99 protein-coding genes, 1 tRNA gene and 1 pseudogene (1 of these 101 cut by a window edge) are annotated in these 113,953 nt (G+C 67.0%); 43 read left to right on the top strand and 58 right to left on the bottom strand.

The window, feature by feature from the left end:
- Positions 1–31: 31 nt before the first annotated feature.
- From GJG85_RS22295 to GJG85_RS22285, 3 genes are all read right to left on the bottom strand, one after another.
- Positions 32–439, bottom strand: coding sequence for a DUF2000 domain-containing protein (locus tag GJG85_RS22295; protein WP_050012351.1), 408 nt, complete (start codon positions 437–439; stop codon positions 32–34).
- A gap of 44 nt (positions 440–483) precedes the next feature.
- Positions 484–1,341, bottom strand: coding sequence for an AraC family transcriptional regulator (locus GJG85_RS22290; protein WP_124631613.1), 858 nt, complete (start codon positions 1,339–1,341; stop codon positions 484–486).
- Positions 1,342–1,414: 73 nt separating this feature from the next.
- The gene (locus GJG85_RS22285) at positions 1,415–2,332 is read right to left on the bottom strand and encodes an AraC family transcriptional regulator (protein ID WP_050012353.1); all 918 of its coding nucleotides are present in this window, start codon (positions 2,330–2,332) and stop codon (positions 1,415–1,417) included.
- Positions 2,333–2,433: 101 nt separating this feature from the next.
- Here GJG85_RS22285 and GJG85_RS22280 point away from each other — a divergent pair, with 101 nt between their 5' ends.
- Entirely contained in the window at positions 2,434–3,183 is a 750-nt protein-coding gene (locus GJG85_RS22280) for an SDR family oxidoreductase (protein ID WP_050012354.1), read from the top strand.
- A 67-nt stretch (positions 3,184–3,250) separates the two neighbouring features.
- On the opposite strand, the gene GJG85_RS22275 is transcribed toward GJG85_RS22280, so the two are convergent.
- Positions 3,251–4,552 (bottom strand): aspartate aminotransferase family protein, encoded by a 1,302-nt coding sequence (locus GJG85_RS22275; protein WP_050012355.1) that lies wholly within the window; start codon positions 4,550–4,552, stop codon positions 3,251–3,253.
- 77 nt (positions 4,553–4,629) lie between these two features.
- On the opposite strand from GJG85_RS22275, the gene GJG85_RS22270 reads away from it, so the two are divergent.
- Positions 4,630–5,514 carry a LysR family transcriptional regulator gene (locus GJG85_RS22270; protein WP_204384420.1) on the top strand — a complete coding sequence of 295 codons (885 nt, stop codon included), beginning with the start codon at positions 4,630–4,632 and terminating at the stop codon, positions 5,512–5,514.
- 13 nt (positions 5,515–5,527) lie between these two features.
- Here GJG85_RS22270 and GJG85_RS22265 read toward each other — a convergent pair whose 3' ends face one another.
- From GJG85_RS22265 to GJG85_RS22250, 4 genes are read right to left on the bottom strand one after another with little or no spacing between them, the layout of a single operon-like run.
- Positions 5,528–6,961 (bottom strand): isochorismate synthase, encoded by a 1,434-nt coding sequence (locus tag GJG85_RS22265; RefSeq protein WP_050012357.1) that lies wholly within the window; start codon positions 6,959–6,961, stop codon positions 5,528–5,530.
- On the bottom strand, positions 6,958–7,263 hold the full coding sequence (locus GJG85_RS22260) for an isochorismate lyase (protein WP_050012358.1): 306 nt from the start codon (positions 7,261–7,263) through the stop codon (positions 6,958–6,960). Before GJG85_RS22260 ends, GJG85_RS22265 begins: the two co-directional genes overlap by 4 nt.
- The gene (locus GJG85_RS22255; RefSeq protein WP_050012359.1) at positions 7,260–8,033 is read right to left on the bottom strand and encodes an alpha/beta fold hydrolase; all 774 of its coding nucleotides are present in this window, start codon (positions 8,031–8,033) and stop codon (positions 7,260–7,262) included. The genes GJG85_RS22260 and GJG85_RS22255 overlap by 4 nt, the downstream gene beginning before the upstream one ends.
- Complete coding sequence (locus GJG85_RS22250) at positions 8,030–9,682, bottom strand: AMP-binding protein (RefSeq protein ID WP_204384419.1); 1,653 nt, start codon at positions 9,680–9,682, stop codon at positions 8,030–8,032. Before GJG85_RS22250 ends, GJG85_RS22255 begins: the two co-directional genes overlap by 4 nt.
- 217 nt (positions 9,683–9,899) lie before the next feature.
- Between GJG85_RS22250 and GJG85_RS22245 the strand changes: the two genes are divergently transcribed.
- The 10 genes from GJG85_RS22245 (at position 9,900) to GJG85_RS22200 (ending at position 30,727) form a co-directional block, all read left to right on the top strand.
- Positions 9,900–10,841 carry an AraC family transcriptional regulator gene (locus tag GJG85_RS22245; protein WP_204384418.1) on the top strand — a complete coding sequence of 314 codons (942 nt, stop codon included), beginning with the start codon at positions 9,900–9,902 and terminating at the stop codon, positions 10,839–10,841.
- Between the two features lie 123 nt (positions 10,842–10,964).
- Entirely contained in the window at positions 10,965–15,338 is a 4,374-nt protein-coding gene (locus GJG85_RS22240) for a non-ribosomal peptide synthetase (RefSeq protein ID WP_089489609.1), read from the top strand.
- Positions 15,335–20,812, top strand: a complete 5,478-nt coding sequence (locus tag GJG85_RS22235; RefSeq protein WP_204384417.1) for a non-ribosomal peptide synthetase — start codon at positions 15,335–15,337, stop codon at positions 20,810–20,812. The genes GJG85_RS22240 and GJG85_RS22235 overlap by 4 nt, the downstream gene beginning before the upstream one ends.
- Entirely contained in the window at positions 20,809–21,861 is a 1,053-nt protein-coding gene (locus GJG85_RS22230; protein ID WP_050012364.1) for a Gfo/Idh/MocA family oxidoreductase, read from the top strand. The genes GJG85_RS22235 and GJG85_RS22230 overlap by 4 nt, the downstream gene beginning before the upstream one ends.
- Positions 21,858–23,582, top strand: coding sequence for an ABC transporter ATP-binding protein (locus GJG85_RS22225; protein WP_204384416.1), 1,725 nt, complete (start codon positions 21,858–21,860; stop codon positions 23,580–23,582). Before GJG85_RS22230 ends, GJG85_RS22225 begins: the two co-directional genes overlap by 4 nt.
- Complete coding sequence (locus tag GJG85_RS22220) at positions 23,579–25,351, top strand: ABC transporter ATP-binding protein (protein ID WP_204384414.1); 1,773 nt, start codon at positions 23,579–23,581, stop codon at positions 25,349–25,351. Before GJG85_RS22225 ends, GJG85_RS22220 begins: the two co-directional genes overlap by 4 nt.
- A 113-nt stretch (positions 25,352–25,464) precedes the next feature.
- Complete coding sequence (locus GJG85_RS22215) at positions 25,465–27,681, top strand: TonB-dependent siderophore receptor (protein ID WP_089489604.1); 2,217 nt, start codon at positions 25,465–25,467, stop codon at positions 27,679–27,681.
- Positions 27,681–27,944 (top strand): hypothetical protein, encoded by a 264-nt coding sequence (locus GJG85_RS22210; RefSeq protein WP_050012368.1) that lies wholly within the window; start codon positions 27,681–27,683, stop codon positions 27,942–27,944. The genes GJG85_RS22215 and GJG85_RS22210 overlap by 1 nt, the downstream gene beginning before the upstream one ends.
- 1 nt (position 27,945) lies before the next feature.
- Positions 27,946–29,457, top strand: a complete 1,512-nt coding sequence (locus tag GJG85_RS22205; protein WP_050012369.1) for a PepSY-associated TM helix domain-containing protein — start codon at positions 27,946–27,948, stop codon at positions 29,455–29,457.
- A 22-nt stretch (positions 29,458–29,479) separates the two neighbouring features.
- Positions 29,480–30,727 (top strand): RhtX/FptX family siderophore transporter, encoded by a 1,248-nt coding sequence (locus tag GJG85_RS22200; RefSeq protein WP_050012370.1) that lies wholly within the window; start codon positions 29,480–29,482, stop codon positions 30,725–30,727.
- 84 nt (positions 30,728–30,811) lie between these two features.
- On the opposite strand, the gene GJG85_RS22195 is transcribed toward GJG85_RS22200, so the two are convergent.
- The gene (locus tag GJG85_RS22195; RefSeq protein ID WP_204384412.1) at positions 30,812–32,053 is read right to left on the bottom strand and encodes an MFS transporter; all 1,242 of its coding nucleotides are present in this window, start codon (positions 32,051–32,053) and stop codon (positions 30,812–30,814) included.
- A 141-nt stretch (positions 32,054–32,194) separates the two neighbouring features.
- On the opposite strand from GJG85_RS22195, the gene GJG85_RS22190 reads away from it, so the two are divergent.
- On the top strand, positions 32,195–33,067 hold the full coding sequence (locus GJG85_RS22190) for a LysR family transcriptional regulator (RefSeq protein WP_050012372.1): 873 nt from the start codon (positions 32,195–32,197) through the stop codon (positions 33,065–33,067).
- A gap of 74 nt (positions 33,068–33,141) precedes the next feature.
- Here GJG85_RS22190 and GJG85_RS22185 read toward each other — a convergent pair.
- Positions 33,142–33,226 (bottom strand) — tRNA-Leu (locus GJG85_RS22185).
- A gap of 143 nt (positions 33,227–33,369) precedes the next feature.
- Here GJG85_RS22185 and GJG85_RS22180 point away from each other — a divergent pair.
- Positions 33,370–34,683, top strand: coding sequence for a leucine-rich repeat-containing protein kinase family protein (locus GJG85_RS22180; protein ID WP_089489600.1), 1,314 nt, complete (start codon positions 33,370–33,372; stop codon positions 34,681–34,683).
- Between the two features lie 10 nt (positions 34,684–34,693).
- Here the strand turns inward: GJG85_RS22180 and GJG85_RS22175 are convergent, their stop codons facing one another.
- From GJG85_RS22175 to GJG85_RS22140, 8 genes are all read right to left on the bottom strand, one after another.
- On the bottom strand, positions 34,694–35,326 hold the full coding sequence (locus tag GJG85_RS22175) for a LysE family translocator (RefSeq protein WP_089489599.1): 633 nt from the start codon (positions 35,324–35,326) through the stop codon (positions 34,694–34,696).
- Between the two features lie 101 nt (positions 35,327–35,427).
- Entirely contained in the window at positions 35,428–35,601 is a 174-nt protein-coding gene (locus GJG85_RS22170; RefSeq protein WP_165948044.1) for a hypothetical protein, read from the bottom strand.
- A gap of 32 nt (positions 35,602–35,633) precedes the next feature.
- On the bottom strand, positions 35,634–36,077 hold the full coding sequence (locus tag GJG85_RS22165; RefSeq protein ID WP_050012450.1) for a copper chaperone PCu(A)C: 444 nt from the start codon (positions 36,075–36,077) through the stop codon (positions 35,634–35,636).
- 92 nt (positions 36,078–36,169) lie between these two features.
- Positions 36,170–36,535, bottom strand: coding sequence for a copper resistance CopC family protein (locus GJG85_RS22160; protein WP_050012375.1), 366 nt, complete (start codon positions 36,533–36,535; stop codon positions 36,170–36,172).
- Between the two features lie 291 nt (positions 36,536–36,826).
- Entirely contained in the window at positions 36,827–37,204 is a 378-nt protein-coding gene (locus GJG85_RS22155; RefSeq protein WP_050012451.1) for a DUF2946 domain-containing protein, read from the bottom strand.
- Between the two features lie 93 nt (positions 37,205–37,297).
- Positions 37,298–37,792 (bottom strand): SRPBCC family protein, encoded by a 495-nt coding sequence (locus GJG85_RS22150; protein WP_089489784.1) that lies wholly within the window; start codon positions 37,790–37,792, stop codon positions 37,298–37,300.
- Positions 37,793–37,850: 58 nt separating this feature from the next.
- Positions 37,851–38,153: a 2Fe-2S iron-sulfur cluster-binding protein gene (locus GJG85_RS22145; protein WP_050012376.1), complete on the bottom strand. Its 303-nt coding sequence runs from the start codon at positions 38,151–38,153 to the stop codon at positions 37,851–37,853.
- A gap of 82 nt (positions 38,154–38,235) precedes the next feature.
- Positions 38,236–40,149 carry a sigma-54-dependent Fis family transcriptional regulator gene (locus GJG85_RS22140; RefSeq protein WP_050012377.1) on the bottom strand — a complete coding sequence of 638 codons (1,914 nt, stop codon included), beginning with the start codon at positions 40,147–40,149 and terminating at the stop codon, positions 38,236–38,238.
- Positions 40,150–40,335: 186 nt separating this feature from the next.
- Between GJG85_RS22140 and GJG85_RS22135 the strand changes: the two genes are divergently transcribed.
- Positions 40,336–40,611: a DUF2964 family protein gene (locus tag GJG85_RS22135; RefSeq protein WP_235356163.1), complete on the top strand. Its 276-nt coding sequence runs from the start codon at positions 40,336–40,338 to the stop codon at positions 40,609–40,611.
- A gap of 240 nt (positions 40,612–40,851) precedes the next feature.
- Entirely contained in the window at positions 40,852–41,139 is a 288-nt protein-coding gene (locus GJG85_RS22130; protein ID WP_006486743.1) for a DUF1488 domain-containing protein, read from the top strand.
- 242 nt (positions 41,140–41,381) lie between these two features.
- On the opposite strand, the gene GJG85_RS22125 is transcribed toward GJG85_RS22130, so the two are convergent.
- Positions 41,382–42,683 (bottom strand): NCS2 family permease, encoded by a 1,302-nt coding sequence (locus GJG85_RS22125; RefSeq protein ID WP_050012378.1) that lies wholly within the window; start codon positions 42,681–42,683, stop codon positions 41,382–41,384.
- Between the two features lie 744 nt (positions 42,684–43,427).
- Between GJG85_RS22125 and GJG85_RS22120 the strand changes: the two genes are divergently transcribed.
- A complete protein-coding gene (locus GJG85_RS22120; protein ID WP_006480752.1) occupies positions 43,428–43,706 on the top strand; it encodes a hypothetical protein in 279 nt (92 codons plus the stop codon).
- Positions 43,707–43,866: 160 nt separating this feature from the next.
- Here GJG85_RS22120 and GJG85_RS22115 read toward each other — a convergent pair whose 3' ends face one another.
- A complete protein-coding gene (locus tag GJG85_RS22115; protein WP_050012379.1) occupies positions 43,867–44,241 on the bottom strand; it encodes a DUF2917 domain-containing protein in 375 nt (124 codons plus the stop codon).
- Positions 44,242–44,582: 341 nt separating this feature from the next.
- The gene (locus GJG85_RS22110; protein ID WP_089489783.1) at positions 44,583–44,951 is read right to left on the bottom strand and encodes a DUF2917 domain-containing protein; all 369 of its coding nucleotides are present in this window, start codon (positions 44,949–44,951) and stop codon (positions 44,583–44,585) included.
- Between the two features lie 239 nt (positions 44,952–45,190).
- On the opposite strand from GJG85_RS22110, the gene GJG85_RS35045 reads away from it, so the two are divergent.
- Complete coding sequence (locus GJG85_RS35045) at positions 45,191–45,421, top strand: hypothetical protein (RefSeq protein ID WP_239468996.1); 231 nt, start codon at positions 45,191–45,193, stop codon at positions 45,419–45,421.
- A gap of 23 nt (positions 45,422–45,444) precedes the next feature.
- On the opposite strand, the gene GJG85_RS22105 is transcribed toward GJG85_RS35045, so the two are convergent.
- The 7 genes from GJG85_RS22105 to GJG85_RS22075 form a co-directional block, all read right to left on the bottom strand.
- Positions 45,445–46,035 carry a DsbC family protein gene (locus GJG85_RS22105; RefSeq protein ID WP_089489597.1) on the bottom strand — a complete coding sequence of 197 codons (591 nt, stop codon included), beginning with the start codon at positions 46,033–46,035 and terminating at the stop codon, positions 45,445–45,447.
- 146 nt (positions 46,036–46,181) lie between these two features.
- The gene (locus GJG85_RS22100) at positions 46,182–46,331 is read right to left on the bottom strand and encodes a hypothetical protein (protein WP_160300503.1); all 150 of its coding nucleotides are present in this window, start codon (positions 46,329–46,331) and stop codon (positions 46,182–46,184) included.
- A gap of 112 nt (positions 46,332–46,443) precedes the next feature.
- The gene (locus GJG85_RS22095; RefSeq protein WP_050012382.1) at positions 46,444–46,680 is read right to left on the bottom strand and encodes a hypothetical protein; all 237 of its coding nucleotides are present in this window, start codon (positions 46,678–46,680) and stop codon (positions 46,444–46,446) included.
- Positions 46,681–46,705: 25 nt separating this feature from the next.
- On the bottom strand, positions 46,706–46,993 hold the full coding sequence (locus GJG85_RS22090) for a hypothetical protein (RefSeq protein WP_050012383.1): 288 nt from the start codon (positions 46,991–46,993) through the stop codon (positions 46,706–46,708).
- Between the two features lie 78 nt (positions 46,994–47,071).
- Entirely contained in the window at positions 47,072–47,977 is a 906-nt protein-coding gene (locus tag GJG85_RS22085) for a metal-dependent hydrolase (RefSeq protein ID WP_089489596.1), read from the bottom strand.
- Between the two features lie 35 nt (positions 47,978–48,012).
- Positions 48,013–49,800 carry an SDR family oxidoreductase gene (locus GJG85_RS22080; protein ID WP_050012385.1) on the bottom strand — a complete coding sequence of 596 codons (1,788 nt, stop codon included), beginning with the start codon at positions 49,798–49,800 and terminating at the stop codon, positions 48,013–48,015.
- Between the two features lie 44 nt (positions 49,801–49,844).
- Positions 49,845–50,744, bottom strand: coding sequence for a M24 family metallopeptidase (locus GJG85_RS22075; protein ID WP_204384410.1), 900 nt, complete (start codon positions 50,742–50,744; stop codon positions 49,845–49,847).
- 506 nt (positions 50,745–51,250) lie between these two features.
- Here GJG85_RS22075 and GJG85_RS22070 point away from each other — a divergent pair.
- Positions 51,251–52,528, top strand: a complete 1,278-nt coding sequence (locus GJG85_RS22070; RefSeq protein WP_050012387.1) for a haloacid dehalogenase-like hydrolase — start codon at positions 51,251–51,253, stop codon at positions 52,526–52,528.
- Positions 52,529–52,609: 81 nt separating this feature from the next.
- Here GJG85_RS22070 and GJG85_RS22065 read toward each other — a convergent pair whose 3' ends face one another.
- The 3 genes from GJG85_RS22065 to GJG85_RS22055 form a co-directional block, all read right to left on the bottom strand.
- The gene (locus tag GJG85_RS22065; protein WP_050012388.1) at positions 52,610–53,383 is read right to left on the bottom strand and encodes a slipin family protein; all 774 of its coding nucleotides are present in this window, start codon (positions 53,381–53,383) and stop codon (positions 52,610–52,612) included.
- Positions 53,380–54,930 (bottom strand): nodulation protein NfeD, encoded by a 1,551-nt coding sequence (locus GJG85_RS22060; RefSeq protein WP_050012389.1) that lies wholly within the window; start codon positions 54,928–54,930, stop codon positions 53,380–53,382. Before GJG85_RS22060 ends, GJG85_RS22065 begins: the two co-directional genes overlap by 4 nt.
- Positions 54,931–55,051: 121 nt before the next feature.
- Entirely contained in the window at positions 55,052–56,086 is a 1,035-nt protein-coding gene (locus tag GJG85_RS22055) for an AraC family transcriptional regulator (RefSeq protein WP_050012390.1), read from the bottom strand.
- Positions 56,087–56,223: 137 nt separating this feature from the next.
- Here GJG85_RS22055 and GJG85_RS22050 point away from each other — a divergent pair, with 137 nt between their 5' ends.
- From GJG85_RS22050 to GJG85_RS22025, 6 genes are all read left to right on the top strand, one after another.
- Positions 56,224–57,357 carry an acyl-CoA dehydrogenase family protein gene (locus GJG85_RS22050; protein WP_011547202.1) on the top strand — a complete coding sequence of 378 codons (1,134 nt, stop codon included), beginning with the start codon at positions 56,224–56,226 and terminating at the stop codon, positions 57,355–57,357.
- 184 nt (positions 57,358–57,541) lie between these two features.
- Entirely contained in the window at positions 57,542–59,248 is a 1,707-nt protein-coding gene (locus tag GJG85_RS22045; protein WP_089489594.1) for an AMP-binding protein, read from the top strand.
- Between the two features lie 114 nt (positions 59,249–59,362).
- Entirely contained in the window at positions 59,363–60,892 is a 1,530-nt protein-coding gene (locus tag GJG85_RS22040) for a CoA-acylating methylmalonate-semialdehyde dehydrogenase (RefSeq protein WP_124631604.1), read from the top strand.
- A gap of 18 nt (positions 60,893–60,910) precedes the next feature.
- The gene (mmsB, locus tag GJG85_RS22035; RefSeq protein ID WP_050012393.1) at positions 60,911–61,813 is read left to right on the top strand and encodes a 3-hydroxyisobutyrate dehydrogenase; all 903 of its coding nucleotides are present in this window, start codon (positions 60,911–60,913) and stop codon (positions 61,811–61,813) included.
- A complete protein-coding gene (locus GJG85_RS22030) occupies positions 61,810–62,601 on the top strand; it encodes an enoyl-CoA hydratase (protein ID WP_124555603.1) in 792 nt (263 codons plus the stop codon). Before mmsB ends, GJG85_RS22030 begins: the two co-directional genes overlap by 4 nt.
- On the top strand, positions 62,598–63,737 hold the full coding sequence (locus tag GJG85_RS22025; protein WP_050012395.1) for an enoyl-CoA hydratase/isomerase family protein: 1,140 nt from the start codon (positions 62,598–62,600) through the stop codon (positions 63,735–63,737). The genes GJG85_RS22030 and GJG85_RS22025 overlap by 4 nt, the downstream gene beginning before the upstream one ends.
- A gap of 51 nt (positions 63,738–63,788) precedes the next feature.
- On the opposite strand, the gene GJG85_RS22020 is transcribed toward GJG85_RS22025, so the two are convergent.
- Positions 63,789–64,709: a LysR family transcriptional regulator gene (locus GJG85_RS22020; protein WP_089489592.1), complete on the bottom strand. Its 921-nt coding sequence runs from the start codon at positions 64,707–64,709 to the stop codon at positions 63,789–63,791.
- A 185-nt stretch (positions 64,710–64,894) separates the two neighbouring features.
- On the opposite strand from GJG85_RS22020, the gene GJG85_RS22015 reads away from it, so the two are divergent.
- The gene (locus tag GJG85_RS22015; protein WP_050012397.1) at positions 64,895–66,433 is read left to right on the top strand and encodes an MFS transporter; all 1,539 of its coding nucleotides are present in this window, start codon (positions 64,895–64,897) and stop codon (positions 66,431–66,433) included.
- A gap of 51 nt (positions 66,434–66,484) precedes the next feature.
- Here the strand turns inward: GJG85_RS22015 and GJG85_RS22010 are convergent, their stop codons facing one another.
- The 8 genes from GJG85_RS22010 to GJG85_RS21975 form a co-directional block, all read right to left on the bottom strand.
- Positions 66,485–67,864: an efflux transporter outer membrane subunit gene (locus GJG85_RS22010; RefSeq protein WP_050012398.1), complete on the bottom strand. Its 1,380-nt coding sequence runs from the start codon at positions 67,862–67,864 to the stop codon at positions 66,485–66,487.
- A gap of 6 nt (positions 67,865–67,870) precedes the next feature.
- Positions 67,871–69,919 carry a MacB family efflux pump subunit gene (locus tag GJG85_RS22005; RefSeq protein ID WP_050012399.1) on the bottom strand — a complete coding sequence of 683 codons (2,049 nt, stop codon included), beginning with the start codon at positions 69,917–69,919 and terminating at the stop codon, positions 67,871–67,873.
- Between the two features lie 2 nt (positions 69,920–69,921).
- On the bottom strand, positions 69,922–71,103 hold the full coding sequence (gene macA / locus GJG85_RS22000) for a macrolide transporter subunit MacA (RefSeq protein WP_050012400.1): 1,182 nt from the start codon (positions 71,101–71,103) through the stop codon (positions 69,922–69,924).
- A gap of 331 nt (positions 71,104–71,434) precedes the next feature.
- Positions 71,435–72,193 (bottom strand): DsbC family protein, encoded by a 759-nt coding sequence (locus GJG85_RS21995; RefSeq protein WP_060734312.1) that lies wholly within the window; start codon positions 72,191–72,193, stop codon positions 71,435–71,437.
- Between the two features lie 43 nt (positions 72,194–72,236).
- On the bottom strand, positions 72,237–73,139 hold the full coding sequence (locus GJG85_RS21990; RefSeq protein WP_235356164.1) for a DUF3658 domain-containing protein: 903 nt from the start codon (positions 73,137–73,139) through the stop codon (positions 72,237–72,239).
- Between the two features lie 873 nt (positions 73,140–74,012).
- A complete protein-coding gene (locus tag GJG85_RS21985) occupies positions 74,013–74,594 on the bottom strand; it encodes an HD domain-containing protein (RefSeq protein ID WP_050012402.1) in 582 nt (193 codons plus the stop codon).
- A gap of 79 nt (positions 74,595–74,673) precedes the next feature.
- Positions 74,674–75,240 (bottom strand): helix-turn-helix transcriptional regulator, encoded by a 567-nt coding sequence (locus tag GJG85_RS21980; RefSeq protein WP_050012403.1) that lies wholly within the window; start codon positions 75,238–75,240, stop codon positions 74,674–74,676.
- A gap of 47 nt (positions 75,241–75,287) precedes the next feature.
- Positions 75,288–75,926 (bottom strand): hypothetical protein, encoded by a 639-nt coding sequence (locus tag GJG85_RS21975; protein ID WP_204384409.1) that lies wholly within the window; start codon positions 75,924–75,926, stop codon positions 75,288–75,290.
- Positions 75,927–76,264: 338 nt separating this feature from the next.
- Between GJG85_RS21975 and GJG85_RS21970 the strand changes: the two genes are divergently transcribed.
- The 3 genes from GJG85_RS21970 (at position 76,265) to GJG85_RS21960 (ending at position 79,211) form a co-directional block, all read left to right on the top strand.
- A complete protein-coding gene (locus tag GJG85_RS21970; RefSeq protein ID WP_050012405.1) occupies positions 76,265–77,668 on the top strand; it encodes a hypothetical protein in 1,404 nt (467 codons plus the stop codon).
- Positions 77,669–77,761: 93 nt separating this feature from the next.
- Positions 77,762–78,352, top strand: coding sequence for a hypothetical protein (locus GJG85_RS21965; RefSeq protein ID WP_050012406.1), 591 nt, complete (start codon positions 77,762–77,764; stop codon positions 78,350–78,352).
- 127 nt (positions 78,353–78,479) lie between these two features.
- Complete coding sequence (locus GJG85_RS21960) at positions 78,480–79,211, top strand: ribonuclease T2 (protein WP_050012407.1); 732 nt, start codon at positions 78,480–78,482, stop codon at positions 79,209–79,211.
- 138 nt (positions 79,212–79,349) lie between these two features.
- Here GJG85_RS21960 and GJG85_RS21955 read toward each other — a convergent pair whose 3' ends face one another.
- A complete protein-coding gene (locus tag GJG85_RS21955) occupies positions 79,350–80,879 on the bottom strand; it encodes an FAD-dependent monooxygenase (protein WP_124594994.1) in 1,530 nt (509 codons plus the stop codon).
- 146 nt (positions 80,880–81,025) lie between these two features.
- Here GJG85_RS21955 and GJG85_RS21950 point away from each other — a divergent pair, with 146 nt between their 5' ends.
- On the top strand, positions 81,026–81,703 hold the full coding sequence (locus tag GJG85_RS21950; RefSeq protein ID WP_050012408.1) for a TetR/AcrR family transcriptional regulator C-terminal domain-containing protein: 678 nt from the start codon (positions 81,026–81,028) through the stop codon (positions 81,701–81,703).
- Between the two features lie 49 nt (positions 81,704–81,752).
- Here GJG85_RS21950 and GJG85_RS21945 read toward each other — a convergent pair whose 3' ends face one another.
- From GJG85_RS21945 to glsA, 3 genes and pseudogenes are all read right to left on the bottom strand, one after another.
- Positions 81,753–82,388 (bottom strand): isochorismatase family cysteine hydrolase, encoded by a 636-nt coding sequence (locus GJG85_RS21945; protein WP_204384408.1) that lies wholly within the window; start codon positions 82,386–82,388, stop codon positions 81,753–81,755.
- 219 nt (positions 82,389–82,607) lie between these two features.
- Positions 82,608–83,309, bottom strand: a complete 702-nt coding sequence (locus GJG85_RS21940; protein ID WP_239468990.1) for a hypothetical protein — start codon at positions 83,307–83,309, stop codon at positions 82,608–82,610.
- Between the two features lie 39 nt (positions 83,310–83,348).
- Positions 83,349–83,969, bottom strand: a pseudogene (glsA, locus tag GJG85_RS21935) (glutaminase A); the annotation flags it as partial.
- Positions 83,970–84,208: 239 nt separating this feature from the next.
- On the opposite strand from glsA, the gene GJG85_RS21930 reads away from it, so the two are divergent.
- Positions 84,209–85,132, top strand: coding sequence for a glutaminase (locus GJG85_RS21930; RefSeq protein ID WP_060734314.1), 924 nt, complete (start codon positions 84,209–84,211; stop codon positions 85,130–85,132).
- A gap of 154 nt (positions 85,133–85,286) precedes the next feature.
- On the opposite strand, the gene GJG85_RS21925 is transcribed toward GJG85_RS21930, so the two are convergent.
- The gene (locus GJG85_RS21925) at positions 85,287–85,976 is read right to left on the bottom strand and encodes a hypothetical protein (RefSeq protein ID WP_204384407.1); all 690 of its coding nucleotides are present in this window, start codon (positions 85,974–85,976) and stop codon (positions 85,287–85,289) included.
- Between GJG85_RS21925 and GJG85_RS21920 the strand changes: the two genes are divergently transcribed.
- From GJG85_RS21920 to GJG85_RS21885, 8 genes are all read left to right on the top strand, one after another.
- On the top strand, positions 85,948–86,766 hold the full coding sequence (locus tag GJG85_RS21920) for a PIN domain-containing protein (RefSeq protein ID WP_204384406.1): 819 nt from the start codon (positions 85,948–85,950) through the stop codon (positions 86,764–86,766). The two genes, GJG85_RS21925 and GJG85_RS21920, sit on opposite strands and share 29 nt — an antisense overlap.
- A 10-nt stretch (positions 86,767–86,776) precedes the next feature.
- Positions 86,777–86,944: a hypothetical protein gene (locus tag GJG85_RS21915; RefSeq protein WP_162484452.1), complete on the top strand. Its 168-nt coding sequence runs from the start codon at positions 86,777–86,779 to the stop codon at positions 86,942–86,944.
- A gap of 22 nt (positions 86,945–86,966) precedes the next feature.
- A complete protein-coding gene (locus tag GJG85_RS21910) occupies positions 86,967–87,818 on the top strand; it encodes an FRG domain-containing protein (RefSeq protein WP_050012414.1) in 852 nt (283 codons plus the stop codon).
- 60 nt (positions 87,819–87,878) lie between these two features.
- Positions 87,879–92,249 (top strand): hypothetical protein, encoded by a 4,371-nt coding sequence (locus GJG85_RS21905; RefSeq protein WP_050012415.1) that lies wholly within the window; start codon positions 87,879–87,881, stop codon positions 92,247–92,249.
- Positions 92,250–92,646: 397 nt separating this feature from the next.
- Entirely contained in the window at positions 92,647–93,681 is a 1,035-nt protein-coding gene (locus tag GJG85_RS21900) for a LysR family transcriptional regulator (protein ID WP_050012416.1), read from the top strand.
- Positions 93,682–93,841: 160 nt separating this feature from the next.
- The gene (locus tag GJG85_RS21895; protein WP_050012417.1) at positions 93,842–94,222 is read left to right on the top strand and encodes a response regulator; all 381 of its coding nucleotides are present in this window, start codon (positions 93,842–93,844) and stop codon (positions 94,220–94,222) included.
- 30 nt (positions 94,223–94,252) lie between these two features.
- Positions 94,253–96,151, top strand: a complete 1,899-nt coding sequence (locus GJG85_RS21890) for a PAS domain-containing sensor histidine kinase (protein WP_050012418.1) — start codon at positions 94,253–94,255, stop codon at positions 96,149–96,151.
- Positions 96,148–96,792 carry a response regulator gene (locus tag GJG85_RS21885; RefSeq protein ID WP_050012419.1) on the top strand — a complete coding sequence of 215 codons (645 nt, stop codon included), beginning with the start codon at positions 96,148–96,150 and terminating at the stop codon, positions 96,790–96,792. Before GJG85_RS21890 ends, GJG85_RS21885 begins: the two co-directional genes overlap by 4 nt.
- Before the next feature lie 92 nt (positions 96,793–96,884).
- Here the strand turns inward: GJG85_RS21885 and GJG85_RS21880 are convergent, their stop codons facing one another.
- The 10 genes from GJG85_RS21880 to GJG85_RS21835 all read right to left on the bottom strand — a co-directional run bounded on the left by GJG85_RS21880 (position 96,885) and on the right by GJG85_RS21835 (position 108,390).
- Complete coding sequence (locus GJG85_RS21880) at positions 96,885–98,213, bottom strand: MFS transporter (RefSeq protein ID WP_050012420.1); 1,329 nt, start codon at positions 98,211–98,213, stop codon at positions 96,885–96,887.
- Between the two features lie 498 nt (positions 98,214–98,711).
- Positions 98,712–100,076, bottom strand: a complete 1,365-nt coding sequence (locus GJG85_RS21875) for an FAD-dependent oxidoreductase (protein ID WP_050012421.1) — start codon at positions 100,074–100,076, stop codon at positions 98,712–98,714.
- A 77-nt stretch (positions 100,077–100,153) separates the two neighbouring features.
- Complete coding sequence (locus GJG85_RS21870; RefSeq protein ID WP_050012422.1) at positions 100,154–101,587, bottom strand: catalase; 1,434 nt, start codon at positions 101,585–101,587, stop codon at positions 100,154–100,156.
- 102 nt (positions 101,588–101,689) lie between these two features.
- A complete protein-coding gene (locus GJG85_RS21865) occupies positions 101,690–102,451 on the bottom strand; it encodes an SDR family NAD(P)-dependent oxidoreductase (RefSeq protein WP_050012423.1) in 762 nt (253 codons plus the stop codon).
- A gap of 57 nt (positions 102,452–102,508) precedes the next feature.
- The gene (locus GJG85_RS21860; protein ID WP_050012424.1) at positions 102,509–103,309 is read right to left on the bottom strand and encodes an SDR family oxidoreductase; all 801 of its coding nucleotides are present in this window, start codon (positions 103,307–103,309) and stop codon (positions 102,509–102,511) included.
- Between the two features lie 295 nt (positions 103,310–103,604).
- On the bottom strand, positions 103,605–104,366 hold the full coding sequence (locus GJG85_RS21855; RefSeq protein WP_050012425.1) for a glycine betaine ABC transporter substrate-binding protein: 762 nt from the start codon (positions 104,364–104,366) through the stop codon (positions 103,605–103,607).
- 28 nt (positions 104,367–104,394) lie between these two features.
- Complete coding sequence (locus tag GJG85_RS21850) at positions 104,395–105,318, bottom strand: DMT family transporter (RefSeq protein ID WP_050012426.1); 924 nt, start codon at positions 105,316–105,318, stop codon at positions 104,395–104,397.
- 89 nt (positions 105,319–105,407) lie between these two features.
- Positions 105,408–106,061 carry an oxygen-insensitive NAD(P)H nitroreductase gene (gene nfsB / locus GJG85_RS21845; RefSeq protein WP_089489583.1) on the bottom strand — a complete coding sequence of 218 codons (654 nt, stop codon included), beginning with the start codon at positions 106,059–106,061 and terminating at the stop codon, positions 105,408–105,410.
- A gap of 36 nt (positions 106,062–106,097) precedes the next feature.
- Complete coding sequence (locus GJG85_RS21840) at positions 106,098–107,321, bottom strand: L-dopachrome tautomerase-related protein (protein WP_204384405.1); 1,224 nt, start codon at positions 107,319–107,321, stop codon at positions 106,098–106,100.
- 61 nt (positions 107,322–107,382) lie between these two features.
- Positions 107,383–108,390 carry a zinc-binding alcohol dehydrogenase family protein gene (locus GJG85_RS21835; RefSeq protein WP_050012429.1) on the bottom strand — a complete coding sequence of 336 codons (1,008 nt, stop codon included), beginning with the start codon at positions 108,388–108,390 and terminating at the stop codon, positions 107,383–107,385.
- Positions 108,391–108,530: 140 nt separating this feature from the next.
- On the opposite strand from GJG85_RS21835, the gene GJG85_RS21830 reads away from it, so the two are divergent.
- The 4 genes from GJG85_RS21830 (at position 108,531) to GJG85_RS21815 (ending at position 111,605) form a co-directional block, all read left to right on the top strand.
- Positions 108,531–109,463, top strand: coding sequence for a LysR family transcriptional regulator (locus GJG85_RS21830; protein WP_050012430.1), 933 nt, complete (start codon positions 108,531–108,533; stop codon positions 109,461–109,463).
- Between the two features lie 441 nt (positions 109,464–109,904).
- On the top strand, positions 109,905–110,276 hold the full coding sequence (locus tag GJG85_RS21825; protein ID WP_235356166.1) for a BON domain-containing protein: 372 nt from the start codon (positions 109,905–109,907) through the stop codon (positions 110,274–110,276).
- Between the two features lie 337 nt (positions 110,277–110,613).
- Positions 110,614–111,150, top strand: coding sequence for a carboxymuconolactone decarboxylase family protein (locus tag GJG85_RS21820; RefSeq protein WP_050012432.1), 537 nt, complete (start codon positions 110,614–110,616; stop codon positions 111,148–111,150).
- A 161-nt stretch (positions 111,151–111,311) separates the two neighbouring features.
- Positions 111,312–111,605 carry a putative quinol monooxygenase gene (locus GJG85_RS21815; RefSeq protein ID WP_235590083.1) on the top strand — a complete coding sequence of 98 codons (294 nt, stop codon included), beginning with the start codon at positions 111,312–111,314 and terminating at the stop codon, positions 111,603–111,605.
- Positions 111,606–111,698: 93 nt separating this feature from the next.
- On the opposite strand, the gene GJG85_RS21810 is transcribed toward GJG85_RS21815, so the two are convergent.
- From GJG85_RS21810 to GJG85_RS21800, 3 genes are all read right to left on the bottom strand, one after another.
- Positions 111,699–112,418: an LrgB family protein gene (locus tag GJG85_RS21810; protein ID WP_050012434.1), complete on the bottom strand. Its 720-nt coding sequence runs from the start codon at positions 112,416–112,418 to the stop codon at positions 111,699–111,701.
- A complete protein-coding gene (locus GJG85_RS21805) occupies positions 112,408–112,776 on the bottom strand; it encodes a CidA/LrgA family protein (RefSeq protein ID WP_050012435.1) in 369 nt (122 codons plus the stop codon). Before GJG85_RS21805 ends, GJG85_RS21810 begins: the two co-directional genes overlap by 11 nt.
- A 221-nt stretch (positions 112,777–112,997) precedes the next feature.
- Positions 112,998–113,953, bottom strand: partial view of an MFS transporter gene (locus GJG85_RS21800; protein WP_204384404.1) — the 3' portion only. The gene runs 250 nt beyond the window's last position; only the last 956 of its 1,206 coding nucleotides appear in the window; its start codon lies beyond the right edge, outside the window; its stop codon occupies positions 112,998–113,000.

Genomic DNA, 113,953 nt, shown 5'->3' with positions numbered 1-113,953 from the left:
CGAACGAAAGCGGCGGGGTTGCCCGACCCGCTTACGCATGCAACGCCAGCCCTTTCACCGCCTTGTCGACGGCCTTCTTCGGCCCGTGCAACGCCAGGCCGACCAGATCGGGATTGTCCGCATCCTCGGCGCGAAACGCTTCGCGGTTGGCCGTATCGTGCCCGGTCGAGAACATCGCGCGCACGTAGGGCACGATCATTAGCTCGCGCGACAGCGCCTGCCGGTGCGCGGCCTGCAACCCGTTCAGGTCCGCCGCGAACACCATCATCGGCTGGCCGAGCATCCGGCCATAGCGGCGCCCCGCGGCATCCTCGTAAGGCTCGCCGAGTGCGTCCGGCGCACCGGCCGCGACACCCGTCGCGAGAAACGCGACCACGTTGAGTTTCTGCCACGCGGCGAGATCGTCGCGCACGATCAGCGCTACTTTGGTATCGAACATGCTTGCTCCTGGTTGGAGCGCTCATGATCGGACGTCGTGCGCGATCAGTCTGGAACGTTTGTGCAGAGTTGCCGGTATGCGGCCGGCGTGATCCGGTACGCGCGGCGGAACCAGCGGCCGAGGTGGCTCTGGTCCGCGAAACCGACGTCGGCGGCCGCCTGCGCGGGCGTGCGGCCGGCGGCCAGCAGCCTGCGCGCGGCGCGCAGCCGCAAGCGCACGAGGTACGCGTGCGGCGACGTGCCGAACGCGCGCTGGAACATCCGCGTGAGCCGGAACCGGTCGACGCCGGCGACGCTCGCGAGTTCGTCGAGGCCGATGTTGTCGTCCATGTGTTCGTGCAGCAGGTCGCGCACGCGGACGATCGCGGGCGGCACGACGCCGCTTTCCAGCGCGGGCGGGCGGCCTAGCTGGCTGCCGAGCCGCATCAGCAGGCGGTCGAGCGTCTGGTCGCGCGCGAGCCGGCCTTCGTTGTCGTGGAGCGCGAAGAACGCATTCCGGATCGCGTCGACGAGGCCGCGATCGTCGACGAGCGTATGGCCGAACGTGGCTTCGACGCTGCCCAGGCCCGGCAGGTCGAGCCGGCGCGCGGCGCGCTCGACCCACGCTTGCGGCAGGTACAGCATCCCGTACGTGAAGCCGCCGGCTTCGGGCGCGTGGCCGTCGTGCATCGCGCCCGGCTCGATCAGGATCGCGCGGCCCGGCACGCTCGTATGCAGCGAACGATGGCACTGGAAGCGCTGCACGCCCTGTTCGGTGAAGCCGACGAGCATGTCGTCGTGATCGTGCGCATCGTACGCATGGCCGTTGAAATGCGCGTGCAGGCTTTCGATGCCGGTCTCCGCGTCGCGACGCGCGACGAGCCAGTGGTCGGTCGTGCCGGCGGCCTTGGCGTCTGTCGTCATCGGGGGCCTCGACCGTCGTCGCGGCGTGACGCAACGGGGTTGCAGGTGGCGGAACAGAGAGGGCGGGTGCGGTTCATGATTCGCTCACCGTCGCCTGTTCGTCGCGCGCATATTGCGCGGGCGGCCGGCCGACGTGCCGCGCGAACGCGACGCTGAAGGTGCTTGCCGAGCTGTAGCCGACGCGCGCCGCGATTTCGGCGATGCGGCCTTCGTTGCGGCGGAGCAGATCCTTCGCGAGCGCCATGCGCCACGTCAGCAGGTATTCCATCGGCGCGACGCCGACCGCGCGGCTGAAGCGTTCGAAGAACGTGGAGCGCGACAGCGCGGCTTCCTTCGCGAGTTCGACGATCGTCCACGGGTGCGCGGGGCATTCGTGCATCCGCCGGAGCGCGGCGGCGAGGCGACTGTCGGCGAGCCCGCGCACGAGCCCGGGCGACGCGTGCGTGCCGGTCGTGAACCGCATCGCCTCGATCAGCAGCACTTCCAGCAGACGCGCCAGCACGATCTCGCGGGCCGGCCGTTGCGCGCGCGATTCGTCGCGCACCAGTTGCACGAGGGTAGTCAGCCGCGGCTCGCCGCGTACGTGCACGAAGCGCGGCAGCAGCGACACCAGCAGTGCCGCATCGGGCGAACCGAAGCTGCAGTTGCCGGCCATCATCCGCGTGTCGACCGGGTTCGCGGGGTCGCCGATCCGGTATTCGCCGGGCTCGATCATGACGGGCGGCGCGGTCTCGACACCCGGCGGCGGCGGTTCGAGGCTCGACATCGCGACGCCGTAGGCGGCCGGAATCAGCATGAAATCGCCGGCCAGCAACTCGATCGGCGCGTGCCCGTCGATCGCGATCCGGCAGCCGCCGTCGAGGACCGCGCAATAGAACGGCTCGCCGGCGACCGTGCGGTTGATCGCCCACGGGCTCGCGCCGCGCACGTACTTCGCGTACCGCGCGCCCGGTTGCAGCAGCGTCACGACTTCGGTCAGCGGGTCGATCATCGCCGGACTCTCGCAAAAGAAAAGCGGATTGTCGATTGTAGCGAATACGGCGCCGGCCCTCTATCGTACGAACACATGCTCAACACACCCGAGGAGTTCGCATGAAAACTGTATTGATTACCGGCTGTTCTTCCGGCTTCGGCCTCGAAATCGCCCGCTATTTTCTCGCGCGCGACTGGCAGGTCGTCGCGACGATGCGCACGCCGAGCGACGACGTGCTGCCGCCGGCGGAGCGCCTGCGCGTGCTGCCGCTCGACGTGACGAACGCGGACAGCATTCGCGCCGCGGTCGACGCCGCCGGCCCGATCGACGTGCTCGTCAACAACGCGGGCTTCGGCGCGGCCGCGCCGGCCGAACTCACGCCGCTTGACACGGTGCGCGCGCTGTTCGACACCAACACGATCGGCACGATCGCGGTGACGCAGGCCGTGCTGCCGCAGTTTCGCGCGCGCGGCGCCGGCGTGGTCGTGAACGTCACGTCGAGCGTGACGCTGAAGGCGCTGCCGCTGGTCAGCGCGTACCGGGCGAGCAAGGCGGCGGTCAACGCCTATACCGAATCGATGGCGGTCGAACTCGAGCCATTCGGCGTGCGCACGCATCTCGTGCTGCCGGGCCGCGCGCCCGATACGCGTTTCGCGGACAACGCACGGGGCAACATGCACGGCTTCGAGCACGAAGCGTATGCGGACTTCGTCGGCAAGGCCGTCGCGCGAATGCTCGATGCGTCGGGGCCGATCACCCATGCGCAGGACGTCGCCGAAGCCGTGTGGCGCGCGGCGACCGATCCGTCGAGCCCGATGCGCATTCCGGCTGGCGCCGACGCACAAGCGTGGGCGGCGGAAGCGGGTTGAACGATCGGAACCCGTCGCACCGGCAGGTTGAGCCGGTGCGACGGACCGAGTGAGGCGGTGAAGAACGTTAAAGCGCGCGCGTGATCGCCTGCTCCAGCAGCGACAGGCCGAGGTCGATCTCGTCTTCGCTGACGGTCAGCGGCGGTGCGATCCGGAACACGCCGCCCATGCCGGGCAACTGCACGATGTTCATGCTGAGCCCGAGCTTCATGCACTCGCGCGTGATCTTCGCGCCGAGGCCGTCCGCCGGCTCCTTCGTGCGGCGATCCTTGACGATCTCGACGCCGAGCAGCAGCCCGCGCCCGCGCACGTCGCCGATGCAGTCGAAGCGCTCCATCAGGTCGAGCAGCCCGCGCCGCAGCCGCTCGCCCATCGTGTTCGCGCGCGCGACGAGACCGTCGCGCTGCACGACGTCGAGCACGCGCAGGCCGACGGCGGCCGGCAGCGGGTCGGACACGTGCGTCGTGTAGAACAGGTAGCCGAGCTCGTGCGCGCGTTCCTCGATGGCCGCGGACGTGACCATCGCCGCGAGCGGCAGCCCGGCGCCGAGCGTCTTCGACAGCGTCAGGATGTCGGGTGTCACGCCGTCGCGCTGGCACGCGAACATCGTGCCGGTGCGGCCGACGCCCGTTTGTGCTTCGTCGAGGATCAGCAGCATCCCGCGTGCGTCGCACTTGCGCTTGAGCGCGGCCATATAGCCTTCCGGCAACTCGATGATCCCGCCCGAACTGAGAATCGGCTCCGCGATGAACGCGGCGAGGTTGCCGCTCGACTGACGGTCGATCAGGTCGAACGCGTAGTCGAGTTCGGCGAGCGGGTCGTACGCGCCGTTGCGCTCGAAGCGCGGCCGGTACGCGAACGGCGCCGGAATCGCGAACGAGCCGACCGACGCCGGTCCGACGCCCTTGCGGCCGGCGCTGTACGTGGCCGACGCGGCGGCGCCCGTCATCCCGTGCCACGACTGCGCGAAGCCGACGATCTCGTACTTGCCGGTGACGAGCTTCGCCATCCGGATCGCCGCCTCGTTCGATTCCGCGCCGGTGCTGAGCAGCAGCGCGCGGTCGAGTCCGGCGGGCGTGATATCGGCGAGGCGCGTCGCGAGATCGACGACCGGCCGCGACAGCATCCCGCTGAACAGGTGATCGAGCTTGCCCGCGTATTCGCCGATCACGGACACGATCTCCGGATGGCTGTGGCCGAGTACCGCGCTCATCTGGCCCGACGTGAAATCGAGGATCGCACGGCCGTCGGCGTCGTACACGAAGCTGCCTTTCGCGCGCTCGACGATCATCGGCTCGAACGTGCCGCCGTAGCGGACCAGATGCTGCCTGGCGTTTCGCCAGAAGGTTGCGTCGTCGTTCAGGGACATGGGCGTCTCCGGGCAAAAGGGCAGGGATCGCTTGCAGTCTAGGCGCGCGTCTGGTTTGATGGAAACGAATAGTTCTAATGCAAGCTAGAAAAGGGGCTAATACCTTGGCGCTTTCGCTCGAAATCGACCTGCTGCGCTCGTTCGTCGTGATCGCCGAGGTGCGCGCGTTGAGCCGCGCGGCCGCGCGCGTCGGCCGCACGCAATCCGCGCTCAGCCAGCAGATGAAGCGGCTCGAGGAAGTGGTCGACCAGCCGCTGTTCCAGCGCACCGGCCGCGGCGTGGTGCTCACGCATCCGGGCGAGCGGCTGCTCGTGCATGCGCAGCGCATCCTGCGGCTGCACGACGAGGCGATGGCCGATCTGTGCGGCACGGGGCTGTCGGGGACGATCCGGTTCGGCTGCCCGGACGATTACGCGCAAGTGTGGCTGCCGTCGCTGCTGCGGCAGTTTTCGAGCCAGCATCCGCAGGCGATCGTCGAAGTGGTCTGCGGGCCGACGCCGCGGCTCGTCGAACAGCTGGAGAAGCGCGCGGTCGATCTGGCGATGATTTCCGTGCCGGACGACGGTGCGACCGGCGACATCATTCGCCGCGAGCAACTGGTCTGGATCGGCTATCCGGGGCTCGATCCCGCGCATTTCGATCCGCTGCCGCTGGCGCTGTCCGATCGCGATACGCTCGATCACGTTGCCGCGTGCGACGCGTTGAACCGCGCCGGCCGCGACTATCGCGTCGCGTATGCGAGCAGCAGCCTCGCCGGGCTGATCGCGCTGGTGCGTTCGGGGCAGGCGTTCGCGGTGATGACACAGACGGCCGTGCCGGCCGACGTCGCGATCGTCAACGGCGATCCGCATTTGCCGCCGTTGCCGGCGGTGGGCATTACGCTGCGGTTCGACCGGAAGCGACCGTCGCACCTGACCGCCGCATTCGCCGACCATATCCGGCAAACGCTGCCATTGCTTTGACGGTCGACGCGGATCAGTCGACCATCGACGAGGCCGACATCTGCGTGCGGCCACGCGTCTGCGCGGCCGCATCGCGCACGCGGATTGCCGCCTGCATGCCCGATAGCTTCAGTTCGGTTTCCTGATATTCGTTGCCCGGCTCGGACTCGGCGACGATGCCGCAGCCCGCGAACAGCCGGCACGCGCCGCCCGCGACCAGCGCCGAGCGCAGCGCGACGATGAAATCGCCGTTGCCGTGCGCGTCGATCCAGCCGATCGGCGCCGCATACCAGCCGCGATCGAAGCCTTCGTGCGCACGGATGTGGTCGAGCGCCGGTGCGCGCGGATGGCCGGCCACCGCGGGCGTCGGATGCAGCGCGGCGACGACCTGCAACAGCGACGCATCCGCATTCAGCGCCGCGCGGATCGGCGTGCTCAGGTGCTGCAGCTTCGGCAGCCGGTGCAGCGACGGTTGATCGGGCACGTCGAGCGTGCGCGCCAGCGGCGCGAGCGCGGCACGGATCGCGTCGACGACGAGCGCGTGTTCGAGCCGTTCCTTCGCCGAAGCCATCAGCGCGGCGCCGAGCGCGCGATCGTCGTCGGGCGTCGCGCCGCGCCGGATCGTGCCGGCCAGCGCATGCGTGCGCACGTCGCCGGCCGCGACACGCGCGAGCCGTTCCGGCGTGGCGCCGACGAAGCACGCCCCGTCGCGACGGACGGCGAACAGGTGCGCATGCGCATCGCGCCGCCGCAGACGGCGCAGCAGCGGCGCGATCGCGACGGGCCGCGCGTACCGTTCGAGCACGTCGCGGGCGAGCACGACCTTGCCGAACGCGCCGTCGCGGATCGCGTCCACTGCGCGACGGACTTCGTGCTGCCATTCGCTCGCCCGCAGCGCCTGCGTGTGCAGCAGTTGCGGCGGATCGTCCTCCGCGGCCTCGGCAAGCGCACCGAGCGACTCGATCCGCGCGAGACACGCATGCGCGAGCGCGGCCGGATCGTCGTGGGCGGCGACGACCTGCTGGCAGACGGCCCAGTACGCGTCGCCTTCGCGCACGATCAGCAGCCGCGCCAGCGTCATGCTCGCATCGGGAAACGGCGCCCAGTGCGCGCTGCGCGGGCCCTGCGAATCGAACCGGAAGCCGCCGACCAGCCGCGGCGGCTGCGGGCCGGCCGTGACCGCGTCGCGCACGAGCGTGCGCCAGCGCGCGTCGATCTGCGCGAAGCGCGTGTCGCCGGTGGCGCGCAGTTCGACGGCGCAGTCCCAGCCGAACAGCGTGACGGACGCATCGCCGGCTTCGTGGAAGCACCACGGCGTGACGCCGTCGTCCCACGCGGCGATCAGGTCGAAGAAGTCGAGCGGGCGCAGCGGCACCGAGACCGACGCGAGCGTCGCCGTGCCGGTGGCGGCGGCGCGGCGGGCCGCCCGCGCGAACGTGTCGTGCAGCAGCGGAAGGCCGGCGTTCATGCGAGCCCCCGCTGTTGTCGCCAGTATTGCGTCTGCTGCGCGATGTACCACGCGATGAGCTGGACGAACAGCGTCTCGACGTAGTCGGCGTCGAGGCCAGCCTGTTCGGCCCAGCGGCGCCGGTCGGGCAGCATCGCGGCCACCCGCTCCGGCGCGGCGATGCTCGCTTCGTCCGGCTTGAAGCGCGACGCGGCCAACACGTACTGCATGCGCCGGCCGAGCGCGTCGATGATGTCGGCGTCCAGGCGATCGATCGCTTCGCGAATGTCGGGAAGCCCCATGCAGGCGTCCGGTGTTTTCATGTGTACTCCTTTCCGTAACGAAGGGACTGGTCGATCCGTTCGACCAGATGGGCGATCACCGCCGGGTATTGGTGCCGCAGATAGAAGTGGTCGCCGTTGAACGTCTGGACGCGGATCGGCCGCGTCGCGACGTCCTGCCACGCCTGCGCCTCGTCGTTGTCCAGCTCGGGATCGGCGAGCGGCAGCATCACGCCGAGCGGCGCATCGATGCGCGGCGGGCGGTCGCGCCGATACGTTTCGATCGCGCGGTAGTCGTGGCGGATCATCGGCAGGTAGATCGCGCGCATTTCAGGATCGGCGAGGAGCGCGGCGTGCTCGCCGGACAGCCGGGCGACATCGCCGACGAGCGCGTCGTCGGATTGCAGGTGCAGATCCGACGGGCGCTGGCGATGCGGCGGCGGCAGCGCGGAAACGGCCACGTAAAGCGGCGCGGCGCCGCGCGCTTCGAGCCGCACCGCGACCTCGTACGCGAGCGCCGCGCCGAGGCTGTGCCCGAACAGCACGAGCGGCGCGTGCGCATAGCGTTGCAGCGCGTCGGCGGCCGGGCCGGCGAGCGCGTCGATCGAGTGCAGGCACGGCTCGCCGAAGCGTTCCTCGCGGCCCGGATACTGCAGCGCGAGCAGATCGACGTCCCACGGCAGCGCACGGCGCCAGCCGCGAAAGAAATTCGCGGTGCCGCCTGCATGCGGAAAGCAGACGAGTTGCGCGCGCGGGCACGGCGACAGCCGCAGCTCGCGAATCCAGTGCGAATCGGTCGCGCGCGTGCTCATGCGGCCGCCGGCTGCAACTGGCGGCGCAACAGGTCGCGCAGCGATTTCTTGCTGGTCTTGCCGATGCCGGTTTCCGGAAAACGCGGCATGAATTCGATGCGGTCGGGGATCTTGAACGCCGCGAGCCCGCAGTCGCGCAGATAACGTTTCAGCACCAGTCTGGACGGGGCCGGCGTGCGTGCGACGACGAACGCGCAGGTCCGTTCGCCGAGCATCGGGTCGGGCATCGCGACGACCGCCGCGTCGTGCACCTGCGGATGCGCGAGCAACAGGTTTTCCACTTCCTCGGCGGAGATCTTCTCGCCGCCGCGGTTGATCTGATCCTTGTCGCGACCTTCGACGACGAGGTCGCCGTCGGCGGTGCGCCGCACGCGGTCGCCGCTGCGATAGAAGCCGTCGGCCGTGAATGCCGTCGCGTCGTGCTCCGCGAGCCGGTAGTAGCCGCGGATCGTGTACGGGCCGCGTACCTGCAGTTCGCCGATTTCGCCGGGCGCGACCGGTGCGCCGGTTTCATCGACGATGCGCACTTCGTCGCCGTCCGACACGGGGCGGCCCTGCGTGTGCGCGATGCGCTCGGGCGCATCGTCGAGCCGCGTGCAGCAGATGAGCCCTTCGGCCATGCCGAACACCTGCTGCAGCCGGCAGCCGAGCACAGGCGTCACGCGCGCGGCCGCGTGGTCCATCAGCCGTGCGCCGCCGACCTGCAGCACGCGCAGGCTCGACAGGTCGGCCTGTCGTTGCGGCTGCTCGTCGAGCCACAGCAACGCGAGCGGCGGCACGAGCGCGGTATGCGTGACGCGTTCCTGCGCGATCAGCGCGAAGCTTTGATCGGGCTCGGGCCGTACGGTCGTCACGACCCGGCCGCCCGCGAGCAATGCGCCGATCGTGCCGGGGCAGCACAGCGTGAAGTTGTGCGCCATCGGCAGCGCGGCGAGATAGACGGTGTCGGCGTCGAACCCGCTCGCGGCGCTGCACGCGCGCACGTTGTACAGATATTCGCGATGGCGGCGCGGAATCAGCTTCGGCGTGCCGGTTGTGCCCCCCGACAACTGGAAGCACGCGATGTCGTCGGCGCTTGCCGCGCAGGCGTGCACGGGCGGCGCGCCGTACAGCGTATCGAACGGCGTGAACGCGTGATCGTCGCCGGCCATCACGACGTGCTCGAGCGTCGGGCAGTCGGCTTGCAACGCGGCCGCGAGCGGCCGGCAGTCGAAATCGCCGAGTGGCGACGCGCCGAGGTACGCACGCGCGCCGGCGAAGCGGCAGAACGCGCCGATCTCGTAGTGACGGTGCGCGGGCAGCGCGAGCACCGGCCGCACGCCGAGCTGGAACAGCGCGAAGCACGTCTCGATGAAGCGCGCGTCGTTCGGCAACTGGACGACGACCGTATCGCCGCGCGTCAGGCCGAGCCGCGCGAGGCCGCCCGCGACGCGGCGAATGCGCGCCAGCAGATCGCGATAGCACAGCCGGAGCGTGCCGTCGACGATCGCGAGCGCGTCGGGATGGCGCTGCGCGCAGGCATCGAGCGCGTCGAAGAACGTCGTGTCCTGCCAGTAGCCGACGTCGCGGTAGCGGCGCACGAACGCGTCGGGCCAGTCGGGCGCGTCGGCCGGTACGGCCGCCGCCACGGAAGAAGGGGAGGATTGCATGCGCTGACCTCGAGCTCCGGCAAGTTGTCAAAAATTGTAAATGAGAGGTATTATCATTTAGAACAGGTGCTGCGATAGCGCCGTTTCTTTTGATATCGCGGCAATTTCGTTCGATCGGGCGTCGATCGCGCGGCGCCCGCCCGGTCCGGCCGGACAATCGGCCGGTTGCCGCCGGCGTGCGCCGGCCCGCGCGTGCCGCCTCACCAACGGACCTCCGATGAGATCGACTTCCTTCGCTTCGTCACGACGTCACCCGCCGGTGCTCGTGCCCGGCAATCATCCGGGCGTGGTGCACATCGACGCGGGCATGAAACTCATGAGCGGCACGCTGTGCTCGGACAGCCGCGACTGGTACGAGGAGCCGCTCGAAAAAGGGCTGAAGCTCGTCCTCGTGCAGAGCGGGCAGTTACGCTGCCGCGTGCCGGGCCAGCCCGAGCAATGCATCAAGGGGCCGGGCCTGTGCGTGATCGCCAACGACGGCGAATTCACGACGCACCAGATCTACGATCGCGACGTGCCGCTGCGCTACACGATCGTGCAGCTCGGCCTCGACGCGCTCGATCGCAACCTGAGCCTGCTGCCGGAGAAGATGCTCGCGCCGACGGGCGGCGATCCGCGCATCGTCAGTTGCCCGGCGTCGAAGGCGCTGCAGGCGCTCGCCGTGCAGATCGCCACCTGCCCGTTCGATGGCGCGGTGCGCGAGTACTACCTGAAGGCGAAGGCGTTCGAGCTGACCGCGCTGAGCGCGCAGTTGCTGGCCACGCAGCGGCAATCGGCGCCGGCCGACGTGCGCGTCACGTCGTCGGATGTCGAGCGCGTGTACGCGGCGAGCGACATCCTGACGCGCGAGCTTCAGCATCCGCCGACGCTCGACGCGCTCGCGAGCCGCGTCGGGATGAATTCGCGCAAGCTGACGGCCGGCTTCCGCAAGGTATTCGGCACGAGCGTGTACGCGTATCTGCAGGAATACCGGCTGCGGACCGCGCACGCGATGCTGTGCGCGGAGGATGCGAACGTGTCGACCGTCGCGTACCGCGTCGGCTACAGCCCCGCGCATTTTTCGATCGCGTTCCGCAAGCGCTACGGCATTTCGCCGAGCGATATCCGCGTGTCGTCGAACGCGATCGACGACCACGAACGGGTGGGCGCGGCGATCTAAAACAACTGACCGGCAGCCTAAAGGAATCGACCGGGCTCATGGGTGTTAATGAGATAGATTCTCATTCACGGGTGGCCGCCGCCGCGCGGACCCGCCGTCGAACGACCCATACAAGGCGTGCCCATGAGCCAGACCGTTGTCGATTCCATTACCGACCATTCCGATCCTTCCTGTTGTGCTCCCCCTGACTTTCGCGCACGGCTCGTCGCACTGATCGCCGAGCTGCTCGACGAATCCGTCGACGAGATCGCGTCGCTCGACGACGACGAGGACCTGCTGAGTTGCGGCCTCGATTCGATCCGGCTGATGTATCTGCAAACGCGCGTGAACCGGCTCGGCCACGCGCTGACGTTCGACGCGCTCGCACGCACGCCGACGCTCGGTGCGTGGACTGCGTTGCTTACGAACGCGCCGCGTATCGCGCGGGCGGAAGCCGCCGCTGCTTCCGAAGCAGTCGACGTGCATGCGCCGTTCGAGTTGTCCGCGGTGCAGCAGGCGTACTGGCTCGGCCGCGGCGACGGCGAGGTGCTCGGCAACGTGAGCTGCCACGCGTTCCTCGAATTCCGCAGCCGCGCGATCGATCCCGTTCGTCTCGACATCGCGTGCCGGCGCGTGCGCGAGCGTCATCCGATGCTGCGCGCGCGTTTCGACGGCGGCCGCCAGCAGATCCTCGCCGAGTCGGACGCACCGGTGTTCGCGCACGCCGACTGGCGCGACCGGACGGCGGCCGATGCGGAAACCGAATGGGCGTCGCTGCGCGCGTTCCGCTCGCACGAATGTCTGGACGTCGAGCACGCGCAAGTGTTCATGATCGGGCTCGTGCAGATGCCCGGCGGCGAGGATCGCGTGTGGCTCAGCGTCGACCTGCTCGCGGCCGATGTCGACAGCGTGCGGCTGCTGATGCACGAGATCGGCGTCGCGTATGCCGAGCCGTCGGCGCTGCCCGCTGCGCCGTCGACGTGGTTCCCGGCCTGGCTCGCGCGTCGCGCGGCCGAAACGCGCGATGCGCGGGCCGCGGCGCGCGACGCATGGCACGCGCGGCTCGCGACGCTGCCGGAAGGGCCGGCGCTGCCGCTCGCCCGTGCGCCGGACACGATTCGCGCGCCGCGTTTCAGCCGCGTCTCGCATACGCTGAGCACGGACGAGCTCGCGCGTCTGCAGGCGCGCGCCGCGCAGCATGGCGTCACGCTGTCGTCGGTGTTCGGCGCGGCGTTCGCGGCCGTGCTCGCGCGCTGGAGCGGCCGGCACGCATTCCTGCTCAACGTGCCGCTGTTCGACCGGCACGGCGATGCGCCCGATCTGGGCCGCGTGATCGCCGATTTCACGACGCTGTTGCTCGTCGAATGCGACGTGCACGCCGATGCGAGCACGGCCGACGCGGTGCGCGCGTTCCAGCAGCGGCTGCACGGTGCGATCGCGCACGCCGCGTATCCGGCGCTCGACGTGCTGCGCGATGCGCGTCGGCACGGCACGCCGCGCGCGGCGCCGATCGTGTTTTCGTGCAATCTCGGCGACGAATCGTTCGTGCCCGATGCGTTCGCGCGGGTGTTCGGCGATCTGCACGACATGATTTCGCAGACGCCGCAGGTGTGGCTCGACCATCAGCTCTATCGCGTGCCGGGCGGCGCGCTGCTCGCGTGGGACAGCGTCGACGGCCTGTTCCCGGACGGGATGATCGACGCGATGTTCGGCGCGTATGTGGCGTTCGTGCAGGCGCTGTGCGATCGCGACTGGCGGCTGCCGATCGCGGTCGGGCTGCCGTCCGCGCAGCGGCGCGTGCGCGATGCGCTCAACGCGTTGCCGGCCCCTGGCCGCGTGCGCACGCTGCATCACGATTTCTTCGCGCTGGCCGCACGCGAGCCGGCTGCCGTCGCAGTGCGATGCGGCGACCGCACGATGACGCGCGGCGAACTGGCCGCGCAGGCGCTCGCGATCGCGGGCGGGTTGCGGGTGGCCGGGATCGGCCACGGCGATGCGGTCGAGATCAGCCTGCCGCGCGGGCCCGCGCAGGTCGCGGCCGTGTTCGGCGTGCTGGCGGCCGGCGCGTGCTACGTGCCGCTCGACATCGCGCAGCCGGTCGCGCGCAAGGCGTTGATCGAGCGTGCGGCGGGCGTGAAGGCCGTGATCGGCGACACCGCGTGCGCGGACGGGCCGCTGCCGCACGTCGGCGTCGCCGCGCTGCTGCGACATGCGCCGCTGGCCGCGCCGCTTGCAGTCGCGCCGCAGGCGACGGCCTACGTGATCTACACGTCCGGGTCGACGGGCGTGCCGAAGGGTGTCGAGATGACGCACGCGGCGGCGCTCAACACGATCGACGCGATCGATGCGCTGCTCGGCGTGCGCGCGGACGATCGGCTGCTCGCGGTGTCGGCGCTCGATTTCGATCTGTCGGTGTACGACCTGTTCGGCGCGCTGGGCGCCGGCGCGGAACTCGTGCTGCCGACGCAGGACGAAGCGCGCGATGCGGCGCGCTGGATCGACCTGATCGCGCAGCACCGCGTGACGCTGTGGAACTCGGCGCCCGCGCTGCTGGAAATGGCGCTCGCCGTGCCGGCGCCGCGCGACGCGTGCCGCAGCGTGCGCGCGGCGCTGCTGTCCGGCGACTGGATCGCGCTCGACCTGCCGGCGCGCCTGCGCGAGCGCTGCGGCGACGCGTGTGCGTTCCACGCGCTCGGCGGCGCGACCGAGGCCGGCATCTGGTCGAACGTGCAGACGGTGCGCGACGTGCCGCCGCACTGGCGTTCGATTCCGTATGGGCGGCCGTTGCCGGGGCAGGCGTATCGCGTCGTCGATGCCGACGGGCGCGATGCGCCCGATTACGTGCCGGGCGAATTGCTGATCGGCGGCGACAGTCTTGCGCGCGGCTACCGGAACGATCCCGAGCTGACCGCGCAGCGTTTCGTGCAGCACGCGTCGGGCCGCTGGTATCGCACCGGTGACCGCGGCCGCTACTGGCCGGACGGGACGCTCGAATTCCTCGGGCGCGAGGATCGGCAAGTGAAGGTGCGCGGGCACCGGATCGAACTCGGCGAGATCGAGGCGGCGCTGGCCGCGCATCCGCGGATCGACGGCGCGTGCGCGAGCGTCGTCCACGGCGAGGCCGCGCGCATCGTCGCGGCGTTCGTGCCGGCCGATTGCGCAGCATCGGACCCCGCGCCGTCGTCGCTCGCGGAAGCCGGCACGGCCGACACGATGCCGGCGGAAGCGGCCGTCGCGCATGCCGTTGCCGGCCGGTTGCGCGACGGCGACGCGGGCTTGCCGCCGTCGCTGCGTGCGCACTGGCGCGCGAAGGGCGACGCATCGATTGCCATCGACGATGCGCTCGATCGACTCGACTGGCAGGCCCCCGATCTCGACGACCTGACGGCAGCGCTGCGCGCGCTCGCCGCCGAGCCCGACACCGCCGCGCAGCGCGTGCCGCTGGACCCGTGCGTGGCGCCGCTCGCGTTCGCGACGCGTTTGCCCGACGGCGCGCGCGCACTGCACGAATTTGCGGGCGCGCTGGACGCACAGGCCGCGGCAAACGAACGCGCATTGCGCGTCGCGGTGCTCGACGTCCGCGCTGGGCAGCCGCTCGATGCCGGGCTCGGCGTGCTTGACGATCCACGCTTCGACGTGACGCTGTTCGACGTGTCGCCGGGCCTGCTGCACACCGCCCGGGCCCGCTTCGCCCGAACGATGCCGGCGCTTCAGCCGATGCAGGACGGCTTGCTGCCCGCACGCCATCTCGGCGCATTCGATTGCGTGATCAGTTTCGCGGCCGCGCATCTGCGCGACGATCCGCGCGACACGTTCCGGATCGCGGCTGCGCTGCTTGCGCCCGACGGCCGCCTGCTGCTCGCCGACGTGCTGCGCGATTCGCCGCTGCGCGAACTCGTCGCGAGCGTCGCGGGCGATGCGTCGCCGCCGCGGCCGTTCGCCGGCGATGCGCTCGCGGCAGCCGCCCACGCCTGCGGTTTCGCGCTCGATGCGCGGAGCTGGCGCTCGGCGGCGTTCGTCTGCATCGCGGCGCGCCGGGTCGGCGAGCCGATCGCACCGGCGGCCCTGGCCGACTGGCTGCGCGACCGGTTGCCCGACGCAATGCGCCCCGATGCGCTGTGGTGCGTGCCTCGCTGGCCGCTCAACGCGAACGGCAAGATCGACCGCCGCGCAGTCGGGGATGCGCTCGCGCGCGCACTCGGCGACGCACCGGCCGCGCACGACGCGTTCGTGCCGACCGACGAACGGCACGCGATATTGCTGGCCTGCTGGGAACAGGCGCTCGGCCGCGCGGCGAACGCGCGCGACGCGACGTTCTTCGCGCTCGGCGGCGACAGCCTGCTCGCGACGCGCCTGCTTGCGCAACTGCGCGAGCGGCTCGGCGTGCGGATCGGGATGGCCGCGTTCTACCGGCAGCCGACGCTGGCCGGTCTCGCGGCGCAGCTCGACGAACTGACGTCGGCGGTGCCCGCCGACAGCGACGCATCGGTCGCGACGATCGAGGAGGGCGTGCTGTGAGCTTCGACGACGTGCTCGATCTCTGCCGCGAACGGCAGATCGAACTATGGTGCGACGACGGCGGCCAGTTGCGCTATCGCGCACCGGCCGGCGCGCTCGATGCGGATCTCGCCGCGCGCATCAAGGCCGAACGCGACGCGTTCGTCCGCTTCCTTCAGGACGGCGCATGGCGCAGCGATCCGGCGCGCCAGTACGAACGGTTCGCCCTGACGCCGGTGCAGGCCGCGTATGTGCTGGGCCGCCACGCATCGTTCGAGTTCGGCGGCAGCGCATGCCATCTATACGTCGAATACGACGAACCGAAGGATCTCGACTGCGTGCGCTTCGAAGCCGCTTGGAATGCATGCGTCGCGCGCCATCCGATGCTGCGCGCGATCGTCGAGGACAACGCATGGCAGCGCGTGCTGCCCGACGTGCCGTGGCAGCCGCTCACCGTGCACGACCTGCGCGACGCCGACGCGAACGCATTCGACGCACACCTGAACCGCGTGCGCGAGCGCCTCGATCATGCGGTGCATGCACTCGACCGCTGGCCGGTGCTGCAGCCGGAAGTGAGCGTCGGGCCGGACGTCGCGGTGCTGCACCTGTCCGTGGATTTCACGCTGATCGACTACGCGAGCCTGCAATTGCTGCTCGCCGAATGGCGGCGTCGTTACGACGATCCGCAATGGCGGCCCGCGCCGCTCGACGCGACGTTTCGCGACTATGTGATGCATGAAGCACAGGCCGGCACGCGGGCCGACCATGCGCGCGACAAGGCGTGGTGGCTCGCTCGCATCGACGCGCTGCCCGCGCGGCCCGATTTGCCGGTCGTGCCCGTGCTGCACACCGGCGCGCCGCCGCGCTTCACGCATCGGCATGCGCGGCTCGATCGCACGCAATGGGCCGCGCTGAGCGGCCATGCGAGCCGTTTCGGGCTGAGCGCGGCGAGCGTCGCGCTGGCCGCGTTCGCCGAGATCGTCGGCCGCTGGAGCCAGGCGCCGGCGTTCTGCCTGAACCTGACGGTGCTGAACCGTCCGCCCGTGCATCCGCGCATCGATGCGGTGCTCGGCGATTTCACCGCACTGAGTCTGCTCGCCGTCGATGCGACGCACGGGCGCGATTTCGTCGAGCGCGCCCGCACGATCGGCGCGCGGATGTTCGACGATCTCGACCATCGCGCGTTCACCGGCGTCGACGTGATGCGCGAACTCGCGCGGCGGCGCGGCAAGGAGGCGGCGCTGATGCCGGTGGTGTTCACGAGCGGGATCGGCAGCGTCGGGCGCCTGCTCGGCGAGCAGGCGACTCGCGCCGAACCGCCGCGCTACATGATCAGCCAGACGCCGCAGGTATGGCTCGACTGCCAGGTGACCGACCAGTTCGGCGGGCTGGAAATCGGCTGGGACGTACGCGACGACCTGTTTCCGGACGGCATGCCGGCCGCGATGTTCGATGCGTATGTCGCGCTGCTGGGCCGGCTGGCCGACGATGCCGCATGGTGGTCGCGTGCGGGCGACATCGTGCTGCCGTCCGCTGCGCCGGTCGCCGACGTGCATCCGGATGCGGATACGCATATCGCGGCCGGTTTCGCCGCGCAGGCGTTGCGCACGCCCGATGCGCCGGTCGTGATCGACGCACAGGGGGCGCGCACGTATCGCGACGTCGCGCAACACGCGGCGGCGCTGCGTACGGCGCTGGAGCACGCAGGCGTCGGCGTGGGCGACACCGTCGCGGTGCTGATGCCGAAGTGCGCGCACCAGCTCGCGGCCGTGCTCGCGATCGTTCAGACGGGCGCCGCGTACGTGCCGGTCGACAGCCGCCAGCCGGCGCTGCGGCAGCAGGCCATTCTGCGCAATGCGCGGGTACGTGCGGTCGTCAGCGTGCAGGCGCTCGCATTCGAACACGATGGTTGCATGCGCATCGATATCGATGCGTTGCCGATCGATCCGCAATGGCCGCCGCGCGCCGCGTGCGACGTCGCCCGCGATGCGTTGGCCTACGTGATCTACACGTCGGGTTCCACCGGCGAGCCGAAGGGCGTGATGCTGAGCCACGCGGCGGTGTGCAACACGCTCGCCGACATCAGCGCGCGGCATGCGGTCGGCCCGGGCGACGTGGTGCTGGGCCTGGCCGAACTGAGCTTCGACCTGTCCGTCTACGACTGCTTCGGTGCAACCGCGCGCGGCGCATGCATCGTGCTGCCCGATCCGGCGCGCGGCAACGATCCGTCGCACTGGGCCGAACTGATGGCGCGCCATCGCGTGACGCTATGGAACTCGGTGCCCGCGCAGGGGCAAATGCTGATCGACTACCTCGAAGGCGAACCGGCGCTCGACGTGCCGGGCCCGCGCCGCGTGCTGTGGTCGGGCGACTGGATTCCGGTGACGCTGCCGGCCCGCTGGTGGCGCCGCTGGCCCGACAGCGCGCTGTTCAGCCTGGGCGGCGCGACCGAAGCGTCGATCTGGTCGATCGAGCATCCGATCCGCCCCGAAGACACGCAGCTCGCGAGCATTCCGTACGGCCGCGCGCTGACAGGGCAGACGATGGAGGTGCTCGACGCACTCGGTCGGCCGTGCCCGCCCGGCGTGCGCGGCGAGATCCATATCGGCGGCGTCGGGCTCGCAACGGGCTATGCGAACGATCCCGTGCGGACGGCCGAACGCTTCATCCGTCATCCGGACGGGCGCAGGCTTTATCGCACCGGCGATCTCGGGCGCGTGCGCGCCGACGGCTCGCTCGAATTCCTCGGGCGGCAGGACGATCAGGTGAAGATCCGCGGCTACCGGATCGAACTGGCCGAGATCGACGCGGCGCTGACCGCGCATCCGCTCGTCGGCGCGGCCGCGACGATCGTGCTGGGCGACGGCGCGGAGCGCCGGCTCGCGAGCTTCGTGTCGCTGCAGGGCGCGGAAGCGCCGCCGTCGGCGCAGGACGATGCGCTGCATGACGTAGCGACGCAGGTGCGTGCGGCATTCGACGCCGCGCATTGGCCCACGCAGGCGGACGTGTCGCGTTCGGTCGCGCAGCTCGAAACGGCATGCGTGGCGTCGCTCGCCGCGTGGATCGTGCCGGCCGGCGGCTTGACGACGGACGGCTCGACCGGTTTCGCGACGCTGTGCGAGCGGCTGCGCGTGCCGGCGGCGCGACGGTATCTGCTGCGCCACTGGCTCGCGATGCTGGTCGCGCATCGCGTCCTGGATGCGGACGCCGAAGACGGTTGGCGCATGCGGCCTGACGCGCACATCGTCGACGCGCTTGCCTGCTGGGACGCATTCGCGCAACACGCGTCGCCCGAGCTGTGGCCGGCCGTGCTCGTCGACTACTTCCGCGATAGCGCCGGATGTCTCGACGCGCAGATCGACGGCAGCGTATCGCCGGCCGGCCTGATGTTCCCGGAAGGTGCTCCGCATATCGCCGAAGCGATGTACAGCGACGGCGAACATGCCCGCGCGCTGCATCGCGGGATGGCGCAGGCCGTGCGCGCGGTGATCGAGCGCGAGCCGCAGCGCGCGTGGCGCATCCTCGAGATCGGTGCGGGCACGGCCGCCGCGACGCGGGCGATCGTCGACGCGCTCGCGCCGCTGGTCGAAGCCGGGACGCGCATCGATTACCTGTTCAGCGACGTGTCGAGCTACTTCCTCGCGGCCGCGCGCGAGCGTTTCGCCGCGTATCCGTGGATGCGCTTCGTGCGCTTCGACATGAACGCGCGCTGCGACGCGCAGGGCATTGCGCCGCATTCGGTCGACCTGACGATCAGCTCCGGCGCGCTGAACAATGCGCGCGATACGGTCGCGCTGATCGCCGGATTGCGCGCGCTATCGGCCGCCGATGCGTGGTGGGTGATCCAGGAGCTGACGGCCGAGCATCCGGAAATCAGCATCAGTCAGGCGCTGATGATGGAGACGCCGGACGACGCGCGGGCCGCATCGGCACGGTTGTTCGTGCCGCACGCGCAGTGGCTCGACTGGCTGCAGGCGGAAGCGGGCGATCGCGCGCTCGGGTGCGTCGCGCCCGACACGCCGCTCGCCGCGCTCGGCTACGACATCCTGCTGGCCCACGTGAAGCGCGGCGCGGCGCGCATCGCGCCGGATGCGCTGCTGGCGTTCGTCGCCGAGCGCGTGCCGGGCTACATGGTGCCGTCGCAACTGCGCGTGCTCGAACGTTTGCCGGTGACCGCGAACGGCAAGATCGACCGCCGTATGCTGGCTGGCATCGCCGATATCCGCGAGCCGGCGCCGCCGGTGGTCCGACCGGTGGCGACGCCGGCCGCCGATCCGCTGCTGGCGAGGCTGATCGGCTTGTGGGAAACCGTGCTCGATACGCGCGACGTCTCGCCGGATCAGGACTTCTTCGCCGCGGGCGGCGATTCGCTGTTGATCGCGCAGCTCGTGTCGCGGCTGCGCGGCGAGGAACCGCTCGCACATGCACATCCGTTCGACCGGCTGCTGCGCTGGGTGCTCGCGCAGCCGACGCCGGCCGCGTTCGCGCAATGCCTGCGCGACGCAGGCGAACAGCCGGCGAGCGCGCCGCCGACGGCCGCGCCGGCCGCGTTGCGCACACCGCGTGCATCGACGGTCGTCCACGCGCCGGCGCCGCGCGTGCGCGCCGGCGTGCGGCCGATTCCGCTCGCGCCGGGCGACGGCGTGCCGCGCGTGATCGTGCACGAAGGGCTCGGCACCGTGCATGCGTATCGTCCGGTGCTTCCCGCGCTCGCGCGGCTCGGCCCGGTGCTCGGCTTCGCGGTGCGCGACGCGCAGGACTATCTCGACCTGCCGGCGCGGCACCTGAACGCGACGCTCGGCCGGCGTTATGCGGAGGCGCTGTGGCGCAGCGGCGCGCGCGAGGTCGACGTGCTCGGCTATTGCTCGGGCGGGCTGGTCGCGCTGGAAATGGCGAAGTCGCTGGTGCAGCTCGGCGTCGCGGTGCGCACGCTCGACATCGTGTCGAGCTACCGGATTCCTTACCTGATCGAGGACGAACGGCTCGTGCTGTTCAACTTCGCGGCGACGCTCGGACTGCCGCTCGACGCGCTCGGTTTTCCGGAGACGTACGTGCTGGCCGACGCGCTCGCCGACGCGTTGAAGGCGGCCCCCGCGCGGCTCGCGCCCGGCAGCTTGCAGGCGCAGCTCGAAATCTTCGGCGATCGCTGCGAGCCGCTCGACGTGCTGCGCGACCGTGTGTTGCGCGCGGCGGCCGGCCTGTCGATGCAGGACGCGCTCGCACATCCGCTGCTCGACGAGCGCGAGCGGCTCTACCGGCTCTTCATGCATTCGGTGCAGGCGTGCCATTGGGCCGGCGATGCGCCGTATGCGGGCGCGTTGCGGCTGTTCGTGCCGGAGCGCTGCAACCCGCTGATTCCGCAGCAGCGCGCGGCGCTCACCGACTACTGGACGGCGCAGGCGCTCGGCGGCATCACCGCCGTCGATATCCCCGGCGGTCATTTCGACTGCCTGAACGCCGCGTTCGTCGATACCCGCCTGAAGGAGGCACGATGAAGGTCCATCCGCTGCCGGTCGTCGTGGCCGGCTCCCGTTTCGGTCAGTTCTATGCGGCGGGCCTCGCGGCGTCCGGTTCGTATCGCGTCGCCGGCATCCTCGGGCAGGGCAGCGCGCGCACGGCGGCGTTGGCCGCGCGCGTCGGCGCGCCGGTGTTCGATTGCGTCGACGCGTTGCCGGACGACGTACGCGTCGCCTGCGTCGCCGTCGGCGGCGCGGCGCGTGGCGAGCAGGGCGCAGCGCTCGCGTGCCGGCTGCTCGAACGCGGGATCGACGTCGTGATCGAGCATCCGCTGCTGCCCGACGAATGGGACAGCGTGTTGCGCACCGCGTCGCGCGAGGGGCGCCGTTGCCTGCTCAACAGCTTCTATCCGAACCTGCCGGTCGTCGCGCGCTTCATCGCGGTCGCGCGACGGCTGCGCGAGACGAGCGCGCCGGTGCATGCGGATGTCGTGTGTTCGGTGCAGGCGAGCTACGCGGCGCTCGACGTGCTCGCGGCCGCGTTGCAGGGCGTCGGGCCGTGGTCGGTCGAACCGATCGGGCCGGCGCTGTCGTCGATGCGCGAATGCGCGATGGTGCTCGCCGAAACGCCGGTGTCGCTGCGCGTGCACAACGAGATGGCGGCGGCCGACGACGGCCGGATGAGCCTGCTGTTCGGCATCACGCTGACGACCGACGCCGGCACGTGGACGCTCGCGTCGCCGCACGGCCCGCTGTGGTGGGCGCCCGCGCTGCGCGAGCCGGCGATGGATGAAAACGGCCTGTTCCCGATTTTCGGCGAGCCGGCCGGCGATGCCATGCCGAGCATCCAGATCTGCGACGACGCACAGGACACGTGGGGCGACATTCATGCGCGCTGCTGGCCGCAGGCGGCCGTGCGCGCGGTCGACCGGCTCGTGGCCGGCGACGGGCTGCACGCGTGCAACCAGCGCAGCATCGACGTGGCGCGCGTCTGGCAGCAGTTGACCGCGCAGCTCGGTTTTCCGGAGCAGCCGCCGGGCGATGCGCGCGCCGCGACGCTCGGCATGCTGCTGGAGCTTGCCGCATGAAGGGGGCGTTGTTTGCAATGTTGCGGCCGTTCGCGGTGCCGCTCGTCACGGCGGTGGCGTTGCAGGCGTTGGCCGGCGTCGCGTCGCTCGTGCCCTGGCTTGCGCTCGCGCATCTCGCCGACGCATGGCGCGCGACGGCGCAGCTCGACGCGGCGGCGCGCGGCTGGCTCGTCGCGGCCGCGGCGGCCGGCGCGTGCTGGCTGGGCGGCCAGACGGTCGCGCTGCACCTGACGCACCGCGTCGACGCCGATCTCGGCGACCGCTTGCGCAAGCGCCTCGCCGATCATCTGCAGCGTTTGCCGCTCGGCTGGTTCGCGCGCGCGGGCAGCGACCGCGTCGCGCGCCATGTCGACCAGGACGTGCGCGCGCTGCACCAGCTCGTCGCGCATGCACCGGCCGATCTCACGCAGCTCGTCGTGGTGCCGTGCGCGGCGCTCGCGTGCCTGCTTTACCTGAATCCGGCGCTGCTCGCGTTCGCGCTCGTGCCGCTCGTCGCCGGTGCGGCGCTGTTCCGCTGGATGCGGTCGGCCCGATTCGCGCCGGCCTTCGCGGCGCGCAACGCGGCGCTCGAACGGCTGATGGGCGACTACGCGCAGCTCGCGCAGAATCCGGCGCTCGTGCGGCAATATCCGGGCGCCGGCATCGAGGCGGCCGCGCTGGCGTCGGCCGGGAATTTCTCGCACGCGTTCTCGGCGTGGGTCGGCCGCATCGGCGGCCTCGGCGCCTGCACGCAGGTGCTGCTCGGCACGCCGTTCCTGCTCGCGTGGGTCGTGTCCGGCGCGACGTGGCTGACGGCCGGGCAGTTGCCGGTCGGCACGCTGTGCGCGTTCGCGCTGCTGATCTGGGCGGTCGCGGCGCCGGTGCGCGCGCTCGGTCACGGCGCCGATGCGTTGCGCGAGGCACGCGCGGCCGCCGCGCGGCTCGATGCGTTGCTCGCGCAGCCGGGCTTGCAGGAACCCGTCGACGGCGCGGCACAGGCACCGCGCGATGCATCGATCGAACTGCGCGGCGTGCAGGTCGACATCGACGGCGAGCCGATCCTGCGCGACATCGACGCGACGATCGCGGCCGGCACGACCACCGCGATCGTCGGGCCGTCGGGCGCGGGCAAGAGCACGCTGCTGATGCTGCTCGCGCGCTTCATGGATCCGGATCGCGGCACGGTGCGGCTCGGCGGCGCCGATCTGCGGCTGCTCGCGTCGGCAACGCGCCGCGAACAGATCGCGATGGTGTTCCAGCAGGCGACCGCGCTCGACGATGTGTCGATTGCCGCGAACATCGCGCTGTACCGCCCCGATGCCGATCGCGACGCGATTTGCGCCGCCGCGCGCGCGGCCTGTCTCGACGCACGCATCGACGCATTGCCGGGCGGCTACGACTGCGTGTGCGGTCGCGACGTGCGGCTGTCCGGCGGCGAACTGCAGCGGCTGTCGATTGCACGTGCGCTGCTGTCGCGCGCGCCGGTGCTGCTGCTCGACGAACCGGCGTCGGCGCTCGATCCGCAAACCGGGCGCGCATTGCGCAACGCATTGCGCGCCGACATGCGAACGCGCGTGATCGTCAGTCACGATCTCGACGCGATCCGGCATGCGGACCAGATTCTCGTGATGGCACGCGGCCGCATCGTCGAGCGCGGCACGCATGCGGCGCTGCTGGCCGCGCACGGGCTGTATGCGCGGCTCTGGCACGAACGCGACGCAGCAGGCGGGGAGGCCGCATGATGACGCAATCGCTCAAACTCAAACGTTTGCAGTGCCTGCCGCGCGAAACGCGCCGCGCGCTATGGCGCGGCGTGAGTTGGGCCGTGGCCGCCGCGTTGCTTGACGGCGCGTGCGGGCTGCTGCTCGTGCCGCTGATCCGCGCCTGGTTCGCCGGCGCGCAGGCTGCCGCGCTGCACTGGACGGCCGTGCTAGGCGCGCTGACGCTGGGCCATGCGCTCGTGCTTTACGTCGCGCAACTTCGCGGTTATCGCGCGGGCGGTGCGCTGGCCGTCGGTCTCGTCGAACGCCTCGTGCAATACCTGCCGCGCATCGCATCGTGGCAGGCCTTGCGCGACAGTCATCCGGCCGGGTTGCTGCGCGGGCCGGTGATGCGGGCGATGGGCATTCCCGCGCACCTGCTCGGCCCGTTGATCGGCGCGGTCGTCACGCCGCTCGCGGTGGTCGCGGGGCTCGCATGGATCGACTGGCGCATCGCGTTGTGTCTCGCGGCGGCGGCCGTGCTGCTGTTCGCGCTGCTGGAGCGCGGCGGTGCGCGCACGCTCACGTTCGAACAGGCGCGCGCCGCCGGCGATCGCGACATGGCCGTGCAGCTTCAGACCTTCGCCGCGCATCAGGGGTTGCTGCGCTTCGCGGGCCGCGAAGGCGATGCGCGCGCGGCGCTGCAGCGCGCGTTCGACGAACAGCATCGTCGCACGCGGGCGCTGATGCGGCGCTCGCTGCCGATCGCGCTCGGGTTCGCGGGCGCGGTGCAGGGCGTGTTCGTCGCGATGCTGCTCGGCGGCGCATGGACGGTCGCGGCTGGCCGGCTCGACGCGGCGACGGCCGTGGCGGTACTCGTGCTGCTCGTGCGCTTCATCGAGCCGCTCGCGCAACTCACGCAGCTCGACCAGGCGTTGCGCGGCGGCTGGCGCGCGCTCGACACGGTGCTCGCCGTGCTGCACGCGCCGCGTTTCGACAGCCCCGAGCGCGGCACGCCGGTGCACGATGCGAGCGTCGACGCGGTACGCGTCGGCTATCGATCGGCCAGCGGCGCGACGCTGCTCGACGGGATCGACCTGCATTGCCCGGCGGGCGGCTTCGTCGCGATCGTCGGCCCCACGGGGGCGGGCAAGAGCACGCTGCTCGGCCTGCTCGCGCGACTCGACGATCCGTGCGCGGGGCGCGTGCTGCTCGGCCGTGCCGACGCGCGGCACCTGAGCGAGGCGACGCTTGCCGCGACGCGCAACCTCGTGTTCCAGGACAACGGGCTGTTTCGCGGCAGCCTCGCGTGGAACGTGCGGATGGGGCGACCCGACGCGACCGATGCCGAATTGCGCGCCGCGCTGGATGCCGTTGGTCTGCTGCACGACGCCGAGCGCCTGCCGGACGGCCTCGACACCGACGTGGGGCCGGGCGGCCAGTTGCTGTCGGGCGGGCAGCGCCAGCGGGCGTGCCTGGCGCGTGCGCTGCTGGCGCGGGCGCCGGTGCTGATGTTCGACGAACCGACCGCGAGCCTCGACGAGCTGAGCGCGCGGCGCGTGCGCGATGCCCTCGTCGCGCTGCGCGGGCAGCGCACGCGCATCGTCGTCACGCACCAGCCGGCGCTCGCGGCGGTCGCCGACACGATCGTCGTACTCGATGCGGGCCGTGTGCGGGCGACCGGCACGCATGCCCATCTGATCGAGACCGATGCGTGGTACGCGACGTTCGCTCGCGCCGGGCGGCCGCCCGACGGGGCGTTGCCCGCCGGCCGGGACGCGGAAACCCGGCCGGCCGAATCCGAGTACTGACGTGAACAATGCGGGCCGCCGTGCCCGGAATCGATAGGAAAAGCCCGTCGATCGAAAATTCGCCCGCCGATTCCAATTGATAATGAGAATGATTATCAAATACGGGGGCGGGAATGCGGTACGCGGTACGAGAACCAGAGAGATCGATGATGAGGGGCGCACGCGTCGTCCGTTTCGGGCGCTGGCGTCCGTCGCTGTATCTCGGCCTGCTGATTGCCGCGCATCCGGCGGCGGCGTTCGCCGATGCGGCGCGGGCGGGCGGCGCGGAAGTCCGGAAGGAAGAGGCGGCCGCCGCGCAGCCTGCCGAAGGCGAGTTGAAGGCGATTGCGGTGAATGCGTCGCGGGGTGTGGCCGACGATCCGTCGGTGGCGACGGTCGGCAAGATGCCGCTCGCGCTGCGCGAGATTCCGCAGTCGGTCAGCGTGACGACGCGCGAGCGGATCGACCAGCAGAACCTGTTCTCGCTCGACGAGGTGATGCAGCAGTCGGCCGGCGTGACCGTGCAGCCTTACGTGCTGCTCACCACCGCGTACTTCGTGCGCGGCTTCAAGGTCGATTCGTTCGAGTTCGACGGCGTGCCGGTCGTGATCGGCGACATGGCGAGCGCGCCGCAGGACATCTCGGTGTACGAACGCGTGGAAATCCTGCGCGGTGCGAACGGGCTGCTGCACGGCTCGGGCAATCCGGCCGCGACCGTCAACCTCGTGCGCAAGCGTCCGCAATACCAGTTCTCCGCGCATGCGACCGCAAGCGTGGGCAGCTGGGACCGCTATCGCGCGGAAGCCGACATCGGCGGCCCGCTCAATGCGGCCGGCACGGTGCGCAGCCGGCTCGTCGCCGCGTACGAGGATCGCCACTTCTTCTACGACCATGCGAAGCAGGACACGCGTTCGATCTACGGCGTCACGGAAGTCGACGTGACGCGCGACACGCTGCTCACGTTCGGCGCGCAGTACCAGACGACGTCGTCGGTGCCCGACATGTCCGGCGTGCCGATGGCGCGCGACGGATCGAGCCTCGGCCTGTCGCGCTCGACGTTCCTCGACACCGCGTGGGGCCGTTTCAACTGGGATACGACGCGCGCGTTCGCATCGGTCGAGCAGAAGCTCGGCGCCGGCTGGAAGGCGAAGGTCAGCGGCGAATACCAGAGCGTGCGCTCGGACCTGAAGTACGCGGGTTCGTTCGGCGCGATCGATCCGGCGACGGGCGCCGGCGGCCGACTGACCGGCGCCGCGTATCAGTTCAGCAGCTACAGCCGCAGCGTCGATGCGAACGTGCAGGGTCCGGTGCATGCGTTCGGGCTCACGCACGACCTGCTGTTCGGTCTCACCTACGCGAACAGCAGCAGCGGACAGCTGACCGCGCCGCTGCTCGGCGACGTGGCCGGCACGCCGGTGAACGTGTACCGCTGGAACCCGAGCAGCGTGCCCGAGCCCGGCGTCGGGCCGTACCAGCAGTCGCAGCAGAACGACATTTCGCAGAAGGGCGTATACGGGCTCGGCCGCATCAAGCTTGCGGAGCCGCTGACGCTCGTGCTCGGCGGCCGGATGAGCTGGTGGAACCAGGACAGCCTCGGCGCGCACTACAACACCGGCCACCAGTTCACGCCGTACGGCGGGCTGATCTGGGATTTCGCGCGCGACTGGTCGTGGTACGCGAGCTATGCGGAGGTGTTCCAGCCGCAGACCAAGTCGATGTGGGGCGGCGGCATCCTGACGCCGGTGAAGGGGCGCACCTATGAAACCGGCGTGAAGGGCGAACTGGCGGGCGGCAAGCTGAACGTGTCGCTCGCGGCGTTTCGCATCGATCTCGACAACAACCCGCAGGTCGATCTCGCGCATCCGTGCGCGGGGCCGAACTGCTACTACGTGAACGGCGGCAGCGTGCGCAGCCAGGGCTTCGAGTTCGAGGCGAACGGCCGCATCACGCCGTGGTGGAGCGTGTGGGCGAGCTACACGTACGACACGATGCGTTATGCGGACAATCTCGCCAACGCGGGCACGTTCGCGCCGCTGCTGAACCCGCGCCACCTGTTCCGGCTGTGGACCAACTACGACCTGCCGTGGCAGGCGCGGCGCTGGAGCATCGGCGGCGGCGTGCAGGTGCAGAGCAGCTACTCGGCGCAGGCGAACGGCGTCACGATGACTCAGGGCGGCTACGCGCTCGCGAGCGTGCGGCTCGGCTACCGCTACGACAAGCACTGGAGCGCCGCGCTCAACGTCAACAACCTGTTCGACCGCCATTACTACCTGAGCCTGGGCCAGCCGGGCTGGAACAACCGTTACGGGGAACCGCGCAACGTGATGCTGACCGTGCGCGGCCAATTCTGATGGCGTCCGGCTGGGGTGCGCGAGCGGCGATCGCGATCGGCGGCGTGCTGCCGGGGGCGGTCGCGCTCGCGATCACGCTGGCCCGTCATTACCCGGCCGACGGCCTGAACCGGCTCTATGCGGCCGTGCTGCTGACGCTCGCGGCGAGTGTCGCCGCGCTGCTGTGGGTGCTCGTCGCGCCCGGCCGTCGGCAGGCCGCCTGGCGCGCGGGTGCGTGGCTCGCGGTGCTCGTGCCGTGCGCGATGTTGTGGGGAGGGCGCTGACATGGACGCATCGTCGCGTTCGCGCTGGCGCGCGCTGCATCGCGGCGCCGGCGCGCTGTTCGGCGTGGTGCTGTTCGTCGTGCTGTTCAGCGGCGCGTGGAGTCTCGCGTTCGATTCGATGCAGGGCTGGTGGCGGCCGCCGGCGCTCGCCGTCGCGCGACCGACGTTGCCGCTCGATGCGCTCGTCGCGCGTGCGGCGTCGCTCGGGGTCGCGTTGCGCGATGCGCGCATCGTGCTGCCGAGGCCGGACGATCCGGCCATCCGTTTCTGCGATGCGCGCCAGACCTGCACGCTCGCGCTCGATCCGGCGACCGGCGCGCCGCTGCCCGATGCCGCGCGGGCGACGTCGATCGTCACGCTGCACAAGACGTTGTTCGCCGGCTTCCCCGGGCGCATCTTCGTCAGCCTGTGGGGCATCGTGCTGCTCGTGCTCATCGTCGCGGGCGTCGTCGTGCATCGCAAGCGCTGGCCCGACGCAGCGCGCATCCGGCGCGGCCACGGCTTGCGCATCGCGCTGTTCGACCTGCACGCGTGGATCGGCCTGTGGGGTACGCCGTGGCTCGTGCTGTTCGCGTTCACCGGCGCGTTGTCGGGGCTCGGTGCGCTCGGCACGGTGGCGCTCGCGGGCGTCGCGTATCCGGGGCAACCGCAGCGTGCGTTCGCCGAACTGCTCGGCGGGTCGCTGCCCGTCGAGGCCGGCGGTCCGTGGCGGCATGCGCCCGATCTCGATGCACTGCTGCGGCGCGATGCGGCGCGCAGGCCGGATTTCCGGCCCGAAGCCGTCGCGTTGCAGCGCTGGGGCGACGTGAACGCGCGCGTCGAGATTGCCGGCACGACCGCGGGCCTGCCGAGCACGGCCGTGTTCGAACGCCACCTGTATCGCGCGGCGGACGGGCAATGGCTCGCCGATGCGACGTCGCGCGGCCGCGGCTTCTGGCTGCGCGCGTTCATCGCGGTGCAGCCGCTGCATTTCGCGCAATACGGCTGGGTTGGCGCGGCCGGCGGCGTGCTGCGCGTGCTGCATTTCCTGATGGGGCTCGCCGCCTGTGCGTTGTGCGCGACGGGGCTGCATCTGTGGATCGAGCGGCGGCGCGCGCAGCGCGATCGTGCGGCGGACCTGCTGGCCGCCGCCGCGGTCGGCGTGTGCGGCGGGCTCGTGCTCGCGGGCGGCGTGCTGCTGTTCGCCGGTCGTGCGTTGCCCGATGGCGTGCACGTCGACCATGCGCTCGCGCTGCTGTTCTGGGTCGTGTGGGGCGGCGCGATTGCGCTCGCCGCCTGTGTCGCCGATCGCGCGGCATGGCTGCGCGTGCTGATGCGTGCGGCCGGCGTCGCGTACGCGCTGGCCGGCGCGACCCATTGCGCGATCGCGCTGCTGGGCGCGGGCAGACCCGTGTACTGGCCGATCGACGCGGCGCTCGTCGCCTTCGGCGCGTTGCTGCTGCGGGCAGCGCGCCGTCCGCGGCGCGACGCGATGCTGGCCGCGCGCGTGCCGGCCTGCGCCGAACCTTTTTAACCTCATTCAACTGGAGACTTCGATGCGCGATCTGTTCGAACATCGCCGCCTGGTCGTCACGATCACGCTGCTTTACCTGTCACAGGGCATCCCGATCGGCATCGCGATGGACGCGATGCCGACGCTGCTGCGCCACGACGGCGCGCCGCTTCATGCGCTCGCGTTCCTGCCGCTCGTCGGGTTGCCGTGGGTCGTGAAATTCCTGTGGGCGCCCGTCGTCGACAATCGCTGGTCGCCCCGCATCGGCCGGCGGCGCAGCTGGATGCTGCCGATGCAGACGATCGTCGTGCTGTGTCTCGTCTGCCTCGCGCAGATCGGGATGACGGTCGCGACGGCGAGCTGGGCGGTCGGGCTGCTGGCCGTCGCGTCGCTCGCGAGCGCGACGCAGGACATCGCGAACGACGGGATGGCCGCCGAGCATTTCAGCGGCGACACGCTCGCGAAGATCAACGCGATCCAGATCGCGGGCGTGATGATCGGCTTCTTCGGCGGCGGCGCCGGCACGTTGACGCTGATCGGCATGTTCGGCCAGCCCACCGCGTTTCTTGCGCTGGCGGCCGTGCCGCTCGCGAGCCTCGTCTGCGTGCTGGGGGTGTTGCCGCGCGACGCGGATCGCGCGCGCGCCCGGCCCGAACATGAGGCGAGCCTCGTGCGTTTCGCGAAGCGGCCGCGTTCGTGGTCGCTGCTGTCGCTCGCGCTGCTGTCGGCGATGACCGCCGTATCGGGCTTCGGCCTGTCGAAGCTGTTCCTCAACGACGCGGGCTGGTCGCTCGATGCGATCGGCACGCTCGGGATGGCGGGCGGCGTCGTGACGGTCGTGCTCGGGTGCGGCGGCGGCGCGTGGCTCGTGAGGGCGCTCGGCCTGTGGCGCGCGTTTACGGCCGGCGTGAGCTGCGCGGGCGCGGCGGCGCTGCTGTGGTTCGCGCAGGCGAGCGGGTGGCTGCCGGTGTCGCCGTCGTGGGCGTGGCTGTGCACGGTGCTCGGCTCGCTGGCGACCGGCATCACGTCGGTGTCGATCATGACGGCCGGCATGCGCTTCGCGGGCGGCAGCGATCAGGCCGGCACCGACGTGACGGCCGTGCAGAGCACGCGCGATCTCGGCGAGCTGATTGCGTCGTCGACGATTCTGTCGCTGACCGCGAAGGTGGGTTATACCGGCGGGTTTCTCACGGGCGTCGCGCTCGCGGTGCTGGCGGCGCTGATCGCGATGACGCTGCGGCGGCGCGAGGCGGCGTATGCGGTGAAGGGGGACGATGCGCTGGTGTCGTGATGGTTGCGCGGCCGGCGCGCGGTGCGTGGTGCGGGCCGCGCGTCGCGCCGAACCGCGTCGCATCATGCACGGTTCACGCGCCGCTCAAGCACGGCTCAACCGCCGCGCGGCCAGCAATGCGACGGCGAGCAGCACCGCGACATACGCGGCGACGCTCGTCCACGCGCCGCGTTGCCAGAATGTGCCGCCGACCGAGCCGAGCACGCTCGACCCGACATAGTAGGCGAGCAGATACAGCGACGCCGCATGCCCTTTCGCGGCGCCCGCGAGCGCGCCGACCCAGCCGCTCGCGACCGAGTGCGCGACGAAGAAGCCGATCGTCACGAGCACGATGCCGACGACGATCGCGACGAGCGAGTGCGACAGCGTCAGCGCGAGGCCCGCCGCGAACACGACGATGCCGCTGACGAGGACCGGCGCCCGCCCGAGACGATCGGCGAGCGCGCCGGCGCTCGACGACGACACCATCCCGAACAGATAGGCCCCGAAGATCAGCCCGCAGGCGGTCGGGCTCAGGTTGAACGGCGCCGCCATGAGCCGGAACCCGGCGTAGTTGTAGATCGTCACGAACGCGCCCATCACGAGGAAGCCGATCGCGAACACGAACGGCAGGCGTGCGTGACGCAATTGCGCGTGCCACAGCCGCAGGTGGTGACGCAGCGTCAGGTCGGTGCGCTTCACGAAGCGTCGCGACGCCGGCAGCAGCATCACGAACGCGAGCGCCGCGAGCAGATCGACGACGCCGATCGACAGCATCGCCGTGCGCCACGAGAAGTGCTCCTCGAGCGCGCTCATCCCGATCCGTCCGATCATGCCGCCGAACGCGGTGCCGCCGACATAGAGCCCCATCGAGAAGCCGAGCCCGTCCGCGGCGATTTCTTCCGCGAGATAGGCCATCGCCACCGCCGGCACGCCGCCCAGCGCGAAGCCTTCGAGCGCACGGCAGACGAGCAGCAGGTGCCAGTTCGGCGACAGCGCGGCGAGCAGATTGAACAGCGCGGCCAGCGTCATCGACACGAACATCAGCCCGCGCCGCCCGACCCGTTCGGATAGCGCGCCGGCGCACAGGATCGACACCGCGAGCATCCCGGTCGACAGCGATAGCGACAGCGAACTCGACGTCGCACCGACGTTGAATTCGCGGGCGAACGCGGGAAGCAGCGGCTGCACGCAGTACAGCAGCGAGAAGGTAGAAAAGCCGGCGAGGAACAGCGCGAACGCGATGCGCTTGTACGCGGCCGAGCGCGGGGACACGCCGGCCGGCAGCGCATCGGGCGCGGACGGTTGTGTACCGGGCATGGAGCGGGAAATCGAAGCGGAGGACATGAGGGCACTCGATGTGCGACGGAATACACGAATTCTTGCGCACGGTCATGTATATGTCCAATATATGAAATGAACCGCAGCAATATGTTTTAACACTGGCTCACGCGCCAACCCGACTCACCCCGCGAGGTCACGTCACGCATGGAACTCCGGCATCTCCGCTACTTTCTGGCCGTCGCGGCCGCATCGAATTTCACGAAGGCCGCCGAAACGCTCGGCATCGGCCAGCCGCCATTGAGCCAGCAGATCAAGGCGCTGGAGAACGAGCTCGGCGTGGAGCTGTTCAAGCGGACCGCGCGCGGCGCCGAGCTGACGCTGGCGGGCGAGGTTTTCGCGGAAGAGGCGCGACGCGTGCTCGACGATGCCGAGCGCGCGGCACGGGCGGCGAGACGCGCCGCGCGCGGGGAAACCGGCCATTTGCGGGTTGGCTTCACCGGGACGGCCGCGTTCAATCCGAAGGTGTCGGATCTGATTCGCCGCTTTCGCGAGGCGTTTCCGGATGCGGAACTGACGTTGCAGGAAGCGACGTCGGGTGTGCTGCTGGAGGCGCTGGAGGCCGGGCGCCTCGACGTCGCGATCGTGCGGCCCGAGCGCCGCGTGGCCGCGACGCTGCGGGTAGCCGACTGGGACGAGGAGCCGATGTTCGTCGCGCTGCCCGTCGCGCATCGGCTGGCGCAGCGCCGGCGCATCGAGCTGGCGGAGCTGGCCGACGAGTCGTTCGTGCAGGTGCCGCGCGCGGCCGGCGGCGCGCTGTTCGACGATATCGTCGCCGCGTGCAAGGCCGCCGGGTTCGAGCCGCGCATGGCGCAACCGGCGCCGCAGATCGCGTCCGCGGTGACGCTGGTGGCGGCGGGCCTCGGCGTGTCGGTCGTGCCGAAGGCAATTACGCAGGTGCAGGTTCCCGGGGTCGTATACCGGCCGTTCGCGGGCAACCGGTTTCGCGCGAGGCTGGCCATTGCGTCGCGCTGCGACGAGCCGTCCGCGGTGGTGCGGAATTTTCTGCTGCTCGCGTAGCGGGCAACAAAAAACCCGCGAAGCCATCTGCTGTCGCGGGTTTCTGAAATGCGGGAATGCGAGGAAAGCGCATCTGGTGCCGACGGCGAGACTCGAACTCGCACAGCTTTCGCCACTACCCCCTCAAGATAGCGTGTCTACCAATTTCACCACGTCGGCACTGCAAGGGGCGCAATTCTAACGTCACATTTCGCATTTGTGAAGGGGGGATGACAAGGTCGTGTACGGGCACCTCGTCGATCCCGGTAGAATTCGTCCGATCGACCCGACGGGTCCCCGCAACCGCCCCCCGTTTTCTCCCCGTGACCCACACCCTCGAACAACTGCAGGCCGGCCAACTGTCGGGCGCGCGGCAACTGAAGCTCGCGTGCGGACTGACCGAATTTCCGCGCGAGATCTTCGATCTGGCCGACACGCTCGAAGTGCTCGACCTGACCGGCAATGCGCTGTCCGCGTTGCCCGACGATCTGCCGCGGCTGCATCGCCTGCGCATCCTGTTCGCGTCGGGCAACCGCTTCACCGCGTTCCCCGACGTGCTCGGCGCGTGCGAACGACTCGACATGATCGGCTTCAAGGCGAACCGGATCCGCACGGTGCCGCGCGGCGCGCTGCCGCGTGCGCTGCGCTGGCTGATCCTGACCGACAATGCGATCGACGAACTGCCGGCCGACATCGGCGACTGCGCGCGGTTGCAGAAGCTCATGCTGGCCGGCAATCGGCTGCGGGCGCTGCCCGCGGAAATGGCCGCATGCCGCGCGCTGGAGCTGGTGCGCCTGTCGGCGAACCGGCTGCCCGCGTTGCCGGACTGGCTGCTGCGTCTGCCGCGTCTCGCGTGGCTCGCCGTGGCCGGCAATCCGTTCGGCGCGGCGCCGGAGGCCGCGGCGTCCGCCGGGTCGGACGTCGCGGAGATCGACTGGGCCGCGCTGTCATGTGAACGGAAACTGGGCGAGGGCGCGTCGGGTGTCATTTATCGCGCGCAATGGCGGGCGGACGGCCATCCGCCGCGGACGGTCGCGCTCAAGCTGTTCAAGGGCGCGGTGACGAGCGACGGCCTGCCCGATTGCGAAATGGCCGCATGCCTGCATGCCGGCCGCTACCCGTACCTGATCCCGGTGATCGGCAAGGTGCGCGGGCATCCGGACGGCACGCACGGCCTCGTGATGGAGCAGGTCGATCCTGCGCTGACGAACCTCGCCGGGCCACCGAGCTTCGCGTCCTGCACGCGCGACGTCTATGTCGCCGATACCAAATTCGATCCGGCGCACGCGTTGCGGATCGCGCACGGCATCGCGTCGGTCGCCGCCCATCTGCATGCGCGCGGCATCATGCATGGCGACCTGTATGCGCACAACATCCTGCACGACGGCGCAGGCGGCGCGTTGCTCGGCGATTTCGGGGCGGCGTCGCTGTACGACGTGAACGAGCGCACGCGCGGCGCGAGGTTCGAGCGGCTCGAAGTGCGCGCGTTCGGCTATCTGCTCGGCGAATTGCTCGAGCGCTGCGAACCGCACGCCGGCGCGCTCGATGCGCTGGCGGCGGCGTGCATGAACGAGGACGTCGACGCGCGGCCGTCGTTCGACGAGATCACGGCCGCGCTGGCCGCTCGCATGGGCTGATGGGGGCGGCTTACGCCTGCCGCGCGGTCAGCAGTTTGATACCGAGCCCGACGAACAGCAACCCGCTCGCACGCTTGAGCGCGCGCACCGCGCGGCTCATGCCGACGCCGCGATGCAGGCGGCGCACGCCGGCCGAATAGACGCTGTGAACGACCACGACCGTGCACGCGATCGTCGCGTACATCACGACGAACTGTAGCGCGAGCGGGCGATCGTGCACGACGAACTGCGGCATGAACGCGGACAGGAAGATCATCGTCTTCGGATTGCTGCCCGACACGAACAGCGCTTCGCGGAACAGCTTCCGGCGATCGGGCACGGCGAGTTCCACCGCGCCGCTCGATGCGACGCCGGCCTGGCGGTCGCCGCGCAACTGCCGGACCCCCAGAACCATCAGGTACGCTGCGCCGATCACCTTCATCGCGACGAACAGCGGCGGCATCGCCGCCAGCACCGCGCCGACGCCGAGCGCGACCAGCAGCACGACCACGCCCTGCGCGACGAGGTTGCCGGCGATCGTCGCGGCGGTGCCGTGCGCGCCGTAGCGCACCGTGTTGCGAATCACGAGCAGCACGTTGGGGCCCGGCGACAGCGTCGTGGCGAGATAGGCTGCGGCAAACAGCATCCAGGTCTGAATGGACATGCGGCGCTCCGAAAGGCGGTTCCGGCGGTCGGGATGAAGCGATGATCGCACGCCAATAATGGCGCGGACCGCTACCGCCGGAACCGTGCGGTAGCGGCGCGTCAGCGCGCGTCGCGCATGCAGTACGCGGGAATCGACGGCGGCGTGTCGATGGCGGCAGGCCGCGTCATCCACGCGATCCACGCGGCCCATAATCCGCAGGCGATCAGTACCGCGACGTTCAGCGGGGTCCGGTAGCGGACGATCAGGTCGGCCAGCGGCAGGCGGTTTTTCATGTGCCTCTCCTTCGGTCGTGAGGTCGGCGGCGTTACTGACCGGCGTAGGTCGGCGCCTTCGCGTCGCAGGTCACGGACACGGTCGAGCCGTCCGCGAAATGCAGCCGGAGCGGCACCTTCGTGCCGGGCGCGACGGCCTGGCGCGGTTCCTCCAGCATCACGTGATAGCTCTTCGGCTTGAACGTCAGCGTGCCGTGCGCCGGCACGACGACCGAGTCGACGTGCACCATCTTCGCGGTGCTGCCGCTCGTCTGCGTTTCATGCACCATCGCCATCCCGTAGGCGGGCGTGTCGATACCGGTCAGCGTCGCGGGCGCGTCGCCGCCGTTCTTCAGCGTGAAGTAGCCGGACGACGGCACCGTCGCCGGCATCGTGCGGATCCAGCACGCATCGGCCTGGATGGCCGGCGCGGCGAAGGTGGCGGACGCGTGCAGCGCCAGCGCGATGAGCAGGGCAGTCGGAAGAGGGCGTTTCATCATTTGTTCTCCTTATCGGGTGCGATGCCGACGGCATCGATGCGAATGCGGTCGGCACGGGGCGCCGATGCGCATTCCCGGCGTGACGTGCGTTACTTCAGCGTGAATGCATAGCGGCCGTGCGTGCGATGGCCGTCGCTGGCCACCGCGATCCACGCGACGGTATAGGCGCCGGGCTTCAGGCTCGCCAGTGCGACGTGCATCCGCTTCCGGTTGCCGGCGTCGACGGCCGACTTCCCGTCGACGACCGATTGCCCTTGGCTGTCGGTCACGGCGATCGAGCTGAACGCGGGCTCGAGCGCTTCGCCGAAATCGATCGTGACTGCGTGCGGCGCGCTCGACAGCGTGGCGTTGGGCGCCGGGTCCTGCATTTTCGGGAGCGCGTGCGCATGCGCGGCGTGGAGGGCGACGAAGCCGAGTGCGGCGAGTGCGCCGCGAACGAAAGTAGCGGTTTTCATGGCTGGGTGTGCGAGTAACGAATCGGATGGAAAAAGACGGATTCGACGGACGGCTGCGCGAGCGGCATCGATGTCGGCGGCGCTTAGCGCGGACGTGCGAGGGCGCGCATTCGCATGCGGGCGAATGCAGGCACGGCAATCCGAACCGGTGGCGGCCAACCGCGCACCCGGCACGACGCCGCGCGCAGCAGGGTGAGACATGATCGTCCTTCGAAACGTGACATGTCGCGCACGCGGGCGGCGTGCGCGGGCGACGCGATGCACGACGGCATCACGCGCAATGGCGACGGATCAGGACGTGAACGGCGGGGCGCGCGGTTGCGCGGCCGTGAGCGGCAGCGCGCGGCGCAGGCTTTCGAAGCGGGTTGCCGCGCGATGCTCGATCGCGTGCACGCGGGCCGCGAACGTCAGTTCGGGAGCGGGTAGCGCGGGCGTATGGGCAAGCAGGCTGCAGTAGCCGCATGCCTGCAGATGGGCCTGCAGGCTTTTCGTCGACGCATCGGCGGAGCGGTCGCCGGCGGCCGGCGCGGCCGAACAGTAGCCGGCCAGCAGCGCGTCGACGCGCCCCTGCGTGGTCAGCGCCTGCGAGATTGTCGGCGCGAGCGCCGTCATCAGGATGGCGAACATCCCGATCAGACTGCCGATCTTCCGGAGGCGACGACTCAGCATGCGATGCACGGCGGCGGGTGGACTGACGATGCGGGCGATTATGCCACGCACGTCGGTTCGCCGGTCGGCACCCACCTGCGGCATCGCGGCGCGCTATGCGTGCAGCGCCAGATACTTCGCGATCAGTGTCATCTGCGCGGCCCAGCCCTGGTCGTTCATGTCGCGCGCCGTCGCGCGACGCGCTTCGATCAACTGGTCGAAACCCGTTTCGGTGACCGTGAGCAGCGTGCCGCCGGCTTGTGCCGCGAGCGTGAACGTGACGAGCGTCATCGGTTCCGACGCGTAATCGACATTCGGATCGATCGCGAACGGATGCCAGCGAAACGAGAACAGTTGCTTGGGTTCGATACGGTCGACGACGATTTCGAACACGGTGCCCGCATAGGGCTCCTGCGCCTTGGCGACGTCGTCGTCGACGCGGGTCGGCGTGATGCGACCGAACAGCGACTGGCCGGCCTCGAACGGGCCGTCGAACGACACGCCGAACCACTGGCCGAATTCGCCGGAGTTGCTGACGGCTGCCCACACGCGGTCGGGCGACGCGGCGAGCATCGTCTGTTTTTCGATGCGATCGGTTTGCTGGACCATCATGTTCTCCATGCAGGATCGAGCGTTGCAGAACGACGCGCGCGGCCGCGCGCCGCGTCTAGTCGAGCATGGCTGCGTCGGGCACGTCGAGCACGAGGTCCGACGTCGCGACGGCCACGCACGGCAGCGTATAGCCGTCGGCTTTTTCGTCGCGGGAGAGCCCCGGCCATTCGATCGTGTAGCGTACGCTGCCGCTGACGATCCGGCAAAGGCAGCTTCGGCACGTGCCGTTGCGGCACGAGCGCGGCAGCGATACGCGTGCGAACGCGGCGGCTTCGAGCACGGTCAGCGTATCGGGTGCGTCGAAGCTTGCGCCGAGCGGCTCGATGCGCACGACGGGCGGGTGTTCTGGATCGGTCATGAGTGAAGCGGGCGGCGGTTCGGCGGCAACGCGCCAAGCATACCCGAAGCCGCCGGCGGCCGACGGCCGCCAGCCGCGTGCGTCAGTGCCGCCGCAGATACCGGTACACGGTGTTGCGGGCGAGGCCGAGCTCGCGCGCGGCCGCCGATACGTTGCCGCCATGCCGCGCGAGCACCGCATCGATCATCGCGGCCTGGTGGCTGTGCAACGTCGTGCCTTCGCGTTTGCCGGCCGATGGGATCGATGCGGCCGGTATGGCTGCCGCCGACGTAGTGGCCGCATCGTCGCAGTCGAGCCAGAAATCGTCGGGCAAATGCGCGAGCGTGATCTCGGCTTCGTCTTCGGCGAGCATGCCGGCCGTGCGCAGCACGTTGGTCATCTGCCGCAGGTTGCCGGGCCAGCGGTGGCGCGCGAACGCGTCGAGCACGTCGGCCGCGAGGCGGCGCGGCATCGGCTCGCTGCGCGCGAGCCGCGCGAGGATCCGCTCGACGAGCGCCGGCAGGTCGGTGCGTGCGGCGAGCGCCGGCAGCGTGACCGCGAGCCCGTTGATCCGGTAGAACAGATCCTCGCGGAACGTGCCGTCCGCGATCATCGCGCGCAGGTCGCGGTGGGTCGCGCATACCACGCGCACGTCGACCGGCACCGCGCGTGCGCCGCCGAGCGGCATCACCGCGCGTTCCTGCAGCACGCGCATCAGCCGAACCTGCTGCGCGAGCGGCATGTCGCCGATTTCGTCGAGAAACAGCGTGCCGCCGTCGGCCTGCGCGATCTTGCCGGGGCTGCCGCGCTTGCGCGCGCCGGTGAACGCGCCGTCCTCATAGCCGAACAGTTCGGCCTCGATCAGCGAATCGGGCAGCGCCGCGCAGTTGACCGCGACGAACGGGCCGTCCGCGCGCGGCGACGCCTGGTGCAGCGCGCGGGCGAGCCATTCCTTGCCGGTGCCGGTCTGGCCGAGGATCAGCAGCGGCAGGTCGCGCCCGCGGATCTTCGCGACGCGTTCGAGCACGGCGGCCATGCGCGCGTCGCCGGTGTCGAGCGTCGCGAACGTGATCGCATCGGGGTCCGGCGCCCGCACGCGTGCGGCCGGTGCCGGCGGGGTGACGGCGACGGTCGTTTTCTGCGCTTCAGGGAATTCGCAGCGGGCGAGCACGCGCACGCCGGTCGACAGCGTGAGACGGAACGTGGCGCCCGGCGCGCGCGCGGCCTGCTGCGCGAGCTGGGCGAAGCGCATGCCGAACAACGCGTCGCTGGCCTGATGCTGCAGCGCGTCGAACGACGCGCCGAGCTGGAATTGGGCGCTGCGGTTCGCGGCGATCAGCCCGCCGTCGGGGCCGAACGCGACGAGCCCGGCGAACAGCGAATCGACGCAATCCTCGTGGGCGTGAAAGCGCAGCCGCAGCGCTTCGCCGCACTGGTTCGCGAACAGGTGGTTCTCGATCAGCTGCGCGGACATCCGCACGAGCGCGAGCGTATGCGGGCTGGAGCCGCGCGGGTCGCCGCTCACGTCCAGCGTGCCGAGCGTGCGGCCGAACGGATCGACGATCGGCGCGCACGCGCAGGTGAGGATGTGGTTCGCGCGCAGGAAGTGTTCGGCACCGTGCACGACGACGGCCTGGCCCGACGCGAGCGCGGTGCCGATCGCGTTGGTGCCGCGTGCGCCTTCGGCCCACGACACGCCGTTGCACAGCGCGACGCGGTTGGCTTTCTCGATGAAGTCGGCATCGCCGATGCTGTGCAGGATCACGCCGTCGGCGTCGGTCAGCAGCACGAGGCTTTGGGTCTCGGCGATCTGCGCATGGAGATCCTCCATCACCGGGCGGGCGTGCGAGAACAGCGTGTGGTTCGTGTCGAGCAGTTCGCGCAGCGCGACGCGCGACAGCGGCGCGAAATCGGGACGCTCGTGCGCGCGCAGGCCGACCGCGGTCGAACGCGCATGCGCCTGCGCGAGCAGGTCGGTACGCCCCGCGGTGGCGGGCAGCACGAAGGGTTGCGGCATGATGTGTCTCCTGTTCCCCGGAGCCGCCGGGGCCGACCGGATCGGAAGCGGCGGCGGAGTGCGTCTCCGCTCGCGGCGCACCATGGGGCGCGACAGCCGTTCGTCCGGGTACGCATCATCATACAAGCGCCACGTGCGATGCGCGACTGCCGATAAAATCCCCTTGCTTTCAAGCGCCCGCCTGCAATGATGGAAATGGAGCACGCACGCGCCGTGTTCCGCACTGCAACATGCATGCGACGCGACATGCATCCGTTCGGGAGACGCATCATGGTTCGGACGGAACTGAGAGTCGTGCTGGCGGCCATCGCCACCTTCATCATGCTGGGCGGCATTGCCGTGGCGATCCACGGATTGCTGTTCGATCTGACCGATGCGGTGAGATACGGGGCGGCCGCGATTGCGGTGGGCGTCACGACCGCCGCGATCGCGCTCAACATCTGGCCGACCGATCCGCACTGACGCCGTTTTCCGAAACGGTGCCGGATGCCGCGCAGATCAGACGAAATGCGCGTCGGAACGACGCACACCGAAATTTTTGTGTCCCGCGCGAAACCGTCTAAAGTGGAATTCAACCGGCATGCAGCGACCGCGCCACACTCCGCGGTCGGGGCCTCCGCCGGCGAGCCCGCGTACATTTCGTCCGGCCGGTAGCGGACGACGGACGCGGTCATTCGTTTTCTACCGGTCGAGGCGGCTCCCATGCAGATCCATTTCACGAACGAGAAGCCGGAGTATTCGGGGCGTGACCTGATGCTGGGGTTCACGGCGCTGGTCAATGGCGAGCGGGTCCAATGCCAGATCACCGCCGAGGCGCTGGAAGACCACTTCGGCGCGGCATCGCCGCGCTTCGAGGACATGGTCGGCGCATTCGACCAGCACCGCGAGCGTATCGAGGCGGCCGCACGGCGCCTGCTGTCGGAAACGCGCGCGCAATGCGTGACGCTGCGCAGCGGCTACGTGCGTTTCTACGAGGCGAACTGGCGCTGACGGCACGACGCCCGTCTCGCGGCGCGCCCGGGCGCGGCGCACGCGAAGACGCCGCCTTTCACGCAATGCCGTTCGGTGGGGCCGGGCGGCATTTTCGTATGCGGGCGGCACCGGTCGACCGGGCGCACGCACGACGCAGCGCGGCGCGGCGATTCTCGGGATCGCAGAAAAAATCGCGAGGAAACAGAAACGCCACCCGGAGGTGGCGTTTTTTCATCATGCCGCGCTGCGATGCGCTTCGCTTACTCGCTGCCGAGATAGAAGAAGCGGAACAGGAACACGGCCGCGATGATCCACACGATCGGCTTGACCGTGCGCGCCTGGCCCGTCAGCAGCTTGAGGCCGCCGTATGCGATGAAGCCGAACGCGACGCCGTTCGCGATCGAGTACGTGAACGGCATCAGCAGCGCGGTCAGCGCGGCCGGCACGGCTTCCGTCGCATCGTCCCACGGTACTTCGACCATCTCGCGCAGCATCAGGCACGACACGTACAGCAGCGCCGGCGCCGTTGCGTAGGCCGGCACGACGCCGGCGAGCGGGGCGATGAACAGGCACGCGAGGAACAGCACCGCGACGGTGATCGCCGTCACGCCCGTGCGGCCGCCGGCCTGTACGCCCGACGCGCTTTCGATATACGCGGTGGTCGACGACGTGCCGAGCACCGAGCCCGCGACGATTGCCGTGCTGTCGGCGAGCAGCGCCTTGTTCAGGCGGTTCATCTTGCCCTCGACGAGCAGGCCCGCGCGGTTCGCGACGCCCATCAGCGTACCCGTCGCATCGAACAGCTCGACGAGGAAGAACACGAGGATCACGTTGATGATGCCGGTCGACAGCGCGGCGCCGATGTCGAGCTTGAACAGCGTTGCATCGATCGACGGCGGCGCGGAGAACACGCCGTGGAACTGGTTGTCGCCGAAGAAGAACGACAGCACCGTGACGCCGATGATGCCGATCAGGATCGCGCCGCGCACGCGCAGGTGGTCGAGCGTGACGATCGTGAAGAAGCCGACGATCGCGAGGATCGTCGTGGGCTTGTGCAGGTCGCCGAGCGTGACGAGCGTGGCCGGGTTGCCGACGATCACGCCCGACGTCTTCAGCGAGATGATGCCGAGGAACAGGCCGATACCGGCGGTGATCGAGATCCGCAGCGATTTCGGAATGCCGTTGACGATCGCCTCGCGCACGCGGAACAGCGTGACGAGCAGGAACAGGCAGCCGGAGATGAACACCGCGCCGAGCGCGGCCTGCCACGTGAAGCCCATCCCCTTGACGACCGTGTACGCGAAATACGCGTTCAGGCCCATGCCGGGCGCGCAGGCGATCGGGTAGTTCGCGTACAGCCCCATGATGATCGACGCCAGCGCCGCGACGAGGCAGGTCGCGACGAACACGGATTCCTTCGGCATGCCGGCATCGCCGAGGATCGCGGGGTTGACGAAGATGATGTAGGCCATCGTCAGGAACGTGGTGACGCCCGCGAGTATCTCGGTGCGGAAGTCGGTGCCGGCTTCAGCGAAGCCGAAATACCGCTTGATGGATTCCATGAAGGCGTTTCTCCGGTCGGATCGTGTTGATTGTTGTGCCGAATTGTTCTACAGGCAGCGCGCGGCGGGCTTAATGTAACCAGCCACTATTGCGCGGCTATCGGCGGATTGTAATAGCGCGGATAGCTCGGACGATATAGTTGGAGGGCACGATCGGTTGCCTGCGCGCGAACGGCCTGGCAGCCCGGCCGCGCGACGAAGGCGCGCATTTTACCGGTTCGCGCGGCGCGGACCGGCAGAAATGGCGGAAACGGGCGAAACGAAGGAAGCGGAAGCAGGAGGAATGCGGAAAACCGGCCGATGCGTGCGCAACGGCACGGCGGCCGCGTCGCGCATGGCGAGTGTGCGACGGCTTGCGACTGAAACCGCGCGCCCGCACGTGCGCGCGGCCGGTACGAATGCCCGGCAGCTGCCATTCATCAGCCCAGGCGGCTGCAGATATCGGGCTATCCTGCGCCGAAGCCGTCCCGTCCGCAACTGTCATTTCGCGATGCGGGCGCGACTGTGGTTTCTGTGTAAAAGATTGCAAGACCCCATCGCATAAACCGGCAAGTCTTTCTAGGATAGATACACCGCGCATGCACACGCCGGCCGGTAATTGCCGACGCGGGGGAGTCGCAGTCCGTGCAGGCCAGGCGGTGAATGGCGGTCAAGGCCGTTGCGCGTTTGGGCAGGCACGGCCGGTCAGGCGCGGCAGATTGCGATTGCCCGATGCGGGTTCGTCCGTAAATCACGGAGGTCAGCATGTTGAACTGGATCAGCCGTTGGGCGATGCGACACGCCCCCACGCCGGAAAAAACCGCTGCATCGATGCTCGTGACGGCGCGCATGGAACTGTTCGCAGCCGAACAGCGCGTCATCGATGCGAAATTACAAGCGGATTACTGGCGTACACGAGTGTCATTCCTCGAAGAGGTGCAGAAGCAGGGCATCGATCCGTGGGTGACCTCGCAGGCAGCGCAACGTCCCGACCTCGATTCCACTCCACGGAGCACGGGCCCGCGCCTCGCCGCCAGCACCTGATGCGCACACTGCATCCGGTCGTTGCGCACGGCGTGCGATCGCTCGCGGCACGCACTGGTGTGCCGCGGCATTCGATGCGCACCTGCGGCGTGCTGCGCCGCGGGTGCGTCCGTTTCCGGTCGCGGCCGTTCCGCGTCTCGCGTGCTTGACGGCACGTCGCTCATCCGCTGCTTCTCCCTATCCCGACGAGCAAACGTTGCACTTGCGCGAGCGCGCGCCTGAAGCGCTCGCCGCGGCGCACGTACGCGGTCGTGATCGTCGCTTCGGCCGATCGGTCGGCGTCGGTGCCGATCCAGATGCGCTCGCCGCGCGCGATGCGCAGCACGTCGCCGGGCCGCACCCAGTCGTCGTCGACGCTCGGCGGGCGCGTGACCCACAGCGCCGCGCCATGCGCGCGGAGCTCCGCATCCTGCGGCGCGCGCCAGGTCATCGTCGTGCGCGGCGCGATCGCGAAACGGATCACGACAGTCGGTAGTGCGATCGTGCCGGTGCGGCGCCGATCGGGACGATCAAACAGCTGGCTTGCCTGGTCCATCGTCTTCTCCATTCAGTGAGCCGGACGGATGACGCGCACCAGAACAAAAAGGCCTCATCCGTTTCCGGCGAGGCCTTGTGTGACATGCGGTACTGCTCGATTGCTAACGCACAAGCGCCTCCCGTGAATCATTCTTTCGAATGTTCATCGAGCAATGAATCGCGACGGCGATGAGCTTGAACGTAGGCATGCGATCGATTTTGTTGTCGGGCCGCAGTGTTGTCAACGACTATTTTCGGGAGAGGCGCGGGCGATACGTTGCCGCGCGCGTGCTGCGTTTCACGAGGTCGCTGCGCGCGCGGATCGAGCGCGCAGCGATGCACGATGCGTCGCTCGGGACATCATCGACATCGTTCGCCCAGCATGGTGCGCAACTGCGCGAGCGCGCGCGCAAGCCACGCGTCGCGCTTCATCACGTACACGGTCGTGATCGAGGCTGCGGCGGGCCGCTCGTCGTCGGTGCTGATCCAGATGCGATCGCCGCGCTGCACGCGCAGCACGTCGCCGGTTCGAATCCAGTAATCGTCGACGCTGCCCAGCCGCGTGATCCACAGCGTCGCATCGTGCACACGGATCTCGGCGTCGTGCCGGGCACGCCACGCCAGCGTCCTGCGCGGCGCGACCGTGAAATGCAGCTCGACGCTCGGCAATGCGATTGCGTCGGTGCGGCACCGATCGCGACAAACAACCAGCCGGCTTGCTTGGTCCATCGTCATCTCCATCCGTTGAGCCGGGCGGGATGACGCGCACCAAAACAAAAGGCCTCATCCGTTTCCGGCGAGGCCTCGTGACATGCGCAACCGAATCTCGATGCTAACGCACAAGCGCCCCCGGTGATCGCCACGCATGGGCGTTCACTCGTGTTTTATGCGCGATGGCGTTGGGCTTGAGCATAGGCATGGGAACGAGTGTGTCGTGGCAGCGCGGCGCTGTCAACGGCAATTTCGAGATACGTGGCGGTTACGCGTCGCGTTGTGCAAGGCCGTTCACGAGCAGCTCGGACAGCAGGCCCGTCATCGATGCGAAATTACAGGCGGATTACTGGCGCACACGGGTGTCATTTCCCGAGGAGGTGCAAAAGCAAGGCATCGACCCGTGGGCGATCTCGCGGGCGGCGCAACGCCCCGACCTCGATTCCACTCCTCGGAGCACCGGCCCGCGTCTCGCCGCCAGCACCTGATGCGCGCATTTCTTCGAGCAGGTTCAGTCGTTCAGCAACGTTTCGATGGCGGGTGCGGAAACCGCACCGGACATCATGCGGCCGTTCGCGTTGAACAGCGTCGGCGTGCCGCGCAGGCCCAACGCAAGGCCGAGCGAGCGGATCTGCGCGAGCGGTGCGGCACACGTGCCGGCGGCAGGTTGCGCGTTGTCGATCATCCACGCTTTCCACGCCGCATTCCGGTCATTCGCGCACCAGACGCCACGCGCATGCGCGGCGGCCTGCGGATGGAGTCCCTCGAGCGGATAGAGGAAGGTGTGAATGGTGACGTTGTCGATCCGTTCAAGCGTGCGCTCCAGTCTTTTGCAATGGGAACAATCCGGATCGGAGAAGACATAGAGCGTGCGCTTGCCGTTGCCGCGAACCGTCTTGATCGCGTGGTCGCGCGCCATCGACGCGAGAACCCGGCCGGTGTCGCGCTCCGCAATGCGGGTGCCGGAGGGCAGCGCGATCGCGCCGGAAGACGCCGCAGGCGCGCCGTGACTTGCCGGTGCGGGCGCCGCGTTCAGGATGGAGGGGAGGCTCGCGAGCAGGCTCGCAAGCACGGTCAACTGGAGCAGTGTTCGTTTGGTCATATTGATACGGTATGCGAATAATGTGGAAGGTCCGCACACCAGATGACAAACGAGTGCGAGCCCGGTTCAGTGCATGCCGTGAACGAGTCGGCGATGCCCGGGCGACCGGGCATCGTGCCGGCTTGCTCGGGCAACGCGCGCGGCGCTCAGCGGCTGGCTGCTTCCTCCGTGCTCGCCTGGTCGCTGGTCTGTTGCTGGGCAGCGGGCGCGTCGTGGTCAGGATCGTCGCAGGCCACGGCGTTGCCGCTGACGGCGAATGCTGCGGCGAGAGCAAGTATCACTCGGGATGCGTTCATCAGATAATCTCCGGTTTCGATGGGTGGGAACGCCTTTTGGGGTGACACAAGGCGTTCGGGATTCGTATTGTGTCCACGCGGCATCGATGCGACCAACTTCCTGAAAAGAATCTCAATACGCGAGTGCTTTCGGTCCCTTGTTCCCGCTGGCGCGCAAGCTCGAAAAAAAGGCCTCGACCGTTTCCGGCGAGGCCTTGTGTGAGGGGCGGCGGTACTGATCGGCGCGCTCACGCACCAGCGCCACCGATGACGCGCCGATTCGTGCATGTGCCCGGCGATGGAGCGCGATGGCGATGAGCGCGAACACCGGCACGCGAGCGAGCGCGTCGCCGCGCAGCGGCGGCGTCAACGACAGTTTTCGATGCGGGCGCGGGTTACGCGTCGCGTTGCGCGAGGCCGTTCACGAGCAGCTCGGACAGCAGGCCCGTCATCCCTGCCGGGTGCGTGGCCGCGCGGGCCTTCAGTTGTTCGACCAGCTCGGCGTTGAGCTTGCACGCGAACGGCACGAGGCCCTGTTCCTGGTCGAGCTTGCGCTGCGCGCGACGGTCCAGCTTGGCCGCTTCGTCGGCGCCCTTGCCGAAACGCGCGGAGCTCGACTGTTTCATCGCATGCGTCAGCTTGAGCGCCTTGTTCTTTTCGAGATCGGTTTTCTTCATGGCCATCGCGGCACCTCCGGGAAATTGAAGCCGCGATTGTACGCATTTCGGCGGGCGCCGCCCCCGAACCGGCCGGAAGCCCGCTTATGCGCCTTTCGTCGTGCCCCAGTTGCCGCCGTGCGCGGCCGCCTGCGCGGCCGGCGAGCGCGCGAGGTACGCGAGCGCCTGCTCGGTCGAGCCTTCGCGGTGCGGCGTATAGCCCGGCTTGAAATAGCGCAGCGCCGCGCCGATCACCTTCCAGAACGACGGCAGGTGCCCGCGCCGCGAACCCTGCCACCACGCGAGCACGAAGCCCGGGTAGCGGCCGGCGTCCGGGTCGCGCCGGTACATGAACTTCGCGCCGGTCGTGATGTAGTAGAGCAGCAGCAGGATCACGAACGCCATGTGCACGCAGCGCTCCGGATAGGTGCCGCCCAGGTGCCGGTAGATGTCGAACGCGACGGTGCGGTGCTCGACTTCCTCGGCGCCGTGCCAGCGCAGCAGGTCGACCATCGTCGGGTCCGCACGGCCTTCGTCGAGCCCGTGCGCGTTCAGCACCCAGTTGCCGAGATAGCCGAAGAAATGCTCGAGCGACGCGATCACCGCGAGTTGTTGCCGCAGCCAGAAGCGCGTATGGCCGATCTTCAGCCCGAGCGGGGCTTCGCCGAGCACGCGCGTGAACAGCCGGTTGAGCTTCTGCGTGAACGGCTTCGTGTCGATGCCGTGGCGGTCGTAGTAGTGCTTCAGTACGCCGCCGTGCGAGCGCGAATGCACGGCTTCCTGCCGCAGGAAGCCTTCGGCTTCGTCGCGCAGGCGTGCATCGGCGATCAGCGGCAGCGCCTTGTTGTACACGCGGCAGAACCACAGCTCGCCTTCCGGGAACAGCAGGTTCAGCGTGTTGATGATGTGCGTGCTGCCCGGATCGTTCGGCACCCAGGTGACCGGCGTGTCGCTGAAGTCGAACTTCACGTGCCGGGCCCTGATCTTGTGATAGTCGGCGGTATCGGTCATGTTGTCCCCCTGTCCTTGTGCGGCGTCGTGCGCCGTCAATGCGATGCCATGCTGATGCGCGCGATCATCCGGCCCAGCCACGGCATGAAGCGGCCGACGAAGCGCAGCGCGTGCGCTTCGCCGCCGACCGCGACGACGGGGCGGTTGCGCAGCACGCCGTCGACGATCGCCTGCGCGACGGTTTCGGGTTTCAGGCCGCGCATCTGGTACAGCCTGGTCGCGCGCTTGCGCAGCCGCGCTTCGTCCTGCGCGTCGGCGCCCGCGTAGTGCGTCGACGCCATGATTCCCGTCTCCGCGAAACCGGGGCACACGGCCGTCACGCCGATGCCTTTGTCCGCGAGCTCCGCGCGCATGCATTCGCTGAGCATCAGCACCGCGGCCTTCGTCGTCGCATACGCGGGCAGGTCGCGCGACGGCCCGAACGCGGCGGCCGATGCGGTATTGACGATGTGCCCGCCGGTGCCGCGCGCGGCCATCTGCTGCGCGAACAACCGCGAGCCGTGGATCACGCCCCACAGATTCACGTGCAGGATGCGCTCCCAGTGCCGCGTGCTCGTGTCGAGGATGCCGCCGGCCATGCCGATGCCCGCGTTGTTGATCACGACGTCCGCGCCGCCGAGTTCGCTGCCGACCCATGCCGCGAGCGTTTCCATTTCGTCGGCGGACCCGACGTCGACGCGCTTCGCATGCGCGTGCGCGCCGGTCAGCCCGATGAGCAGCGCGGTGCGTTCGGCGCTCGCGAAATCGATGTCGCATGCGACGACCGTCGCGCCTTCGCGGGCGAAGGCCAGCGCCGCGCAGCGGCCGATCCCGCTGCCCGCGCCGGTGACGACCGCGACCTTGCCGCCGAAGCGCCCGCTGGTGGCGCGGCGGCGCGCGTTCGCGAGCGCGGGCGGTTCGTTGCCGGATTCGACCGCGTCGATCAATTGCCCGGCGAGATCCGCGAAGCGCGCGGGATCGGCGAGCGGCAGCCAGTGGCCGGCCGCGACTTCGCGGCGGTAGTACTGCGGCACCCAGCGCGACAGGTTTTCGGACAGCGCGGGGCTCACGTATTTGTCGCCGAGCGGCACGATCGTCTGCACCGGTGCGTGCGCATAGCGTTCGCGCGGCGCGAACAGGCAGCGGATGAAGTTCGCGCGATACAGGCGCACGCCGCGCGCGCCGTCGTCGGCCTGGGTCGGGCGCGGCGCGACAGGCGTTTTCTCGAGCCGGCGCAGCAGGCCCGGCCACGCGCGGCCCAGCCACAGCCGCCAGCCGAGTTCGGGAAGAAACGGCAGGTGGAACAGATACACGTACCACGAGCGCACGAGCTGGCCGCCGAGCCTGGCGAGCGATGCGGGCGTCGGGTGCAGCACGCGTTCGCGCAGCCAGAAGCCGACGTGGTCGAGGCACGGCCCCGAGCACGACGTATACGACGCGATACGGCCGGCCAGGCGCGGATCGGTGACGAATTCCCAGCCCTGGATCGACCCCCAGTCGTGTGCGACCAGGTGCACGGCCCGGCCGGGGCAGAGCGCATCGATCACCGCGACGAAATCGTCGGTCAGCTTCGCGAGATGGTAGTCGGCCGTGCGTGTCGGCACGCCGGACAGGCCCGCGCCGCGCACGTCGTACGCGATCACGTAGTGTCGGCGCGCGAGCAGCGGCGCGACGTGCTGCCAGACGCTGCTGTCGTCGGGATAGCCGTGCACGAGCACGACCGGCGAGCGGGCCGGGTCGCCCCAGGTCCGGACCGCGAGCGTCAGGTCGCCGGAGGCGACCGCCGTTTCGCCGTGAACCGATTCGAACAGGGCCAGCGGCGCTTCGTCGGAAAGAGGCTGCATCGTGAGTCCGTCGTTCAGGGAGTCGAGGGAGAGGTGCGGGCGCGTCAGGCGGCGGCCGGAACGTTCGCCGCGGCCTGCGTGCGTTCAGCCTGGCGGCGCTGCCAGCGGCGCACGTGCGGCAGGTCGTCGTCGAGCCAGTACGCGTCGTCGTCGGTGATCACGAGCAGTTCCTCGAATTTCGCGCCGACGCCGGCGAAGCCGAGATGCGGCTCGACGGCCCACAGGCCCGGCACCGGCGCATGCTCGGAGCGGCGGTCGATCGACCACAGCGGCGACCAGCCCTGCCGTTTCGCCGCGCGGCCCTGGTCGAGCAGCAGGTTGCGCGTCGCATTCAGCCCGAAGCGCGCGACGAAGCGCGGCTTCGACAGCTTGTGGATCTTCGCGACGCGATGCGCGAGCACCTTGAACGGATACGCCTTGTGACGCGGCTCGACGCCCTGGCGGCGGCACAGCGCGTCGACTTCCTGCGCGACTTCCGCCATCGACCGGCGCGCCTTCACGAGCCGCACGATCAGGTCGCGATGGTCCATCAGGTCGTCCTGCAACTGCTCGAGGATCGGGTTGCGGCCGAGACAGTGCGCGTAGCCGATGTCGGCGACGATGCCGTCGAGCACCGGCGCGACGTCGAGGATTACCGGCATGTCGGTTTCGAGCTGGCGGTTGCTCGGGAAGAACGCGAGATTGAAGCCGCCCATGTGCTTGAGGCCGGAGAAGCCGTCGAACGCGGTGCGGTCGCCGAACCATGCGAACGGCTTGTGCAGCCAGTCGTGCACGCCGTGATCCTGCAGCCATTCGGTCAGCAGGCGCGCGGCTTCCTTTTCGGTGATGCCCGGATAGAGCATCGCGCCGACGGTCTCGACGCAGCGGTAGGCAAGCTGCTGAACCGCGCGGAATTGCGGCAGTTCGTCGAGGTGGACTTCCGGCAGCGGATGGTGGGCGGTCATGATGCGTCTCCATGTGTCGGCCCGCGTTTGCGTCTCGGCGCGACGCGGGTCCAGTGCGAGGCTGGGGCGCTGATCCGGAACGCCTCCGCCGATGATCCCGAGCGGATTATTCAGCCAGCATTTAATGTGCCATTGTTCGATGTAACAATCATAGCCGGTTTGGTCTCATACGCCAGCCCTTGGGGATGAGGGCTTCTCCTAATGAACGGTCGAAATGGAGGGGAAGCTCTAGGTTTGCGGCGGTCGGGGCCGGAGGGTTGGTGCGTGCTCACGCGTCCTAGGCGGGGGAGCCGGCCGGGAGCCCCCGCGAGGCTCCGGCGCCCGCCCGGCATGTCGCGCCGGATCAACTCCCCGTCGCGTCGCGGCACGACGCTGTCAAATTGCCGAAATAATTTCGTCACATCATCCGCCCCGATTCGAAGCCTTTTCGGCTTCGCGAGGCCGGTGTGCCGCGCGTCGCGCGGGGCAGCGACCGAGCCGATTCGACATTTCCACGGAGAGAGACCATGCAACGCCGCCGGTTCATGAACACCCTTGCCGCGGCGACCGCCGCGACGCCGCTGATGCTCAAGGCCGGCATCGCCGGCGCGAAGAGCGCCACCGCGCCGGATGCGCTGGACCCGGGCCGCTGGTCGCCGTTCAACGCCGCGCGCCTGCAGGCGGTGCTCGACCGGCATGGCGTCAAGAGCGCGCGCTACGACGCGAAGCGCCGCCCGTATGCGGTGTTCGACTGGGACAACACGTGCATCATGAACGACTGCGAAGAAGCGCTGCTGATGTACCAGATCAACCATCTGCAGTACAAGCTGACGCCAGACGAGTTCGTCGCCGTGATGTGGAAGGACGTGCCGAAGGGCGCGTTCATGAAGGACTACACGACCGTCGACGGCAAGCCGGTGACGATGGAGGACCTCGCCGCCGACGTGGAGTCCGACTACCGCTGGCTCCATGCGAATTACAAGGGCCTCGGCGGCGACAAGAGCCTCGACGAGATTCGCGAGACCGATCCGTTCAAGGATTTCCGCGCGAAGCTGTACTTCATGTACGACGCGATCTGCGACACGCACCCGCTCGAAGTCGGCTACAAGTGGATCATCTACTTCTACAAGAACATGACGACCGCTGAATTGCAGGCGATGGCGGAAGCGTCGAACAACCACGGGATCGGCGACGCGCTGCGCAAGGTCCGCTACGAAAGCCCGAAAGCGCTGCCGGGCAAGGCAGGCGTGGTGGCCGATACGCATTTCCACGGCATCCGCATTCACGAGGAAATCCGCGCGGTGATGCATACGCTGCGTGCGAACGGCATCGACGTGTACGTGAGCACCGCGTCGCTCGACGACGTCGTGCGCGTATTCGCCGGCAATCCGAACTACGGCTACGGCGTGCCGCCCGAGAACGTGATCGGCCTGCGTCTCGACATGCAGGACGGCAAGTACACGAGCACCTATCCGGCCGGCTGGCATTTCAACTGGGGGCCGGGCAAGACGGTGGGCATTCGCAACGTGCTCGCGTCGAAGAAGGGCTACGGCCCGCTGCTGGTGTTCGGCGACAGCGACGGCGACGCGTGGATGCTGCGCGATTTCAAGGACACCGCGGCCGGCGTGATCGTCAACCGGATGAAGAAGGGCGAGATCGGCGCGGACAGCAAGCTCGCGGCCGAACAGATCGGCAACCCGGACGCGCGCTTCCTGCTGCAGGGCCGCGACGAGCACACGGGGCTGATGATCCCGGACGAGAAGTCGATCAAGTACGGCAAGGCCGAACGCAAGCTGCTGGCCTGACGCGGGCGCGGCGGCGCAGCCCACGCGCCCGCGCTTATCGGTATCGGCCCGCGGCGCCGTGCGGGCCGGCCCACGCGCGTCTCAAGGCTCGCGCTTCGTCCCCAACCGATCCAGCAACGCGCCCAGCAGATCGACCGGCAGCGGAAACACGATCGTCGAATTCTTGTCCGCCGCGATCGTCGTCAGCGTCTGCAGATAGCGCAGCTGCATCGCCTGCGGCTGCAGCGCGAGCCGCTGCGCGGCCTGCAGCAGCTTCTCCGACGCCTGCAATTCGCCTTCCGCATGAATCACCTTCGCGCGCCGCTCGCGCTCGGCTTCGGCCTGCCGCGCGATCGCGCGGATCATCGTCTCGTTCAGGTCGACGTGCTTGATCTCCACCGTCGACACCTTGATCCCCCACGCATCGGTCTGCGCGTCGAGCGTCTTCTGGATGTCGGCGTTCAGTTGTTCGCGCTCGGCGAGCAGCGCGTCGAGTTCGTGCTTGCCGAGCACCGCGCGCAGCGTCGTCTGCGCGAGCTGGCTCGTCGCCTCGAAGAAGCGCGCGACCTGGATCACGGCCTTTTCGGGATCGACGACGCGGAAATACACGACCGCATTGACCTTCACCGACACGTTGTCGCGCGTGATCACGTCCTGCGCCGGCACGTCGAACACGACGGTGCGCAGGTCGATCCGCACGACCTGCTGGACGATCGGGATGATCAGCACGAGCCCCGGCCCCTTCACCTTCCAGAACCGGCCGAGCATGAACACGACACCGCGCTCGTACTCGCGAAAGATGCGGATCGACGACGCGACGAGCACCACGACGAAGACGACCAGGACGCTGCTGAAGCCGAACGTGTAACCGATCATGAAGGTTCTCCCTGGGGATGGGCGGGGCCGGGCACGTCGTAGAGCGGCGCGACCGTCAGCGTCAGCCCGTGGCGGCCGGTCACGCGCACGCGGCAGCCGGCTGCCAGCGGCGTGCTGCTCGCCACGCGCCAGCGCTCGCCGTGCACGCGCGCCCAGCCGGCGGCCGACGGTGGCGTGCCGGCCGCGCCCTGCGGCTGGTCCGGCTGCAGGCCGTCGTCGAGCACTTCGCCGATGCTGCCGAGCATCGCCTCGGCGCCGGTCACGACCGGGCGGCGCCGCGCGCGCAGCGCGACGCTCGACACGCCCGCGACGAGCAGCGCGCCGCCGAGCGCGAGGCTCGCGATCACGGGCCACGGAATCCCGTAGCCGGGCACGTCGGTATCGATCAGCATCAGCGCGCCGATCGTGAACGCGACGATTCCACCGAACCCGAGCACGCCGAAGGTCGGCAGGAACGCCTCGGCGACGAGGCAGCCGAGCCCGAGCAATACGAGGCCGAGGCCCGCATAGCTGACCGGCAGCAACTGCATCGCGAACAGGCCGACCAGCAGGCAGATCGTGCCGGCGACGCCCGGCAGCACGAAGCCCGGGTTCGCGAATTCGAAGAAGAGCCCGTAGATGCCGATCGTCAGCAGGATCAGCGCGACGTTCGGATCGGCGATGATCGCCAGGAAGCGGCTGCGCCAGTCGGGCGCGAGCACGACGAGCGGCGCGTGCGCGGTCGCGAGATGCAGCGTGCCGGCGGTCGTCGTCACCGTGCGGCCCTCGAGCTGGCGCGCGAGGTCGGCCGGGTCCTGCGCGATCAGGTCGACGACGTGCTGCGCGCGCGCTTCGTTCGCCGACAGGCTCACGGCCTCGCGCACCGCGCGCTCGGCCCATTCGGCATTGCGTCCGCGCAATTGCGCGAGGCCGCGGATGTATGCGGAAGCGTCCTGGATCGCCTTGCGGATCTCGGTCGATTGCGTATCGGTCGGCAGCACGGCAGCCGCGTCCGACACACCGGACGCGCCCGATGCACCGGTCGGTCGCGGCGCGGCGGGATTCGCACCCGGCGGCGCGGCGCCGCCGATGCCGATCTGCACGGGCGACGCCGCGCCGAGGTTGGTGCCCGGCGCCATCGCCGCGAAGTGGCTCGCATAGACGATGTAGGTGCCCGCGCTCGCCGCCCGCGCACCGCCCGGCGCGACGAACGCGGCGACCGGCACTGGCGAGCCGAGGATGGCCTTGATGATCTGCCGCATCGACGTATCGAGGCCGCCGGGCGTGTCGAGCTGGAGGATCGCGAGCGGCGCGCGCTCGCGGGCCGCGCGGTCGAGCGAACGCACGATGAAATCGGCGCTGGCCGGGCCGATCGCGCCGTTGACGGGAATCACGACGACCGGATGCGCGGCGGGCGCGTCGGCCGATGGCGGCGCGGCGACCGCGGCGCATACGACGAGCAGCGCCGCGAACAGCGCGGCGCGCGCGACCCGCGCGGACAGCGGGTGACGGGAGCGGCCGGCCGGCGCGGCAGGCGCCGGCGGCGGCTCATGACGGTGAAAACGCATCGGGGCGTCCGGGCGGCGCACGGCCGCGTGCCGTCCGGCTCGCGAAAAGGGCGTGGGCCCGATGCTTGAAGATTAGGCGGTTTCGGCCGAAAGCGCGAAGGTGCGGCCGCACCGGCCGGCGTCAGCTTGCGCCGCCGCCGCGCGCGAGCACTTCGTCGCGATAGTCGGCCGGGCTGCGCCCGCTCCATTTACGGAACGCGCGGTAGAACGCGCTCGGCTCCGCGAACCCGGTCGCGGCCGCGACGTCGGCAATCGTGCGGGCCGGGTCGGCCAGCGCCTCGAACGCGAGATCGCGCCGCAGCGTGTCCTTGATCGACTGGTACGCGTGGCCTTCCTGGTGCAGCTTGCGGCGCAGCGTGGCCTCGGCCACGTGCAGCCGCGCGGCCATCCCGCCCGCGCCGGGCCACGCGGCCGGCGGCATCCCGCGCAGCACCGCGCGCACGCGCTGCGCGAGCGCGTTCGGGTTGCGGTACTTGACGATGAAGCTGGCCGGCGCGTTGCGCAGAAACGTTTTCAGCGTCTTCGCGTTCTGCACGACCGGCAGCGTCGCGAATTCGGGATCGAAATCGACATACGAATCGGGCTCGTTGAACCGCATGTCGTCGCAGAACATCGACGGGTATTCGTGGTCGGCGGGCGGCGTGTCGCAGCGGAAGCTCGCGTGCAGCAGCGGAATGCGCCGCCCGATCAGCCAGCAGGTGAGTCCGTACACGATGATGAAATAGGTCGCATACGTGAACATCGCCGGCGTCGCGCCGTTGTTGCGGTGCACGAAGCGCAGCCGCACGCGCTGCGGGTTCGCGTCGAGTTCCGCATGCAGGTCGTCGAGCACGCAGTGCATGAAGTTCACCGCGCGCGCCATCGCGTGCAGCCCGTCGCGCGCGGACAGCGCGGCCTGGCTCATCGCGATGAAGCTGCCGCTGCGCATCGGGTGGCGATCCTGCCCGAAAAACTCGTCGTCGAGCGTGCGTGCGATCGCGTTCCACAGTGCGCCGTATTGCTGCGCGGACACGCGGGCGCGTGGCTGCGCGAGCAGCGCCGGCGCGATGCCGGCCTGCGCGAGCAGCGGCTCGGCCGCGACGCCGCGTCGCGTGGCGAGCGCGACGCTGTACGCGACGAGGCTGATCGCGACGGTTCCCTTGTCTTCCTGCTTCATCGGTGTCGCCGGTGTGGCAAAAACGCTCAGTGTAAATGAGCGACGCGAGCATCGAACAGTCGCGCGCGCTTGCCTACACTTGTTGCATCGAAACGCAAGGACGGTCGCGCCCGGCGGCCGCGGGAGACAGCAGCACCATGGACGAGCTTTACACCGAAGACCAGCGGATGATCCGCGACGCCGCGCGCGCTTTCGCCACCGAGATGCTTGCGCCGAACGCCGCGCAGTGGGACCACGACGCGCACCTGCCCGACGCGATCGTCGCGCAGCTCGGCGAGCTCGGCCTGCTCGGGATGATCGTGCCGCAGGAACTGGGCGGCTCGTATACGGACTACGTCGCCTACGCGCTCGCGATGGAGGAAGTCGCGGCCGGCGACGCCGCGTGCGCGACGATGATGAGCGTGCACAACTCGGTCGGCTGCGGGCCGATCCTCGGCTTCGGCACGCCCGCGCAGAAGGATCGCTGGCTGGCCGACATGGCGGCCGGCCGCGTGATCGGCGCATTCTGCCTCACCGAGCCGCATGCCGGTTCCGAGGCGAACAACCTGCGCACGCGCGCCGAATTGCGCGACGGCCAATGGGTGCTGAACGGCGCGAAGCAGTTCGTGACCAACGGCCAGCGCGCGGGTGTCGCGATCGTTTTTGCCATGACGGACCCGGAAGCCGGCAAGCGCGGCATTTCCGCATTCCTGGTGCCGACCGACACGCCGGGCTTCATCGTCGGCAAGCCCGAGAAGAAGATGGGCATCCGCGCGTCGGACACGTGCCCGATCACGTTCGAAAACTGCGCGATTCCGGAAGAAAACCTGCTCGGCAATCGCGGCGAAGGGCTGAAGATCGCGCTGTCGAACCTCGAAGGCGGGCGCATCGGCATCGCCGCGCAGGCGCTCGGCATCGCGCGCGCCGCATTCGACAAGGCGCGCCGCTATGCGGGCGAGCGCGTGCAGTTCGGCAAACCGATCGCCGAGCACCAGGCGATCCAGCAGAAGCTCGCCGACATGGCCGTGCAGATCAACGCCGCGCGCCTGCTCGTGCATCACGCGGCGAAACTGCGCACGGCCGGGCTGCCGTGCCTGTCGGAAGCGTCGCAGGCGAAGCTGTTCGCGTCCGAGATGGCCGAGCGCGTCTGCTCGGATGCGATCCAGATTCATGGCGGCTACGGCTACCTGGTCGATTACGAAGTCGAGCGTCACTATCGCGACGCACGTATCACGCAGATTTACGAAGGCACCAGCGAAGTGCAGCGGATGGTGATCGCGCGGCAGCTTTGAGCCGCGGCGCTCCGATCCGGCATCACGCAATCGAACGAGCAGGCGCACGACGCAGGCACGAGGGCAGCGCGGCGAACGCGGCACGCAACGACGTGACCGTGCGCCGTGCAACACGGAACGGTTCAGGTGCCGCGGCACCTGTGCCGGTTGACCGCTGGGCATGGAGACTGGACGGAGACGACACATGACGGTACAGGCATTCCTGGACGCACGCGACTTCCTGCTGCGCCATCGCACCGACTACGACACCGCGTACCGCGATTTCGCATGGCCGGTGCTCGATGCGTTCAACTGGGCGCTCGACTACTTCGACCCGATGGCGCGCGGCAACGACCAGCCCGCGCTGTGGATCGTCGACGCGGCGACCGGCACCGGCGATCCGTACTCGTTCGCGCAAATGTCCGAGCGTTCGTCGCGGATCGCGAACTGGCTGCGTTCGATCGGCGTCGTGCGCGGCGATCGCATTCTGCTGATGCTGCCGAACCGGGTCGAGCTGTGGGACGCGATGCTGGCCGCGATGAAGCTCGGCGCGATCGTGCTGCCCGCCACCACGCAACTGTCGCCCGACGACGTGCGCGATCGCGTGCAGATCGGCGGCGCGACCTACGCGATCGTCGACGAAAACGAAACCGCGAAGTTCGAGCAGGCCGGCCTCGGCCTGAAGCAGAAGATCGTCGCCGGCGCGCCGCGCGAAGGCTGGCTCGCGATGAACGACGGCTATGCGGCGAGCGCTGCGTTCGAGCCGGACGCCGTCACGCACGCGAACGATCCGATGCTGCTGTACTTCACGTCGGGCACGACGTCGAAGCCGAAGCTCGTCGAGCATACGCACCGCACCTATCCGGTCGGCCATCTGTCGACGATGTACTGGGTCGGCCTGCAGCCGGGCGACATCCACTGGAACATCAGCTCGCCGGGCTGGGCGAAGCACGCGTGGAGCTGCTTCTTCGCGCCGTGGAATGCGCAGGCGTGCGTGTTCGCGTTCAACTATGCGCGCTTCGAGCCGAAGGTCGTGCTCGATGCGCTCGTCAAATACCGGGTGACGACGCTATGCGCGCCGCCGACCGTGTGGCGCATGCTGGTGCAGCAGCCGCTCGCGTCGTTCGACGTGAAGCTGCGCGAGATCGTCGGTGCGGGCGAGCCGCTGAATCCCGAGATCATCGAGCGCGTGAAGAAGGCATGGAACATCTCGATTCGCGACGGCTACGGCCAGACCGAGACGACCTGCCTGATCGGCAATTCGCCGGGCCAGCCGGTGGTCGCGGGCTCGATGGGCCGGCCGCTGCCCGGCTACCGGATCGCGCTGCTCGACCCGGACGGCGCGCCGGTGACCGAAGGCGAAGTCGCGCTGCCGATCGGCGACGGCGTCACGCGCCCGGTCGGGCTGATGACTGGCTATGCGAACAATCCCGACGCGACGGCCCACGCGATGCGCGACGGCCACTACCGCACGTCGGACATCGCGATGCGTCGCGACGACGGCTATTACGTGTACATCGGCCGCGCGGACGACGTGTTCAAGTCGTCCGACTACCGGCTGAGCCCGTTCGAACTCGAAAGCGTGCTGATCGAGCACCCGGCGATCGCCGAGGCGGCCGTCGTGCCGAGCCCGGACCCGGTGCGGCTGTCGGTGCCGAAGACGTTCATCACGCTGCGCCAGGGCTATGAAGAAAGCCCCGCGCTCGCGCTGGAGATTTTCCGTTTCTCGCGCGAGAAGCTCGCGCCGTACAAGCGCATCCGCCGGCTGCAATTCGCGGAGCTGCCGAAGACGATCTCGGGGAAGATCCGCCGCGTCGAGCTGCGCCGCCGCGAGATCGAGCGCGGCGACGATGCAACCGCGCGCATGCCCGGCGAATACTGGGAAGAAGATTTCGCCAACGAACTGAAATGACCGGAAACGGGCCGAGCGCGTCGCATTTCACGGCGCGCCGCCCGCAGCCTGACTGAACCGAACCGGCCGCGTGTCGCCTGACGCCACGCGGCTCACTGCAAGGAGAGTGCACTGATGAACGCGAATCCGACGCCCCGTACGGGGCAAGACGTGCCGACGGTCAAGCTGCTGATCGACGGCGCTTTCGTCGAGTCCGCCACCCACGAGTGGCGCGACGTCGTCAACCCGGCGACGCAGCAGGTACTCGCGCGCGTGCCGTTCGCGACCGTCGCGGAAGTCGACGCGGCCGTGCGGGCCGCGCACGCCGCGTATGCGACGTGGAAGAACACGCCGATTTCCGCACGCATGCGCATCATGCTGAAGTTCCAGGATCGGGTGCGCGCGAACCAGCAGCGCATCGCGAAGACGCTGACGGCCGAGCAGGGCAAGACGCTTCCCGATGCCGAAGGCGACATCTTCCGCGGCCTCGAGGTGGTCGAGCACGCGTGTTCGATCGGCACGCTGCAGCTCGGCGAATTCGCGGAGAACGTCGCGGGCGGCGTCGACACCTACACGCTGCGCCAGCCCATCGGCGTGTGCGCCGGCATCACGCCGTTCAATTTCCCCGCGATGATTCCGCTGTGGATGTTCCCGATGGCGATCGTGTGCGGCAACACGTTCGTGCTGAAGCCGTCCGAGCAGGACCCGATGTCGACGATGGAACTCGTCGAGCTCGCGCTCGAGGCCGGCGTACCGAAGGGTGTGCTGAACGTCGTGCACGGCGGCAAGGAAGTCGTCGACGCGATCTGCACGCATCCGCTCGTGAAGGCGATCTCGTTCGTCGGATCGACGGCCGTCGGCACCCACGTGTACAACCTCGGCAGCCAGCACGGCAAGCGCGTGCAGTCGATGATGGGCGCGAAGAACCACGCGATCGTGCTGCCCGACGCGAACCGCGAGCAGGCGATCAACGCGCTGGTCGGCGCGGGCTTCGGCGCGGCCGGCCAGCGCTGCATGGCGACGTCCGTCGCGGTGCTCGTCGGCAGCGCGCGCGAATGGCTGCCCGATCTCGTCGCGAAGGCGAGGACGCTGAAGGTCAACGCGGGCTCGGAAGCGGGCACCGACGTCGGGCCGGTCGTATCGCGCGGCGCGAAGGCGCGGATTCTGTCGCTGATCGACATGGGTATCAAGGAAGGCGCGACGCTCGAACTCGACGGCCGCGACGTGAAGGTCGCGGGCTTCGAGGACGGCAACTTCATCGGCCCGACGATCTTCTCCGGCGTGAAAACCGACATGTCGATCTACACGCATGAAATCTTCGGGCCGGTGCTGGTCGTGATGGAGGTCGACACGCTCGACGACGCGATCGCGCTGGTCAACGCGAACCCGATGGGCAACGGCGTGGGCATCTTCACGCAGAGCGGCGCGGCCGCACGCAAGTTCCAGAGCGAGATCGACGTCGGCCAGGTCGGCATCAACATCCCGATCCCGGTGCCCGTGCCGTTCTTCAGCTTCACCGGTTCGCGCGGCTCGAAGCTCGGCGATCTCGGCCCGTACGGCAAGCAGGTCGTGCAGTTCTACACGCAGACGAAGACGGTCACCGCGCGCTGGTTCGACGACGACACGACGGCCGGCCCGGTGAACACGACGATCCGGCTGCATTGAGCGGCGAAGGAAACGAACATGAAAATCGGATTTATCGGCCTCGGCCACATGGGCGCGCCGATGGCGCTGAACCTGCTGAAAGCCGGCCATGACGTGCATGCGTTCGACCTGAGCGCCGACGCGTTGCGCGCATTGCAGGACGCCGGCGCGCAAGTGGCCGCGTCGCCGCGCGATGCGGCATCGGGCGCGACGTTCGTGATCACGATGCTGCCGGCCGCGCCGCACGTGCGCTCGGTGCTCGCCGGCGAGAACGGCGTGCTGGCCGGCCTCGGCGCGGGCGCGACCGTGATCGATTCGAGCACGATCGACCCGGCGAGCGCGCAGGCGTTCGGCGCGCTGGTGCGCGAGCACGGCGGCGCGTTCGTCGATGCGCCGGTGTCGGGCGGCACCGGCGGCGCGGCGGCCGGCACCTTGACCTTCATGGTCGGCGGCAGCGACGCGGACTTCGAGCGCGTGAAGCCGGTGCTCGCCGGGATGGGCAAGAACATCGTCCACTGCGGCGCGACGGGAATGGGGCAGGTCGCGAAGGTCTGCAACAACCTCGTGCTCGGCATCTCGATGGCGGCGGTGTCGGAGGCGATGTCGCTCGGCGTCGCGCTCGGCATCGACCCGAAGGTGCTGGCCGGCATCGTCAACACGTCGACGGGCCGCTGCTGGAGTTCGGATACCTACAACCCGTATCCGGGCGTGATCGACACCGCGCCGTCGTCGCGCGGCTACACGGGCGGCTTCGGCACCGACCTGATGCTGAAGGATCTCGGCCTCGCGAACGATGCGGCGAAGCAGGCGCGCCAGCCCGTCTATCTCGGTGCGCTCGCGCAGCAGCTGTACCAGACGATGAGCAGCCGCGGCGACGGCCAGCTCGATTTCTCGGCGGTGATCCGCCTGTACCAACCGGTCACGAAGAAGGACGCCTCATGATCGAACTCGACTTCGTCGACGACGGCGCGATCGCGTGCGCGACGCTCAAGCGTCCGCCCGCGAACGCCTTTACAGCCGACGGGCTGCAGCAATTGCAGCAAACCGTTGCCGAACTGAATGCGAACCCGCACGTGCGCGCGCTGGTGATCACCGGCGACGGCCCGAAGTTCTTCAGCGCGGGCGCCGACCTCAACACGTTCGCCGACGGCGATCGCGCGGTCGCGCGCGCGATGGCGGCGCGCTTCGGCGCGGCGTTCGAGGCACTGCACGACGCGCGCGTCGTGACGATCGCGGCGATCAACGGCTATGCGATGGGCGGCGGCCTCGAATGCGCGCTCGCGTGCGATCTGCGGATCGCCGAAACGCATGCGCAGATGGCGCTGCCCGAGCCGTCGGTTGGCCTGCTGCCGTGCGGGCTTGGCACGCAGACGCTGCCCTGGCTCGTCGGCGAAGGCTGGGCGAAGAAGATCATCCTGACCGGCGCGCGCGTCGATGCGGCCACCGCGCTGCGGATCGGCCTTGTCGAGGACGTGGTGGAAAGCGGCGCGGCGCGCGATGCGGCGCTCGCGCTGGCGCGCAACGTCGCGCGGCAAAGCCCGCATGCGGTCGCCTACAGCAAGGAGCTGATCGGCCTCGCGCGTCGCGGCGTGCCGCGCAGCGCGGCGCTCGCGGTCGAGCGCGAACGCTTCGTCGACCTGTTCGACACGGCCGATCCGCGCGAAGGCGTGGCGGCGTTCCTGGGCAAGCGCGCGCCGCAATGGCATACCGATGGAGAGCCGCAACGATGAGCACGCCGGTGACGAATCACGACGCATTCGCGGAGCATGCGCCCGAGGTGTTGTTTCGCGTGGTGAACCGCGTGGCGCTGATCACGCTGAACCGGCCGGCCGCGCTCAACGCGCTGTCGTACGCGATGATCGGCGAACTCGCGGCGCTGTTCGAGCGCTGCCGCCACGACGACCAGATCGTCGCGGTCGTGCTGCGCGGCGCGGGCGAGAAGGGCTTCTGCGCGGGCGGCGACGTGCGTGCGTTGTACAGGATGGTCGCGCAGCGCGAAACCTGGCTGCCGTTCTTCGTCGACGAATACCGGCTCGACTACGCGATCCACACGTTCCCGAAGCCGGTGGTCGCGCTGATGGACGGCGTGACGATGGGCGGCGGCATGGGCCTCGCGCAGGGCGCGGCGCTGCGCGTCGCGACCGAGCGCAGCAAGATCGCGATGCCGGAAACGCGCATCGGCCTCGTGCCCGACGTGGGCGCGACGCATTTCCTGTCGCGCATGCCGGTCGAACTCGAACTGTACGTGGGGCTGACCGGCGCGATGCTGTCGGGCGCCGACGCGCTGAGCGCGAAGCTCGCGGACCTGTGCGTGCCGTCCGCGTGGCTCGACACGTTCGAGACGCGGATCGAAAGCGTCAAGTGGGACGGCGACGCGCTGCCGTTGCTGCGCAAGGTGTTCGAGCCGCCGTGCAACGTGGTGCCGCATGCGGCGCTCGACAGCCAGATGCCATGGATCGTCCGCCACTTCGACAAGCGTTCGACCGTCGAGCGGATCGTCGCGACGCTCACGCAGGATCTGGCGCGCGACGAACTCGCGCGCGAGCACCGCCAATGGCTGCAGGCGACGCTCGATGCGCTCGCGAGCCATTCGCCGACGATGCTCGCCGTGACGCGCGAGGCATTGCTGCGCGGCCGGCAGATGACGCTCGCGGAATCGTTCCGGATGGAGCTCGGCATCGTCGCGCGCGCGATCGAGGAAGGCGATTTCTGCGAAGGCGTGCGCGCGCATCTCGTCGACAAGGATCGCAAGCCGCGCTGGGCGCCCGCGTCGCTCGTCGAGCTGCGCGCTGAGCGCGTGCGGCATTTCCTGACGTCGCCGTGGAAGCTGTTCGCGCATCCGCTCGCCGATCTCGGCGCGGCGTGATCGCTGCGTGAGGGCCCGACGCGCCGCACGGCGCGTCGGCTTCCACTCATCTCAGCGCGCGTCGTCCGGGCGCTCGATCATCGGCGGAATCGCCTGCGCGAGCGCGTCGATCACGCAGCGCGTCTTGCGCGGCAGGTAGCGCGTCTTCGGCCAGATCGCGTGAATGTCGCCTTCGCAGACGAAGCAGCGATCGAGCACGACCACCATCTCCCCGCGCTTCACGTAATGGTCGAGCAGCCAGCTCGGCACCCACGCGATCCCGAACCCCGACGCACCGGCCGCGGCGATCGCCTGCACGTCGTCGAAACTCAGTTGATGCGGCATGTCGATCCGCACTGTCGAGCCGTCCGGCGCGCGCAAATCCCACGGCTGCACCACGCCCGAACGCGAATACGCGATCGTCCGGTGGTGCTTCAGGTCGTCGAGCGTCTTCGGTGTCCCGTAGCGCGCGAGATACGACGGCGCCGCGCCGAGGCTGCCGTATTGCGTGCCGAGCCGCCGCACCGCGAGGCTCGTGCTGTCCGCGAGCGTGCCGATCCGGACCGCGAGATCGATTCCTTCCTCGACGAGATCGACGAAGCGGTCGGTGATCGACACGTCGATCCGCAGATGCGGATATTGGCGCGCGAGGTCGAGCACGATCGGCGTCACGCAGTGGTGCCCGAACGCGAGCGGCACGCTCAATCGTAGCTTGCCGCGCGCCTCGTGGCGGCCGCAGTCGAGATCGGCTTCCGCCGCTTCCAGCTCCGCCAGCGCGCGCACGCAGCGGTCGTAGTACGCCTGGCCGTCGTCGGTCAGGCTCTGGCTGCGCGTCGTGCGCTGCAGCAGCCGTGCGCCGAGCCGCTTCTCGAGCCGCGCGATCGCCTTGCCGACCGCCGAGCGCGTCATGTCGAGCCGCTCCGCGGCCAGCGCGAAGCTGCCCGATTCCACGACCTGGACGAAGGTCGTGACGCCGTCGAGTCTGTCGGTCATCGTGGGTGAGATGTTGCGTCGATTGGGTCCTGATATTCCCCAGTGCATGGAAATGCGTGCGTCAATGGGGAGATGAATTCTCACTATAGTACCGATTCCCGCTCAGCGTGCGTTGCCGGCCGCACGCGGCGAATCCTACTGACCTGGAGGCGCGCGGCCTGTCGCCGGGCCGCCGCGCAATACGCATGACGCTATCCGACTCCCGCAGGAATGCGGTCGCGCTCGCGGCCGTCTGTCTCACGTCGCTGATGTTCGGCCTCGAGATATCGAGCGTGCCGGTGATCCTGCCGACGCTCGAACACGTGCTGCATGGCGATTTCAACGGCATGCAGTGGATCATGAACGCGTACACGATCGCCTGTACGACGGTGCTGATGGCGGCCGGCACGCTCGCGGACCGGTTCGGCCGCAAGCGCGTGTACGTGATCGGCACCGTGCTGTTCGGCGCGACGTCACTGCTGTGCGGGCTCGCGCCGAACGTGCCGGTGCTCGTCGCGGGCCGGCTGCTGCAGGGCGCGAGCGGCGGCGCGATGCTGATCTGCCAGATCGCCGTGCTGTCGCACCAGTTTCGCGAAGGGCGCGAGCGTGGCCGCGCGTTCGGGATCTGGGGAATCGTGTTCGGCATCGGGCTCGGGTTCGGGCCGATCGTCGGCGGCGCGATCGTCGCGCTCGCGAGCTGGCCGTGGGTGTTCCTCGTCCATGCGCCGCTCGCGGCCGTCGCGCTCGTGCTGATCGGCGGCGCGGTGCGGGAATCGCGCGATCCGCATGCGGGCACGCTCGACGTCGCGGGCATCGTCACGCTGTCGCTCGCGGTGCTCGGGCTTGCGTTCTACATCACCCAAAGCGCCGAACTCGGGCTCACGAGCGCGGCCGGCCTCGGCGTGCTCGGTGCGACCGTGCTCGCGCTGGCCGGTTTCGTCATCGCGGAGCGCGCCAGCGCGCGGCCGATGTTCGACTTCTCGGTGTTCCGGATCCGCGCGTTCACCGGCGCAATCTTCGGCTCGATGGGGATGAACTTCAGCTTCTGGCCGTTCATGATCTACTTGCCGATCTGGTTCCAGGTCGCGCTCGGCTACGACAGCGTGACGGCCGGCCTCGCGTTGCTCGCGTACACGCTGCCGACGCTGATCGTGCCGCCGGTCGGGGAACGGCTCGCGCTGCGCTACGGGCCGGGCGTCGTGATTCCGGGCGGCCTGTTCACGATCGCGGCCGGCTTCGTGCTGATGCGCCTCGGCAGCGCGGCCGACCAGGCGAGCTGGCTGACGATGCTGCCGGGTTGCGCGATCGCCGGAATCGGGCTCGGCTTGACCAACACGCCGGTTACCAACACGACGACGGGCGCGGTGCCGAGTGCGCGGGCCGGGATGGCGTCGGGCATCGACATGAGCGCGCGGATGATCTCGCTCGCGCTGAACATCGCGACGATGGGCTTCGTGCTGGTGGCGGGGATCGTCGCGAGCCTGAAGGGCGGCCCGGCGGGCGCGATTGGCGACGCGGCGCTGCGCCGGCTCGCGCAGGAAATCGCGTCGGGTCGCACCGACGGGCTGCAGGCGATCGCGCCGGCGCTCGCGCAGGCCGACCCGAGCGGCGCGGCGTTGCACGCGGCGCTCGTGCATGGCTTCGGCTGGGTGATGGTGTATGGCGCGGCGGGCGTGGCCGTGCTCGCGACCGCGAGCGCGGTGGCGTTCGCGCCGGCGCGGCGCGGGGCGGCCGTGTGCGAGTGACGCGGCCGGCGTGTGGCGCGTGACGTGTGGCGTGTGGTGTGTGACGGCCGGTCAGGAAGTCCCGCCGCCGAGCGCGCGGTACAGCTTCATCTGGTTGTTGAGCCGGTTCAGGCGTGTCAGTTCGTCGGCGCTTTGCGCACTCCTCAGCACCTGCTGCTGGTCGAGCCACGGCTGCACGGCGGTCGCGCCGGCCACGAAGCGCGCGGCGGCCAGCCGTTCGGCGCGCTGCGCCTGCGCGAGCGACAGCGCGCGCTGTTCGGCTTCGCGTTCGAGCTGCACGCGCGCCGACAGCGCGTTCTCCACTTCCGCGAGCGCCGTGTAGAGCCGCTGGCGGAACCCGACCACCGCCTCCTCGTACTGCGTCTTCGACACCCTGATCTGCAACTGCATCGTGTTCCACTGGATGAACGGCAGCGCGAGGCCGAGCCCGAGCGTGCCGACCGGGTTCGTCAGCACGCGCTCGAGGCTCGTGCTCGTCGTGCCGGCGCTGCCGGTCAGCGTGAAGGTCGGATAGAAGCTCGTGCGCGTCGCATCGACCTGCGCGAGCGACTCGCGCAACCGGAATTCCGCCGCCCGCAGGTCGGGGCGCCGGCCGAGCAGGCTGGCCGGCAAGCCGGCCGCCACGTCGGGCGGTGCCGCGTCGGGCAGCGCCGCCGGTTCGGCCGCGCGCTGCTGCGGCGGCCGGTCGAACAGGATCGCGAGCGCGTGGCGGTTCTCGGTGCGCTGCTGGATCAGCTGCGTTTGCGCCGCGCGCTGCGCGGCGAGGCTCTGTTCGGCCTGCGCGAGGTCGAGCCCCGACACGGCGCCAGCCGTGTGCCGCGACCGGACCAGCGCGAGCGTACGCTCCGCATACGCGATGTTCGCGTCGCCGAGCGCGATCTGCCGGTTCAGATAGCCGATCTGCCAGTACAGCGCCGCGGTCGTGCCGATCAGCGACAGCCGCGCGGCCTCGAGATCGGCGGCCGTCGCGTCGGCTTCCCAGTGCGCGGCATCGCGCAGCGCGGCCAGCCGGCCCCACAGGTCGATTTCGTAGCTGAGCGAACCATTGACGCCGCTCGAGCGGCTCATCCGATGCGTATCGAGCGTACGCGACACGGCGCCGTTCGCGCCGAGCGTCACGTTGGGCGTCAGGTTCGTATCGGCGAGCCCGGCCTGCAACTGCGCGCGATACACGCGGATCGCCGCGATCGCGAGGTCGCTGTTGGCGCGCAGCGCGTCGTCGATCAACGCGTCGAGTTGCGGATCGCCGAAACTGCGCCACCAGTCGCGCGTGGCGGCCGGCGCGTCGGACGCGACCGGCGCGGCCCAGTTCGCCGGCATCGCGACGGCCGGCAGCGGATCGTGGCGCGCGCCCGCGCAGCCGGCGAGCAGCGCGGCCGCGCACGCGAATGCGCCGAGACGGTGAAGCGGGGAGGAATGCGTGAGGGCCATGTTTCGTCAGTCGCGCGCGAGCGCATCGATCGGATCGAGCCGCGACGCGTTGCGCGCGGGCATGAACCCGAAAATCACACCGGTGAGCGTCGAGCACACGAACGCGGTCACGATCGCGCCGACCGAGAACACCATCTTCCACTGCGCGACGAACATCGAGAACAGCGCGCCGAGCCCGAACGACAGCGCGATGCCGATCGTGCCGCCGAGCAGGCATACGAGCACGGCCTCGACGAGGAACTGCTGCAGGATGTCGGACTGGCGCGCGCCGACCGCCATCCGGATGCCGATCTCGCGCGTGCGCTCGGTGACCGACACCAGCATGATGTTCATCACGCCGATCCCGCCGACCACGAGCGAGATCACCGCGATCAGCGACAGCAGCAACGTCAGCGACTGGCCGGTTTTCTCGACGGTCTTGACCACGCTGTCCATGTTGTACGTGAAGAAATCCTTGCGGCCGTGGCGCTGGATCATCAGCTTCTCGAGGCTTTTCTCGGCCGCGGCGCTCGGCTGCCCGTCGCGCACGCGCACGGTGATGCTGTCGAGATGGCGCTGGCCGAACAGGCGCCCGCTCGCGGTCGTGTACGGCACCCATACGTTCAGGCTCTTCACGCTGCCGAATGCGCTTTTCTTGTCGGCGGTCACGCCGATCACCACGCACGGCACGTTGTCGACCAGGATCGCCTCGCCGACCGGATTGCGCGTCACGCCGAACAGCTTGCGGCGCGTGTTCTGGTCGATCACCGCGACCTGCGCCTGGCGGCGCACCGCATCGTCGTCGAACGGGACGCCGAGCGCGAAACGCATCCCGCGCGTCTGGAAGTAGCTGTCGCCGACGCCGCTCACGAGCGCGTGGACGTCGACGTTGCGGTAGCGCAGCAGCAGCGTGCGTGACGTTTCGGGCGTCGCGCTGTCGACGTACGGCTGCTCGGCGAGCGCGGCGACGTCGGCGGGCACGAGCGTCTGGATCGTGTCCGCGCGGCTGTCGCCCCAGTCGGTACCCGGATAGAGGCTGATCGTATTGGTGCCGATGCTGCCGATCTCTTCGAGCATGTAGCGCTTCGCGCCTTCGCCGACCGCGACGATCGACACGACCGACGTAATGCCGATGATGATGCCGAGCATCGTCAGCAGCGTGCGCAGCCGGTGCGATACGAGCGCGATCCACGCCATCCGGCACGCTTCGGCGAAGCGGCCGGTGCCGGCGGCGAAGCGGCGGGTGCGCGGGGCGATGTCGGTGTCAGCGCTGGCGGGCGGCGGTGCATCTTCGGAAGGCGGTGCGGGCGGCGTGTCGGTTACCGTTTCGGGCGTTGCTGGCGTTGCGTCCGCGCCGACGCTAGATTCCGCGAGCGCTTCCGCGTAGTGGCGGTTCGGCCGGTCGGCGACGATCTCGCCGTCGCTGATCTCGATGATGCGCCGCGCATGGCGCGCCACGGCCTTGTCGTGCGTGACGATCACGATCGTATGGCCGAGCGCGTTCAGCTCGTGCAGGATGCGGATCACGTCCTGGCCGCTTTTCGTGTCGAGCGCGCCGGTCGGTTCGTCCGCGAGGATCACCTGGCCGCCGTTCATCAGCGCGCGCGCGATGCTCACGCGCTGCTGCTGGCCGCCGGATAGTTGCCCGGGCCGGTGATGCGCGCGATCCGCGAGGCCGAGGCGCGCGAGCAGCGCGCGGGCGCGGGCGTGCCGCTCGGCGCGCGGGGTGCCCGCATAGATCGCCGGCATTTCGAGGTTCGCGACCGCGTCGACGTGCGGCAGCAGGTGATAGCGCTGGAACACGAAGCCGAAGTGCTCGCGGCGCAGCTGCGCGAGCTCGTCGCTGTCGAGCATGTGCGTGTCGCGTCCGCCGACCGTGTACGTGCCTTCGCTCGGATGATCGAGGCAGCCGAGGATGTTCATCAGCGTCGACTTGCCGGACCCCGACGCGCCGACGATCGCGACGATCTCGCCCGCATCGATCGACAGGTTGACGTTGTTCAGCACGACGACGTCCTTGTCGCCAGCCGGAAAGCGACGCGTGACGGCAGCGAGTTTGAGCAGGGGCTGGCGCATCGTTACACCACGTCCGACAGCGGTACGCGTTCGTCCGCCGATGCTTCGCCGATCACCACGCGCTCGCCGTCCTTCAGGCCGGCCAGCACTTCGACGCGCACGTTGTTGTTGATGCCGATGCGGACATGGCGCGTTTCCGTGCTGCCGTCGGCGCGCAGCACGCGTACCGCGACGGTGCCGTCCTTACGCTTCTCGCCGAGCGCGGCGGCCGGAATGATCAGCGCGTTGCGCGCGTCGCCGAGCACGATGTTGACCTGCGCGGTCATCGCGATGCGCAGCCGGTGCTCGGGATTCGGCACGTCGAACAGCGCGTTGTAGAACACCGCGGCGTTCGGCTTCGCGCCGCCGCCGCCGAGCGGGCTTTGCGCGTCGGCGTAGTTCTGCGGCGCCGGTTCGATCGCGCGCAGCTTGCCGTAGTGCCGCTTGTCCGGTTCGCCGAGGCTCGTGAAATACGCGGTCTGGCCGGCGCTCACGCGAATCACGTCGGCTTCCGACACCTGCGCCTTCACGGTCATCGTGTCGAGATTCGCGAGCTTCAGGATCACCGGCGCCTGCTGCTGCGCGATCACGGTCTGGCCTTCCTGCGTGACGATCGCGACGACCTGGCCGTCGATCGGCGCGACGATGCGCGTGTAGCCGAGGTTGGCCTGCGCGGTCTCGATCTGGATGCGCGCCGAACGGATCTGCGCGGCGAGCGACGCAACGGTGGCTCGCTGCACGTCGAGCGTCGCCTTCGCGGCCTCGAACGATTCGCGCGACGTCGCGTCGTCGGGCAGCATCGCCTGCTGGCGGCGGAATGCGAGTTCGGCCTGCGTCAGCTGCGCGGCCGCCGATTGCTGCTGCGCGCGCAGGCTTTCTTCGCTGGCGCGCGCCTGGCGCAGCGCGTTTTCCGAGATCACGGGATCGATCTCGGCAAGCCACTGGCCTTTCGTGACCTTGTCGCCGAGCTTGACCTTCAGCGTCTTCAACTGCCCCGACACCTGCGCGCCGACGTCGACCTGCCTGAACGCCTGCAGCGCGCCGGTCGCGAGCACCGCGTTTTCGAGATCGCCGCGCGTGACGGGCGCGGACAGGTATTGCGGGTGCTTGTTTGGTGTGGCTATCGTTATTGCTACAACAGCGGTGGCAATGGCGGCACCGCTGATGGCCAGCACGGTGAGCCGGCGGCGGATCTTCTTATTCATGAGAATACATACGGCATGGATGAGTCGGGCGTCGGCGGCGTGGGCGGCCAATCAGGGTGGTCCTGCAATCGTGGCATGCAGTGCAGATCGATACAGGAGTCGGATGGATACCGCGCGGCGGTGCAGGTTCGGGTCAGGCGGCCATGATAATTGAGGTAATTTCGTGAATTCGTGTAGGAATTGTGCTGAATTGTGCCGGCAGTTCTACGGGGGCTGCCGAGCTCTGTCGGTGTTTCAATTCATGGAATGGCAGGTCAATACAAGGGTACGGAGAGGATCGTCATCCGGGCTCAATCCACGCTACCGTGATCGCGGAATGACCCTTCAAACTTCAGGGGCGGGATGGGGTTCTAGGCTCAACGTGGTTATTGCGATCAATCTTGTCAGCCAAGTCTTTCCCGGAAATAAATCCCGTGACTCTTTCCCCGGAAGGCAGGAACGTGGTGGGTGTTCCCTTGATGTTGAGCTTCTTTCCCAGTGAAAGGAGTTCTTTCGTGATGATGGACTGGCAACGCTTGCGGGGGACGGTGGTTTTCCCTCTTTCGACCCATTGCTTCCATGCTTGGAGTCGGTTGTCGGCGCACAGAATGACTTCGGATTTGATGATGGAGTCGGTAGAAAGAATTGGATACAGAAAAATGTATACGGTTGCGTTGGGAACCTTGCCTAGCTCGGGACTCATTTTCTTGCAAAACGAGCAGTTCGGATCGAAGAATGTAGCAATCACGCGCTCTCCGGTTCCATTTTTCTGTTTGATGGCGTATTGAAATGGAAGGTCATTGATGTTTATGCTGTTAATCTTGTTGAGTTGTGTTTCTGTTATGTTTTCCTGGCTGTTGGTGTCGAACAGGCTGCCGATAATAATGTGCGATGCCGATGAATTGCTGTAGAAAATTTGGGAATTTGCAGTGACCTCATACAGTCCGTCGATTTTTGACGGGACAACGTGCTCTATCTTCAGTTCGGGGAGCTTGGCTTGCAATTTTCGTTGCAAGTTCGCTTCTACATCGGCGGCAGCTGCTTCGGTGTGCGCTGTTGCGAGCGCAATTGTAAATAGTGATGTCAGGAGGAGCTGTAGATTATTCGGCATGACGTGTGGAAGATGAAATTTTCACATCTGAGGAATGGCGATGTCAGGAACTTGCAATTCGTATCTGTGTTTGCGTGATGCTGACTTCAGCTTGTTTCTCGATGATGCCATTCAAGAAGAATTTCTCGAGTCGATGATAGAGAAAAATGTCTCCCGGAAAATCATGTCCTTCCGAGTGGATTGTTTCTATTATGCGCAATACTACTATCGGCGTGGGCTCCCACTTCCTGGTCATGGAATTGATGATGTATTCATCGAAATCTGTAGATCGGAATGATTGAATTTTTCCAATTTCGTTGATCATTCTGAAATCGGCATTTTCCTCAACCAGGGAACCCCATTCTGTGATATAGGGACTGACATCGTTCGATTTTATTTCAACTGCATTGCCGAGAAGCTCGGCGAGATCGAAGAAATTCTCCGCAGCCGAATGGATGCACTTTTCTGAGACCGAAATCAACAGGAAATCGTGTGGAGTATCATGACTTATCCAGTGTATGAAATTCGCGTATTCGATTGATGATAAGGGACTTACCCATGCGCATATTTTGATCGACTCGTGGGTGGGGATGATTGGGGTGTCGATAGTCAAGTCGTTTGGGATATATCCAAAAATATCGGAAAACCACGCCGACAGTGTCGAGATGTTGCGTTCTTTGAGAGGGCCGAGGTGCCAGTTTCCGCCAATAAGAACATGTGACCCCATCAACTGCCCTTCCGAAATTGCGGATGCGATGACGTTGGACGTGATGTCCGAGAATGATGCGTGGATCAAATTTTGGTAATCGTTGTTTCGGAGCATTGGTATGCCTTGATTTCGGGTAGAAATTTCAACCTCGTCGCGAGCGAACGGTGGATTTTGGCTCGGTTGACCGCCATCGACATAACTACTCGCGACGAAGCACATCACTGTCGTTATACGGCACAACCGCTGATCATCGGCCACCATCCATTCGAGCGATTGCAGTTATTCAAGCAATCTGCGCATCGTGTCATGCCAGCCGTGCCACCGGGTCTGCTGCCGTATCGCTGAATGCACATTGTGTAGAAAACAGAGCAACTTGTGAATGCTCGTTGATTGGAAGTGTTCGGGCCCTCGAGGATTTTGCTCGCAAGCCCATCGGCTGCAGCACTGCCAGGATGAAGCAAGGCAATGACGATGCCAAAGGTGACTGCAGCCGACCTGGTGGCCTTTCGAGTGAAGAAGCGTTGCTTGGAATGCATCGAAACCTCCTTTGTGGCGGGTTGAGGAAAGACAATGACTGCTTGATGCAACGGGTATGTTTTTGAGATTTATTTGCCGATTTCAATTTAGTATTCCTGTGTTTGATAGATTAATTTTTCGATCGGTGGTTTTTCAGGGATTTATTTTTTTGAGATAATCAAATTGTTGCCGATTGTCATTTTTGTTAAATTTGTCAAATCGGACTGGTTGGCGTTTGCCAATTGCAATCCGAGTTGACTCGGAATTCTCGCGAGCGGCAGGGCCAAGGGGTTTTGCTTATCCGGGGCAGGAAATTGGAGTGCCGTTGGGGAATGGCGTGGATGTTGTGTCCGGTCCGGTAAAAGCAGCGGGCGGACTGCCCGGAGGAGGCGAAGGCATCGAACAGATGGCGTTCGCGTAGGGGTGTATGGTAGGGAAGGCGGGCAGATATGTAGCCCGTCCGTGCTGGTGCCGAATGCGACGCGCGGCGGCTTTGCCAGTCGTGTCAGTCGAACATGGCTTCCGGGTGGAGGGGTTCGCGCGCCGCTAGTGACTACGGATGTACCGAACAGTCGGCGACGGGTACGACAACAGGATGCCTCGCGGGCCGCACGCTTACGCGCGGCGTCCGCCCGTGTCGATCCTGCGCTGCGTGTCGGCGTCGACGATCTCGCGGATCGCGCTGAACAGCGGTGTAGCGTCGGTGTAGCGCCGGCCGTAGCCGAGGTTGAACGCATAGTCGAAACCGGGCGGATTGCTGCCCTGGTTGTGCTGCAGGATCGTTTCGAGCTTGTCGAGCGCCTTCGCCGCGCGGGCCTCCGGCGACGCGGCCGCCTCGTATTCGTCCCACAGCGCGACGATCTCGTCGCGCAGCGTGCGGTCGAGCGACGCGGTCAGCGTCAGCAGATCGTCGCGTTCGTGTGCGCTCTTGTCGGGGTGCGCGGCCTGCTCGATCGCGGGGATGTCGCCGTGCAGCGCCTCGCCGAGGTCGTGGACGACGCACAGCTTCAGCAGCTTCAGCGTGTCGACGCCGGGCAACGCGTCGGCGAACACGAGCGCCATCAGGCCCAGCCGCCAGCTGTGCTCGGCCGTGCTTTCCGCGCGTCCGGCGGATGTGTAGCCGCTGCGCAGCACGTTCTTCAGGCGTTCGGCTTCGCGCAGGAAAGCGAGCCGCGCGTGGATCGTGTCGGGATTCATGGTCGGCGTCTTTGCGATGAGCCACCAAGCGTAAGCGGGCCGGCCACGCTGCGTCCACGCATGAAATATGCGCGGCGCGTCAGAGGGCGTCGAGCGTTTCCACGAGCCGCACGGCCGAGCCGTCCGACAGCGTCATCCGCGTCCACCGGCAGCGGCTGCCGCGAATCGGCACGACGCGCGACGCATTCGCGCCGGTATCGAACTCGACGCTCGGCGGCCCCGCGCGATCGTGCCAGCCGAGCGGGTCGAGCGCGGCTTCCATGCGGACGATTTCCGGCGTCGCGTAGCGCCACAGCGACGTGCCGAGCAGCATCGAAAGCGGCTGCGAGAATTCGGCCGCGCGCGCCGGCGAACTGGCCAGCAGCCGGTGCGTGAGATCGCAGACGAGATGCATGCGGCCCGCGCTGCCGGCGATCAGCCGCGCGAGCGCGCGGTCGCCCGCCGAATCGATGCGCGCGGCGAGCAGCCGTTCGGCCGTCGCGCGCTCGTCGGGCGACATCTGCTGGAGGCCCGCCTCCCAGCGCGAAATCGTCGATTGCGCGACGCCGAACAGTTCGGCCGCGTGACTTTGCTTCACGCGGTGCAGCGCGCGCCAGCGCTTCAGTGGCGGGCCGAGCGAGAACGAATGAAGCGGTGAGGCGGTCATGGCGATGCTCCTGTTGCGGTCGTGCCAGGCGCGTGGTTACCGCACCGTTACATGATCCGGATGCCGCCGCTTGCCTGGATCGCGATGGCCGCGAACGGCACGAGCACGATGCCGCCCAGCACGAGTACGCCGTCGGCGGCCACCGTGATCGGCGTCGCGAGAATCCGCAGACCCATGCCGACGACGGACGGCGATTCCACGATGTAGACCGAGTACGGGCGGTTGAAGGGTTGCGCGGCCGCGTTGTCCTTCTGGACGAAGCCTTCCGTCGAGTAGCGCTTGCCGTCGATGTCGCCTTCGAGCACGAGGCCGGTCGGCTCGCTCGCGAAGCCGTCGGCGGAGGCGGCTTGTCGATCGTCGTCCGAAGCGTCTTTCGGCAGCACGATCCGGTAATGCCCGGTGACGCTGCCGCCGCTCGCATGAAAGTCCGCGAACGTCGTGCGTACTGATTTCCGGTAGCCGGACAGCAGGACGGGCCGCAAGCGGGCCGGCAGATCGAAGATGTAATGGTAGCGCGTGCCGAGGACGACCAGTTTCTTGCCGTCTTCGGTCATCATGAACGCGGATACGTGTTCGCTGTACGCGTCGTTCTTGTACAGCTTCGGCGTGAAACACCCCGACAGCGCAACGCTGCTCGCGGCGACGCCGGCGGCCAGCAGGCGCCGGCGCGTGATGGATAGGCTCATTTCTTGTTGTCCCGTCTGGGCGGTTCGGTTGGGTGGCTTTCGCCCTCGGAAGCCGGATTCTCGCGTATCCGCCGCACGTTGTCGAACCGGAAATCCGCTGTGGCAGCGGGCCGCCGTGCGCATCCGCGCCATCGACAACGTTTCCGCGGCGCTTTCAACCTATCCCGCCATATCTTATTATTCGGCCAGAGCGGCGCGTGCCGGCCGCCATCGATCATGTCGACGACATGATGCGCCGGCAACGATGACCGTCTTCCGGCCGGCGCGTCGCCCGATGCGCGGTCGACACGACAGGGCGCGCGAGGCCGCGCGTGTCCCGAAAAAGATACGAGGGCGCGATGGTACGACTGGTGTTGCTGCTGCTGGGCATCGAATATCTGCGGACCCGCTGGCGCGGGCTGACCGTGCTCGGCTGGCTGTGGGTCGTCGCGGGCGTCGGCATTTTCGTCGACGCGCTCGACGGCGCGCTGCATTTCCCGATCGAGCTGTTCGCGTGGCTGTTCCTGATCGAAGGGCTCGCGACGCTCGCGGTGGCCGGCAGCGGGGTCGGCGGGCAGCGCATCCTGCGCTACGTGAAGGGCATCGCGGTCGTGGTGGCCGCGGGGCTCGTGTTTGCCGGCCATCATCACGGCCACTTCCTGCTGTCGATGATCTTCGGCACGCTGTTTCTCGTCGACGGGCTGCTGCAGTGCACATCCGCATGGATGGTGCGCTATCGCCGCTGGCACGTCGCGTTTTCGTGGGGCGTCGTCGAGATACTCCTGGCGATCTTCTTCTTCCAGCCGTACCCGACGCACTACGCGGGCACCGTGCCGTACTGCCTGGGCCTGCTGCTGATGTTCGGCGGCATGCACCTGCTGAGCCTCGCCGCACGCGTGCGGCGGCTGACGCGCAACCCGGCGTTCGCGACGTCGCCCGCGCCGGCGCTCGCGCCGGATCTCGACGATGCGCAGGGCCTGCCGCAGTTCGCGCAATCCGAATGGGACGGCCCGCCGGCCGACGGCGAGCGGGCGCTCACCGTGCACGTATGGACACCGACCGGCACGTCGAAGGCCGAGGCGCAGCGCTATCCGCTGATCGACCGCTATATCGCGGCGGTGGACGTCAACGGCGTGATCTCGACCGGGCATGCGGCGCTGGAATCGCCGGAGGGCATCTACATCAGCCTGTATCCGGGCGTCGAAATCGATCGCTCTCCGGACGAATTCACGCGCATCCTGCGCGCAACGCGCGAGAACGACGTGCCCGGCCTGTTCCAGCCCGACTACGCGACCGAGTCGAAAGCGTGGTGCCCGTCGACCGTGCGCGTGCGTATCCGCAACTACGATCCGGCCAAGCTCGATGCGTTCTGGTCGTCGTACCGGCAGAACACAACGTACAACCTCACGCACCGCAACTGCTCGAGCACCGTGTCGAATGCGCTCGAGGCCGCGCTCGACGGCGCCGTGTGGCGGCTGAAGGGCGCGCGGGCCGGGTGGGGCGCGTTCGTGCGGCTGCTGCTCACGCCCGAGCTGTGGGTGGCCGCCCAGATCCGCAAGCGCGCGGTGACGATGGCGTGGACGCCGGGGCTCACGCTCGACTATGCGCGCGCGCTCAGCATGCTCGCCGATCCGCGTCCGTTCGCGTGGTGGAAGGTCGCGCGCTCGGCGGTGAGCGCGATCATGGCGTCGCGCCGCGCGTGGCGCGAGCAGGACAGTGCGGCGCTGTCGCCCGGCGGATCGGAGGCGGCGTCGATGAAGTGAACGCGTGGCGCCGGATGAGGGCCCGGCATCACAAGGGGCGCCACCGTGCGGCCCGGCGAGATTGCCCGCGATAAAAACCCACGGACGACAACGATGAACGAGACGAGAGCGTTGCGCATCCAGACTCCCGCCGCGCTGACGCTGGTGCTAGGGCTGTCGCTGGCGAGTGCCGGCCTCGCGCAGGCAGACACGGACGAAGTGCCGCGCATGAGCAACGACGTGTACCGGATGTCGGTGTCGTTCTGCTCGAACGTCGCGGCCGCCGAAAAGATCGCGTGCCAGGGCGACATGATCGCCGCGGGCAGCCGGATCGTCGCGGCGATCGGCGGCCTGCCGCCGGCTTCCGCCACGGCGATCGACGAAGGCGCGCGCAACAAGCTGCCGCCGGCGGAGCGCGACGGGCTCGCGCCCGTCGAGCCGGCCGCGATCGACAAGGACGATACGCTGGCCGGCCTCGCCGGCATGGTGCGTCTGTGCGACGTGTACGAACCGGAGCCGGCGGCGCGGGCGCGGCACCACGCGGCGCTGAAGCAGAAGGCGCCCGACGCCGCGCCGCGTGTCGAGGCGTTGCTGGCCGATCCGTCGATGGCGGCGCGCCGGCGCGTCAGCGTCGGCGTGTGGCAGATTCTCTCGCTCGAGGGCCCCGAAGCGTCGGCGCGCGCGTGCACGCAGCTCGGCACCTGAGCGAACCGCGCATTCTTTCGTGCACCTTCACATTCGTGCCATGTTGCGGCAGCAACAATCGCGGGCAGACATTCGACAATCTTGCGGCGCATCCCGCGACCGCAAGCCTTTTCCGAGGAAACACGCCATGCTCGAGACGCTCGCCCGCGCCGCTGCCGCACTCGCCGTCGCTTCCGTTTCACTGCACGCCGCCGCGCAGACCAGCTACGACTACCTGTTGCTTGCCGCGTCGTGGGAGCCCGGCTTCTGCGCGTCGCACGACACACCGGAATGCACGAACCTCGCCGGCTCGTATGCGGCGACGAGCCTGTCGCTGCACGGGCTGTGGCCGAACCGCTACGACGGGAACCAGCCGTTCTACTGCGGCGTGCCGCAGAACGACATCGACCTCGACAACGCGCACCAGTGGTGCAGCATGGACGCGTACCCGATCAGCAGCGCAACGCGCAATACGCTGTCGACATACATGCCTGGCGTCGCATCGTGTCTCGACAAGCACGAGTGGTTCAAGCACGGCACCTGTTCGAATTCGGCGACGCCCGATGCGTACTGGAACCAGGCGTCGGGCATGATCAGCCGGTTGGGCAACACGTCGTTCAACGCATTCCTGCAGGCGAACGCGGGCAAGACGGTCACGCGTAACCAGTTGCTGTCGGCGTTCGAGGGCGCGTTCGGCAGCAACACGCGCAGCGCGGTGTCGCTGAAATGCACGAAGACGAACGGCGTGAGCTACTTCACCGAAGCATGGATCGCGGTGAAGACGAATGCGACCGCGCAGTTTCCGAGCGCCGCGTCGCTCGTGACGGACGGCAATACGCAGGGTACGTGCCCGACGTCGGGGGTGTTGATCGCGAAGTGAGGGGCGCGGCCGGCGTGCGCGATATCGCGCACGTCGCGGGCGGTGGGCATTCGAGGATGTCGGGCGCGCCGTTGCTGGCGCCCATGCACGTTTGGCGCTCGGCGACACACATCCGCTTCCTGCGTTGGGCGGCTGCGCTCAATGTGCCGCGCAAGGCGCGCCGAACCATCGCGTGACCGCCTGCGTGGCGGCGTCGATGTCCACGTCCGCATCGTCATCGCAGGCCCACGCGACGAAACCGTCCGGACGCACGAGCATCGCACGCAATCCGAGCCGGTCCTTCGCGTCGCTCGCGATATAGGCGAGGCGGTCGCGCCAGCGGCCTGCCACGGACTGAAGCGGCCGATCCGCATCGAAGTCCAGCAGCACGCCCTTGCCGTGCCTGACGTGTTCGCCGAGCCGCGTGCCGTCGGCCAGTTCGAAGTCCGGAACGCTACGGCCCACCAGCGGATGGCCGCTGCCGGGATCGTACGCGAGCGACACGCCCCACAGGCGTTCGGCGAAGTACGTCGCGCCGTCGCGCGTGTCGACGAGATCGCGCATGATCGCCGCGAGCGCGCGCGAACCCGGCGAGGGCCGCATCAGCGCGACCTGCGCACGCGACCAGTCGAGCACGCGCGCGCCCACCGGATGCCGTTCGTCCGTGTAGCTGTCGAGCAGCCCGGCTGGTGCGTCGCCGCGGATCGTCGCGGCCAGCTTCCAGCCGAGATTCATCGCATCGCCGAGCCCGAGATTGAGCCCCTGGCCGCCGAGCGGCGAGTGGATGTGCGCGGCATCGCCCGCGAGCAGCACGCGGCCGTCGCGGTACGTCGATGCCTGGTACGCGCGATCGGTCCACGTGGCGGCGAGCCGGAGCGCGGTCACCGTGACGCCGACGCCGGACACGCGGCGCAGCACGGCCTGCGCGTGCTCGAGCGTCACCGGGCCGCTCCGGTGGAACGTGCCGCCGTCGAACTCGACGAGCGCGACGGTCCCGGGCGGCGTGTACGTGTACGTGCCGGCCGGCGTGTAGTGACGGCCCGGCAGCAGCGCGCCCGGATCGGCGAACTCGGCTTCGATCGAGTAGCCGGTGAATTCGGCGTCGGTGCCGGCGAACGCGAAGCCGCCGGCCTTGCGGACCGCGCTGCGGCCGCCGTCGCAGCCGACGAGCCAGCGTGCGTGGAATGTCTCGCCGCCTGCGTACAGCGTGACCGCATCGTCCGACTGATCGAAGCCTTCGGCGGCAAGACCGCGCCGAATCTCGACGCCCGTCGCGTGCGCACGGGCGGTCAGCACGGATTCGACGCGCGCCATGTCGGTCGCCATGTGCGTGCCGGCCGGGCCGGGCAGATGGTACGGCCACTGCGACGCATCGATGTCGTCGTGGAAGAACTGGATGCCGGCGAAATGACCGGCCGGACGACGCGCTTGCTGCATCCAGTGCGCGGTGTCCGTTGCACGGGCCGGCAGCACGATACCGTCGAGCAAGCCGCGACGGTAGAACGCGTCGATGGTCGGCGCGGACAGGCCGCGCATGCCGAACGGGAGATGCTTCAGCGGGGATTCCGGATCGTCCGCCTGCTCGACCACCAGCACGGATGCACCGGCGAGGCGCAGCTCGCAGGCGAGAAACAGGCCGACAGGGCCGGCTCCGGCAATCACGACATCATGGGTAACGGGCAGATTCATCGGTGGCTCGGTTTCGGGCCAAGGCAGCCCGGTGTGATCGAGAGGGCGGTACGCGCCGGCATTGCGCATGCGTCAGGAAACTGGTGGAACGTTGTTCCATCGGCGCGATATTGGAACGCTGTTCCAGATGTGTCAAGCTAGCGCGCATGAAAACCAGCAAACGGACCGAGCGGCGCGCGGACGCGCTGTCGAAAGAGCGGATCGTCGAGGCCGCGATCGGAATCCTCGACCATGCCGGCGAGGGTGCGCTGACGTTTCGCGCGCTCGCCGCACATCTGGCGACCGGAAGCGGCGCGATCTACTGGCACGTCGCCGACAAGCACGATCTGCTCGCGGCGGCCGCGGATCACGTGATCGCGGCTGCGCTGACGGACGTGCCGACGCAGCGTGACGGCGATGCGGCGCAAGCGCTCCGGCGTGTCGCGCTGCGCCTGTTCGACGCGTTCAGCGCGCATCCGTGGGTCGGTGCGCAGTTGTTCCGGGCGCCGTGGCAGCAGGCGGTGCTGCGGATCCTCGAGCGCGTCGGCGGGCAGCTTCAGGCGCTGGGCGTGCCCGAGCCCGCGCAATTCAACGCGGCGTCGGCGCTGATGCATTACATCTTCGGGCTGGCCGGCCAGTACGCCGCGGGTGCGCGGCTGCATCCGCGCGAGACGGGGCAGTCGGAGGTCGTCGCGGTCGTGGCCGAGCGGTGGGCGCAGCTCGAACCGGCGCAGTATCCGTTCGTGCGCAAGGTAGCCGAGCAACTGGCCGCGCACGACGAGCGTGCGCAGTTCCTGGCCGGCATCGATCTGATTTTGGCGGGGATTGGGGCGGCGACCCGGTAGGCCCGCCGTCGGATGCATGGTTTCGAACGGCGGTGCGACGAGTCCGTTGTCATGCCAGCAGCCGCAGCGCATCCGCCAGCGACAGCACCGTCGTGCGCGATTCGAACGCGGTGGCGAACAGATGCTCGTGGACGATCGGGTCCGGGTCGTAGCAACAATCCTTGACCGTGTAGAGGCGGAAATCGGCGTCGCTCGCGTGGGCTATCGACGACAGCATCACGCCGGTCGACGCGATGCCGACCATGATCAGCGTATCGACGCCTTGTGCGATGAGCCGCGCCTGCAGATCGGTGCCGAAGAATACGCTCGCGCGGTGGGCCAGGATCAGCGGTTCGTCGGGCCGCCTGGCGAGTTCAGGGCACGGGGCATCGTCGATGAACAGGCCGAGTTGCTTGATGCCCTGGCCGTTCTTGTTGAGCGGGCTGACCTCCGGATAGCCGGGGCTGAACCTCAGATTCGCGAACCAGACGCCGACGCCGGCAGCGCGTGCCGCAGCGCAGAGACGGCGCGTATTCGAGAGCAATTCAGGCGCGACCGACGGAAAGAGGCCGAGGATGTCGGTCTGGTAGTGCATGACGAGCAGCGCGGTTTTGGATGGCGCGATGGGCGGGATCGGCGAGGAGGAATTGCTGCCCGCGCACGCGGGGGCTGACGTTGTGACTTCTGATGCGTTGTCCCGATTCATGCGTTGCGTTCTCCAGTCATCGCTGCGAAATGTCGGAAAATTGGTCGTTCGATACGTCGTCAATCACGTCGGCGCCGGCGTGCCCACGCGTCGCGAAATCTTCGCCGGATTGGGTTCGGGGTATCCACGAGTCGAGCGATTTCCTGCGTGTTTGACAGCAGAGGATCACGGCGTTTCGTCCATACGCTTGCCGTAATTGCATCGCGCGGTGACGGCGATCTATCGCACCCGTACCGTTCTTACGCAAGCCGGACCCAATGGCTCACCGTTATCGCTGAATGCTCTATAGGGGGCTACCTCCACAGAGATCTCCTGACGCCAGAAGATCTCGGAGATCCGGCGGCCGTGTTCGCCGTACCGAGTACGATGATTGAACCCCAAGGATTCCAGTGCTGCCGTGAATTGCGCGAAGTTCGGCTCGCATGCCGTCAGCGGCGCAGCCTGCATTCCGGGAATCGGATCGAAGCCCAGTTCCACCTGTGTCCCCCTTCCCGGGACCACGAACCTTTCGATACCGAACGCCCAGTTGCCAGGCAAGCGCTGGCCGTAGCCGAAGCTGTCTTTGGCGGTCGCTTTGGTCTGCACACCAAAGCTGCGGTGCATCGCGTCGGGCGTCATGTCGGTAACCTGATTGCTGACCCGTATCAGCGCCAGCATGCCTTGCAGCGCTTGCGTGACGGTCAGGCTTGCCTCGGTTCGAGATTCGACCTGCGACGCCCCCGTGCTGTTGGGCGGGGCGTCTGCCGGCTGCCCATGTGCGCCGCCAAACGGGAGGCACAAACTCAATGCCGCCATGACCGTCACGGGGCGGAAGAATCCGCGCCGGGTACGGCCGGTCGAAGCGACGTGATTTCCGTTCTTGACCTGCATCACGCTGGATCCTTGTAGCGGGTGGTCGTAGCGCCAAGCAAAGATGTTCATTCGAGGTGTCCGGACGACCGGGTGCGCCACTGAGACGCCTCAAAAAATCGACCTTCCCGAATAAGTCGTCAACCACTCCAGCGCCAGTGTCCCCGCCAACGAGTTCCCGTTCGCATCCAACCCCGGCGCCCACACGCACACGGCCATCTCCCCCGGCAGCACCGCGACGATCCCGCCGCCGACGCCGCTCTTCGCCGGCAGCCCCACCCGATACACGAAATCACCGGCCGCATCATAGGTCCCGCAGGTCAGCATCAGCGCCGACAGCCGCTTCGCGGAACTCGAATCGACGATCCGCTCGCCTGTCGCCGGCGCGACACCGCCGTTCGCAAGAAACAGCGCGGCGCTGGCCAGCTCGACGCAATTCATCTCGATCGCACACTGCCGGCAATACGCGTCGATCACCGTATCAGGCGGCATCTGCATGTTGCCGAAGCTCGCCATGAAATGCGCCATCGCGCGGTTGCGCTCCGCATGCTGCAACTCCGACGTCGCGACGCGCGAATCGTAGTCGATGTCGTTCGCGCCGATCAGCCGCCGCACGAATTCGACGAGCGCCGTCTCGGCCTTCACGAAGCGGCGGCACAGCACGTCGGTGACGACCAGCGCGCCCGCATTGATGAACGGATTGCGCGGCTTGCCGCGCTCGCTTTCGAGCTGTTCAACTTATGGTGACCTGTCAAGCGTCAATAAGTGCGGGAAGCCAATTATTCATTGGGGTCCGTGAGCCATATTGGGTCCAAATCACGGGAAGTAGTCAATAGCAAGCATCCAATCGCCGCTTGGAGGCACGATTTGTTGACATGCAACGGAGAGAAGTCGTCAATCCTCGGAGGGTCGGGCGTGGAGCGGTTGCGCTATTATCGCGGTCCCTGCATGTTGATGCTCAGCCCCCTGTAATGACTGACCCGAACTATCCGGCGATCCTCGAACAGATTCATCGCGATATTGCTCCCTGGCGTACTGCTGGCCGGGTCGCCGACTATATCCCAGAACTCGCCAACGTAAGCGCTCACCGTTTTGGCATGGCTATAGTGACGCTAGACGGTCGTGTATTTGCGGTTGGTGATGCGCGAGAGCGCTTCTCCATCCAGAGTATCTCCAAGCTGTTTGCGTGTACGCTCGCTTTTCAACTCCTCGGTGACGAACTTTGGGAGCGTGTCGGTCGGGAGCCATCGGGGACCGCATTCAACTCCCTCGTCCAACTTGAAACCGAGCGCGGCGTACCACGTAATCCATTTATCAATGCAGGCGCGCTCGTTGTGACCGACGTATTGTGTCGGCGCTTCGTTGGCGCCGAAACGGCCCTAGTGCAGTTCGTGCGAAGACTGACTGGCGTTTCCGATCTTGACTATAACCTGCGTGTTGCTGACTCCGAACTTCGGCACGCCGACCGTAACCGCGCGATGGCGCATTTCATGGCAAGCTTCGGCAACATGGAGATGCCGCCTGAAACCGTCGTCGATGCTTACTGTCGTCAGTGCGCTATCGAGATGAATTGCATCGAGCTTGCCACGGCCACGCTTTTTCTCGCCAACGGGGGAATTGCCCCTGTATCAGGGGAGCGTGTCCTCGATGCGAGTTCTGCAAAGCGCTTGTCCGCGTTGATGTTGACCTGTGGCACTTATGATGCAGCGGGCGACTTCGTCTATCGAGTTGGTCTGCCGGCGAAAAGTGGTGTGGGAGGCGGCATCGTCGCGGTACTGCCGGGGGAGATGGCGGTATGCGTATGGTCACCCGGACTTGATGCAAACGGTAACTCGCTCGCCGGCGTCAAATCGTTGGAATGGCTAACAACGCTTACCGAACATTCGATTTTTTAACATCGCCTACGCAGAAGGGTATAAGGGCATGCTGCGCGGATGACGGATATGTTTCCGGTGACTTGGCGCGCGAAGAGTCATCAGGCAGGCTCGAAACTATCTGAGCTGCGTGCACTTGTATTGGGGCGGTGAATCATCATGGCTCAGCCGACATTCAACATCTTTGACGCCCAGTCTGCTTAGACGCTTCCCTCCTGGCAGCATTTCCTGCTGAGCAAATTTGCGGCGCGACGCCCAAGACGAGGGTGGCCACCTGGCGGCGGCGATTCGCCAACTGCTGCTTGATGCCGTGGCCGAGCTCGGGGGCAGCGAGCAGATGTCCGCCGAGTTCGTCGACCAGAAGCAGGCGCAGCAACGCGCGCTCGTGCAGACCAAGGCCAACCTGCGCGCGATACTCGCGATCGATGCGCCGCGCTAACCCATACCTACTCGCCAGGAACACGTGATGGATACCCGCATCATCGAATTGATCGCCACGAATCGGCTCGGCGCGATTGCACTCGACACCTCGGTGTTCGACGCGCAACAACGTAATCTGGAGGGCGGGCTGTTGCGCCGTGTCGAGCAGTTCCATCGCAGCGACCGAGTCCAGGTGCTGATGCCGGACGTGGTGCGACGTGAGGTGGAGGCGCATGTGCAGCGCGATGCCGCCGAAGCACGCAGTGGCTTGGCGCGCTCGGTGCGGATGGCGGCCCGGGCGCAGCTGCTGTCGAGTGACGCGCTCGAGCAGCTGCGGGTCATCGAGTATCAGATGGACGAGCCGGCGCTCGCAGCGAGGATGCGCATGGAAGACTGGTTGGCGGGCACGCGCCGAGGTGCTCGACGTCGCCGCGCGGGTCGACATGCGCACCCTGTTCGACCGGTACTTTGCGGCGCAGCCGCCGTTTGCGGAGTCGAGCAAGAAGAAGCACGAGTTCCCCGACGCGGTGGCGCTGCTGGCGCTCGAACACTGGGCCGGCGAGCACGACACGGCGGTGCTGGTGGTGTCCACCGATGCTGACTGGCAACGCTTCTGTACGGCACATCCGCGGCTGCTCTGGACCAATAATTTGGGCGGGGCGCTGGCGGCGTTTCAGGACGAACGTGCGCAGTTTGCCGCCGATCGGCTGGCTGAGACTTTGGTCGAGGGCCTGGACGGGAAACTGGCGCAGGCATTGCTGGCGGCCGGTCGGTCCTTCGCGCGTCAAATCGGAGTGGGGCTCGATGTTCGCTCGGCGTTCGACTTTACCTGGACCTATGACGTCCATGTTGAAGCGATCCGGTGGCCCGCGACGGACGGGGTGCTCGACGAATGCGAAGCCATTGATCACCGCGACGGAAAAGTGGTGGTGCGGGTCAAGGGGGCGCCCCAGACAAAAATCGCGGTCTACTTCACGTTTTCGGCCATGACGGGCGCAGGTAACGGGACCGTTACCGTTGGCGGCTCGACGATGGTGTTCGATGATGAGATCCCCTGCGGGATGCTTGTCACGGTCGACGGCGACACCTCCCATCGGGTGACGGTACGCGATATTGAGTTTCTGCCGACCGCGCATCGGATTGCGGTTGGCGAGATCACGCCGGAGTGGATCGATCCGATCAATGCGATAGGCCTGCCCGATGCCACATTTGGCGTCGGCGCGGACGGAAACTGAGAGGTTGACGATGCTGACCCGCCTGACCCCCGCTCACTTCGCGTTGTATCGCGCGTATCTGGGGGAGCTCGACGAGCCGATCTTGCGCGCACACTACGGCGTGCCGAGCACCGATGTGCGCGTCATGCCATGTCGTCCCCACATGATCGAAAGCGCAGCCTTCGGGCCGTTACCCTGACCCACGAACAAAGGATTCACCAATGAGCACCTCATCCAGTCTCGATCCCAATCTCCGCGATGTCCAATGTGTCGGGGAAGCGACGGACCTCGTGAGCTTTCTACAACACGTCGACAACTGGCTTGCCAGCGTCCCCGTGATGGATCTCGATTTCCCGTTGTTTCGCGGTCAGGAAGTCGAGTCGTGGCGGCTGCTGCCCTCCATTGGACGCGCACCGTACCAGATGCGGCTTCGGCCCGGCACCGAGCAACGCATGCTCGACGAGTTCAAGCAGCGTGCCGTGCCTCACGTCGAATCGACCGTGGAGTTGACGAATGCCGACTGGCTCGCGATCGCGCAACACCACGCGATGCCAACCCGCTTGCTGGATTGGTCGGGGAGTGCATTGTCGGCTCTTTGGTTCGCCGTGAAAAAGCCAGCCGTCGAGAAACCGTGCGAGAACCGCTCGTGTGAAAACGAGGAGGGCCGCGGCGTGTTGCCGGGCGCGGTCTGGATGTTGCCCGTTACGCATGGCGATCTGATCTCCTCCGATGAGAGCAAAGATCCGCTCGGGCTCGGCCAAACACGTTTGCTTAAGCCGCGGCACGTGTCCCGCCGTATCGCTGCCCAGGATGGCTGGTTTACAGTGCATCGCGGCAAGCAGAGTGGGCTCGACACGAAGTACTTCGCGCTCGACACCAACCCTGAGTTTCGCGACCGGCTGCGCTATATTCGTATTCCAGGCGAAAAATTCGGCATCATTCGGGGACAGCTTCAGCGGGCCGGCATCAATCGCGGTGTGTTGTTCCCGGACCTCGACGGGGTCGCCGGCCGCATCACCGACACCATCCTGTATCCAGCTGACCAGCCAACGCCCGGCGCTGGCAATCTCTGAGGCGCCTCCCGTGGCCAATCGCCCTCAACAGAGACCTACTGCCGCTGCGCACCTATACCAATGACCGCCATCCCGCTGAATCGCCAGTTTTATGAATGGCGAGAAAATACAGATCCGCTCGCCCGTTCACGGTTTCGGGCCGCGGCTGGCTTGTCGAATGGCTTGCTGGGTTGGTCCGAGCTTATTGCTAAGCGCCGCGTCGTTATCCTAGCTGAGGCAGGTAGTGGCAAGACCGTGGAACTGTCCGAGCAAGCACGCCAGCAGACGGCTGCAGGCAGATTTGCTGTCTACGCGACTGTTCAAGATGTTGGTCGCGACGGGCTCGATAAGGCTTTGCGGCCTGCCGACCGGCAACGGTTAAATGATTGGCGCAACAGCAATGAACCGGGATGGTTTTTCATTGACTCCATTGATGAGGCGAAACTCGACAATATCCGCCTGGAAAGAGCGCTGCGACAAATTGCTGAAGGGATTGCCGGTGGAGAGAGCCGCGCCCACATCGTTCTGTCCGGACGGCACACTGATTGGGAATTCGCGCGCGATGCGCAGCGGCTGAACGACGAACTGCCACTGCCCCACGACAACCCCGCCGATCCTCTTCCCCCGCTCGGAACGCTGGTCCGCCGCGTCCTCCGCCGCGAAAAACGCCCAGAACCGACGCCGGCTGAAACGCCTCTCATCGTGGTGATGGCCCAGCTCGATACCGAGCAGGTACGGACTTATGCCGCAGCCAAAAACGCCCCGAACCTCGAAGGGCTAATGGACGCTATCGAGGCTGCGAGCCTATGGGGATTCGCGTGCCGGCCGCTAGACCTAGACTGGATCGTGAGCTACTGGGACAGCCACGGGCACCTTGGCAGCTTCACCGTGATGACGGAAGTGGGCCTGCGTGAACGACTCCAGGAAACAGACCCGGAACGCGGTCGCCGGGATAGCCTTGACACCGAGCGCGCTAAACAGGGCCTAGAACGGATCGGTGCAGCCCTCGTGTTTGGACGGCAGACGACCGTCGCAATACCGGATAACGATACCCGGCTCGAAACCGAAGGAAGCGTAGCCAAGATCGACGACGTGCTTCCGGACTGGTCTAGCGAAGATCGGATGAAACTGCTCACGAGGCCGGCATTCGACCCAGCGACTTTCGGCCGCGCCAGATTGCACAACGACAACGAAGGCGTGGTGCGCGCCTATCTTGCGGCACGTTGGCTGCAGCGGTTGCGGCGTGCAAACCTCCCGCAACGCCGACTGCATGATCTGCTTTTTTCACGGACCTACGAAGTCGAGTTGGTCAAGCCTTCGATGTTGGAAACGGCGGCTTGGCTTGCTCTCTGGGACGAAAGCGTCGCCAGGGAGGTTGTGCGTCGCGCGCCCTTTCTGCTGTTCACCGCAGGAGACCCGGCAAGCCTTTCTCTTGAAACACGGCAAACATTGCTCACGGCGCTGGTGGAGCGGATGCGCCGGGAGGAAGAAGTGCCACACCTAGATCTGAGTAGCCTTGCGCGATTTGCTCAGCCGGATATCGCGACGACGCTGCGCGGCATCTGGGCGGCGGACAAGGAACACGACGAAATTCGACGCTTCGTGTTGCGCTTGATTTGGTTGGGCAAGATCAAAGATTGTGTTGATCTGGCGGTCGCCGCGTCGTTCGGCCGATACCAAGATCTCTACACAGCCATCACCGCCGGTCGCGCTCTTCTTGCTGCTGGTGGTGAAGCCGCACACAGAGACTATGCCGAATACATCAAGATGCAGTGTGCATCAATCTCGCCAACAGTCGTCCGGGAAGCCGTCGAGGACTTGTTCCCGCGACTGCTCGGTGTCGATGACCTGCTGGCGATCCTGGCGGTCATTCACCTGGGTGACGCCGAGGGCGGTGGCTTCAGATTCGATTGGGACGGGGCAAAGCTCGTCGAGCGGCTGACGAGCGCGGCTGACCTGACTCGATTGATTGAAGGGCTCTTGCAACAGCTAGAAGCGGAGCCGGAAGTAGGTATTGGCGAAAGATCGCCAAGGCATGAGCAGTACGCTACGGCGCTCGGCGTGGCAGCACAGCGTCTACTGGATTTGTCACCATCCAATGTATCGCCAACCGCAGCGATCGACGCAGTGCTGTGTATCGGTGATGGGCATCTGGACATGACGCAGCGGCAAATCAACAAGGCGGCCGATGCGGTCGAACTGTTGCATCGTACGCCGGAGCGCCGTCGTGCCGTCTTCTGGCGAGCTGCCGACCGACTGGGCAACCACAAAAATCTGTCGGGACGCCCGTTGCTCTACTCTTTCCAAATGAAGTTTCTTGGCTGGCCGCCTGGGCTGGTGCTCGACGACATCGATTGGCTTTTGACCGACGGTGCATCTCGGCCGCTCGCTACTGAGCGGCAACTGGCTATCAACACTGCGCTCAATCTCTGGCTCACGGCTGGCGAGCCAGAGGCGTTGAAGGCACGCATTGCTGGCGTCGCCGCAACGGACACGGAAATGCAAGCAGCTTATATCGAATGGATGACTCCACGCATCAAGTCGGCGGAAGAAATCAAGAGCGAAGAAGAGTTGGCAGAGGCTATTCTGGAAAGCGAGCACAGACAGGTTGAGCAGGAGCAGTCGTGGGTCGACTTCATCGCGGATCTGCAGGCAAATCCGGCGCAGCTGCATCACCTGCACCCCATCACACCGAAGGGCGTTGACAACCGGATTTATAGCCTTTGGCAGTTGCTTAGTGAGGCCACCAGCAGCAATTCGCGCTACGCGATCGACAGCGTCGCGCCCATTAAAGAACTGGCCGGAGAGGAAGTCGCGGCAGCGTTTACCGCCGGGCTTGCCGAGATTTGGCGAGCCTGGAAACCGACACTGCATAGTGCGCGTCCGCCCGGCGAACGCAACCTGATCAGCTCGATTGATTGTCTGGGCATCGCCGGGGTTTCGATTGAAGCGGCGGCACGGGCAGATTGGGCGCTGCATCTGACCGAGCAGCAAGCAATTCGTGCCGCTGAATACGCGACGCTGGAACTCAACGGTTTTCCCGATTGGACCACAGCGCTAGCTGCAGTCTGGCCTGCCGCGGTAGAGAAGGTGTTCGCGCAAGAGGCGACAAGCAACCTGGACGACCCCACGCCACCAGGACATTATCAAATCGTGGAGGCCATCAGCCGCAGCGATGAAAGCCTGACTCGCCTGATGGCTCCCTCCCTGTGGCGCGAACTGCAGGCTCGATCTGATCTGAATTGTGTTGCGCTGCGTCCAGTTCTGTTCATCCTCAAGCGCGGCTTGCCAGCAGACACAAAGCGGGCGTTCTACACATTGGTGCTTGACAGGTTCCAGTCTTCAACGGACCCGCAAGTCAGTGCGCAATACTTGGGGGCCGCATATGCGATCGACGTGCAAGGTGCGACGGACACATTGATGGCAAAGCTCGATCTGCTGGGCGAGGCTCAGAAGACAGCGCTCGTCGAGCGTGTATTGCCCCAGATATTCGGTTCGCGCTGGTCGCGGTCGGCACCGCCGGACGCGCATCTCGATGTAGCAACCCTGGAGCGTCTGGTCATGCTCGCGTATCGCATAGTGCGAGTGGAAGAGGATCGTGACCGCACGAACAATGGCGTGTTTTCGCCAGACGAACGCGACGATGCGCAAGATGCACGTTCAGCGGCATTCACAGCTTTGGTCAGCACACCGGGACATGCCACCTATGCCGCTATCCTTCGCTTGATGGATGAACCCAATTTCCCGGTGGCTCGATCACGTCTGCTCGCACTAGCGCGAGAACGGGCTGCCAATGACGCGGAGCAGACAGCCTGGCGTGCGGATGAGCCGCTCCGCTTTGAGCAGCAGTTTGAGAGGCAGCCAGTGACTGGCCACGAACTGCAGCGTATGGCGATGCAGCGCTTAGAAGACTTGCAACACGATCTTGTCCATGGCGATTTCCAGCAGGGCACGACCTTGAGTGCACAGCCTGACGAAGCCGCTGTGCAGAACTGGATGGCGGATCGGTTAAGACAAATGCAGGGAACCGCCTATTCGATCGAGCGCGAAGTGCGCGTAGCAGATGAGAAGGAACCAGACCTGCGTTTCAGAGCGAAGGCCAGCGACGCCAATGTGGCCACTGAAATCAAGGTCGCGGAGAGTTGGACGATGCAGCAGCTTGAGGAAGCGCTGGTCAGCCAGCTATGCGGGCAATATCTGCGCGCGCAAAATGGCCGCGAAGGCATCCTTCTCGTGGTGCATCAGAAGCCGCGGCCAAAGGGCTGGGAACTGCCCGACGGCACCTACTTGAATTTTGAGGGGGTGGTACAGCGGCTGCTCACTTTGGCCGTACGTATCCGAAGCGAATCGGCAGCGGGCCCGCATCCCGAAATCTGCGTCGTCGATGTCTCTACCTGCGCTCGGCCCGTCAAACCTTCCAAGTCGGTACCTAAGCGGTCGGGTAGAGACTAACTGAGAAGCGTGCGTCGGTTCGCAAAAGGGCCTTTTGGCCGGCTCGAGAAGGCCACCCGGTGTCGCTGCGTGGCTGTTCGCAGACATCGCCGAACAGCATGATAATGAGATAAAAAGGAACCTTATCACCATGGCACGATCGGCTGCTCAAACTCCGCTGTCGCAAAACGCGTGGCTCCGGCCGCGCGGCAGTAGCATCGCCGGAACCCGAGCCGCCGACCTGTTTCATTTGGCCCGGGAATCCCAAGCGGGCCACGATTTCATCGCGCTGCGCCAGCCGTGCGCCTCGTAACACCATCGTATAAGGATTAAGCTCCCACGAGGTGATATTGCCGGGGCCGACTGTTCTCTAGACTTCTGGTTAATCCTTCTACCGCAACGATTTCCGGAGAACAGCATGGACCGTACCCTGCACGCGATGTCAGTGTTTAGTCACGTCGCCCGACTGGGCAGTTTCACTGCAGCGGCCGAGATGCTCGGTATCAGCGCGGCGTCGGCCAGCACGCTGGTCCGGAGACTGGAGGAGCATCTCGGCGTGACGTTGCTTCAGCGCTCGACCCGCTGTGTTCGGCTGACCACCGAGGGCGCGCAGTATCAGGAGCACTGCCAGCGCATTCTCGGCGAGATCGAGCACATGCAGCAGCAACTCAGCGGCGCGGGGAAGATCGCGCGCGGTCGGTTGGCCGTGGACGTCGACCAGGAAGTCGCACATTCGGTTTTGCCGTTCGTGCCGGCGTTTCACGCAACTTACCCGGAAGTGGGCCTGCGCGTGGACGTAGGTGGGGATGCGGACGGCCTGATCGCGAACGGCGTGGACTGCGCAGTCGTCGTCGGGCAGCTTGCCGATTCGTCGCTGCGCAGCCGGCGCGTCGGGAATTTTCACGTGGTGACCGTCGCGAGCCCGGACTATCTGCGCGTTCGCGGCACGCCGGCCGACCCCGACAGCCTGCATTGTCACGACGTCATCCATTACACCCCGCGGCGCTTCGGCCCGGCCCGGGAATTCCGCTACACCGTCGATGGCGCGGAATCGCGGCTCAGGCTGGCGGAGCGCATTTGCGTCAATGACGTCCGTTCCGCCGTTCGCTATGCAGTGGAGGGCGTCGGCATCGCCCAGGTGAGCGAGCGCATGGTGGCGGACGAACTCGCCGAAGGAACGCTCGTCGTCATCCTTGACGAATATGCTCCGCCGCCGCTGCCGATTTCCGTTCTGTATCCGGACCGGCGGCAGGTGCCCATGTCGATTCGGGCGTTCATCGACTGGATTCAGGCCCAGCTCCGCGATCTGGAGATCGCAAGTTTCGACAGCGCTCCCGCGATCGGCGGCGGGCGCGACGCGGCACCGTACTGGAGCGTCGCCGACGGCCGCAAGGAGGCGCCGTTCATTCCGACGGGTTTGCAGCGCCTTGGGGCGGCGGCCCCGACCGCGTAGCCGGTGCCGGCAGCGCGCGAGCATGCTCGCCGAGGCCATACTTAAACCGAAGTATAGTTTGCGCGCCGCATGCCGGCAGCATACGATTCGGTCGAGCCGTCGACCTGAAATGTTCGCGTTCTCGAAATTGTTACTGAATGGAAGGTCAAGGACCGCTCGTATGCCCAACCAAGGTATTGTTTCCATCGTCGATGATGACCGGTCCATCCGCAGAGCCACGCGAAGCCTCGTTCGCTCGCTCGGCTGGGAAGTCAGGGTCTATGAGTCCGGCGAGGAATTCCTTGACGCCGACCTGATCATGGACGTCGCGTGTATCATTTCGGACGTCCAGATGAAGGGCATCACCGGGCTGGAGATGTATGAGGCGCTTCTCGAGCGCGGGCCGGCCCCACCCGTGATCTTCATCACAGCTTTTCCATCCGAAGCCACCCGCGAGCAAGCGATGAAGCTTGGCGCGATCTGCGTATTCAGCAAACCGGTGGATCCGGCGCAGATCAAGCAGCGCCTCGAGGATATCGGCTCGGAGCGCAATCGGACGTGATCCGGAAATCCGTCTTTACCGAGTGACTTTATGAACAACGATCGCCAGGCGGGCGATGGCCGCGGCGCATACCTGGATCCGGTCATAGCGCCGGCCGAACTCGCGGCGGCGCGTGCGTCGGCGCTCGGGCCCAATCTCCAGACGCAGCTCCGGAACAGTCAGCCCGCGGTGTACGCGGTAGCGATTGCGCTCGGCCTCGCGGTATTCCTCGTCGACGCATTTGCGCCCGTCGACGTCGCCGTCGCCGTGCTGTATGTCGTCGTGGTCCTGCTGGTCGCGTCGGTCGCGTCTCAAACGGTCACCGTCGGTGTGGCGTGGGCCTGCGTATCCCTGACGGTCCTCGGATTCCTTCTCGCCCAGAGCGATCAGATCGCAGTCAGTTCTCTCGCGCGCTGTATCGTCAGCGTCATTGCGATCGTGACCGTCTCTGCTTTGGCATTGCGCAATCAGAGCAGCCGGGCGACGCTGCAGAACCAGGTCGACTTGCTCAACCTGACTCACGATGCGATCGTGGTGTACGGGCTCGACGGGCGTATCCGCTTCTGGAGCAAGGGCGCGGAGCGCCTGTACGGATGGGGCGCACCGGAAGCGTTCGGCAAAGCGTTCCACGAGTTGACGCACACCGGCGCCGCATTGCCGATTGCGGAGCTGATCGAGAAGACGGTGGCGGACGGCAACTGGCAGGGCGAGCTGACGCGCATTCGCAAGAACGGCGAACGCGTCGTGATTTCGAGTCGGTGGATCGTGTCACGTGACAAGTCGGGCCTGCCGATCGCGATCCTGTCCACCGATAGCGACATCACGCAGGCGAAATCGCTGGAAGCCGAGCTGCGCCGCCAGAAAGAGGAACTCGTGGCCACCGTCGACGCGATTCCCGCGATGGTGTGGAGCACGGACGAAGACGGGCGCCTGCTGTATCTCAATCGGCGCTGGACGGATTACGGCGTGCGGACCATTGACGGCACGGATGTATGGCGCGATATCGTTCATCCCGACGACATCGAGACGCTGCGCGCAGCGTGGCACGATGCGATTTCTTCCGGCAGCCCGTTCGAGGTCACCGCGCGCGTCCAGCTCGGCAGCGGCGAGTATCGTTGCATGATCGTCGGTGCCGCGCCATTGCGCGGTGAAGACGGCCGGATCCTGCGCTGGTACGGCGTCAACACGGACATCGAGGAGCGGCGGCAGGCCGAGCAGGCGCTCGAGCGATCGCGCTCGGAACTGGCGCATGTCACGCGCGTCACGATGCTGGGGGAGCTGGCGGCTTCGATCGCGCATGAGGTCACTCAGCCGCTGGCGGCGATCGTCACGTCCGGCGAGGCGGGGTTGCGCTGGCTCGACCACGACGTGCCGGATCTCGTCGAGGTGCGCGATTCCTTCGAACAGATCACCGACGACGCGAGACGGGCGACGGACATCATTCGGCAGATTCGGGCGATGGCCAAGCGAAGAGACCGGGACGACGCGCTCGTCGACGTGACGTCCATCGTCGAGCAATCCGTCGATCTCATGCGTCGGGAGCTGCAGAGTCACGGCGTCGAGGTCGCGCGGGCCGGTGAACCGTCTCTTTGGGTCCGCGGGGATCGCGTGCAGTTGCAGCAAGTCATCATCAACCTGCTGATGAATGCCGTCCAGGCGATGAGCGGTGTCGCTGACGGCAAGCGCATCCTGACCGTGTCGACCGCGCTCGTCGACGGCGCAAACGTGCAGGTGCGCGTGGAGGATTCCGGCCCCGGCATTCGCAGCGAAGACGTCAATTCGTTGTTTACGCCTTTCTTCACCACCAAGAAGGAGGGCATGGGCATGGGGCTCTCGATTTGCCGTTCCATCGTCGAGGGGCATGGCGGCCGCATCTGGGCCGAGTCGCAGGAAAACAAGGGGGCATTGATGCAGTTCGTTCTACCGCTTGAAGGAATCACTCAGCCATGAGCCAGGGTCCCGATCTCATCGCAACACACTCCGTCGTGTACGTCGTCGACGATGACGATTCCATGCGAACAGCGCTCGGCCGGCTGTTTCGATCGGTCGGCCTGGGTGTGGAGCTCTTCGGCTCCGCGCAGGCGTTCCTTGATTTCGACAAGCCCGATGTGCCGAGTTGCCTGATTCTCGACGTTCGGCTCAAAGGACAGAGCGGGCTGGCATTGCAGGAGCAGATCGTCGCTGGCGACGTGCAGTTGCCGATCATCTTCATCACCGCTCATGGCGATGTCGAGATGTCGGTGAAGGCGATGAAAAACGGGGCGCTGGATTTCCTTTCCAAGCCCTTTCGCGACCAGGACATGCTGGACGTCGTCCAGAATGCGTTACTGAAGGACGAGAAAAGGCGCAAGTCGGAGAGCCGCGTTGCCGACGTGCGCCGCCGCTACCAGACGCTGACGCCGCGCGAGCGCGAAGTGATGAAATACGTCGTGAGCGGCCTCCTGAACAAGCAGATCGCCGCGGAGCTCGGACTCAGCGAAATCACCGTGAAGATCCATCGCGGCCACGCAATGCGGAAGATGGGCGCGCGAACCTTGCCCGAGTTCGTGCTGGGCGCGCAGTCGCTGGGGCTGGATCCCAACGCGGACTAGCGGCGTCGGTCGCGACGCGCATGGACGGTGCGCTGCGTCGGCGCAACTGCCGACGCCGATGGCCGCCCCGCGGCGTCCATCCCGGCGCGGCCCTATCTGTTGACGATGTGTTTCGGCAACGACAGCGTCAGGCACAGGCCCAGCAGCAGGCACGCGATCATGCACGAAACGGGAAGCGCAAAGCCTCCGGATGACTGTTTGAGAACGCCGACCATATAAGGGCCGAAAAAGCCGCCGATGTTGCCGATCGCGCTGATCCACGCGATGCCGCTGGCGGCGTTGCTCGGGCCGAGCACCGCCGTCGGCATGCCCCAGAACACGGGCGGCAGCGACAGCAACCCCGCATTGGCGATGCACAGCGCCATGACGGTAAGCCACAGATTGCCGTGCCAGACGAGGGCGAGCGTCAGGCCCAACGCGGCCAGCAGGAACAGTGCGGCTGTATGCAGGCGCCGCTCGCGGCTGCGATCCGCACTTTGTCCGGTCATGATCATCACGACCATCGCGACCGCATTGGGCAGCGCTGCAATCAATCCGATGAAGAAATCCCGACCCACGCCGAGCGACTTAATCATCGTGGGCGCCCACAGCGTGTAGCCGTAAATGCCGACGACATCGAGGAAGTAGATCAGCCCGAATACCCAGAAGATCCAGCTGCCGAACATCGCGCTGTTGTTGGCCGATGCGGCGAGCGCGCGATCTTCGGCGAGGGTGCGGGCGAGATAGGCGCGATCGGCCTCGGTCTCGTGGCGGCTCTGGGTGACGTCGTCCTCGAGATACTTCCAGCACAGAAGCGCCGCGACGAACGCCGGCAGCGCCTCGACCATCAGCATCCATTTCCAGCCGGAAAGCCCACCGATTCCGTCGAAATATTCCATGATGAAGCCGCTCAGCGGCGATCCGATCAGGCCGGACAGCGGTAGCGCCGCGTAGAAGGTCGACAGCACCCTCACGCGATGGTATCGCGGGAACGACTGGGAGATGTAATACACGATGCCGGGGACGAGCCCGGCTTCCGCAATCCCGAGCAGATAGCGCATCACATAGAACTGCTTGGGCGTCGCGATGAAAGTCGTCAATGCCGAGACAATCGCCCAGGACAGGATGATGCGCGTGAGCCATCGCTTGGCGCCCACCCGCTGCAGGATCATGTTGCTCGGAACCTCGAACACCACGTAGCCGAGCGCGAACGTACCCGCGCCGAATCCGAACACTGCGTCGGTGAAACCCAGGTCGACCCCCATCTGGAGTTTCGCGAAGCTGACGTTGATGCGATCGACGTAGGCGGCAACATACGCAAACATGAAAATGGGCAGGATTCGCAGCGCGAGATGCCGCGAAATACGATTTTCCCGCGCTTCGTCGTTCGGGTCGTTGCTATCGACCGGATGACCGGATGCGCGCGTCGCGTTCAGATCCAAGAGGTTCCCCCGTTGCTCGGCGAGCAAGGCCGCACAAATGTGTCGACATCGACGCCAGTGAGCGTCGATATCGGATGCCAGCAGCAATTCATGTATCCACTCCACGACGCACGGCCGTGCCCGCACTTCGTTCGCGTCGGTAACGAGGCGCAGGCAATGCTGGATGAGGTGGAAGAACGGCGACTTTGCCCATCGTTCACTCGGGGCGTCCGGACCGGGACGCCGGTGTTGACGAAGGCATATTTTTCTCAGGGCCCGCGATCGCGGAACTGCCCGTGCGGCACATGACGGGCTGGCGTTGCGCGATTCGAACTCGTCCGGAGATTTTACCGGATAGTGTCGATCGCAGGAGAGCGGCTGTCAGCATTTTTATCGTGGCGGCGACGACTGAATTGGAAGCACGAAAGCCGCCGCGACGCAAAGCGCGTCGTGGCGGCACGAGCATCGGGTTGGCCCGCGTTCGGTGGGGCAAGCCAGGCAAATGGCAAAGGCACTCGCTTATTTGATGGTGGCAAAGAGCAGATTGAGGCCTTCGGCGAGAAGCGGGTGGGCGATGATGGCGTCGCGCACGGACGTGTACGGCAGGTTGCCGATCATTGCCATTTGCACGACCGACGTCACTTCGCCCGCCCCGGAGCCGACCATCGTGAAGCCCAGGATCTGTCCGGTTTCGGGCGCCACGAGTGCCTTCATGAAGCCGCGCGTCGTTCCGTTGGTGCGGGCTCTCGGTACGGCCGCCATCGGCAATTTCGCGACGATGACGGGCGTATTGCGCGCCTTGGCGTCCGCTTCGTTCAGGCCGATGCGCCCCAGTTCCGGATCGGTGAACAACGCGTACGGAATGATGCGCGCTGCCGTGCTGCCTGCACGCCCTTCGATACCGGCCTTCAGTACGCGATAGTCGTCGAACGACGCGTGCGTGAACATCGGCGTACCCGCGACCTCGCCGATCGCCCACGTTCGTTCCGCGGTGGTCGCGAGCGCCTCGTCGACCTTGATGAAGCCGCGCGCGTCGCGCTCGACGCCTGCCAGATCCAGGCCGATTTCGTCGGTGACTGGCCGCCGGCCTGCCGCGACGAGCAGATGACTGCCGTCGATCGACGTGCCGTCGTCGAGTACGACGTTGACGCCTGTACCGGATCGTCCGGTGACGCCGGTGATCCGGGCGGACAGATGCAGGGAGATGCCGTCGTCCTCGAACGCGCGCTGGATTTCGACGCTGACGTCCTCGTCCTCGCGCATGGCGACCCGCGGTGCGTCGTGAATGAGTGCGACTTCGCTGCCGAGGCGTCGAAATGCCTGCGCCATCTCCAGGCCGATGTAGCCGCCGCCGATCACGATCAGTTTCTTCGGCAACACGTCGAGGTCCAGCGCCTCCACGTGCGTGAGCGGGCTCGAATCACGCAGGCCCGGCACGTCGGGAACCGCCGCCACGGTGCCCGTGTTGATATAGACGTTCTCGCCTTCGAACAGCTGTTCGGTGCCATCGCCGGCCCGAACGAGGATGCGTCGCGGCGCGACGAATCGACCGGAACCGATCACGAGATCGAGGCCCGACTGCTCGAAAGCGCGACGGTTGATATCCACCATGCCGTCGACGACGGCGCGTACGTTCGCATGCACGCGCGACATGTCCGCAAAAGGGTGTGCGTCGGCGGATGCCGCTCGCCACGCATGCATGTTGCGTGCATTCTGAATCAACGTCTTGCTGGGGATGCAAGCGACGTTGATGCATGATCCGCCGATCATGCCGCGTTCGATGATGGCGACGCGCTTGCCGCTTCGGGCGAGATCCATCGCCAGCGATTTTCCGCCCTTGCCGCCGCCGAGGAACAGATATTCGTATTGCTTCGCGCTTTCCATGACGTTACTCCTTGATTGATCCGAGAGACGAATCCGCGAGATCGACGCGCGCCGTTTGCACGACGCGCGCGCCGGTTTTACTCTGCCCAGATAGCGGTGCGGACACCGGCGGCATACGCCGGATCGATGCGCTCGAGATGGACGAGCACTCTGTCGACCACGTCCTGCGGGACGCCGCTGATCGCCCGCCCGATGTTGGCGAACAGCCGCTCCTTCTGGTCGGCGCTGAACAGGCGGAACAGCGCGCGGGGCTGGCTGTAATAGTCGTCATCGTCGCGATGGTCGTAACGGTCGACCGTGCCTGCCTGCACCGGCGGCTCGGCCGCTGCCGGATTCGCGGCGAAGTCGCCTTGACGGCTGGGTTCGTAGTTCACGGTGCTGCCGAGGTTGCCGTCGACGCGCATCGCGCCATCGCGATGGAACGAGTGAAACGGGCAGCGCGGCGCGTTGACGGGGATCTGGTGATGATTGATGCCGAGCCGGTAGCGCTGCGCGTCGCCGTACGAAAACAGGCGCCCCTGCAGCAGGCGGTCCGGCGAAAACCCGATGCCGGGTACGATGTTTGCCGGCGTGAACGCGGCCTGCTCGACGTCCGCGAAATAGTTCTCGGGGTTCCGGTTCAGCTCGATCGTCCCGACGTCGATCAGCGGGTAATCGTTGTGCGGCCAGACTTTGGTGATGTCGAACGGGTTGTACGGCACCTTCGATGCGTCCGCTTCCGGCATCACCTGGATGCGGAAATGCCATTTGGGGAAGTTCCCGTGTTCGATCGCCTCGTAAAGATCGCGCTGCGCGGATTCGCGATCCTGGCCGACCAGACGAGCGGCTTCCGCGTCCGTATAGTTCTCGATGCCCTGCGCGGACTTGAAATGGAACTTCACGTAGAAGCGTTCGTTGGCGGCATTGACGAACGAGAACGTGTGCGAGCCGAAGCCGTGCATTTGCCGGTAGTTCTTCGGGATGCCGCGATCGCTCATCACGATCGTCACCTGATGAAGCGACTCGGGATGGCGCGACCAGAAATCCCACGCCGCGACGTTGTTGCGCAGGTTCGTGCGCGGATCGCGCTTTTGCGTGTGGATGAAATCCGGAAACTTGAGCGGGTCTCGAACGAAGAACACTGGCGTGTTGTTGCCGACGACGTCCCAGTTCCCGTCTTCCGTGTAGAACTTGATCGAGAAGCCGCGCACGTCGCGCTCCGCGTCGGCGGCGCCGCGCTCGCCCGCGACCGTCGAGAATCGCATGAAAACCGGCGTTTCCTTGCCAACCTGGTCGAAGACCTTGGCTTTCGTGTAGCGCGAGATGTCGTGCGTGACCTTCAGCGTTCCGAAGGCGCCCGATCCCTTTGCGTGTACGCGACGCTCGGGAATTACCTCGCGGTCGAAATGGGCCAGCTTTTCAACGAGCCACATGTCCTGCAGTACGACCGGGCCACGCGCGCCGGCGGTCATCGAGTTCTGGTTGTCGGATACGGGGGCGCCGGCGGCGGTCGTCAGGCTCTTGTCGGACATTGTTGTCAGCCTCAAGTCGTTTGTCGTTCGGTGAGTGATTGAATTGCGGGGGCGGAAGGCGGCGTCGCAGGGCCGCCTTCCGGAGTCCTTCTTCGCGGCGCCTCAGGCTACCGGAATGGGGTTCTCGACGAGCGCCTGATTGAACTGATCGACGAACGCATACTCGTCGGGGCCGACGTTGTTACGCAGCGGCTGCGCCATCTCGACCACGACTTCCGTCGTCGCGGTTTCGAGACGCTGGATCGTCTCGGCGATGAAGGCGTCCAGCGGCATTGCTCGCGGATCACCACTCTTGTGGATCAGATCCGTGTCGACCCACGGCGGGGCGATTTCCAGCACGCGGACACTCGTATTGCGCAACGCAAAGCGTTGCGACATCGTGTACGAATGAATGGCCGCCTTCGTCGCGGAGTAGAGCGCCGTGGCAGCAAGCGGGACGAATGCCAGTACGGAGCTGTTGTTGATGATGAACGACTCGGGTTGCGCCTTCAGATGTTCGACGAGCGCGGCGCTGACACGCACCGGACCGAGCAGGTTCGTGTTCACGAGCCGGACGGCTTGCGCGTCGTCCAGCGCACCGCCGGCGTCATCGAACGGCATGATGCCCGCGTTGTTGATCACGACGTTCAGCGTCGGATAGTCCGCGATCAGCTGTCGCGCGACACGCTCGATCTGCGTGGGGTCGCCGACGTCCAGCTCCACGGTGTCGATACCCGGATTGGCCCGAGCGATCTCGTCCAGCAACGCCTTGCGACGCCCCGCGACAATGACCTTGTTGCCACGCTTGTGAAGATTTTCTGCGAAAGCGCGGCCGATACCCGACGTGCCGCCGGTGATGAAGACAGTGTTTCCGGTGAGTTTCATGATCGGAGTTCCTTTGAATGGACGACTGGAGTGGTTGCGAAAAAAGGCTTGCTGCGCTTATTGCGCGACGGCGTAACGCGCCGCAGGGGTATTGCTCGAGAGATGGGGAATCATGACGCGGCGGGCGGCGTCGTATGCGGCCCATTCTTCTCCAGCGTGCAGCGATGGAATCGTGACGAGTTCCTGACGGTCGAAGCCGGTCAGCGCTGCGTCGACCATGTCGGAAGCCGACATGACGATCTCCTTCGGAAGGTTGTCCAGCGGGAGCCCGCCAATCTCCCAGAATTCCGTCGCCGTAGCGCCCGGGAGAACGGCCTGGACCTGCACGCCCTTGTCTGCCAGTTCGTGATGAAGGGACTGCGTGAAGGCCAGCGTGAATGCCTTGCTTCCGCCATACACGCCGTTCAGCAGCTCGGGCCCGATCGCAACGATGGACGAGATGTTGATAATCGCGCCGTGGCCGCGAGCGACGAAGCCGGGGGCTGCTGCATAGGTGAGGCGCGCCAGCGCCGTGACGTTGAGATCGATCATGCGCGTCATTGCGTCGACGTCGCTGTCGAGCAGCGGCTTATGCGTACCGACACCGGCATTGTTCACGAGCAGCGTGATGCTCGCGTCCGTGCGCAGCTTCGCTTCGATGGCGGCCAGCGCGCGCGAATCGCCGAGATCCGCGGCGATCACTTCGACACCGCGCTGCGTGTCGTCGGTAATGCGCTTCGCAAATGCGTCGAGCCGATCCTTGTTGCGTGCAACGAGAATCAGATCGAACCCGCGGCGTGCGAGTCGTTCGGCGTAGACCGCACCGATACCCGACGATGCGCCCGTGATCAGTGCGGTGCCTTTGTGTGCTTGCGTCATGATGTTGTTCCGTCAATGGTTACGAAGTGAATGACATATGCCGGGAAACGCCGAGCCGGTTGCGTAATCTCAGCCGGCTCGTTTCAGTCTTCCATTTCTCGGCGATTGCGATGTAGTGCGATGCAGTTTATTGGCGAGGCGACGTGTCGATCAACGCGCTCCGCCCATAAAGTCATTTCACCTACTCCGAATATTCGTTCTCGCGAACTGCATAACGGCCGTCGACGTTCGCGGCGGTTCTGGTCGATACGCGTCGTCTACGCGTTCGTCATCGACGGTGCTCGGCCGTGGCGCCTCAAGTCGTTCGCGGCGAGCCGGTGCGTGAGAGGACATGGTCCAGACGGCTCGTTTCCCGATTGCCGAGGCTGAGATTGCGCAGTTCGGACAATGCGGCCAACGGGATCGCGTCAAGCGACGCATTTCTGACAATCAACGTGGCGTCGTCCGTGCCGCCGAGCAGACCCTTCGGATCCTTGAGTTCGCGGATGGTGTATTGCTCGTGAAGATACTGTGGAGTCCAAAGAGGAACCACCACCCACCGCCTTGCGGAGACGGCCTCCTCGAAGGCGCGTACACAATCGTCGAGCGTGCCGTTCTCGAAGTGATACCCTGCGTCCGCCAGGCCGTACTGCGCGACGATTTCGCGGGAAAATCTGCTGATGCCCGCACCAGGATTGATGCCCTGGATCCGCTTCACCATCCGCGACGCCACATCCGGCCGTTTCAGATCGGAGATGGAGCTCACCGCGCTTTCGGGCACGTAGTCGGGTACGCCCCACAATGCATATGGCCGGTAAAGGACGGTGATCTTGTGCACGTCCTGCTCGAACGGAGCGAGGTAGAGACTATGACTACTGGGGAGCCACGCGCTGCTCAGCATGTCGGCTTTCCCTTCCCGCAGAATCCGGAAGGCTTCTTCGTGCGGTGCGAATATTTCGTCGACCGTTACGCCATGCTCGTTCAATATCCGCCGCACGGCGCCGGAGGCCGCGCGATGGAACGACAGGTCGATGGTAACGAGCGTGAGTCTGGGTTGAGTCGGGTCGAGATCGACCATGGCATTCTCCTGGTTCAGACAATCAAGGTCAGCGTGATGCGATAGAGAGCGCGATGCCGGCCACGATGAGAACGACGCTTGCCGCGAGTCCCGTCGTGAGATGCTCGTGAAGAAAGAGGACCGACGTCATGAGGCCGACGACGGGAACGCCTAACATCGCCGTCGCCATGCTCGTACTCGACATGCGCGTGTTGGCGGCATTCACCGCGCAAAAGCAAAATGCCGTCGCGATCGGACCAATGTAGATCAGCGCCGATGTCAAGCTGAGGCTGCCGTCGCCCGTGTAGGGTCCCTCGAGCACTCCGGCAAGCACGGTGAGCGGTACGGCGGCAACAAGCATTTGCCACGGCGCGAGCACGTAGGCGCTCGACGCGCTGCGGAAATGCCGGAGATGGAGAATGCAGACCGCCCAGCAGAGCGACGCGCCGAGCAGCATGACGTGCGCGACAACGGCCTGACGGTCGTGCCAGTCGACATCGAGCGGATTGAAAAGCAGCAGGACCCCGGCCACGCCAAGCGCCGTGCCGAGTGCTTTACGCACGGACAGGTGTTCGCGAAATGCCAGCACCGACACGGGCGTCACCCAGATCGGCGTCGTATAGGCGAGCACGGCGGAACGGCCGGCGCTCACGTGGTGCAGCGCGACGGCGCTCATCGCGGTGAACGCCAACATCTGAAGCAAGCCGACGCTGGCGAGAAACGGAAGGTCGGCGCGCTTCGGCAAGCGCAGCGTTCCGGTCGCAGCTTGCACGACGAACAGGCACAGCGCCCCGGATGCGAACCTTGCTGCCGACAGCCACAGCGGTGTGACGTGTGCCAGGCCGAGCTTCATCGCCGGCCAGTTCGCACCCCACAACAAAATCGCCGCGCCCAATAACAGCGCACCGCCATATCTGGACAAGGGCACGGTCGCGGTGCGGCCGTGCGTGTCCATCCGAACAAACTCGGACATGATGACGCTCCTCGAAGTCGTGCAGCCGAGCGTGCGCGAAACGGTAGCTCGGAACGCTGCCACGCGGGCGGCAAGCCTGCTTCGGGTGATCAGATGAATGTGAATATCCGTTCGCGCGGCAGCCGCGATTTGGGCAGATCCGCGTTGAAGTCGTCGCCGCTGCGGAAACCCAGGGACACGATGACAACGCTCGTCAGGCCCTGTTCGCGCAGGCCGAGGCTCGCATCGAGCGCGCGGCTGTCGAACCCTTCCATCGGCGTTGCATCGACGCCGAGGACCGCCGCGCCGAGCAGCAGGCCGCCCAGCGCCAGGTAGACCTGCTTTTCCATCCATTGCGGCGTATCGCGCAGCTCGTATTTGTGCATGTCGACGTACGAGCGGCGGCTCTTGTTCTGCGCGGCGCGCATTTCGGCGGTCTTGAATCGACCATCCACCGATTCGCGCTCCAGAATGGCCTGAAGGTGTTCTTCGTCCATGTCGGTCCGCATGCACATCGCGATGACGTGCGATGCATTGACGACCTTGGCCTCGTTGTACGCGTAGGCGCCCGTCGTGGCGGCCGCGATGCGCGCGCGGCCTTCCGGTGTCGCGGCCACCACGAAGTGCCACGGTTGAGAATTCACCGAGGACGGCGACTGGTGAAGCAGCGACAGCAATGTTTCGACCTGCGTGGCGGGAAGCGACTTGCCGCCCTCGAAGGCTTTGACGGTATGGCGGGCATGAATGGCGTCGGCAAGATTCATGTGCGGGACTCCGGTTGTCGGCGATGGCGAAAGGGATTAACGGGTCGGTGCGGGACCTGCGCCGATACGTACGCGGAACAATGCGTACGGCTTCTGGCGCTCGTCCTTGCCGCCGTGGAATACCGGTTGGCGGTGAAGCTGGTTCGCGGTGAAGTAGAGGTAACCGTCCGGGCCGACCGAGAGCGTGTCGGGCCACAGCACGCGCGGATCGTGCAGGATCGTCTGCCACTCGCCGCCCGGTTCGAGCTTGCGAATCGAGTTGTGCTCGTAATCGCCGGCATAGACATTGCCGTTCGCGTCGCTGGCAAGACCGTCGGACGCCCCTTTCTCCCCGAGATCCTTCACCGCGGCCGCCAGTTGCGCGTCGCTGATCGACGGATCGCGCAGCATCGCGGTCGGAATCGAGTAGAGATGGCGGCTCGACAGCGGGCAGTAGTAGAGGGTCTGGCCGTCCGCGGAGAGCGCGATGCCGTCGGACGCCACGGAAAAGGGCTTGGTGGTCCCGTTCGGGTCGCGGACTTTCAAAGACTGGCCTTCGACGACCGGGACGAAACGCGGGTCGGCCGATGTCGACACGTCGCCGGTCAGGCGGCGTATCGCCTTTCCGCTGTCGAGGTCGATCACGATCAGGCCGCCGATGCCCGACAGCGAGGAGTCGGTCACGTAAGCGACCCCGGCCTTTCCGATGCGAAAATCGAAGCGCATGTCGTTCACATAGGTCTGGGCGCGCATCACGTTCGCGGGGAACACGATCGTCTTGACCACATGGTTCGTCTCCAGATCGACGGCGACGAGCTTGGCGCCGCCGGCGACCGGCTCCGAAAAATTGGGCGCGGCGGTGTCCAGGATCCAGAGCCGACCGTGACCGTCGGCAACGACGCTTTGGACACTCAGGAAGTGCGTGGACGGGTGCGCCGCATCGGCACGGTTGATCTCGGCGTTTGGATATGCGACGACGCGACCGTCGCGCAATTCGCCGACCGTGAACGGCACGGTGTCCCCCCAGCGCGGGAAGTTCACGAAGATCCGGCCGCTTTCGGCAACCGTCACGCCGGTGGGCATCGGCCCGGAAAAGGTCGCGACCGTATCCATCGCGCCGATCGTGCGGTCGGCCGCCTGCACCGCTGGCGGTGCTGCTTGCGCGGACGGTTGTGCGAGCAACGGGCTGGCGAACAGCGTGATACCCAGGCCGGCCGCCACCGCGGTTGCCGTGCGTCGGACGGAAGCGAATCTCGTGATGTGCTGATGCGGGAAATGCATGTTGGTTCTCCGGGCTTGTCCAGCTTTTACGGAATGGCGATAAAGGGTGGGTCGGGTCGCTTCAAAAGCCTTCCAGCACGACCTTTCCCCGTGCGCGGCCGCTCTCGATGAGGGCATGGGCGCGTCGCAGGTTTTCGGCTTCGATGGTTCCGAAGTGATCGGCCATGGTCGTGCGCAACGTGCCGTCGTCGATCAGCGTGGAGACGCGCTCGAGAATGTCGTGCTGCCTGACCATGTCATCGGTTTCGAACAGGGAGCGCGTGAACATGAGTTCCCAATGAAGGGAAATCGACTTTCGCTTGAGCGGCATGGCGTCCAGCGTGTCGGGGTCGTCGATGACGGCAAGTCGCCCCTGCGGCGCGAGAGCCTCGACCAGCTGCGGGTAATGGACGTCCGTCTGCGTGAGGCTGGCTACGTAGCGCACCTGCGGCGCGCCGATGCGGCGCAATCCTTCGAGCAGCGGCTCGGTATGGTCGATGACGTCATGTGCACCGAGCGCTTGCGCCCATGCGCGCGTTTCGGGGCGAGATGCCGTCCCGATCACGCGCAACCGTGTCAGCCGACGTGCCAGCTGCGTCAGCATGGAGCCCACGCCGCCGGCTGCACCGACGATCAGCAGCGCATCGCCGTCGCCTCCGCCCTCGGCAATGCCCAGGCGATCGAAGAGCAGCTCCCACGCGGTCAGCGACGTCAGCGGCAATGCGGCCGCTTGAGCGTCGGAGAGGGTCGCGGGCTTGCGCCCTGCAATGCGCTCGTCGACGAGAACGTATTGCGCGTACGCACCGGGCCGGGAAATCGAGCCGGCAAAGAAGACCTTGTCTCCCGGCGCGAACATGGAAACGTTGCTGCCGATCGCCTCGACCGTTCCGACCGCATCCCAGCCCAGAATCCGCGGTTGCACGGTCGGGGAGCCGATACGCACCTTCGTATCGACGGGGTTGACGGCGATCGCATCCACCTTAACCAGCAAGTCGCGCGGCGCGGCTTCGGGTTGGGGGACGTCGGCATCGATGAGCGACTCGGGGCGCTCGGCGGGCAGGCCGTGCTGTGTGTAGACAACCGCCTTCATGGATGAACTCCGGATGGTGTGCGAGTGGCGCCCGGCCGTACGTCGGGGATCGGGCGCCTGTGCGTGGATGAAATACTGCTCGACCGCGACTTCTGAAAAAACGAGTTACATTAGGGAGGACTTTCACTCCAGGAATGAAAATGGTTCGGCTCGAGGATCTTCAACTGTTCGTCAGGTCGGCCGCGCTTGGCAGCTTCTCGCGCGCGGCGAGGGAAGCCGATCTGCTGCCAGGGCAGGTGAGCGCCGCGATTCAAAGGCTCGAGCGCGAGCTGGATACCCGCCTCTTTGCGCGTTCCACCCGAAGCCTGAAACTCACGGCGGAAGGCGAGCAGTACCTTCCGTACGCCGAAGAAGTGCTTTCCATGATTCATGAGGGGCGCGAGCGGTTGCACGGAGGAAAGCACGCGCTGCAAGGCACGTTGCGCATCACCGCGCCGTCGGATATCGGACGCAATGCGTTGCTTTCGTGGCTCGGCGTATTCCGCGATGCGCATCCGAAGCTTGTGTTGAAGCTTTCGTTGTCCGATTACGTGACCGACGTATTTCGCGATCCCGTCGACGTGGCCATCCGCTACGGCGCGCCGGAGGCCGCGAGCTACGTCGCGCTTCCGCTCGCCGAAAGCAACCGGAGAGTGCTCGTCGCCGCTCCGGAATACCTGAAACGGCGGGGCTCGCCGGCATCGCTCGACGAACTGGTTTTGCACGAGTGCCTGCCCTTCGTGCTCGGCGGACGCGTCTACGACCGCTGGTCGTTTCCGACCAGCGGTGTGAGGCGGCAAGTCGCGGTGAAGGGCGTGCTGCTGTGCGACGATGCCGAAATCGCGAGGCGCTGGGCCGTCGAGGGCAGGGGAATCGCGTACAAGTCCTGGCTCGACGTTCATGACGACGTCAGGGCGGGACGGCTGCAGGTCTTGCTGCCGGAGCAGCGAGGCGAGGCGGCGCCGCTGAGCCTCGTGTGTCCGCACCGTCGCCAGTTTTCGCAGGCGGTCAGGTACCTCCACGCTCACCTGCGCGAGCAGATTTCGCCGATGATCGCCGCGATGCGCGATTACGTCGGCGACGCGATGGCATGACGCGGCCTTCTTCGTCGCGCGGCCGCCGCGGTGCGCGCCTGAATGCAGAAAGGCACCCAACGTAGTATTCATCGGTTTCTCACTCCAATGCGGGACGGCATGCCGTCCCGAAATTTCGTCAGCGTCGGTCTTTGCGGCTCGCGGACGCTGGTTTCCGATCCCTTTGCCGATAATCGATCGCAGGCCGGCGAGCAGCACATGCAATGAGTTTGCCGTTTCGATGTGGGCCGGAAAATCGTCTCGCCGTGTATTCGAGCTAGTCGAAAATAATGAATGCACCTATGCGTCGGTATAGGTGGCCGACGGGCGTCGTGCTGAATGCAGCGAGCGCATTGAAAGCTGTTTTAGGAGAAACGCCATTGAGAGCGGATAAATGTTTTCTTAGCATTCAGTCGGGTTTTATCCCCGGATAACTTTCCGCTCACATTGGCTAAGGAGAAGATGATGAAGAAAACCATTGCGTCGATGCTCTACGTAACCTATTTGGCTTTCGGTATGTCGGTCCATGCAGCGGAGCAGACGCCTGCACCGTCGTCGGATCAGGTCGTCGGCCAGAAGGAAGCGACGAAGAGCGAAAAGAAGGCGCAACGCGCTGCCGATCGCGCGCTGTCGCGGCAAATCGTATGGGCGCTGTCGAAAACGAAAGGGCTGAATGCAATCAACGTGATGGTGCTCGCTCGCCACGGTGCCGTGACGCTGACCGGATACGTGCCCGACAGCGAACAGGTGCAGCTCGCCGGTGACAGTGCCGCTCGCGTCGCAGGCGTGACGTCCGTCGCCAACAATCTGGTGCCGGGCGAGCCGGGCCGCTGATTCCCGTCACCGCGACCCGTCGTGCGCATACGGCTGCGTTCGCGCACGGCCCGCGCCTGCGCGGCGCGAATGCGCGAGGCCCGTTGCTGAGTAAAGTCAGTTTTCGGGTAAATCGCATTCAGATTCAAATCGCAATTTCTTATGATGACGACTGCCGTAATCGAGTAGTCGCCGCCGGTTTGCGATGCCGGAGCGTTCTCATGCGGTTTTCGTGGCTGCATTTATTGGATTGATTATTTCTCGGTAAAAAACGAGATGCAGTCGCTGACTCGTCATCGCCGCCATCGTGCCGGCCGTTTCCAGCCGGCATTTCATTATTCAACCCGTTGAGGAATTTATGACACGCTTGACTACTCTGAAGCCGTCGGAAGCAACCGGCGAAACCGCGGCCGTATTCGGTCAGATCAAGGCCGCACTCGGGAAAGTACCGAACGCCTACGCGACCATCGGCACGCACAGCCCGGCCGGTCTCGCGGCCATGTTGAACGTCGACGCAGCCATCGCGGCAAGTTCGCTGGATCAGGCCGATGTTGAAGCGGTGCGTCTCGCGGTCAGCGCGCTGTCCGGCTGTGACTATTGCCTTGCCGCTCATACGATGCTCGGCAAGATGTCCGGTCTCACGCCGGAAGTGATGAAGAATATCCGTGCCGGTCGCGCGTCCGGCGATGCTCGGCGTGATGCGCTACTCTCGTTCGTGCGATCGATTGCGACGACGCGCGACACCGTACCCGCCGACGTGCTGCAGGCCGTGCTGGCGGCCGGGTATACCGAGCGCCAGGTCATCGAGATCATTCTCGTCATGACGTCGATCCTCTTCACCAATCTGGTGAACCGTGTGAACGACACGACGCTGGACTTTCCGGCGGTCGACTGAACGGGGCGGGCGCCGGGTCGACCGGCGCCTCACCCGTGGTATTTCCTGGCGAAACGTCATGCAGCGCCCATCGGGCGCTGCTTGATTTCGTACGCGTGAAGCACGTTGTCGAGGTGCGCCGCGACGATATGGCAGTTCGAATGAACCCTTTGAGATGGAGGATGAAAATGACCAGGCAGTTTGTCGTTGCAACGATTACCGCAGATCCGCAACACGCCGCCATGGTGGAAGCGGCGTTGTTGGCGGCCGTCCCGGTTGTCCGTACCGAGGAAGGATGCGAGCAGTATGACCTGCATCGGGACCGCGAAGCGCCTCATCGCTTTACGATGCTCGAGCGATGGCGGGACGAGCGCGCGCTCGACATCCATGGCAAAGCGCCGGCATTCCGGAAACTGGCGAGCGAGCTCGAAGGCAGGGCGACGCTGCACGTGGTACTGCTCGAGAAGCTGATCTGAGCGAGCGGAAATCATCCCATGTGACGACGCGGCGACCGGATTGATTCCGGCCGCCGTGATTTTTGGTGGCCGGAAGCGGCGCGGCGGGGTGGCTCATCGCGCGAGCAGCGCCAGTACCGGCGCGACAACGGCGGTGAGCACACCGTTCATTCCGATGGCGAGACCGCCGAACGCGCCCGCCGTTTCGTTGACGGCCAGCATGCGCGCCGTCGCGAGTCCGTGGCCTGCCGTTCCGGCCGCAAGCCCGTGCGCGCGGGCATCCGTTATTCGCATGGCCTTCATCGCTACACCGATCTGCAGAACCGCTGCGATGCCGGTAAACAGCGTGAACGTCGCGGTCAGCGACGGGTCGCCGCCTATGTGGCGGGAGATGCTCATCGCGACGGGGGTCGTCGCCGAATGTGCAATCAGCGACGTCGTCACGACGGGCGCGGCACCGAGCGCCTTGCTGATGAACGCGGCGCTGCCCGCGGACACGATCGAGCCGCTCGCGAGCGCAGGGACGAGCGCGCGAGCCGTTCGGCGAATGTGATGCAAGCTGCGGAACATCGGGATGGCGAGCGCCACGGTCGCCGGCCCCAGCAGAAAGTGGACGTACTGTGCGCCTGCGAAGTAGTCACGGTAGGGGATGCCCGTGGCCGCCAGGAACGCGACCAGGATCACCACGGCGATGAGCACCGGATGCGCCAGCACATTTCCCCGCATGGCGCGATTCGCGGCCAGGCCGGCACGATAGGCGAGAAGCGTTGCCAGCAAGCCCCAGAGCGGCTGGTGCCGGAGCACGGCCCAAACGGGCGAGAGATCAGACATCATCTTTTGCTTCCGATTCGGCGCGAAGCGTTTTGCTGAGGCGCTCCATGATCCATCCCGTCGTGGCCAGGCCGAGCAACGTCGACACGAAGATGGAGGCGGCGATGCGCCACCAGTCCGCGGTCAACTGATGGAATCCTGTCACGAGGCCGGTCGCCGCGGGCACGAACAGCATCGCGAGCCATGACAGCAGGCTTTTGCTGAATCCTTCCAGTTCCGGTGAAGGGCCGCCGTTCCTGACGAGAAAGGCGAGCAGTAGCAGCATGCCGATCAACGGACCAGGAACGGGCGCACCCGTCAGATGCGCGAGCGTCTCGCCAATGAGCTGGCTGGCGAGGAGGGTTGACAAGGCATTCAACATGCGGTTCCGGCCTCATGGTTCGTGTGCATGGGAGTGGTATCCGAATTGTCGTCGGCCGCTTTGCCGCGGTGTAGCCCGAAACACCGAGAAACAGTTTCTGCGACAAACGGAAAAAGGCATCCGCCCGCACCGGGTCGGCACTGCCATGCGCGGTGCCCCGTCGGCATCCGACGTTCACGAGATGGCGGCATGCGCACATGCCGGCGCGATGCGCCGGCCGCCTATGACGGAAGGGATGGCGCGTGCACGGCGGCACCGGCCTTGATCTTGACCGACGCACGGGACACGAGCAGGCTGCCCGTCGCCAGTGCAAGAAAGACCAGCGAGCTGCCGATCGACCCCGTCAGGCCGAACGCGGGATAGACCCACCCCGCGACGGCGGACCCGACGCCGATTCCGCAAAACACGAACGATGCGGTCAGGGCCAACGCAATGCCGCGCCAGTGCGGCATCAGCTCGACGATGCGCCGTTGCTGCGACGGCCACAGCAGATCGGTTGCGAATGCCCACGCCGTCAGCGCGACGAAAAGAAGGTGCAGGCTCGGCGGCGTAAACCAGAGAAACACCAGGTCCGCCGCGAGCAGCGCCAGGCCGGCGAGCAGCACGGCTTCCGCGCTATGGCGCCGGGCGGCGCGCGTGACGAAGAGGTTGCCCGCGACGCCTGCTACGCCGAGCACCACGAGGGAGGTCGACACCATGTCGGCGCCCGCGTGGAACACGTCGCGGATGATGGGCGCGATAAAGGCGTACGTCGAATAGACGCCGGCCGCGATGAAGAACACGACGAGGAACGCACTGAGCGTATCGATGCGCGTCAGAAGCGAGACCATCGTCGAGAATTCGATGTTCTCGCCTTTGCTCGTGTCGGGCACGGCCCAGACGATGAGCGCGGCGGTCGCGGCGCCGGCGAGCCCGACCGCGACGAAAAGCGACCGTGCGCCCCACGCGTGCGCGATCCATGCGGACAGCGGCATTCCCACCAGGCCCGCGACGCTCAGGCCGAGCAGCACGCTCGCAATCGCGCTGCCTTGCTGGTCGCGCTCGACGAGGCTCGAGCCCAATGCGCCGAGTACGGGGCCGATGAAACCTGCACCGAGCCCCATCAGCACGCGTGACAGCAGCAGCACCGGGTAATTCGGCGCGGCCGCGAGGAGGAGCGCTGCCGCACTGAACAGCG

It is taken from the genome of Burkholderia sp. MS389 (genome assembly GCF_016899425.1).
Lineage (GTDB): Bacteria > Pseudomonadota > Gammaproteobacteria > Burkholderiales > Burkholderiaceae > Burkholderia > Burkholderia sola.
The sequence above is the reverse complement of the archived record's forward strand: the minus strand, read 5'-3'. Positions and strand labels throughout refer to the sequence as shown.

Excerpts from the sequence above, each read along its gene's own strand:
- GJG85_RS22295 (WP_050012351.1), bottom strand. The coding sequence starts at position 439 with ATGTTCGATACCAAAGTAGCGCTGATCGTGCGCGACGATCTCGCCGCG.
- GJG85_RS22290 (WP_124631613.1), bottom strand. The coding sequence starts at position 1,341 with ATGACGACAGACGCCAAGGCCGCCGGCACGACCGACCACTGGCTCGTC.
- GJG85_RS22285 (WP_050012353.1), bottom strand. The coding sequence starts at position 2,332 with ATGATCGACCCGCTGACCGAAGTCGTGACGCTGCTGCAACCGGGCGCG.
- GJG85_RS22280 (WP_050012354.1), top strand. The coding sequence starts at position 2,434 with ATGAAAACTGTATTGATTACCGGCTGTTCTTCCGGCTTCGGCCTCGAA.
- GJG85_RS22275 (WP_050012355.1), bottom strand. The coding sequence starts at position 4,552 with ATGTCCCTGAACGACGACGCAACCTTCTGGCGAAACGCCAGGCAGCAT.
- GJG85_RS22270 (WP_204384420.1), top strand. The coding sequence starts at position 4,630 with ATGCAAGCTAGAAAAGGGGCTAATACCTTGGCGCTTTCGCTCGAAATC.
- GJG85_RS22265 (WP_050012357.1), bottom strand. The coding sequence starts at position 6,961 with ATGAACGCCGGCCTTCCGCTGCTGCACGACACGTTCGCGCGGGCGGCC.
- GJG85_RS22260 (WP_050012358.1), bottom strand. The coding sequence starts at position 7,263 with ATGAAAACACCGGACGCCTGCATGGGGCTTCCCGACATTCGCGAAGCG.
- GJG85_RS22255 (WP_050012359.1), bottom strand. The coding sequence starts at position 8,033 with ATGAGCACGCGCGCGACCGATTCGCACTGGATTCGCGAGCTGCGGCTG.
- GJG85_RS22250 (WP_204384419.1), bottom strand. The coding sequence starts at position 9,682 with ATGCAATCCTCCCCTTCTTCCGTGGCGGCGGCCGTACCGGCCGACGCG.
- GJG85_RS22245 (WP_204384418.1), top strand. The coding sequence starts at position 9,900 with ATGAGATCGACTTCCTTCGCTTCGTCACGACGTCACCCGCCGGTGCTC.
- GJG85_RS22240 (WP_089489609.1), top strand. The coding sequence starts at position 10,965 with ATGAGCCAGACCGTTGTCGATTCCATTACCGACCATTCCGATCCTTCC.
- GJG85_RS22230 (WP_050012364.1), top strand. The coding sequence starts at position 20,809 with ATGAAGGTCCATCCGCTGCCGGTCGTCGTGGCCGGCTCCCGTTTCGGT.
- GJG85_RS22225 (WP_204384416.1), top strand. The coding sequence starts at position 21,858 with ATGAAGGGGGCGTTGTTTGCAATGTTGCGGCCGTTCGCGGTGCCGCTC.
- GJG85_RS22220 (WP_204384414.1), top strand. The coding sequence starts at position 23,579 with ATGATGACGCAATCGCTCAAACTCAAACGTTTGCAGTGCCTGCCGCGC.
- GJG85_RS22215 (WP_089489604.1), top strand. The coding sequence starts at position 25,465 with ATGCGGTACGCGGTACGAGAACCAGAGAGATCGATGATGAGGGGCGCA.
- GJG85_RS22210 (WP_050012368.1), top strand. The coding sequence starts at position 27,681 with ATGGCGTCCGGCTGGGGTGCGCGAGCGGCGATCGCGATCGGCGGCGTG.
- GJG85_RS22205 (WP_050012369.1), top strand. The coding sequence starts at position 27,946 with ATGGACGCATCGTCGCGTTCGCGCTGGCGCGCGCTGCATCGCGGCGCC.
- GJG85_RS22200 (WP_050012370.1), top strand. The coding sequence starts at position 29,480 with ATGCGCGATCTGTTCGAACATCGCCGCCTGGTCGTCACGATCACGCTG.
- GJG85_RS22195 (WP_204384412.1), bottom strand. The coding sequence starts at position 32,053 with ATGTCCTCCGCTTCGATTTCCCGCTCCATGCCCGGTACACAACCGTCC.
- GJG85_RS22190 (WP_050012372.1), top strand. The coding sequence starts at position 32,195 with ATGGAACTCCGGCATCTCCGCTACTTTCTGGCCGTCGCGGCCGCATCG.
- GJG85_RS22175 (WP_089489599.1), bottom strand. The coding sequence starts at position 35,326 with ATGTCCATTCAGACCTGGATGCTGTTTGCCGCAGCCTATCTCGCCACG.
- GJG85_RS22170 (WP_165948044.1), bottom strand. The coding sequence starts at position 35,601 with ATGAAAAACCGCCTGCCGCTGGCCGACCTGATCGTCCGCTACCGGACC.
- GJG85_RS22165 (WP_050012450.1), bottom strand. The coding sequence starts at position 36,077 with ATGAAACGCCCTCTTCCGACTGCCCTGCTCATCGCGCTGGCGCTGCAC.
- GJG85_RS22160 (WP_050012375.1), bottom strand. The coding sequence starts at position 36,535 with ATGAAAACCGCTACTTTCGTTCGCGGCGCACTCGCCGCACTCGGCTTC.
- GJG85_RS22155 (WP_050012451.1), bottom strand. The coding sequence starts at position 37,204 with ATGCTGAGTCGTCGCCTCCGGAAGATCGGCAGTCTGATCGGGATGTTC.
- GJG85_RS22150 (WP_089489784.1), bottom strand. The coding sequence starts at position 37,792 with ATGGTCCAGCAAACCGATCGCATCGAAAAACAGACGATGCTCGCCGCG.
- GJG85_RS22145 (WP_050012376.1), bottom strand. The coding sequence starts at position 38,153 with ATGACCGATCCAGAACACCCGCCCGTCGTGCGCATCGAGCCGCTCGGC.
- GJG85_RS22140 (WP_050012377.1), bottom strand. The coding sequence starts at position 40,149 with ATGCCGCAACCCTTCGTGCTGCCCGCCACCGCGGGGCGTACCGACCTG.
- GJG85_RS22135 (WP_235356163.1), top strand. The coding sequence starts at position 40,336 with ATGATGGAAATGGAGCACGCACGCGCCGTGTTCCGCACTGCAACATGC.
- GJG85_RS22130 (WP_006486743.1), top strand. The coding sequence starts at position 40,852 with ATGCAGATCCATTTCACGAACGAGAAGCCGGAGTATTCGGGGCGTGAC.
- GJG85_RS22125 (WP_050012378.1), bottom strand. The coding sequence starts at position 42,683 with ATGGAATCCATCAAGCGGTATTTCGGCTTCGCTGAAGCCGGCACCGAC.
- GJG85_RS22120 (WP_006480752.1), top strand. The coding sequence starts at position 43,428 with ATGTTGAACTGGATCAGCCGTTGGGCGATGCGACACGCCCCCACGCCG.
- GJG85_RS22115 (WP_050012379.1), bottom strand. The coding sequence starts at position 44,241 with ATGGACCAGGCAAGCCAGCTGTTTGATCGTCCCGATCGGCGCCGCACC.
- GJG85_RS22110 (WP_089489783.1), bottom strand. The coding sequence starts at position 44,951 with ATGGACCAAGCAAGCCGGCTGGTTGTTTGTCGCGATCGGTGCCGCACC.
- GJG85_RS22105 (WP_089489597.1), bottom strand. The coding sequence starts at position 46,035 with ATGACCAAACGAACACTGCTCCAGTTGACCGTGCTTGCGAGCCTGCTC.
- GJG85_RS22100 (WP_160300503.1), bottom strand. The coding sequence starts at position 46,331 with ATGAACGCATCCCGAGTGATACTTGCTCTCGCCGCAGCATTCGCCGTC.
- GJG85_RS22090 (WP_050012383.1), bottom strand. The coding sequence starts at position 46,993 with ATGGCCATGAAGAAAACCGATCTCGAAAAGAACAAGGCGCTCAAGCTG.
- GJG85_RS22085 (WP_089489596.1), bottom strand. The coding sequence starts at position 47,977 with ATGACCGATACCGCCGACTATCACAAGATCAGGGCCCGGCACGTGAAG.
- GJG85_RS22080 (WP_050012385.1), bottom strand. The coding sequence starts at position 49,800 with ATGCAGCCTCTTTCCGACGAAGCGCCGCTGGCCCTGTTCGAATCGGTT.
- GJG85_RS22075 (WP_204384410.1), bottom strand. The coding sequence starts at position 50,744 with ATGACCGCCCACCATCCGCTGCCGGAAGTCCACCTCGACGAACTGCCG.
- GJG85_RS22070 (WP_050012387.1), top strand. The coding sequence starts at position 51,251 with ATGCAACGCCGCCGGTTCATGAACACCCTTGCCGCGGCGACCGCCGCG.
- GJG85_RS22065 (WP_050012388.1), bottom strand. The coding sequence starts at position 53,383 with ATGATCGGTTACACGTTCGGCTTCAGCAGCGTCCTGGTCGTCTTCGTC.
- GJG85_RS22060 (WP_050012389.1), bottom strand. The coding sequence starts at position 54,930 with ATGCGTTTTCACCGTCATGAGCCGCCGCCGGCGCCTGCCGCGCCGGCC.
- GJG85_RS22055 (WP_050012390.1), bottom strand. The coding sequence starts at position 56,086 with ATGAAGCAGGAAGACAAGGGAACCGTCGCGATCAGCCTCGTCGCGTAC.
- GJG85_RS22050 (WP_011547202.1), top strand. The coding sequence starts at position 56,224 with ATGGACGAGCTTTACACCGAAGACCAGCGGATGATCCGCGACGCCGCG.
- GJG85_RS22045 (WP_089489594.1), top strand. The coding sequence starts at position 57,542 with ATGACGGTACAGGCATTCCTGGACGCACGCGACTTCCTGCTGCGCCAT.
- GJG85_RS22040 (WP_124631604.1), top strand. The coding sequence starts at position 59,363 with ATGAACGCGAATCCGACGCCCCGTACGGGGCAAGACGTGCCGACGGTC.
- mmsB (WP_050012393.1), top strand. The coding sequence starts at position 60,911 with ATGAAAATCGGATTTATCGGCCTCGGCCACATGGGCGCGCCGATGGCG.
- GJG85_RS22030 (WP_124555603.1), top strand. The coding sequence starts at position 61,810 with ATGATCGAACTCGACTTCGTCGACGACGGCGCGATCGCGTGCGCGACG.
- GJG85_RS22025 (WP_050012395.1), top strand. The coding sequence starts at position 62,598 with ATGAGCACGCCGGTGACGAATCACGACGCATTCGCGGAGCATGCGCCC.
- GJG85_RS22020 (WP_089489592.1), bottom strand. The coding sequence starts at position 64,709 with ATGACCGACAGACTCGACGGCGTCACGACCTTCGTCCAGGTCGTGGAA.
- GJG85_RS22015 (WP_050012397.1), top strand. The coding sequence starts at position 64,895 with ATGACGCTATCCGACTCCCGCAGGAATGCGGTCGCGCTCGCGGCCGTC.
- GJG85_RS22010 (WP_050012398.1), bottom strand. The coding sequence starts at position 67,864 with ATGGCCCTCACGCATTCCTCCCCGCTTCACCGTCTCGGCGCATTCGCG.
- GJG85_RS22005 (WP_050012399.1), bottom strand. The coding sequence starts at position 69,919 with ATGCGCCAGCCCCTGCTCAAACTCGCTGCCGTCACGCGTCGCTTTCCG.
- macA (WP_050012400.1), bottom strand. The coding sequence starts at position 71,103 with ATGAATAAGAAGATCCGCCGCCGGCTCACCGTGCTGGCCATCAGCGGT.
- GJG85_RS21995 (WP_060734312.1), bottom strand. The coding sequence starts at position 72,193 with ATGCCGAATAATCTACAGCTCCTCCTGACATCACTATTTACAATTGCG.
- GJG85_RS21985 (WP_050012402.1), bottom strand. The coding sequence starts at position 74,594 with ATGAATCCCGACACGATCCACGCGCGGCTCGCTTTCCTGCGCGAAGCC.
- GJG85_RS21980 (WP_050012403.1), bottom strand. The coding sequence starts at position 75,240 with ATGACCGCCTCACCGCTTCATTCGTTCTCGCTCGGCCCGCCACTGAAG.
- GJG85_RS21975 (WP_204384409.1), bottom strand. The coding sequence starts at position 75,926 with ATGAGCCTATCCATCACGCGCCGGCGCCTGCTGGCCGCCGGCGTCGCC.
- GJG85_RS21970 (WP_050012405.1), top strand. The coding sequence starts at position 76,265 with ATGGTACGACTGGTGTTGCTGCTGCTGGGCATCGAATATCTGCGGACC.
- GJG85_RS21965 (WP_050012406.1), top strand. The coding sequence starts at position 77,762 with ATGAACGAGACGAGAGCGTTGCGCATCCAGACTCCCGCCGCGCTGACG.
- GJG85_RS21960 (WP_050012407.1), top strand. The coding sequence starts at position 78,480 with ATGCTCGAGACGCTCGCCCGCGCCGCTGCCGCACTCGCCGTCGCTTCC.
- GJG85_RS21955 (WP_124594994.1), bottom strand. The coding sequence starts at position 80,879 with ATGAATCTGCCCGTTACCCATGATGTCGTGATTGCCGGAGCCGGCCCT.
- GJG85_RS21950 (WP_050012408.1), top strand. The coding sequence starts at position 81,026 with ATGAAAACCAGCAAACGGACCGAGCGGCGCGCGGACGCGCTGTCGAAA.
- GJG85_RS21945 (WP_204384408.1), bottom strand. The coding sequence starts at position 82,388 with ATGAATCGGGACAACGCATCAGAAGTCACAACGTCAGCCCCCGCGTGC.
- GJG85_RS21940 (WP_239468990.1), bottom strand. The coding sequence starts at position 83,309 with ATGAACATCTTTGCTTGGCGCTACGACCACCCGCTACAAGGATCCAGC.
- GJG85_RS21930 (WP_060734314.1), top strand. The coding sequence starts at position 84,209 with ATGACTGACCCGAACTATCCGGCGATCCTCGAACAGATTCATCGCGAT.
- GJG85_RS21925 (WP_204384407.1), bottom strand. The coding sequence starts at position 85,976 with ATGTCGACCCGCGCGGCGACGTCGAGCACCTCGGCGCGTGCCCGCCAA.
- GJG85_RS21915 (WP_162484452.1), top strand. The coding sequence starts at position 86,777 with ATGCTGACCCGCCTGACCCCCGCTCACTTCGCGTTGTATCGCGCGTAT.
- GJG85_RS21910 (WP_050012414.1), top strand. The coding sequence starts at position 86,967 with ATGAGCACCTCATCCAGTCTCGATCCCAATCTCCGCGATGTCCAATGT.
- GJG85_RS21905 (WP_050012415.1), top strand. The coding sequence starts at position 87,879 with ATGACCGCCATCCCGCTGAATCGCCAGTTTTATGAATGGCGAGAAAAT.
- GJG85_RS21900 (WP_050012416.1), top strand. The coding sequence starts at position 92,647 with ATGGACCGTACCCTGCACGCGATGTCAGTGTTTAGTCACGTCGCCCGA.
- GJG85_RS21895 (WP_050012417.1), top strand. The coding sequence starts at position 93,842 with ATGCCCAACCAAGGTATTGTTTCCATCGTCGATGATGACCGGTCCATC.
- GJG85_RS21890 (WP_050012418.1), top strand. The coding sequence starts at position 94,253 with ATGAACAACGATCGCCAGGCGGGCGATGGCCGCGGCGCATACCTGGAT.
- GJG85_RS21885 (WP_050012419.1), top strand. The coding sequence starts at position 96,148 with ATGAGCCAGGGTCCCGATCTCATCGCAACACACTCCGTCGTGTACGTC.
- GJG85_RS21875 (WP_050012421.1), bottom strand. The coding sequence starts at position 100,076 with ATGGAAAGCGCGAAGCAATACGAATATCTGTTCCTCGGCGGCGGCAAG.
- GJG85_RS21870 (WP_050012422.1), bottom strand. The coding sequence starts at position 101,587 with ATGTCCGACAAGAGCCTGACGACCGCCGCCGGCGCCCCCGTATCCGAC.
- GJG85_RS21865 (WP_050012423.1), bottom strand. The coding sequence starts at position 102,451 with ATGAAACTCACCGGAAACACTGTCTTCATCACCGGCGGCACGTCGGGT.
- GJG85_RS21860 (WP_050012424.1), bottom strand. The coding sequence starts at position 103,309 with ATGACGCAAGCACACAAAGGCACCGCACTGATCACGGGCGCATCGTCG.
- GJG85_RS21855 (WP_050012425.1), bottom strand. The coding sequence starts at position 104,366 with ATGGTCGATCTCGACCCGACTCAACCCAGACTCACGCTCGTTACCATC.
- GJG85_RS21850 (WP_050012426.1), bottom strand. The coding sequence starts at position 105,318 with ATGTCCGAGTTTGTTCGGATGGACACGCACGGCCGCACCGCGACCGTG.
- nfsB (WP_089489583.1), bottom strand. The coding sequence starts at position 106,061 with ATGAATCTTGCCGACGCCATTCATGCCCGCCATACCGTCAAAGCCTTC.
- GJG85_RS21840 (WP_204384405.1), bottom strand. The coding sequence starts at position 107,321 with ATGCATTTCCCGCATCAGCACATCACGAGATTCGCTTCCGTCCGACGC.
- GJG85_RS21835 (WP_050012429.1), bottom strand. The coding sequence starts at position 108,390 with ATGAAGGCGGTTGTCTACACACAGCACGGCCTGCCCGCCGAGCGCCCC.
- GJG85_RS21830 (WP_050012430.1), top strand. The coding sequence starts at position 108,531 with ATGGTTCGGCTCGAGGATCTTCAACTGTTCGTCAGGTCGGCCGCGCTT.
- GJG85_RS21825 (WP_235356166.1), top strand. The coding sequence starts at position 109,905 with ATGATGAAGAAAACCATTGCGTCGATGCTCTACGTAACCTATTTGGCT.
- GJG85_RS21820 (WP_050012432.1), top strand. The coding sequence starts at position 110,614 with ATGACACGCTTGACTACTCTGAAGCCGTCGGAAGCAACCGGCGAAACC.
- GJG85_RS21815 (WP_235590083.1), top strand. The coding sequence starts at position 111,312 with ATGAAAATGACCAGGCAGTTTGTCGTTGCAACGATTACCGCAGATCCG.
- GJG85_RS21810 (WP_050012434.1), bottom strand. The coding sequence starts at position 112,418 with ATGATGTCTGATCTCTCGCCCGTTTGGGCCGTGCTCCGGCACCAGCCG.
- GJG85_RS21805 (WP_050012435.1), bottom strand. The coding sequence starts at position 112,776 with ATGTTGAATGCCTTGTCAACCCTCCTCGCCAGCCAGCTCATTGGCGAG.